The organism is Bacillus sp. NP157 (assembly GCA_018889975.1).
Classification (GTDB): domain Bacteria; phylum Pseudomonadota; class Gammaproteobacteria; order Xanthomonadales; family Rhodanobacteraceae; genus Luteibacter.
In genome coordinates, this window is sequence record CP076546.1 from 1,033,472 (window position 1) to 1,147,885 (window position 114,414).

The 114,414-nt window shown below is 66.7% G+C and carries 107 protein-coding genes (2 of these 107 only partly in view); 61 read left to right on the top strand and 46 right to left on the bottom strand.

Translation table 11 applies throughout. The features are described 5' to 3' along the window. The 6 genes from KPL74_04620 to KPL74_04645 form a co-directional block, all read left to right on the top strand. Positions 1-105: the end of a hypothetical protein gene (locus KPL74_04620; protein QWT21285.1), read on the top strand. 1,245 nt of this gene lie to the left of the window's left edge; 105 of the gene's 1,350 nt are visible here — the last part of the coding sequence; its start codon lies off the left edge, out of view; its stop codon occupies positions 103-105. A gap of 11 nt (positions 106-116) precedes the next feature. Beyond that, positions 117-1,388 carry a hypothetical protein gene (locus KPL74_04625; protein QWT21286.1) on the top strand — a complete coding sequence of 424 codons (1,272 nt, stop codon included), beginning with the start codon at positions 117-119 and terminating at the stop codon, positions 1,386-1,388. Between the two features lie 60 nt (positions 1,389-1,448). After that, on the top strand, positions 1,449-2,402 hold the full coding sequence (locus KPL74_04630; protein ID QWT21287.1) for a LysR family transcriptional regulator: 954 nt from the start codon (positions 1,449-1,451) through the stop codon (positions 2,400-2,402). Between the two features lie 39 nt (positions 2,403-2,441). After that, positions 2,442-2,900: a hemerythrin domain-containing protein gene (locus KPL74_04635; GenBank protein ID QWT21288.1), complete on the top strand. Its 459-nt coding sequence runs from the start codon at positions 2,442-2,444 to the stop codon at positions 2,898-2,900. Positions 2,901-3,019: 119 nt separating this feature from the next. After that, positions 3,020-4,153: an acyltransferase gene (locus KPL74_04640; protein ID QWT21289.1), complete on the top strand. Its 1,134-nt coding sequence runs from the start codon at positions 3,020-3,022 to the stop codon at positions 4,151-4,153. A 54-nt stretch (positions 4,154-4,207) separates the two neighbouring features. Further along, positions 4,208-4,489: a hypothetical protein gene (locus tag KPL74_04645; protein QWT21290.1), complete on the top strand. Its 282-nt coding sequence runs from the start codon at positions 4,208-4,210 to the stop codon at positions 4,487-4,489. Positions 4,490-4,525: 36 nt separating this feature from the next. Here KPL74_04645 and KPL74_04650 read toward each other — a convergent pair whose 3' ends face one another. After that, a complete protein-coding gene (locus KPL74_04650; GenBank protein QWT21291.1) occupies positions 4,526-7,423 on the bottom strand; it encodes a hypothetical protein in 2,898 nt (965 codons plus the stop codon). Positions 7,424-7,506: 83 nt separating this feature from the next. Beyond that, positions 7,507-7,815, bottom strand: a complete 309-nt coding sequence (locus tag KPL74_04655) for an N-acetyltransferase (GenBank protein QWT21292.1) — start codon at positions 7,813-7,815, stop codon at positions 7,507-7,509. Positions 7,816-8,012: 197 nt separating this feature from the next. Between KPL74_04655 and KPL74_04660 the strand changes: the two genes are divergently transcribed. The 3 genes from KPL74_04660 to KPL74_04670 all read left to right on the top strand — a co-directional run bounded on the left by KPL74_04660 (position 8,013) and on the right by KPL74_04670 (position 11,125). Further along, complete coding sequence (locus tag KPL74_04660) at positions 8,013-9,203, top strand: MFS transporter (GenBank protein QWT21293.1); 1,191 nt, start codon at positions 8,013-8,015, stop codon at positions 9,201-9,203. 111 nt (positions 9,204-9,314) lie between these two features. Beyond that, the gene (locus tag KPL74_04665) at positions 9,315-10,178 is read left to right on the top strand and encodes an alpha/beta hydrolase (protein ID QWT21294.1); all 864 of its coding nucleotides are present in this window, start codon (positions 9,315-9,317) and stop codon (positions 10,176-10,178) included. Further along, entirely contained in the window at positions 10,175-11,125 is a 951-nt protein-coding gene (locus KPL74_04670) for an MBL fold metallo-hydrolase (protein QWT21295.1), read from the top strand. Before KPL74_04665 ends, KPL74_04670 begins: the two co-directional genes overlap by 4 nt. A 1-nt stretch (position 11,126) precedes the next feature. On the opposite strand, the gene KPL74_04675 is transcribed toward KPL74_04670, so the two are convergent. Next, positions 11,127-11,750 carry a response regulator transcription factor gene (locus KPL74_04675; GenBank protein QWT21296.1) on the bottom strand — a complete coding sequence of 208 codons (624 nt, stop codon included), beginning with the start codon at positions 11,748-11,750 and terminating at the stop codon, positions 11,127-11,129. A 258-nt stretch (positions 11,751-12,008) separates the two neighbouring features. On the opposite strand from KPL74_04675, the gene KPL74_04680 reads away from it, so the two are divergent. From KPL74_04680 to KPL74_04725, 10 genes are all read left to right on the top strand, one after another. Next, positions 12,009-12,464 (top strand): AraC family transcriptional regulator, encoded by a 456-nt coding sequence (locus tag KPL74_04680; GenBank protein ID QWT21297.1) that lies wholly within the window; start codon positions 12,009-12,011, stop codon positions 12,462-12,464. Positions 12,465-12,588: 124 nt separating this feature from the next. Then, a complete protein-coding gene (locus KPL74_04685) occupies positions 12,589-13,230 on the top strand; it encodes a hydrolase (protein ID QWT21298.1) in 642 nt (213 codons plus the stop codon). Positions 13,231-13,234: 4 nt separating this feature from the next. After that, positions 13,235-13,477, top strand: a complete 243-nt coding sequence (locus KPL74_04690; GenBank protein QWT21299.1) for a XapX domain-containing protein — start codon at positions 13,235-13,237, stop codon at positions 13,475-13,477. Positions 13,478-13,497: 20 nt separating this feature from the next. Next, positions 13,498-15,384 carry an amidohydrolase gene (locus tag KPL74_04695; GenBank protein QWT21300.1) on the top strand — a complete coding sequence of 629 codons (1,887 nt, stop codon included), beginning with the start codon at positions 13,498-13,500 and terminating at the stop codon, positions 15,382-15,384. Beyond that, on the top strand, positions 15,369-15,791 hold the full coding sequence (locus KPL74_04700) for a DoxX family protein (GenBank protein ID QWT21301.1): 423 nt from the start codon (positions 15,369-15,371) through the stop codon (positions 15,789-15,791). Before KPL74_04695 ends, KPL74_04700 begins: the two co-directional genes overlap by 16 nt. Then, complete coding sequence (locus KPL74_04705) at positions 15,781-17,400, top strand: MFS transporter (protein ID QWT21302.1); 1,620 nt, start codon at positions 15,781-15,783, stop codon at positions 17,398-17,400. The genes KPL74_04700 and KPL74_04705 overlap by 11 nt, the downstream gene beginning before the upstream one ends. A gap of 17 nt (positions 17,401-17,417) precedes the next feature. Further along, entirely contained in the window at positions 17,418-18,290 is an 873-nt protein-coding gene (locus KPL74_04710) for a hypothetical protein (GenBank protein ID QWT21303.1), read from the top strand. Further along, positions 18,287-19,708 carry an alginate export family protein gene (locus tag KPL74_04715; GenBank protein ID QWT21304.1) on the top strand — a complete coding sequence of 474 codons (1,422 nt, stop codon included), beginning with the start codon at positions 18,287-18,289 and terminating at the stop codon, positions 19,706-19,708. The genes KPL74_04710 and KPL74_04715 overlap by 4 nt, the downstream gene beginning before the upstream one ends. Positions 19,709-19,830: 122 nt before the next feature. Continuing rightward, positions 19,831-20,610 carry an alpha/beta hydrolase gene (locus KPL74_04720; protein QWT21305.1) on the top strand — a complete coding sequence of 260 codons (780 nt, stop codon included), beginning with the start codon at positions 19,831-19,833 and terminating at the stop codon, positions 20,608-20,610. 93 nt (positions 20,611-20,703) lie between these two features. Then, the gene (locus KPL74_04725; GenBank protein QWT21306.1) at positions 20,704-23,700 is read left to right on the top strand and encodes a hypothetical protein; all 2,997 of its coding nucleotides are present in this window, start codon (positions 20,704-20,706) and stop codon (positions 23,698-23,700) included. Between the two features lie 15 nt (positions 23,701-23,715). On the opposite strand, the gene KPL74_04730 is transcribed toward KPL74_04725, so the two are convergent. Beyond that, positions 23,716-24,657, bottom strand: coding sequence for an SDR family oxidoreductase (locus KPL74_04730; protein QWT21307.1), 942 nt, complete (start codon positions 24,655-24,657; stop codon positions 23,716-23,718). 51 nt (positions 24,658-24,708) lie between these two features. Next, on the bottom strand, positions 24,709-25,344 hold the full coding sequence (locus tag KPL74_04735) for an NAD(P)-binding domain-containing protein (protein ID QWT21308.1): 636 nt from the start codon (positions 25,342-25,344) through the stop codon (positions 24,709-24,711). A 128-nt stretch (positions 25,345-25,472) separates the two neighbouring features. Here KPL74_04735 and KPL74_04740 point away from each other — a divergent pair, with 128 nt between their 5' ends. After that, positions 25,473-26,042: a TetR/AcrR family transcriptional regulator gene (locus tag KPL74_04740; GenBank protein QWT21309.1), complete on the top strand. Its 570-nt coding sequence runs from the start codon at positions 25,473-25,475 to the stop codon at positions 26,040-26,042. Between the two features lie 23 nt (positions 26,043-26,065). Beyond that, a complete protein-coding gene (locus tag KPL74_04745) occupies positions 26,066-26,305 on the top strand; it encodes a hypothetical protein (GenBank protein QWT21310.1) in 240 nt (79 codons plus the stop codon). 8 nt (positions 26,306-26,313) lie between these two features. Here the strand turns inward: KPL74_04745 and KPL74_04750 are convergent, their stop codons facing one another. The 7 genes from KPL74_04750 to KPL74_04780 form a co-directional block, all read right to left on the bottom strand. Next, positions 26,314-27,597 (bottom strand): retroviral-like aspartic protease family protein, encoded by a 1,284-nt coding sequence (locus tag KPL74_04750; GenBank protein QWT21311.1) that lies wholly within the window; start codon positions 27,595-27,597, stop codon positions 26,314-26,316. A gap of 54 nt (positions 27,598-27,651) precedes the next feature. Beyond that, positions 27,652-28,494: a hypothetical protein gene (locus KPL74_04755; GenBank protein ID QWT21312.1), complete on the bottom strand. Its 843-nt coding sequence runs from the start codon at positions 28,492-28,494 to the stop codon at positions 27,652-27,654. A gap of 360 nt (positions 28,495-28,854) precedes the next feature. After that, positions 28,855-29,493, bottom strand: a complete 639-nt coding sequence (locus KPL74_04760; protein ID QWT21313.1) for an alpha-ketoglutarate-dependent dioxygenase AlkB — start codon at positions 29,491-29,493, stop codon at positions 28,855-28,857. A gap of 37 nt (positions 29,494-29,530) precedes the next feature. Next, positions 29,531-29,944, bottom strand: coding sequence for a low affinity iron permease family protein (locus KPL74_04765; GenBank protein ID QWT21314.1), 414 nt, complete (start codon positions 29,942-29,944; stop codon positions 29,531-29,533). Between the two features lie 111 nt (positions 29,945-30,055). Next, complete coding sequence (locus tag KPL74_04770; GenBank protein QWT21315.1) at positions 30,056-30,916, bottom strand: trypsin-like serine protease; 861 nt, start codon at positions 30,914-30,916, stop codon at positions 30,056-30,058. A 31-nt stretch (positions 30,917-30,947) separates the two neighbouring features. Then, on the bottom strand, positions 30,948-32,798 hold the full coding sequence (locus KPL74_04775; protein QWT21316.1) for a chloride channel protein: 1,851 nt from the start codon (positions 32,796-32,798) through the stop codon (positions 30,948-30,950). 98 nt (positions 32,799-32,896) lie between these two features. Next, positions 32,897-33,469: a TetR/AcrR family transcriptional regulator gene (locus KPL74_04780; GenBank protein ID QWT21317.1), complete on the bottom strand. Its 573-nt coding sequence runs from the start codon at positions 33,467-33,469 to the stop codon at positions 32,897-32,899. 128 nt (positions 33,470-33,597) lie between these two features. Here KPL74_04780 and KPL74_04785 point away from each other — a divergent pair, with 128 nt between their 5' ends. Next, on the top strand, positions 33,598-33,957 hold the full coding sequence (locus KPL74_04785; GenBank protein QWT21318.1) for a DUF4267 domain-containing protein: 360 nt from the start codon (positions 33,598-33,600) through the stop codon (positions 33,955-33,957). Between the two features lie 6 nt (positions 33,958-33,963). Here the strand turns inward: KPL74_04785 and KPL74_04790 are convergent, their stop codons facing one another. Continuing rightward, positions 33,964-35,256 (bottom strand): hypothetical protein, encoded by a 1,293-nt coding sequence (locus KPL74_04790; protein ID QWT21319.1) that lies wholly within the window; start codon positions 35,254-35,256, stop codon positions 33,964-33,966. A 164-nt stretch (positions 35,257-35,420) separates the two neighbouring features. On the opposite strand from KPL74_04790, the gene KPL74_04795 reads away from it, so the two are divergent. Both KPL74_04795 and KPL74_04800 read left to right on the top strand, forming a co-directional pair. Next, complete coding sequence (locus KPL74_04795) at positions 35,421-40,649, top strand: DUF4011 domain-containing protein (GenBank protein QWT21320.1); 5,229 nt, start codon at positions 35,421-35,423, stop codon at positions 40,647-40,649. Between the two features lie 14 nt (positions 40,650-40,663). Next, positions 40,664-41,692, top strand: a complete 1,029-nt coding sequence (locus KPL74_04800; protein ID QWT21321.1) for a metallophosphoesterase — start codon at positions 40,664-40,666, stop codon at positions 41,690-41,692. 48 nt (positions 41,693-41,740) lie between these two features. Here the strand turns inward: KPL74_04800 and KPL74_04805 are convergent, their stop codons facing one another. From KPL74_04805 to KPL74_04820, 4 genes are all read right to left on the bottom strand, one after another. Further along, positions 41,741-42,022 carry a hypothetical protein gene (locus KPL74_04805; GenBank protein QWT21322.1) on the bottom strand — a complete coding sequence of 94 codons (282 nt, stop codon included), beginning with the start codon at positions 42,020-42,022 and terminating at the stop codon, positions 41,741-41,743. Positions 42,023-42,330: 308 nt separating this feature from the next. Beyond that, positions 42,331-42,822, bottom strand: a complete 492-nt coding sequence (locus KPL74_04810) for a pyridoxamine 5'-phosphate oxidase family protein (protein QWT21323.1) — start codon at positions 42,820-42,822, stop codon at positions 42,331-42,333. Positions 42,823-42,940: 118 nt separating this feature from the next. Then, a complete protein-coding gene (locus KPL74_04815; GenBank protein QWT21324.1) occupies positions 42,941-43,252 on the bottom strand; it encodes a hypothetical protein in 312 nt (103 codons plus the stop codon). Between the two features lie 112 nt (positions 43,253-43,364). Continuing rightward, a complete protein-coding gene (locus KPL74_04820; protein QWT22577.1) occupies positions 43,365-44,528 on the bottom strand; it encodes a glutathione-dependent formaldehyde dehydrogenase in 1,164 nt (387 codons plus the stop codon). A 210-nt stretch (positions 44,529-44,738) separates the two neighbouring features. Between KPL74_04820 and KPL74_04825 the strand changes: the two genes are divergently transcribed. Next, entirely contained in the window at positions 44,739-45,878 is a 1,140-nt protein-coding gene (locus tag KPL74_04825) for a catalase family protein (protein ID QWT21325.1), read from the top strand. 53 nt (positions 45,879-45,931) lie between these two features. Here KPL74_04825 and KPL74_04830 read toward each other — a convergent pair whose 3' ends face one another. After that, positions 45,932-47,716, bottom strand: a complete 1,785-nt coding sequence (locus tag KPL74_04830) for a hypothetical protein (protein QWT21326.1) — start codon at positions 47,714-47,716, stop codon at positions 45,932-45,934. A gap of 135 nt (positions 47,717-47,851) precedes the next feature. On the opposite strand from KPL74_04830, the gene KPL74_04835 reads away from it, so the two are divergent. Both KPL74_04835 and KPL74_04840 read left to right on the top strand, forming a co-directional pair. Further along, positions 47,852-48,082, top strand: a complete 231-nt coding sequence (locus KPL74_04835) for a hypothetical protein (GenBank protein ID QWT21327.1) — start codon at positions 47,852-47,854, stop codon at positions 48,080-48,082. A 105-nt stretch (positions 48,083-48,187) separates the two neighbouring features. Further along, positions 48,188-49,408, top strand: coding sequence for a PAS domain-containing protein (locus KPL74_04840; protein ID QWT21328.1), 1,221 nt, complete (start codon positions 48,188-48,190; stop codon positions 49,406-49,408). On the opposite strand, the gene KPL74_04845 is transcribed toward KPL74_04840, so the two are convergent. Further along, a complete protein-coding gene (locus tag KPL74_04845) occupies positions 49,405-49,791 on the bottom strand; it encodes a hypothetical protein (protein ID QWT21329.1) in 387 nt (128 codons plus the stop codon). The genes KPL74_04840 and KPL74_04845 overlap by 4 nt on opposite strands. A gap of 175 nt (positions 49,792-49,966) precedes the next feature. Here KPL74_04845 and KPL74_04850 point away from each other — a divergent pair, with 175 nt between their 5' ends. Further along, positions 49,967-51,133: a lactonase family protein gene (locus tag KPL74_04850; protein QWT21330.1), complete on the top strand. Its 1,167-nt coding sequence runs from the start codon at positions 49,967-49,969 to the stop codon at positions 51,131-51,133. A 50-nt stretch (positions 51,134-51,183) separates the two neighbouring features. On the opposite strand, the gene KPL74_04855 is transcribed toward KPL74_04850, so the two are convergent. Both KPL74_04855 and KPL74_04860 read right to left on the bottom strand, forming a co-directional pair. After that, a complete protein-coding gene (locus tag KPL74_04855; protein QWT21331.1) occupies positions 51,184-51,813 on the bottom strand; it encodes a cytochrome P460 family protein in 630 nt (209 codons plus the stop codon). Positions 51,814-51,846: 33 nt separating this feature from the next. Then, the gene (locus KPL74_04860; protein QWT21332.1) at positions 51,847-52,824 is read right to left on the bottom strand and encodes a helix-turn-helix transcriptional regulator; all 978 of its coding nucleotides are present in this window, start codon (positions 52,822-52,824) and stop codon (positions 51,847-51,849) included. 67 nt (positions 52,825-52,891) lie between these two features. Between KPL74_04860 and KPL74_04865 the strand changes: the two genes are divergently transcribed. After that, positions 52,892-53,482, top strand: a complete 591-nt coding sequence (locus KPL74_04865) for a cytochrome P460 family protein (protein QWT21333.1) — start codon at positions 52,892-52,894, stop codon at positions 53,480-53,482. Positions 53,483-53,636: 154 nt separating this feature from the next. Here KPL74_04865 and KPL74_04870 read toward each other — a convergent pair whose 3' ends face one another. Beyond that, a complete protein-coding gene (locus tag KPL74_04870; protein ID QWT21334.1) occupies positions 53,637-54,029 on the bottom strand; it encodes a hypothetical protein in 393 nt (130 codons plus the stop codon). A 140-nt stretch (positions 54,030-54,169) separates the two neighbouring features. Here KPL74_04870 and KPL74_04875 point away from each other — a divergent pair, with 140 nt between their 5' ends. Then, on the top strand, positions 54,170-54,799 hold the full coding sequence (locus KPL74_04875; protein QWT21335.1) for a response regulator transcription factor: 630 nt from the start codon (positions 54,170-54,172) through the stop codon (positions 54,797-54,799). On the opposite strand, the gene KPL74_04880 is transcribed toward KPL74_04875, so the two are convergent. Then, the gene (locus tag KPL74_04880) at positions 54,796-57,891 is read right to left on the bottom strand and encodes an ATP-binding protein (GenBank protein QWT21336.1); all 3,096 of its coding nucleotides are present in this window, start codon (positions 57,889-57,891) and stop codon (positions 54,796-54,798) included. The genes KPL74_04875 and KPL74_04880 overlap by 4 nt on opposite strands. A gap of 168 nt (positions 57,892-58,059) precedes the next feature. Between KPL74_04880 and KPL74_04885 the strand changes: the two genes are divergently transcribed. Next, a complete protein-coding gene (locus KPL74_04885; protein QWT21337.1) occupies positions 58,060-59,487 on the top strand; it encodes an alpha/beta fold hydrolase in 1,428 nt (475 codons plus the stop codon). Between the two features lie 10 nt (positions 59,488-59,497). On the opposite strand, the gene cysA is transcribed toward KPL74_04885, so the two are convergent. The 4 genes from cysA to KPL74_04905 are packed head-to-tail and all read right to left on the bottom strand — an operon-like array spanning position 59,498 to position 63,295. Beyond that, complete coding sequence (gene cysA, locus KPL74_04890) at positions 59,498-60,598, bottom strand: sulfate ABC transporter ATP-binding protein (GenBank protein QWT21338.1); 1,101 nt, start codon at positions 60,596-60,598, stop codon at positions 59,498-59,500. A gap of 8 nt (positions 60,599-60,606) precedes the next feature. Next, positions 60,607-61,470 carry a sulfate ABC transporter permease subunit CysW gene (gene cysW / locus KPL74_04895; GenBank protein QWT21339.1) on the bottom strand — a complete coding sequence of 288 codons (864 nt, stop codon included), beginning with the start codon at positions 61,468-61,470 and terminating at the stop codon, positions 60,607-60,609. Next, positions 61,467-62,291, bottom strand: a complete 825-nt coding sequence (gene cysT, locus KPL74_04900) for a sulfate ABC transporter permease subunit CysT (GenBank protein QWT21340.1) — start codon at positions 62,289-62,291, stop codon at positions 61,467-61,469. The genes cysW and cysT overlap by 4 nt, the downstream gene beginning before the upstream one ends. A gap of 2 nt (positions 62,292-62,293) precedes the next feature. Beyond that, entirely contained in the window at positions 62,294-63,295 is a 1,002-nt protein-coding gene (locus KPL74_04905; GenBank protein ID QWT21341.1) for a sulfate ABC transporter substrate-binding protein, read from the bottom strand. 184 nt (positions 63,296-63,479) lie between these two features. Between KPL74_04905 and KPL74_04910 the strand changes: the two genes are divergently transcribed. The 4 genes from KPL74_04910 to KPL74_04925 all read left to right on the top strand — a co-directional run bounded on the left by KPL74_04910 (position 63,480) and on the right by KPL74_04925 (position 65,829). Continuing rightward, on the top strand, positions 63,480-64,052 hold the full coding sequence (locus KPL74_04910) for a cytochrome b (GenBank protein ID QWT21342.1): 573 nt from the start codon (positions 63,480-63,482) through the stop codon (positions 64,050-64,052). A 31-nt stretch (positions 64,053-64,083) separates the two neighbouring features. After that, positions 64,084-64,632, top strand: coding sequence for a sigma-70 family RNA polymerase sigma factor (locus KPL74_04915; protein QWT21343.1), 549 nt, complete (start codon positions 64,084-64,086; stop codon positions 64,630-64,632). Continuing rightward, positions 64,622-65,392: a zf-HC2 domain-containing protein gene (locus KPL74_04920; protein ID QWT21344.1), complete on the top strand. Its 771-nt coding sequence runs from the start codon at positions 64,622-64,624 to the stop codon at positions 65,390-65,392. The genes KPL74_04915 and KPL74_04920 overlap by 11 nt, the downstream gene beginning before the upstream one ends. Positions 65,393-65,463: 71 nt before the next feature. Next, positions 65,464-65,829, top strand: a complete 366-nt coding sequence (locus tag KPL74_04925; GenBank protein QWT21345.1) for a ribonuclease E inhibitor RraB — start codon at positions 65,464-65,466, stop codon at positions 65,827-65,829. Here KPL74_04925 and KPL74_04930 read toward each other — a convergent pair. From KPL74_04930 to KPL74_04940, 3 genes are read right to left on the bottom strand one after another with little or no spacing between them, the layout of a single operon-like run. Then, the gene (locus tag KPL74_04930; GenBank protein QWT21346.1) at positions 65,808-66,068 is read right to left on the bottom strand and encodes a DUF3253 domain-containing protein; all 261 of its coding nucleotides are present in this window, start codon (positions 66,066-66,068) and stop codon (positions 65,808-65,810) included. The two genes, KPL74_04925 and KPL74_04930, sit on opposite strands and share 22 nt — an antisense overlap. Positions 66,069-66,126: 58 nt before the next feature. Then, positions 66,127-66,552, bottom strand: a complete 426-nt coding sequence (locus KPL74_04935) for a hypothetical protein (GenBank protein ID QWT21347.1) — start codon at positions 66,550-66,552, stop codon at positions 66,127-66,129. Positions 66,553-66,573: 21 nt separating this feature from the next. After that, on the bottom strand, positions 66,574-67,194 hold the full coding sequence (locus tag KPL74_04940; protein ID QWT21348.1) for a hypothetical protein: 621 nt from the start codon (positions 67,192-67,194) through the stop codon (positions 66,574-66,576). Positions 67,195-67,287: 93 nt separating this feature from the next. Between KPL74_04940 and KPL74_04945 the strand changes: the two genes are divergently transcribed. Together KPL74_04945 and KPL74_04950 are read left to right on the top strand one after the other, a co-directional pair. After that, positions 67,288-70,356 (top strand): hypothetical protein, encoded by a 3,069-nt coding sequence (locus KPL74_04945; protein ID QWT21349.1) that lies wholly within the window; start codon positions 67,288-67,290, stop codon positions 70,354-70,356. Beyond that, positions 70,353-70,967: a response regulator transcription factor gene (locus tag KPL74_04950; protein ID QWT21350.1), complete on the top strand. Its 615-nt coding sequence runs from the start codon at positions 70,353-70,355 to the stop codon at positions 70,965-70,967. Before KPL74_04945 ends, KPL74_04950 begins: the two co-directional genes overlap by 4 nt. Before the next feature lie 6 nt (positions 70,968-70,973). Here KPL74_04950 and KPL74_04955 read toward each other — a convergent pair whose 3' ends face one another. The 3 genes from KPL74_04955 to KPL74_04965 all read right to left on the bottom strand — a co-directional run bounded on the left by KPL74_04955 (position 70,974) and on the right by KPL74_04965 (position 72,920). Then, the gene (locus KPL74_04955) at positions 70,974-71,183 is read right to left on the bottom strand and encodes a tautomerase family protein (protein QWT21351.1); all 210 of its coding nucleotides are present in this window, start codon (positions 71,181-71,183) and stop codon (positions 70,974-70,976) included. Further along, entirely contained in the window at positions 71,170-72,180 is a 1,011-nt protein-coding gene (locus KPL74_04960) for a zinc-dependent alcohol dehydrogenase family protein (protein QWT21352.1), read from the bottom strand. The genes KPL74_04955 and KPL74_04960 overlap by 14 nt, the downstream gene beginning before the upstream one ends. A gap of 95 nt (positions 72,181-72,275) precedes the next feature. After that, positions 72,276-72,920, bottom strand: a complete 645-nt coding sequence (locus tag KPL74_04965) for a YceI family protein (GenBank protein ID QWT21353.1) — start codon at positions 72,918-72,920, stop codon at positions 72,276-72,278. A 200-nt stretch (positions 72,921-73,120) separates the two neighbouring features. Here KPL74_04965 and KPL74_04970 point away from each other — a divergent pair, with 200 nt between their 5' ends. Further along, complete coding sequence (locus KPL74_04970; protein QWT21354.1) at positions 73,121-73,444, top strand: hypothetical protein; 324 nt, start codon at positions 73,121-73,123, stop codon at positions 73,442-73,444. A gap of 92 nt (positions 73,445-73,536) precedes the next feature. Here KPL74_04970 and KPL74_04975 read toward each other — a convergent pair whose 3' ends face one another. Continuing rightward, a complete protein-coding gene (locus tag KPL74_04975; GenBank protein ID QWT21355.1) occupies positions 73,537-75,480 on the bottom strand; it encodes a glycoside hydrolase family 76 protein in 1,944 nt (647 codons plus the stop codon). Between the two features lie 383 nt (positions 75,481-75,863). Between KPL74_04975 and KPL74_04980 the strand changes: the two genes are divergently transcribed. From KPL74_04980 to KPL74_05005, 6 genes are all read left to right on the top strand, one after another. Then, on the top strand, positions 75,864-76,076 hold the full coding sequence (locus KPL74_04980; GenBank protein ID QWT21356.1) for a hypothetical protein: 213 nt from the start codon (positions 75,864-75,866) through the stop codon (positions 76,074-76,076). Between the two features lie 187 nt (positions 76,077-76,263). Then, positions 76,264-76,683 (top strand): PAS domain-containing protein, encoded by a 420-nt coding sequence (locus KPL74_04985; protein QWT21357.1) that lies wholly within the window; start codon positions 76,264-76,266, stop codon positions 76,681-76,683. 137 nt (positions 76,684-76,820) lie between these two features. Beyond that, complete coding sequence (locus tag KPL74_04990; GenBank protein QWT21358.1) at positions 76,821-78,902, top strand: catalase; 2,082 nt, start codon at positions 76,821-76,823, stop codon at positions 78,900-78,902. Positions 78,903-79,161: 259 nt separating this feature from the next. After that, a complete protein-coding gene (locus tag KPL74_04995) occupies positions 79,162-79,755 on the top strand; it encodes a nucleoside/nucleotide kinase family protein (protein ID QWT21359.1) in 594 nt (197 codons plus the stop codon). Further along, positions 79,752-81,170 carry a sugar porter family MFS transporter gene (locus KPL74_05000; GenBank protein QWT21360.1) on the top strand — a complete coding sequence of 473 codons (1,419 nt, stop codon included), beginning with the start codon at positions 79,752-79,754 and terminating at the stop codon, positions 81,168-81,170. Before KPL74_04995 ends, KPL74_05000 begins: the two co-directional genes overlap by 4 nt. 118 nt (positions 81,171-81,288) lie before the next feature. Next, the gene (locus KPL74_05005; protein QWT21361.1) at positions 81,289-81,426 is read left to right on the top strand and encodes a hypothetical protein; all 138 of its coding nucleotides are present in this window, start codon (positions 81,289-81,291) and stop codon (positions 81,424-81,426) included. Positions 81,427-81,443: 17 nt separating this feature from the next. Here the strand turns inward: KPL74_05005 and KPL74_05010 are convergent, their stop codons facing one another. Genes KPL74_05010 through KPL74_05020 form a run of 3 tightly spaced genes read right to left on the bottom strand, consistent with a single transcriptional unit; the run spans position 81,444 to position 83,541 of the window. Further along, positions 81,444-81,827, bottom strand: a complete 384-nt coding sequence (locus tag KPL74_05010; protein ID QWT21362.1) for a hypothetical protein — start codon at positions 81,825-81,827, stop codon at positions 81,444-81,446. 42 nt (positions 81,828-81,869) lie between these two features. Further along, positions 81,870-82,886, bottom strand: a complete 1,017-nt coding sequence (locus tag KPL74_05015) for an LLM class flavin-dependent oxidoreductase (protein QWT21363.1) — start codon at positions 82,884-82,886, stop codon at positions 81,870-81,872. Positions 82,887-82,923: 37 nt separating this feature from the next. Then, positions 82,924-83,541 carry a hypothetical protein gene (locus tag KPL74_05020; GenBank protein ID QWT21364.1) on the bottom strand — a complete coding sequence of 206 codons (618 nt, stop codon included), beginning with the start codon at positions 83,539-83,541 and terminating at the stop codon, positions 82,924-82,926. A 162-nt stretch (positions 83,542-83,703) separates the two neighbouring features. Between KPL74_05020 and KPL74_05025 the strand changes: the two genes are divergently transcribed. Further along, positions 83,704-85,065 (top strand): beta-lactamase family protein, encoded by a 1,362-nt coding sequence (locus KPL74_05025; GenBank protein ID QWT21365.1) that lies wholly within the window; start codon positions 83,704-83,706, stop codon positions 85,063-85,065. A gap of 246 nt (positions 85,066-85,311) precedes the next feature. After that, on the top strand, positions 85,312-85,419 hold the full coding sequence (locus KPL74_05030; GenBank protein ID QWT21366.1) for a DUF1778 domain-containing protein: 108 nt from the start codon (positions 85,312-85,314) through the stop codon (positions 85,417-85,419). Positions 85,420-85,437: 18 nt separating this feature from the next. On the opposite strand, the gene KPL74_05035 is transcribed toward KPL74_05030, so the two are convergent. Beyond that, positions 85,438-86,577, bottom strand: a complete 1,140-nt coding sequence (locus KPL74_05035; protein QWT21367.1) for an FAD-dependent monooxygenase — start codon at positions 86,575-86,577, stop codon at positions 85,438-85,440. Positions 86,578-86,588: 11 nt separating this feature from the next. Between KPL74_05035 and KPL74_05040 the strand changes: the two genes are divergently transcribed. The 11 genes from KPL74_05040 (at position 86,589) to KPL74_05090 (ending at position 100,040) form a co-directional block, all read left to right on the top strand. Next, positions 86,589-87,317 carry a TetR family transcriptional regulator gene (locus KPL74_05040; protein QWT21368.1) on the top strand — a complete coding sequence of 243 codons (729 nt, stop codon included), beginning with the start codon at positions 86,589-86,591 and terminating at the stop codon, positions 87,315-87,317. A gap of 492 nt (positions 87,318-87,809) precedes the next feature. Then, complete coding sequence (locus KPL74_05045; GenBank protein QWT21369.1) at positions 87,810-88,241, top strand: hypothetical protein; 432 nt, start codon at positions 87,810-87,812, stop codon at positions 88,239-88,241. After that, positions 88,238-88,672 carry a hypothetical protein gene (locus KPL74_05050; protein QWT21370.1) on the top strand — a complete coding sequence of 145 codons (435 nt, stop codon included), beginning with the start codon at positions 88,238-88,240 and terminating at the stop codon, positions 88,670-88,672. The genes KPL74_05045 and KPL74_05050 overlap by 4 nt, the downstream gene beginning before the upstream one ends. Positions 88,673-88,821: 149 nt before the next feature. Then, positions 88,822-90,948, top strand: a complete 2,127-nt coding sequence (glgX, locus tag KPL74_05055; GenBank protein QWT21371.1) for a glycogen debranching protein GlgX — start codon at positions 88,822-88,824, stop codon at positions 90,946-90,948. Between the two features lie 50 nt (positions 90,949-90,998). Then, positions 90,999-91,769 (top strand): alpha/beta hydrolase, encoded by a 771-nt coding sequence (locus KPL74_05060; protein QWT21372.1) that lies wholly within the window; start codon positions 90,999-91,001, stop codon positions 91,767-91,769. Between the two features lie 134 nt (positions 91,770-91,903). Beyond that, complete coding sequence (locus KPL74_05065) at positions 91,904-92,653, top strand: SDR family oxidoreductase (GenBank protein QWT21373.1); 750 nt, start codon at positions 91,904-91,906, stop codon at positions 92,651-92,653. A 129-nt stretch (positions 92,654-92,782) separates the two neighbouring features. Next, a complete protein-coding gene (locus KPL74_05070) occupies positions 92,783-93,793 on the top strand; it encodes a YihY/virulence factor BrkB family protein (GenBank protein ID QWT21374.1) in 1,011 nt (336 codons plus the stop codon). Between the two features lie 110 nt (positions 93,794-93,903). After that, positions 93,904-95,265, top strand: a complete 1,362-nt coding sequence (locus KPL74_05075; GenBank protein ID QWT21375.1) for a cation:proton antiporter — start codon at positions 93,904-93,906, stop codon at positions 95,263-95,265. Between the two features lie 51 nt (positions 95,266-95,316). After that, positions 95,317-98,766, top strand: a complete 3,450-nt coding sequence (locus tag KPL74_05080) for a response regulator (GenBank protein ID QWT21376.1) — start codon at positions 95,317-95,319, stop codon at positions 98,764-98,766. A 3-nt stretch (positions 98,767-98,769) separates the two neighbouring features. Continuing rightward, positions 98,770-99,561, top strand: coding sequence for a YkgJ family cysteine cluster protein (locus KPL74_05085; protein QWT21377.1), 792 nt, complete (start codon positions 98,770-98,772; stop codon positions 99,559-99,561). Beyond that, positions 99,558-100,040: a DUF3574 domain-containing protein gene (locus tag KPL74_05090; GenBank protein QWT21378.1), complete on the top strand. Its 483-nt coding sequence runs from the start codon at positions 99,558-99,560 to the stop codon at positions 100,038-100,040. Before KPL74_05085 ends, KPL74_05090 begins: the two co-directional genes overlap by 4 nt. Here KPL74_05090 and KPL74_05095 read toward each other — a convergent pair. Further along, positions 100,037-100,621 (bottom strand): TetR/AcrR family transcriptional regulator, encoded by a 585-nt coding sequence (locus KPL74_05095; protein ID QWT21379.1) that lies wholly within the window; start codon positions 100,619-100,621, stop codon positions 100,037-100,039. The two genes, KPL74_05090 and KPL74_05095, sit on opposite strands and share 4 nt — an antisense overlap. 90 nt (positions 100,622-100,711) lie before the next feature. On the opposite strand from KPL74_05095, the gene KPL74_05100 reads away from it, so the two are divergent. Then, positions 100,712-101,920, top strand: coding sequence for an MFS transporter (locus tag KPL74_05100; protein ID QWT21380.1), 1,209 nt, complete (start codon positions 100,712-100,714; stop codon positions 101,918-101,920). Here the strand turns inward: KPL74_05100 and KPL74_05105 are convergent. Further along, positions 101,897-102,508 (bottom strand): glutathione S-transferase family protein, encoded by a 612-nt coding sequence (locus tag KPL74_05105; protein QWT21381.1) that lies wholly within the window; start codon positions 102,506-102,508, stop codon positions 101,897-101,899. The two genes, KPL74_05100 and KPL74_05105, sit on opposite strands and share 24 nt — an antisense overlap. A 41-nt stretch (positions 102,509-102,549) precedes the next feature. Beyond that, the gene (locus KPL74_05110; GenBank protein QWT21382.1) at positions 102,550-103,350 is read right to left on the bottom strand and encodes an alpha/beta hydrolase; all 801 of its coding nucleotides are present in this window, start codon (positions 103,348-103,350) and stop codon (positions 102,550-102,552) included. 121 nt (positions 103,351-103,471) lie between these two features. Here KPL74_05110 and KPL74_05115 point away from each other — a divergent pair, with 121 nt between their 5' ends. From KPL74_05115 to KPL74_05125, 3 genes are read left to right on the top strand one after another with little or no spacing between them, the layout of a single operon-like run. Further along, complete coding sequence (locus KPL74_05115; GenBank protein QWT21383.1) at positions 103,472-104,392, top strand: LysR family transcriptional regulator; 921 nt, start codon at positions 103,472-103,474, stop codon at positions 104,390-104,392. Positions 104,393-104,449: 57 nt separating this feature from the next. Further along, positions 104,450-105,250: a helix-turn-helix transcriptional regulator gene (locus KPL74_05120; GenBank protein ID QWT21384.1), complete on the top strand. Its 801-nt coding sequence runs from the start codon at positions 104,450-104,452 to the stop codon at positions 105,248-105,250. A gap of 21 nt (positions 105,251-105,271) precedes the next feature. Continuing rightward, entirely contained in the window at positions 105,272-106,858 is a 1,587-nt protein-coding gene (locus KPL74_05125) for a DHA2 family efflux MFS transporter permease subunit (protein ID QWT21385.1), read from the top strand. On the opposite strand, the gene KPL74_05130 is transcribed toward KPL74_05125, so the two are convergent. The 5 genes from KPL74_05130 to KPL74_05150 all read right to left on the bottom strand — a co-directional run. Next, complete coding sequence (locus tag KPL74_05130) at positions 106,789-109,875, bottom strand: efflux RND transporter permease subunit (GenBank protein QWT21386.1); 3,087 nt, start codon at positions 109,873-109,875, stop codon at positions 106,789-106,791. The genes KPL74_05125 and KPL74_05130 overlap by 70 nt on opposite strands. Then, positions 109,872-110,969, bottom strand: a complete 1,098-nt coding sequence (locus KPL74_05135; protein QWT21387.1) for an efflux RND transporter periplasmic adaptor subunit — start codon at positions 110,967-110,969, stop codon at positions 109,872-109,874. The genes KPL74_05130 and KPL74_05135 overlap by 4 nt, the downstream gene beginning before the upstream one ends. An 84-nt stretch (positions 110,970-111,053) precedes the next feature. Next, the gene (locus KPL74_05140) at positions 111,054-111,659 is read right to left on the bottom strand and encodes a TetR/AcrR family transcriptional regulator (GenBank protein QWT21388.1); all 606 of its coding nucleotides are present in this window, start codon (positions 111,657-111,659) and stop codon (positions 111,054-111,056) included. 86 nt (positions 111,660-111,745) lie between these two features. Continuing rightward, the gene (locus KPL74_05145; protein ID QWT21389.1) at positions 111,746-113,611 is read right to left on the bottom strand and encodes a hypothetical protein; all 1,866 of its coding nucleotides are present in this window, start codon (positions 113,609-113,611) and stop codon (positions 111,746-111,748) included. 77 nt (positions 113,612-113,688) lie between these two features. Beyond that, positions 113,689-114,414, bottom strand: the final stretch of a protein-coding gene (locus KPL74_05150) for a TonB-dependent receptor (GenBank protein ID QWT21390.1). The gene runs 2,280 nt beyond the window's last position; only the last 726 of its 3,006 coding nucleotides appear in the window; the start codon falls outside the window, past its right edge — the gene reads right to left on this strand; it ends in the stop codon at positions 113,689-113,691.

Genomic DNA, 114,414 nt, shown 5'->3' on the forward strand with positions numbered 1-114,414 from the left:
GTCCGCGGCGACAACGAGCCGCACACCCCCGACGTCCTCTACCACGGCAACATCCAGGATACCGACGCGGTGAAGGCGTGGGTCCTTGAGACCTTCAACCCATAAAGGAGCACGCCATGCGTCAAACCATGACCGTCGCCACCCTCGCGCTATGCGTATCCCTCGCATGCCATGCCACAGACGTGCCGAGCATTCCCACCGCGGCAGACGTGCAGCAGGCGAGTGCCGACACCCTCTCGCCACGGATCCTCGTGCATCCGATGACGACCGTGGACCCCAGCACCGGGGTTGGCTATTTCCAGGATCCTTATCCGATACATACCAGCGCGCCCGACGCGAAGCCGGGCCTGCCGGTGTTCTCGGGAACCACGCAACAGCTCCTGTCGTGCCCCGGCGTGATGCGACCCGACTGCTTCAGCGCCACGCGGGTCACACTGGATCCGGGTCCGTTCGCGGCACAGGCCGCCGCGCAGGGCGCGACGATCAACAACTTCGAAGGCCTGAACATCTTCCAGGACGATGCCGGCACGTGGCAGATGGCTGTCACCGCCCATCTCAAGAAAGGTACGGGCGACGGTTGGAACGTCGTCATGCACGCGCATGCCCGTGGGCAGGCCATGGGTGTGCCCACGGCCTGGGTGGCGGACACCTTGCTGGTCGGCGACCTGGGCCGCCCCGCGCCGGACAATTACAACGGCAAGTACTTCGCCGACAACGGCACCCTTTATCTGATCTACAACAAGAAGGTCGGCGAGGGCCAGGATGCGGTCGTGGCGCAGGTGATGCTGTCGCCTACGCAAAAGGGTGACCACGCACCGGTGCCGCTGCTGGGCCCGGAAACCGCCAACGGTGGCTACAACTCCGAACTGGCCGACGGACTCAACCAGCCCAACGCGGTCAAGCTGGTCGAGACCGGCAACGTGACGAAGATCGACGGCAAGTACGTGATGACGTATTCGGTCGGCACGTTCAACCGTCGCGATTACAAATCGGGCATCGCATGGTCGGATACGTTCCTGCCACCGTCTGGCACGTATTACCGGCGCGTGGAGCAGCCCGACACCGCCGGCGTGTGGGGCCAGGCCAACCACTCCGAGGTCAGGTACCTGCTCCAGTCGCAGATACCGGCGTGGCCCAACTATGTCGGAGGCCAGGTGCTGGCACCGGGCGTGCCGTCGATCGTACGTGGCCCGAAAGGCGCGTATTTCCTCGCCTTCGCGGGCTACGACCCGTCCGATGCGCCGACCAACGACAAGGGCCTGTACAAGGGCCCGCATCGCCGCCCTTACTACGTCCGGTTGGACGTCCACGTGCCAGGAGGCAAGACGGTCGTCGGCGCGAGCATGCGCGAGCTTGCGGGCTGGGTGGAGCCGGCGCGCGTTCCCTGAGGAGCCCGCGCTTCACGAACAGGCCCATGCGTTACCCTGCGCCATCGGCAGGAGAAACGCGTGGACCTGATCGCCGCCTTGAAGTCCTTCGTCCGGGTTGCACAGACCGGTTCCTTTTCCGCGGTCGCCAGCGAACGTGGCCTGACCCAGCCGGCGATCTCGCGGCAGGTCAGTGCGCTTGAAGCACACCTCGGCACGCGGCTCGTGCAACGAAGCACGCAAGCGGTCACGCTCACCGATGAAGGCCGCGAACTGCTCGATCGCGCGCAGCGGCTGATCGATGATGCCGAAAGCCTGCCCTTCAGCATCGGTGCGCAGCGCGGCAAGCCGACGGGGCGCGTTCGCATCGCGCTGCCCGTACCGCTGGGCCTCTACCTGAGCAGCCACCTGGGGCCATTCCTCGCACGACATCCTGGCCTGTCGTTGGATCTGGTGCTGCGTGACGGTGCCAGCAACCTCATCGAAGAGGGCCTGGACTGCGAGATCCGTCTCGGGCCGCTTGACGATTCCACGATGGTCGCCCGTTCGATCGGCATGACCAAGGCCTACCTCGTCGCTGCGCCGGCGTACCTGGACGCGCATCCTCCGTTGCAGCACCCGCACGACCTGGCCCGGCATGCGTGCCTTTTCTACCAGCGCTGGGGCCGTGATCGCACGTGGTGGTTCGGCGATGCGCGCAAGGGCGGCGGGGCGGCCGGCGACGAGATAGCGGTTCCGATCCACGGTCGCATCCACTCCAACAACGCCGGCGCCGTGCATCGCGCGGTATTGGCGGGGCAGGGCATTGCCGTGCTCTCGCACCTGTTGGTCGCCGATGACCTCGCGGCAGGGAGACTGCGCCACGTGCTGCCGGACTTCCCCACGCGCCGGTTCCCGATCCATGTCCTGTACCCATCCAGTCGCGGCCTGCCACCGCGGACGCGTGTGTTGATCGACTACATCGCCGAGCTGCTCGGCAACGATCCGGAGATGGCTCCGGCGAGCGGCAGCTTTCTCGACGTACCCCACACGTGAGGATGGCCATGATGGCTCACCCACCCGACGGTACCGGCCATGGCAGAGACCATCTTCGAAGCACTCCGTGAGAGCCACGCGACCCAACGCTCCCTGATGCGCAAGCTGGTGCGCTCCAAGCCGGGCCCCGACCGCGTGTCGATCTTCACCGACCTGCGGATCGAACTTGCCGCTCACGAAGCCGCCGAAGAGCGCTTCCTTTACGTGCCCATGCTGATGGACGACCGCGGCCTCCATCCCTCCCGCGACGCCCTGGCCGACCACCACAAGATGGACGACCTGGTCGAGGACCTGCAGACCCGGAACCACGCAGGCAGGCACTGGACGGCGACGGTCGCGAAGCTCTCCGAGGAGCTCCACGACCATCTTCGCGAGGAGGAACGCAGTTTCTTCCAGATGGCAGGTAAGATCCTCACCGAGACCCAGAAGACGACCCTTGCCAGGAAGTATCGGAAGGACTACGACGCCATGCGGCGCAAGCTCGCCGAGGCCGGTTAGCGGTCCACGGAGCGTCGGCCGGCGCGCGCGCGAACACGCCCTGGTAACGGTCCGGCGCTGAGGGTTTGCCGGCTGTCCGGTAACATGGGCGAAAGACCGCGCCGGCGGTAGGGATCGCCATGCACCGACATCTGAAGAAAAACCTGGATATCGAGGCGCTACGCGCGCTGGCGATCGGGTTCACCATCCTTGCCCACATCGCGATCGTGCTGAGTCCGACCACGGCCTACTGGCGGGTGCTCGCCCATGCCCGGTTCGGCAGCGGCGTGGACCTTTTCTTCTGCATTTCCGGGTTCATCATCACTCGCTCGATCCTCCCTGAACTGCCGACGCGGCCATCGCTGGGCGCGTTCACGGGCCTGGCCTTTCCGTTCTGGGCACGCCGCGCGCAGCGTCTTTTGCCGGCAGCCCTGTTCTGGATCGTCATCGCCCTGGTCGCGACGGGGATCGTCGGCGGGGATGGTGTCTTCCCATCGCTGGCCGACCAGATGCGCGCGGCATCGGCCGCGGCGTTCCAGTATTTCAACGGCTACTGGCTGACCTGTCGCGCAAACAACACCTGCGGGTCACTGGGTGCGTACTGGAGCCTGTCGCTCGAAAACCAGTTCTATTTCCTGCTGCCGATCGCGGCTGCGATCCTCACGCGCCGCTGGCTACCGCTGCTGTTCCTCGCGGGTTTCCTGGTGCAGGTCGGCATGCCGCGTAACATCACGCAGCCCGAGACGCTTCAGGCCTGGGTGTTCCGTACCGATGCCATCTGCCTCGGCGTCCTGCTCGCTTTCTGGACGGAACGCGCGTCCTACCAGACGTTGATGCCGACCTTCCTGAGAAGCCGAGGCTGGGCCGCCGCCGTATTCCTCGTGCTTTGCTACCTGCTGGCCGTCTTCACCGATCCGACCCCCTGGCTGCAGGCCCAGACAGGCGCGGTTGCCGTCGTCTCGGTCGCGCTGGTGTGGATCGCCAGTTACGACCAGGGCTTCCTCGTGTCGCGCGCATGGACGCGGACCGTCGTGAGTTACATAGGATCGCGGTCGTATTCCATTTATCTGTGCCACCTGTTCGTGCTGTATGTCGTTCGCGACGTCTGGACCCGGCGGGGATGGCTGGACGGGCACCACGATGCGGCGGCCGTCGTATGGTTCATCGCGCTGACCTGGCTGCTGGCCGAAGCCAGCTACCGCTTCGTCGAGAGGCCGTTCCTGCCCAGGCGCCGCCCGGCCGTCGAAGCGCCGGTCGCTCATACGATTGGCTGATACCCATCCCTGTTCCCGGCGCGTACCGTCCATGGGTAACCCGGGAGGTCAGCCATGGTCACCATTACGGTTCGATGCAAAGACCAGAGCGCCAGTGATTGCCTGAAAACGGTGGACGTCGAGACCGGCGTGCCCGAGCTCAACGAGGCGCAGCTGGCGGGTATCTTCAATGCAGGCGGCACGAGGCCACCCCTGAAGGCCGGAGCGATCCACGGGGTCGCGACGGACACCACCTATTTCGTCCCCGTCAGCCTTGATGACGCCGTGTGCACGGCGTGCTCGCGGGACCGTGCATCGGAGATCCCTGAATTCCGTGCGGACGACGAACTGGGATAGCGTTGGCGAAGCGCGCGGCGCAGTTACCACTCGCCATCAGCCACGCCTCCCGAGCCAGCGGCGTCGCTTCCTGTCCGACGCGTAGACGCCCACCGCCGGGACGGTGACATACGCGCTGGTGCCCTTCGGCTCGCCAGGACCGATGGAGAAATGGCCTGACCAGCGGGCGGTGCGCTCGCGGACGCCTTGCAGCCCGAACGACAGCGGCTTGGTGGTCGCGCCGGGTGCCAGGCCGACGCCGTCGTCGCTGACCTCGATGTCGAGGTGGTGCTTGCTGAAGCGGACGTTGACGCAGACGGAGTTGGCATGCGCGTGCTTGCGTACGTTGCGGATGAGTTCCAGCACGATGGCGTTGAGGTCCTCCTCGGCTTCCGAGCGGATCGCCCGCTCTTCGCCGTCGACCGTCACCACGCGTTCGATGCTGGTGGTGGACAGGCACTCTTCGACGGCCGCACGCAGGCGCACCACCAGGGACGTCGACGAGCGCAGCGGCGCGCGGAGGTCGACGATGCGCTGCCGTCCTTCGGCCATCGACTGCTCGGCGACATGCAGGGCTTGCTCGAGGTGGTCTCGCGTCGCGCCGTTGACCAGTGAGTTCGCCGCCACGCGCACGTAGAGCAACACGCCGTGCAGTCCCTGCAGCACGGTGTCGTGCAGCTCGCGTGCGATGCGCTCGCGTTCCATCACCCGCGCAAGCAGGACCGTGCCGAGCACGCGAAGGCGCCACGCGTATAGCGCGTACAGCAGTGCGGCGACGGCGATGGCGCACAGGGCGGCAAACCACGCGGACTGGTAGAAGAACGGTGCGATGCGGAAGGCGAGGCGGGCAGGGAAGTTGCCCCACACGCCATCCTCGTTGGCCGCCAGGACCTCGAAGGTGTAATCGCCCGGCGCGAGGTTGGTGTAGTTCGCCTCGCGTACGTTGCCGACGTCGCGCCACCGCTCGTCGACCCGCGACAGGCGATAGCGGAACCGGGCGCGTTCGGGGATGGCGAGCACCGGCGCCGTGTAGCGGATATCGACGCGCGTGGTGCCGGCGGCGAGTTCGATCCCGGGCGCGCCTTGTGTGTCGTCGAGGCTAAGGATAGCGGCGCTGGGCGCTCGCGGGTTGGGTGCGAGCCGTTCCGGATCGAGCCCGGCCACGCCGGTATCGGAGGCGACCCAGAGACGGCGGCCCACGCCGGGAATCATGGACGGCGCGGGCACGGCGTCGCGCAGGCCGGGCCAGCCGTCGCGCTCATCGAAATGCCGCGCAGCGACGGGGTGTCCCGGGTCGGACCTCCACTGCTGCATCTCGGTGGCCGGGACGTGGTAAAGCCCGTCCGCGGCGTTGACCCATAGCTCGCCGCTCGGCTGTTCGATGATGCCGGTGCCCACACGGATCTCGTGGCCACCTGCAAACAGCAGCGTGCGTACCGGCTTATCGGGCGTGAAGAACTGCACACCGTGGTCGCCGGTGATCCAGACGCCATCGGGGCGTGGCCACACGGCCATGACCGTGCCGACATGGATGCCATCGGCGCTTGTAAAAACGCGAGGGTGCGTACCGTCGTCGTCGACGCTGGCCAGCGTATCGTCGCCATAACCGAGCCACAGGCCACGGTCCGGTCGGGGCGCGATGACCTTGAGCGCGTTTCCCCTGGCAGGCAGCCCCGGTACCGGCGTGGTCGTGCCATCGTGGATGCGGAAGGCCTGGCGGAACGCGAGCCACAGCGAGCCGTCGCGGGCCTGGGCAAGGGCGCGGACCTGTCGTGGGAGTTGGGTGATCGCATCGGGCAGGGGATCGACGTGGAGCTGCCCTTCCTCGATGTGCAGCAGGCCGGCATCCGAGGTCATGAACAGCGTGCCGTCCGCTGCCTTCGCCATCGCATGCGCCATCTTGCCGATGGCTGGCCAGGCCTTCGGCGTGGCACCGAACTCGGTCACGCCGGTTTCCGACGCCACCCACAGATGGTCCTGGCCATCCATGGCGATCACGGGCTTGTACGTGCCCGCCGGGAGCGCGACGGGGTCGAACCGGCCGACGCGGAACTGGTCGAGGCCTTTGGGCGTGGCGACCCAGATCGAGCCATCGCGGTCACGCAGGGTCGCGATGGCGGATGGACCGGTGAGCCCGTCTTTTTCGCCAAAGGTTTCGATGATCGGCTCGCCCGTGGCCGCGCCCTTGCCGGGCCAGGTGACGCGCACCACGCCCGCGTTGGTCCCGCACCAGAGCCCGCCATCGCTATCGAGGATTTCGTCGGCCAAGGGCTCTTTGGGTCGCCAGGTGGCGCCGTCACGTCCCACCTGGGCCGAGTGGAACTCATCGACGGTCTTCAGCTCGAATGCCGATGCACCGGGGCGCAGTTGCAGCGCGCTGGTTTCGCGGAGGATCCAGACGGACTGGTCGGGGGCAACGAAGCCTTCGCGAAAAAACCCGAGCGGGGCTGGCTCGGTCGTCGGGAAGCGCGCCCAGGCGTCGCCGGTGAAACGATAGAGTCCGCTGGTGCGGACGGCCCACAGCGTCCCGTCCCGCGCCTCGCTCATCGAGATCACCGTGCCGGCGCTGCCTGCGGGTGGGAAGACCTGCGCCCGGCCATCGACGATGCGGGTGATGTAGCCCGTGCGGTCGCCGACCCATAGCGCGCCGTCGCGTGCGGAAAGCAGTGACATGATCTGCGGATGGGACAGCACATGGCTGAGGCTGCCATCGAAGGCCACGCCATCGAACCTGAAAAGCCCGGTCGGGCCACCGAGCCAGAGGTAACCGTCACGGTCCTGGGCCATCGCCCAGACGCCCGGCGGTGCGCCCGCGCTCGCGGGGAACGCGCGGTGGATCAGCTGGCCGAGGGGGCGATGCGGCGTGTCAGCCACGGTATCCGCGACGGCGATGGACGCGTGCGCGAGCAAGAGCAGGCCGAGGCTGGCCAGCAGTTGCTGCAAATATCGGCGCATCGGCCTTCCCCGGGACGGTTTCCGTCGATTGTGACCACCACTTCCGCCAGCGTCCAGCGAGCCACGCATGTTCGAAATGCGGATCATCGACGAAACAGGCGGCGCCCCTCGCTCGTCAGCAGGTCCTGCGTGTCGGGATGCGCACGCATGTAGTCGACGACGAAGTCGCACGCGGGATCCACCCGCAAGCCTTGCTGGCGCGCCTGGGCCAGTGCGACCCGTATCAGCTGCAGGCCGACGCCGTTGGCGACGAGGCCCGGTGAAATATCCACGCGGGTGAACGACAATGCGTCCGCGTGTCGTTCGTACCATGCGCTCGCTGTTTCGTTTCCCAGCTCAGCTACAAAGCGCCCTTCGTCGGGCGCGTCCCTGATGACGATATCCGCTGCCATGCTTGCGCCGTCGGAATGGCCGGATCTCCGGCGACGTGGAAACCGTAGACCCTGCAGCCACGACGGTATTGCATTATTGGTGTCATGGCGCCATCTAGCGGCACATTCGTCGTTGCGCCGCCTGACGTTCGTTCAATCCGTGGGCCGGGCCCTGGCGGAACATCGGGCGCGCCGTCCCCCTTTCGTGGAATCCGATCATGTCTGCTACAACGCCGCCCACCAGTGAACCTGGCCGGGGCACCCTGTTCGCGATGGCGCTCGCCGCAGGCCTCGCGGTGGCCTCCATCTACTACAACCAGCCGATGCTGGGGGTGATGTCCGGCGACCTGCACGATGCGCGCGTCAGCGGATGGATCCCCACGCTGACCCAGCTGGGTTATGCGGTGGGCCTGCTGTTCCTGCTGCCGCTGGGCGACATGCTCGAGCGGCGGCGGCTCATCGTCGTGCAATTCGGCGTGCTCGCGGTGGCCCTGGTCGTGATGGCCCTGGCACCGGGCGTGGCCGTGCTGGCCCTGGCCTCCGTGCTGGTCGGCGCGGCGGCGACGGTGGCCCAGCAGATCGTCCCGTTCGCGGCGATCCTGTCCGCACCCGAGAAACGCGGCGCGGCGATCGGCACCGTGATGAGCGGACTGCTGACGGGCATCCTGCTCAGTCGCACGCTCGCCGGCATCGTCTCCAGCGTCGCCGGCTGGCGGGCGATGTTCTGGCTCGCCGTGCCGCTGGCCGTGCTCGGTGCGGTGCTGATGGCGCGCAGCCTGCCGTCGCATCATCCTGCCAGGAAGCTGCGCTACGGCGATCTGCTCAGCTCGCTCGTGCACCTGTGGCGCAATGAACCGGTGTTGCGTAAGGCAGCGGCGACCCAGGCGCTGTTGTTCGCCTCCTTCTCGGCATTCTGGACGACGCTGGCACTGCGGCTGGCCGAGCCGCCGCTCAACCTTGGCGCTGCCTCGGCCGGCCTGTTCGGTATCGTCGGCGCCGTCGGCGTGGCGATGGCGCCGGTGGCGGGCCGCGTGGCTGATCGTCGCGGGCCAGCGCCGGTCATTGCCCTCGGTGCCGCGGCAACGATCGTGGCGTGGCTGGTGTTTGGATTCTGGTCGAGCCTGGTTGGGCTCATCGTCGGCGTGATCGTGCTGGACTTCGGCGTGCAGATCTCGCTGGTATCCAACCAGCACCTGATCTATGGCCTGCACCCCGAGTACAAGAGCCGGCTCAACACGCTGTTCATGACCACGATGTTCGTCGGCGGTGCGATCGGCTCGCTGCTCGCCGCCACGGCGTGGGCGCACGGTGGCTGGAAAGCCGTCTGCGTGTTGGGTGGCGTCATGCCGATCGGCGCGCTGTTGCTCAGCGACGCGCGGCGTCTCGTACAGGCCGCCGGGTCGCGTTGATCTCGTTGCGATGCGCTAGCTCACGCCGCGTCAACGGGCGGCCCAATCGTGCTATTTCGCGCTACGCGTGGTCGATACGCTGCAGGCCTCCCCGGCTGCAGTCGACCCACGATGAAACACCATACCGTTAGCGCGAATGGCATCCGCCAGCACTACATCGACGCGGGCGAGGGCGCGGCTGTCGTCCTCCTGCACGGGTTCCCCGAGACGAGCTATGCATGGCGACACCAGATACCGGCGCTGGCGAAGCGTTATCGCGTGATCGCGCCGGACCTGCGGGGATACGGCAAGACCGACAAGCCCGCCACGGGTTACGACAAGCGCAACATGGCCAGGGACCTTGTCGCCTTGCTCGACCACCTTGGCATCGATCGCATCGCGCTGGTCGGGCATGACCGCGGCGCGCGCGTCGCGACCCGCTTCGCCAAGGACCACCCGTATCGCGTCGACCGCCTGGTGGTGATGGACAACGTGCCGACGCGCATCGTCGCCCAGTCGATGAACGCCCGGCTCGCGAAGGCGTACTGGTTCTTCAGCTTCCACCAGGTGCTCGACCTGCCCGAGGCGCTCATCGCCGGGCGGGAGGACGTGTGGCTACGGCACTTCTTCAGCGACTGGTGCTATGACCCGCACACCATCGCGGGCGCGGACTTCGACGCCTACGTGGCGGCATATCGCGAGCCGGGCGCCGTGCGCGGCGCGATGAGCGACTACCGGGCCGCGCCCGAGGATGTGCTGCAGGACGAGCAGGACGCCGACCAATTGATTGCCTGTCCGACGATGTCGATCTGGGGCGCCGACTTCGAAGCCGTCGGTGGCTCCTTCGACATGGCCGCCGTGTGGCGGGGCATGGCAACGCATCTCCGCGCCGAGCCGATCGCACAGTGCGGGCACCTGCCGCAGGAAGAACAGCCCGAGATCGTCAACGGCCTGCTGCTCGATTTCCTGCAGGGTTGGAACGGGGGTGCGGCATGAAGCGGCCGTGGCTTTCGGTGTCGTTGTTGGCGGTCGTGGGCGTGGTGGGCGCCGTGGCGGCCGCCGATGTCCGGGTCGGCCCGCAGGGGCCCGGCTTCTACCGGCTACGCATGGGCGGCGACGAAGTGACCGCCTTGCTCGATGGCACCCATCCTTTCCCGGCCGATGAACTGCTCACGCATGTCGAGCGCAAGGAAGTCGATGCACGCCTCAAGGCGGATTACCTGGCCTCGCCCGTGCAGGGATCGATCAACGCGTTCCTGGTCCGTACACCCGATCGCCTGGTGTTGATCGACACGGGCGCGGGTCCGCTGTACGCGGGCGACGGTGGCTTCCTGCCCACGGCCTTGCTCGCGGCGGGGTATCGCCCCGAAGACGTCACCGACATCCTCCTTACCCACCTGCACCGGGATCATGTCGGTGGGCTGATCCGCAACGGCACGATGCTTTTCCCGAACGCCATCGTGCACGTCAACCAGGCCGACGCCGACTTCTGGCTCAACCCGGCCAACGAGGGCAAGGTACAGAAGGTACTGCTGCCCATGTTCCCGGGAGCGATGGATTCGCTCGCGCCGTATCAGAAAGCGGGGCACGTGGTGACCTTCAAGGGCGAGACCGAGGTGCTGCCAGGCTTCCACGCCATTCCTGCACCGGGGCACACGCCGGGACACACCTGGTACCTGGTCACCAGTGGCGATGAGCACCTGCTTGCATGGGGCGACACCGTCCACGTGGCGTCGGTGCAACTGGCGGACCCAGGCGCATCCATTCGCTACGACTACGACGAGGCGGCGGCCGCGGTCTCGCGCAAGCGTGCGCTGGAAGAGGCCACGGCCAGGGGCTACTGGGTCGCGGCGGCGCACGTGTCGTTCCCTGGCCTCGGACACATCAAGCGCGCGGGCGACGGCTACCAGTGGATCCCGGTGAACTACACGCGTACGCCCTGAATCAGGCGAGGTAGCCCCGGGCGAGCGCGATCGATAGCGCATGCGCCCGGTTGGTCGCCCGCAGCTTGCCCATCGCGTTGGAAAGATGCTCCTTGACCGTATCGGCGGCGATGCCGAGGTGCAGCGCGATCTGCTTGTTCTCCAGCCCCGCGGCCACACCGCGCAGCACGGACAGCTCGCGGTCGGTCAGCGGCTCGTCGCCGCGGTGGTCGGAGAGACGCCTGGCGACTTCCGCCGAGACGCGGTGCTGGCCTGCGTGGACCGCGCGGACGACGCCGACAAGGTCCTTCGGTAGCGACGTCTTCAGCAGGTAACCCTGCGCGCCGGCGTCGAGGGTCCGCCGCGCGGCCGCGTCGCCGCCATAGGTCGTCAGGACGATCACACGCGCCATCGGGTCGATCCTGCGCATGGCGCCCACTACCTCGTCGCCGTCCATGTCGGGTAGCTTGAGGTCGACCACCGCCACGTCGGGGCGCATCGTGCGGAACGCCTCGATGCCTTCGCTACCGGTGCCGGCCTGGCCGACGATGAGCACGTCCGGTTCGGCCGCCAGCATGGCGACGACGCCTGCGCGAAACAGGGGATGGTCGTCGACGACGATGATGCGGATGGGTTGTGGCGTCATGGGGATACCGGGGCGGACTCCCGACGAGGTTACCGCGCTTCGGTGGCGCGTGCCTTGTCAAAACGCATCCGGGGTCGGCTTAGGAAAGTGACCCCCCATACAGGGGGTCACGCTGCGTGGTGCCGCGGATAGCATCCGATTCGTCTTCTCGCTGTGAAGATGGTGGACCCCATGCAAACCGATATGTCGTTGTCCCCGGCCCGTGCTTCCACGGGCACTCCCACGGTGCGAGTCGTCCAGCAACTGCTGGAGCAGGCCTTGCGCCAGATCGCGGATGTCGAGATGGCGGACCGCGCCGCATGTGCCCATTACATCACCCAGGCATTGCGGATCCATCGCGATGGGCTCAACCACGATGTGAAGCGTTACCAGAGCGGCCTGTCCGCGTGGCAGGTGCGGACGGTGAAGGAAGTCGCGCTCGCGCGCCTCGACCTTGGCCTCGCGATCACGGAACTGGCAGCCGCATGTCGTTTGTCACGGGGTTACTTCAGTCGCGCGTTCAAGGCGACCTTTGGCCAGAGTCCACATCGCTGGCGCCATGCCAGGCGCATCGAATACGCATGCGAACAACTTACTGGCACATCGGGAACGTTGGCTGACATCGCCATGGCATCGGGCTTCAATGACCAGGCGCACTTCACGCGCTCGTTCAAGGCCGCGATGGGCGTGACCCCGCATTCCTATCGGAAGACACAGAGCGCTGTCGCGCGTTGAAGCTCGATTTTTACCAAACGTCCGACACGATGGATTCCAAAGATTCTATTCGTGCGCAGCGTCGCTGCCTATCGTGAATGCCATCGCAGGACATGCCTGCGATCCATCCACGAGGACATCAACCATGTCGTTCAACGAACTGATCAAGCCCGACACCTGTGCGCTCGCGCTCATCGATTTCCAGCCCGCGATGTTCCAGGGCGTGCAGAGCCACGATCGCAAAAGCATCATGGACAACGTGCAGATCCTGGCCCGCGCGGCGAAGCTGTTCAAGGTCCCGACCATCCTGACCACGGTCGCGAAGGACAGCTTCTCCGGCCCGTTCATGCCTGAAGTGACCGATGGCGTGTTCCCCGATCTCGACATCATCGACCGCACCTCGATCAACTCGTGGTTGAACGACGACTTCCGCAAGGCCGTCGCCGCGACGGGCCGCAAGCGCTTCGTGCTGGCCGGCCTGTGGACGGGTGCCTGCGTGAACTTTCCCACGTTGGACATGCTGCGCGAACGTTACGAAGTAATCGTCGTGACCGACGCGTGCGGCGATACCAGCGTCGAGGCGCACGAGCGTGCCGTGCAGCGCATGGTCCAGGCCGGTGCGGTGCCGATGACCACGCTGCAGTTCATGTTCGAGCTCCAGCAGGACTGGGCACGTTCGGGCACGTATGAAGGCGTCATGGACATCCTGCGTGACCTGACGCCGTACGGCATCCAGGTGCGCTTCTCCAAGTGGGCACTCGGTGAACATGCGTCTGAAGCGGGTTAAGGCCATGTCGCCGTATCTGATCTCACTCTGCTTCGGCCTCGCCGTCGGCATCGCCTATGGCTTCTCCGGCGTGCGCTCACCCGCGCCGCCGATGATCGCGCTGATCGGCCTGCTCGGCATGCTGGCAGGCGAAGCCGCCATTTCGTGGGCGAAGGGTCATCCGGATGCCTGGGCCAACCTCTGGCACAGCAAGAGCTTCGCGATCCCGAAGAGCGACGCGCCTCGTTCGAACGACGACCACGCCTGATCCTTTTCCGGAGCTCCCCCATGTCACACGCCCCCGTCCCGGACCTCATCCTGCATCGAGGCCTCTTCACCGCCCTTGACCGCCGCCGGCCCACGGTCAGCGCCGTGGCCATACACGACGGGCGGTTCCTCAAGGTGGGCGATGACCACGAGGTATTGGCTCTGGCCGGCCCGGGGACGCGCGTGGTCGATGTCGGTGGGCGCCGCGTGCTGCCCGGGCTGATCGACAACCACCTGCACCTGATCCGTGGTGGGCTCAATTTCAACATGGAGCTGCGCTGGGACGGCGTGCCCAGCCTCGCCGATGCCATGCGCATGCTGCGACAGCAGGTGGAGATCACGCCACCGCCGCAGTGGGTGCGCGTGGTGGGCGGTTTCACCGAACACCAGTTCGTCGAAAAGCGGTTGCCGACCCTCGCCGAGTTGAACGCCGTCGCGCCGGACACCCCGGTGTTCATCCTGCATCTCTACGATCGCGCCCTGCTCAATGCGGCGGCGCTGCGCGTCTGTGGGTATACGAAAGACACGCCGGCACCGCCCGGCGGCGAGATCCTGCGCGACGCCAGCGGCAATCCCACCGGCCTGCTGCTGGCCAAGCCCAACGCATCGATCCTCTACGCGACGCTGGCCAGGGGTCCGAAGCTGCCGTTCGACTACCAGGTCAATTCCACCCGGCACTTCATGCGCGAACTCAACCGCCTCGGCATCACCGGCGCGATCGACGCCGGCGGTGGCGCGCAGAACTGGCCCGATGACTATGCCGTCGTCCAGCAGCTGAACGATGCCGACCAGCTGACCATCCGCATCGCCTACAACCTCTTCACCCAGAAGCCGAAGCAGGAGAAGGACGACTTCCTCGCCTGGACGAAGTCGGTGACCTACCAGCAGGGCGACGATTACTTCAGGCACAACGGCGCGGGCGAGATGCTGGTCTTCTCCGCGGCGGACTTCGAGGATTTCCGCCAGCCGCGCCCGGACATGGCCCCGGAAATGGAAGGCGAGCTGGAAGAGGTGGTCCGCATCCTCGCGCAGAATCGCTGGCCGTGGCGGCTCCACGCGACTTACGACGAGACGATCAGTCGTGCGCTGGATGTCTTCGAGAAGGTCGCACAGGACATCCCGCTGGATGGCATCCACTGGTTCTTCGACCACGCCGAGACCATTTCCGACGCCTCGATCGATCGCATCGCCGCGCTGGGTGGTGGCGTGGCCGTGCAGCACCGCATGGCCTACCAGGGCGAATACTTCGTCGAGCGTTACGGTATCGGCGCGGCCCAGGCCACGCCACCCGTACGCAAGATGCTCGACGCCGGCGTGAAGGTCTCCGCCGGTACCGACGCGACCCGCGTGGCCTCGTACAACCCATGGGTCTCGCTTGCATGGCTGACCACCGGGCGCACGGTCGGCGGCTTGCGCCTGTACCCGCAGCGCAACTGCCTGGACCGCGAAGAAGCCCTACGCATGTGGACCGAGAACGTTACCTGGTTCTCCAACGAGGAAGGCAAGAAGGGCCGCATCGCGGAAGGCCAGCTGGCCGACCTGATCATCCCTGACCGTGACTTCTTCGCCTGTGCCGAGGACGAGATCGCCGGCACGACCTCGCTGCTGACCATGGTCGGTGGCAAGGTGGTCTACGCCACGGGACCGTTCTGTCCGCTGGATGAAAGCGACGTGCCCGCGGCGATGCCGGACTGGTCGCCCGTCAATGCGTATGGCGGCTACGCCTCCTGGGCGGAACAGCAACTGCGCATGGATGGTGCCGAACGACGGCGGCAGGCCGCTTGCGGATGCGCGAGCGGGTGTTCGGTACACGGCCATGACCACGGCCGTTCGCATGCGGCGAACCTGCCGGTCGATGACTTCAAGAGCTTCTGGGGCGCGCTGGGTTGCGCGTGCTGGGCCGTATGAACCGGCCGGCCTCCCTCCGGATCGACCTCGTGCTGTGGATCGCGTTGCTCGCGTTGTGCTCGGCGTACCTGCAAGGCGCGGTGTGCAAGCTGCTGGATTTCGATGCGGCGATCGGCGAAATGCAGCATTTCGGGCTGTCGCCACCGCGGCTGTTCGCGTGCGGCGTCATCGTGTTCGAGCTGGTGTGCTCGCTGGCGATCCTCACCGGGCACCTGCGCTGGCTGGGTGCCTTCGCCCTTGCCTTGTTTACCTTCGCGGCGAACTTCCTCGCCAACGCCTGGTGGAACCAGCTCGCCGGACCCGGGCGCGACATGATGATGAACGGCTTCTTCGAACACCTCGGCCTCGCCGGTGCGTTCGTCTATGTCGGCTGGCTCGACCTGCGGGGACGCCTCCATGGCCGCTGAACAGGGTGGACTGGCCGATAGCCTGCGGCCGCTCAAGCATGCGACGTTCGCCATCCTCTGGGTGGCGACGGTGCTGGGCAACACCGGCACCTTCATGCGCGACATCGCCAGCTCGTGGATGGTGACCGAACTGGGCGGCGGCCCCGCCGCGGTCTCGCTCATCCAGGCGGCCGGCTCCCTGCCGATCTTCCTGCTGGCGATCCCGGCCGGCGTGCTGTCGGACATCCTCGATCGCCGTCGCTTCCTGATCGCGGTGCAGATCCTGCTTGCGTGCGTCAGTGCCACGCTGATGATGCTGGCAGCGACCGGCGGCCTCAGCATCGCCGCGCTCATCGCCCTGACCTTCGTCGGCGGCATCGGTGCCGCGCTCGTCGGTCCCACGTGGCAGTCGATCGTGCCGGAGCTGGTCGATCGCAGCGAGTTGAAGGATGCGGTGTCGCTGAACTCGCTCGGCGTGAACATCGCCCGTGCGATCGGCCCGGCCGCAGGTGGCCTGATCCTCGCCGGCCTCGGCGCCGCGGCGACGTATGGCACCGGCGTCTGTAGCTACTTCCTGGTGATCGGTGCACTGGTCTGGTGGCGACGCAAGGCCACGAGCGAGACGGCGTTGCCGGAGAACTTCCTCGGCGCGTTTCGCGCCGGCTTGCGCTTCACCAAGGCGAGCAAGGACCTGCACGTCGTGCTTATCCGCGCGGCGGTGTTCTTCGCCTTCGCGTCGGCCGTGTGGGCGCTGCTGCCGCTGGTCGCCCGTGGCACCTTGCACGGTGGGGCCGGGTTTTATGGCGTGCTGATGGGCGCGGTCGGTGCCGGCGCCATCGGTGGTGCGTTACTGTTGCCGAGGATGCGTGCACGCTGCAGTGCCGATGCGCTGCTGTTAGGTGCGGCGCTGATGTCGGCCTTGGTGATGGCGATCCTCGCCCTCGTGCCGGTGAAGCTGGTGGCGTTCCTCGCCCTGCTGGTGCTCGGTGGTGCATGGATCATGTCGTTGACCACGTTCAACGGCGTCGCGCAGGGCATCCTGCCGAACTGGGTGCGGGGCAGGGCGCTCGCGGTTTACCTCACTGTGTTCAACGGGGCGATGGCCGCAGGCAGCATCGGCTGGGGTGCGCTTGCCGAAGCGGTGGGCGTCGCCCATGCGCTGCTGGTCAGCGCCGTGGGCCTGGTGATCGCGGCCTTCGTCATGCGCGCGATGCGCCTGCCGTCGGTCGACCTTGACCTTACCTCGTCGCACCAGTGGGCCGAACCGCTCACCGTCGAACCGGTCGCGAACGACCGCGGCCCCGTCCTCATCCTCGTCGAATATGACGTCGCCCGCGAAAGGCTTCCGGCGTTCCTGTCCGTGCTCGAACGCTTCTCCATGGAGCGCCTGCGCGACGGCGCCTATGCGTGGGGCGTCACCCAGGATTCGGGCAACCCCGAGCGTGTCGTCGAGTGGTTCATGGTCGAATCCTGGGCCGAACACCTCCGCCAGCATGAGCGTTTCAGCCATGCGGGCGCCGATATCCAGGGCGAGGCGCTAACCTTCCATCGCGGCGCCCAGCCCCCATCGGTGACCCACCTCATCGGCGTGGACGCGCGTGCGCTCGCGCAAGGCCTTCCTTCTCGTTGAACAACGGACTTATTCCCATGCGTTCGCATATCCTGATCGCCTCGCTTGCCTTGCTCGCTTCCACGGCGGCGGCTGCTGCCACGCCCGGCTTCGCCGTCGGCGCGCAGTACGACACCACCCATGTGTACGTCGCGCCCGACGCGGTCGACGGCTTCGTGCGTAGCTTCACCGCCACCTTCGGCGGCCAGTCGACGAAGCAGGTCGTGGTCACCGTCACGCCCACGCCGTCGAGCACCTCGTCGCAGCTGGTGCAGACGCCGGTCGGCACCGTGTCGGTGTTTGGCTTCCATACGCCGGTACCGTATCCGTTCGGCCTGGAGCGCACTGGCTACCTGGTCACCGACCTCGACGCCGCGGTGAAGGCCGCGAATGCCGCGGGCGCCGCGACCCTCGTCGAGCCGTTCAACGACCCGATCGGACGCGATGCGGTGGTGACCTGGCCGGGTGGGGTGAACATGCAGCTGTACTGGCACACGAAGAAGCCCGATTACGCCTCCTTCGAACACATCCCCGAGAACCGCATCTACCTGCCGGCGGCGTCGGCGGATGCGTTCGTCAAGGCCTTCGTCCGCTTCTCCCATGGCAGCGTGGTATCGGACGATCGCAACGCACCCGGTACCGACATCGGCCGGAAGACTGGCAGCTACCGCCGGATCCGGATCGAATCGACCTTTGGCAAGGCGACGGTGCTCGTCACCAACGGCCAGCTCGACTGGCCCTACGGGGCGGAGACGACGGGCTACGAGGTCGGCGACCTCGACGCCACCCTGGCCCGTGCACGCGACAGCGGCGCGAAGGTCGTGGTGGATGCGCATGCCGAAGGCGGTCGTCGCGCGGCCATGCTGCAGTTCCCCGGCGGCTACGTCGCCGAAGTCCACAGCGGCAAATGAAGCGCGTCGCCCTGTCGTGGGCCCTGTCCTTGCTGATGGTGACCGCTGCGTCGGCGCAGGATGCTGAGGACGAGAAGGGCACGACGAACGAGGGCATGGTCAAGACGCCGGACCGGCCGGCCATCCTGCCGAACCGCTGGCAGGAAGACTGGTCGGTCCTCGCCAACCCTAACGTCCCGCGCGAACCGGGCGATGACCTGAAGTACCTGCCGCTGGGCCCCGGCGGCGACCACTACCTCACCCTGGGCGGGCTGCTGCGCGAACGCATCGAGTCCAACGATGCGCCCGCCTTCGGCATCGGCCGTGACGGCGACAGCTACCTGCTGCAACGGCTGCAGCTACATGCCGGCCTGCGCTGGGGCGAGCCGTGGCTTGCCTTCGTGCAGCTGGAAGACGCGCGCCCGTTCGCCAAGAAGACCTGGGGTCCGACCGACCGCAACCGGGCCGATGTCCGCCTGGCATTCCTCGCCTGGCAGGACGAGGCCTTCGGCGGCATGGTGAAGGTCCGCGTCGGCCGCCAGGATTTTGCCCTCGACTTGCAGCGCTTCGTCTCCCTGCGCGATGGCCCGAACGTGCGCCAGTCGTTCGACGCGATCTGGGCAAACTTCGAACGGGGTCCGTGGCGTGTCATCGCCTTCCTGAGCCACCCCGTGCAATACCGCGACGACCACGCCTTCGACGACAAATCCGGTTCGAACGACCGCTTCCACATGATTCGTATCGAGCGCCACGTGTTCGGCACGAACGAACTGTCCTACTACCACGCGTGGTACGACACCGACCGGGCGACCTTCCTCGATGCGCACGGCAACGAACGCCGTCGCGTGGACGACGTGAGGTTCGCGGGCAAGCAAGGCGCGCTCGACTGGGACCTGGAAACCATGCAGCAGCGCGGCAGCGTCGGCGAGAGCGCGATCCGTGCGTGGGCCGTCGGCACCCGTGCCGGCTGGACCCTGGCCGATACCGCATGGACGCCGCGACTGGGCGTGCAGGTCGACACGGCTTCCGGTGACAAACATGCCGGCGACGGTCGCCTCGGTACCTTCAATCCACTCTTCCCCAATGGCTACTACTTCTCGCTCGCGGGTTACACCGGCTATTCCAACCTTGTGCACGTCAAGCCGAGCCTCACGCTCAAGCCGGCATCCACGGTCACGCTGCTTGCCGCGGTCGGCCTGCAGTGGCGCAGGACCACGGCCGATGCGATCTACGTGCAACCGAACAACGGTCTGGCGGGCACCCAGGGCACGGGATCGAAGTGGACCGGCATGTACGGCCAGTTGCGCCTTGACTGGAAGTGGCGGCCCGGAATCACTTTCGCCGTCGAGGGTGACCATTTCCGCGCCGGCCGCACCATCCGTGCCGCGGGTGGTGACGATGGCAACTACGGCAGCGTGCAGGTGGTGTTCGGCTGGTGACGCGTGGCGTGCAGGTGCGTGCTGCCGATGCCTGCCGATCGTTCAATCGCCCGTCGACGGGCCTTCCTATCCTGCGCGTGAAGTCGGCATTCGCTCGGCTCTCCATCCTCAGGAGCATTCCCATGAAGAAGCATTTCCTCGCCCGCGCGCTCGCGGCGTCCGCCCTCGTGCTCGGCAGCGTCACCGTTGCGAACGCCGCGGCCGCGAAGCCGACCATCGTCCTCGTGCATGGCGCGTGGGCCGACGGTTCGAGCTGGAACAAAGTGATTCCGCTGCTGCAGGCAAAGGGCTACACCGTGCTTGCGGTGCAGAACCCGCTGACCTCGCTCGCCGCCGACGTGGCCGCCACGAAGCAGGTGCTCGCCTCGGCGACGGCACCGGTGGTCCTGGTCGGCCATAGCTGGGCTGGCACCGTCATCACCGAAGCGGGCAACGACCCGAAGGTCGCGGCGCTGGTCTATGTCGCGGCGTTCGCCAATAACGACGGCCAGGCAGCCGGTGAACTGGTCAACGCCTATCCGAAGACCCCGGCGCTCGGGACCGTTCGCGACGACGGCCACGGCTTCCTCTACCAGACCGAGCAGGGCGTGATCGAGAACTTCGCGCCGGACCTCCCGCGCGCCGAAGCGAAGGTCATGGCCGTGACCCAGGGCGCGCTGGCGGCGAGCACGTTTGGCGACAAGGTCACCCAGGCGGCATGGAAGAACCATCCGACCTGGTACATCGTGTCGGCCAACGACCGTGTCATCAGCCCGCAGCTGGAGCGCGATGCGGCGAAGCAGATGAATGCGAAGACCACGGTGCTCGCTTCCAGCCATGCCTCGCTCCTGTCGCATCCGAAGGAAGTCGCGAAGGTGATCGAGGACGCTGCCGAGTCGGTCGCCGCCCAGCCGGCCCACTGACGCATCGCCAGGGAATCCCTGTTATATGTCAGCATTGCTCCGTATGCGTTGAGCGCCATGGCTCGCACGGCTGGCAATCCTGGGAGTGGGGATATGAGAGATGCCGTCCACGGTCTGCGCGGCAGCATCCGGCCCCTGTGGGCCTGGATGGCATTCGGCCTGTCCACGCTGCTGGCATGCGCCGGTGCCGCGGCGGACGAGATCAAGGCGCCTGGCTACGTCGCCACCGTCTGGGGTGCGTCGGAAGGCGCACCCCAGGACATCGCGAACATGGCCCAGACCACCGATGGGCTGATCTGGCTGGGCACCAACAACGGTCTCTTCCGCTTCGACGGGCATCATTTCAGCGAATACAACATCGCCCCTGCATCGATGCGCGTGTCGCGGCAGGTCCGCGATACCGTTCCCGACCCTAAGGGCGGGCTGTGGGTGTTGTACGGCGATGCCGTCGAAGTCCACCTGGGCGCGGACGGCCGGACGGTGACGATGCCGCCCGGTTTGCCGTCCAACGGTATCGGCGGCGTCTTCGTCCACGGCGACGGACGCACGTTCGCGCTGGCTGACGACCATCTCTACGTCCTGGACGGCGATCGCTGGCGTTTATGCGAGGCACCCGCGTGGACCTTGCCCAAGGGCGAGATGGACACGCCGGCCAACGATGCGAATGGCGACATGCTGATGATCGCCGGCGAATCCCTCTATAAATTGCCGAAGGGATCGCAGGCGTTCGTCGAAGTCACCAAATTGCTCGAACCCAACGATGGCGGACAGATGCTGGGCGATCCCGCTGGCCATCTGTGGGTGACCTACTGGAAGTTCATGGCGGTTCCCCGTATCGCGATGCCGACGCATCCCGCCGCCGTGAATACGAACGGCATTTCGGCCTTCGACGGCCATGGAACCTTCTGGACGGTGCAGCAAGGCTGCAATGGCCTGTGCTCGGCCAGCGATGCCTCTGCACTCGCCGACATGGCCGCCGGACGTCGCCCCACCCGTGAGTCGGTCATTCCGGCGGGCAACCTCAGTTCGGTGACCCTGATGCTCGACGCCACGGGTGATCTCTGGGTAGGTGCACGCCAGGGGCTCATCCGTCTTCATCCGGCGGCCGCGCAACCGATCGCCGCCTTTGAAGCGGCCCTCGGCTGGTTCGGCGTTTCGCCCGCGGCCGACGGCACGACCCTGGTGACGACCTATACGCGCGGCGGCTACAACAAGGTCGGCGTGCTTTCCGCCGGCCATGTGGACCTGATCAAGGGTGCCTCGCCGATCTCGGCGCTGTACCGGTCGCCGGACGGCAGCGCGATCCTGGCCGGTGATGCGGCGATCTACCGTCTCGCAGGCAGCCAGCTCGACGTGGTGTCGGCTCGCCCCAACATCGGGCCGGGCGTGAACACCGATCCGGCCCAGCTGGTGCTGCCCGCGGGTGAAGGGCGCTTCTGGCTTAGCCTGCGGAGCAAGGGCATGTTCCTCGTCGAAGGGCAGGACTGGCGGCACGTGGGTGCAGCCGAGGGCTTTCCGCCGGTGTATGCGACGAGTGGCGCGATCGGAGCCGATGGCGTGACCTGGCTCGGTTTCCTCGATGGCACCCTGGCGGAACTCGCGCCGGGTGCGACGTCATCGCCGAAGCTGCTCCCGATCCCGTCGATCGGCGCGATCACCGCGATCAGTCCGGGGATGCCGATGCTGGTTGGCGGTGAGGTCGGTGCAGGCGTGGTCGAACATGGTGTGTTCCGGCCCATCGAGTTGCGCCGCCATGGGCTCCTGCGTGGGGTGAGCGGCATCGTGCGGACGGCCAGCGGCGACGCCTGGCTCAACACGGCGAAGGGGCTGGTCCGGATCGATGCGAAGGACCTCGCGAGCCTCCACGAGGATCCGACGCGCGACCTGCCGTTTCGTATCGTTACCAGCGCCGACGGCCTGGCCGGCGGTGCACAGCAGGTGCGCCCCTTGCCGACGTTGAACCAGGGGCCGGACGGCGTGCTGTGGGTCGCCGGTGTGTCCGGCCTCGTCACCTTCGATCCCAACCAGCACGTCGTCGATAGCCCGGCGACGCCGTCGCTGCTGGCCCTGCGCGACGGCAAGGGGGCATCGCTGTTGTCGGGTGGTGGCGAGCTGCAGCCTGGACAACGTGCGCTCGATGCCGACATCGTCGGCGTCTCGCTTTCCCACGTGGGCTTCGTCGACCTGCGTTACCGCCTGCTCGGTGTCGATCCTGGCTGGCGATACGCGCAGGACGAAGCGAAAGTCAGCTACGCGGACCTGCCGCCGGGCCGATTGCGCCTCGAGATCCAGGCACGGGGTCCGAGTGGCGACTGGTCGCCCAGCGTGTTTTCAGCGTTGGTGATGTCAAGGCCCGCTTTTTACGAGACGACGTGGTTTGCCGTGCTGATCGGCCTCGTGATCGTCGCCCTGGTCGTCATGGCGCATTACTTGCGCATGGCCGTCGTCCGCCGCCGCGATGAAGAACAGACCAACGCCAGGCTTCGCGAGCGCGACCGCATCGCACGTGAGCTGCACGATTCCATGCTGCAGGGCATGGCGGGTGTTATGTTGCGGGTCACGGCGTGGGAGCGCGACCGGCGCGCGCCCGAAGACCTTCGTGCTGCCTTCAACACCGTGGCCGGGCAACTGTCGTCGTTGATCCTGGAGGCGAGGGCACGGGTGATCGCCCTGCGCAGCGTGGCCTCGTTCCGCATGCCTTTGTCCGAAGCGCTGCGCATGATCGGCGAGGACCATGCCTCGGCAAGCGTTGCCAGCTTCGATGTATCCCTCGTGGGCGAGGAGAAGGTGCTCGAAGACACCGTGCATCTTGCGATCCTCGACATCATGCGCGAGGCGCTGCAGAACGCTTTCGCGCATGCCGAAGCCAGCCATATCCAGCTGACCCTCCGCTACGGTGCGACCGAACTGATCGCGGAAGTGAAGGACGATGGCCGGGGCATCCCCGAGGCGGTGACGGCGGAAGGACGTCGGCCGGGGCATTGGGGTTTGGTGACCATGCGCGAACGGGCAGGCGAGATCGGTGGCAGCGTGTTGCTCGACACGGAGTCGATGGGCACGACCGTGCGGCTGGTCGTGCCCATCGCATAGCTCCTGACGCCGGCGTTAGCTGGCGGGGAAATAACGCCCGTTGTGCAGGTTGGCGAGCAGGCCGGGCTGCGCGGGCTGCCAGCCAAGCGTCTCGCGCGTGGCGAGGTTGGTCGCGGGAAGGTCCAGCGTGACCAGGTTGGCGAGGAAGCCGAAGTAGCCCGGCAGCATCAACACGTCGACGGGGATGCTGACGGCGGGCAAGCCGAGCCGCTCACCGATGGCTTCGGCGATGTCGCGGAAGCGGATGCCTCCGTCTTCGATGCCGTGCCAGTACCTGCCTGCTGGGCCTTTCTCGAGGGCGAGGCGGAACAGGACGGCGAGGTCGTGGCTATGTACGGCCGGCCACACGTTCGCGCCGTCGCCAGGATAGCCGATCGCGCCCTTTTCCTTTGCGAGGCCAATGAGGATCGGTAGGAAACCGGCTGCATCTGTCGCGCTGTGTGCGATCGGGGGTATGCGCACGATCGACGAACGCACGCCGCGCTCGGCGAGCGCGATCACGGCGAGCTCGACGGCATTGCGGACACGCAGGGTGCCCTTGTACTGCACGCCGGCAGGCACGGCCGGATCGTCTTCGGTGGCGGGGCGGCCGAGCGGATCCCACGACGGTGAGCCCAGGCTGCCCGCGGCCACCAGTGGCTTGCCGCTGCCTGCGAGCGCTTCGCCATACGCCTGCATGATCTCCAGTTCCGCGGCGGCCACGGCATCCATGCCGCCGACGGGAAGCAGGTCCTGGCGGTGGGCAAGATGGATCACGCCGTCGGCTGCTGCGGCGGCCTTCTTCAGTTCATCCAGGTCGGAGATATCGCCGCGATGGACCTTGGCACCGAGCGCGGTCAGTGCCGTGGCGGATGCGTCGGAGCGGGCGAGGCCGGTGACCTCGTGGCCGGCCGCGATCAATTCGGGGATGACGTACGAACCGATATGGCCGGTGCCGCCAGTGACTAGAACGTGCATGGGGGGATCCTTGAGCGTGGGGAGTGGGCGCGAGTGCGGGCGTGGTTCGGCTTACGCCTTGAGGCTGACGCCGATGGCGAACTGGGTGTGCCTGGTGGCGTGGCGGACGATGCCGAGCGAGAGCAACGACAGGTGCTCCAGCGTTCGCGCCATGGAGAGCGCGCCGACATCCAGCGGGCGCAGGCCGAGGCTTTCGATGAACGCGGCGACGCGCGTCTTTGCCTGTGCATCGTCGCTGGCGAAGAAGATGTCGAGCGGGTGGCCGTCGATCTGGCCCGCGGTGAGGATGTGCGAGAACTGGGTGTTGAACGCCTTGACGACGATGGCGTCGCCTGGCGCGGCCCGGGCGATCTCCTGTGCGCCGAAGCTGTCGCCCGGCGTGACGAAGTCCGTGAACTCCGCATTGACCGGGTTGGTGATGTCGACGAGGACCTTGCCGGCGAGGGCGTGACCGTACTGCTTCACCACGTCGAGGACGCCACCGTAGGGCACGGCGAGGATGACGAGGTCGCCGGACGGTACCGTGCCGAAGGCCGCGGTCGTCGCCTTGGCGCCGAGTTTTTCGGCCAGGGCCTGGGCCTTGGCGCCGTCACGGGTGCTGATTTCGACGGTGTGTCCGGCCTTGGTGGCCTGGCTGCCGATCGCCGCGGCCATGCCGCCCGCGCCGATGATGCTGATGGTGCTCATGAGCTGTCTCCTGGGGTGTGGTGGCGGCCGTGGTGCCGAAGTGGTACCGTCCGCCATGTCATATGGATCACTGATCCGTATCTGCTCCCATTCTATGTGGATCACTGATCCATTTGTCAAGGCGACCCATGCGCGCGGATGCAAAAAAGAATTACAGCCACTTGCTGGCCGTTGCCGCCGACGTGGTCTCAGAGCACGGCGCGGACGCGTCGATGCGCGACATCGCGCGCCGGGCCGACGTCGGCCTGGCGACCCTGTTCCGCCACTTCCCAACCCGCGAAGCCCTGTTCGAAGCCTTGCTGAGGACGACTGTCGAAGCGCTGCTGGAGCGGGCGACCGAGCTCGAGTCCTCGAAGAAGCCCGACGAGGCGCTGGTGACCTGGTTCCGCGAAGGCGTGGCCTTCACCCACAGCTACGGCGGCGTCTGCGAATTGCTCGCGAGCGCCCACGCCGATCCGACGTCGGCGCTCTATGCGCTGAGCATCGCCCTGCGTTCCGCTGGTGCGCGGCTACTAGAGCGTGCACAAGCCGAGGGAACGGCACGGCCCGACATGGACGGCGTCGATCTGTTTGCGTTGATGTCCGCGCTTGCCTGGCTCGTCGGGCAGCCTGGATTCGCTTCGAAGGAAGCGCATCTGTTCCACTTGATTACCAGTGGGATCCTGGCGGGGCGTGCGGCGTCAGGCGTATCTGTGTGAAAGCGTGATCCTACGGAGGCGCGATGGACCGGCTCAAATTGCACGTCGACTTCAACAATTGCGACGCCGACGGCGCCATCCGTCTGAGCACGAAAGGCGTCGCGGATAGCCTGGCACGCGACAACGTCCAGCTTGTCGAAGGCATGGCTGTTGAGATCACGGACGGCGAGATATTCGCCGTCGCGCGCATCGCCTTGCACGACGGATTCTGCGTTGCCGTCTTTGACGAATGGTCGTACGTGGACGAAGAGCGTGTCGACTGATAGGTCCGTCAATCCTGCGCGTGGGTATTCACAGTGAGCAAGCAGCCGCGTTGCTGTGCGAAGTTCAGCCAGAGAGCCCCGCCTGCTCGAATCGCGGCTGCCCCGACGAGTCGTTCCTGTGCTGACTCGTCCGAGATGACGCGGACCGCTTGCGAAGTCGCAATCGTACCGATACCGGCGGACTGCCGAACGTTTGCCGTATGAATCGTGGCGTGGCCGGATAAGGTCGTGACGTTGACGGGTTTCCCCGGCAAGTCGCCGGGGCGACTGCGTCGAATGATCCCGCCATCATTGCCGGTGTCGATTTTAAAAGCCGTGCGGATACCGTCCAATGACCCGGAGGAGAAGAGGTGAACGGGACGCGCTCCAAGCTCTCCTTGCAGGAATAGATGGCCTGAACAATCATTGGGCATCCGGCCTGCGTCGAAGGTGATGCCATCGCTGGTGACGCGAATTGGTGCAGGAAGCTGCCGCAGCAGATCGAGCCCTAGTACCGAGAAGGGCATGTCCCAGATGCCTAGATTTGCGTTGGACAATGTCATGCCGCCCAGCTTCAGCGTATCCAGGCGCGCGGCGTTCACCGCGATGCCCTTTGCGTCCTGGCTTGAAGCAACCTCCATCACGGTCATGCCTGATTCTTCTGCTTTCGCACGTTTTGCATCGGCACGGGAAAGGATGGTGATCTGGGAGCCCGTGTTGACCATCATCGCCACGGCGGACCCGTTCGCCACGGCATCGACGAAGACCAGCGTTTTCATGCCTTCGAGAGGCGCTGGGAACGCTGGTACGGCACTCGAGGCAGCGTCACGCCTCCAAGTCGGCGTAGGCCAACGCGTAAATGCGTTCGCTGGCGGCGACTCCAGCGATGCCATCCGCAGGGCCTTGCCCGCCTGCTGCCGTAGTAGAGGATAGATATCCCGCCGCGCTTGATCGGCTTGCAGTGTCCAGTCTTTGAAATGGCCCGCAAGTAGTGCGTTTCCGACGCGAAGCTCGGCACAGGCCATCAGAAATCCCACGGCAGGCAGCTCGAGCGCTTTCGCACGCGCGTAGCAGGCGGTCGCCCTGTCGGCACTGGCTCCCAAATCAAACCGCGAGCGTTCCGCGCCGGCTTCCACGAACAAGCGTGCAAGATGATCAGTTCCCCTTAGCGCATAGGCATCCAGCCCCTCCGTGTTTCCCTCCTTGACCATCCTGACAAGCGGCGAGTCATCGCCTGCTTTTACGTAAGTAGCAGCGGCGGTATCCGTCCCGGAGATTGCCATCGCTGTAGCTACGATCAGTTCGCTTCGCATACGGACCTCGTGGAAGAGGGTGGCGCGCAGCAGGGCTGCGCGCCACTGCTTCGATCAATAGAAAGGAATGTTGATGCCTGCTTCGAAGTAGACCCCTCGGTCAGGACTGTTGCCGACGGCAAGGGTGAAATACTGCGGCTGGGGACCATTGCGAGTAACGAAGATTGAAACTTGATCGGTCGGTCCCCAGCTTCCCGAGCTGATGTCGCTACGAGCCTGGACTTTCCAGCCGTCGTGCTCGGCGATCGTCGCCGTGACCGCTCCCTTGGCGATGCCGGTGGTATCGACGGTGATGTTGAGGTCTACGCCAGGAGCGGCCTGATAATTGAGGCTGACGACACCATGGTTGTTACTGTCGAATGAAGCGTTGATGCCGACGCCAGCGAACGTGCCGTCGCCGGCACCGGTCAACGATTGGGTGTATCGACCATTCAGATACGACAGGCTCGCAGAAAGCGTCGCGTTGTTCCCCATCTCGTAGGAATCCATGAAGGTGACGCCGCCGTCCTGAAACGAAAGGGCTCCATCATTCCCGAAGGCTGACAACCCGAACTTTGCACCGGTCACCTGGCCCTGGTTGTTGAAGATCGGCGATGCGCTCATCGTGCCCAGGCCGGCGACAGGCCGGGTATGCGTGCCCCGCGGATCGGCGTTACCTAGAGCGGTTACGCTTCCTCCCACGCCGCCGCCATACGCGGGCTGGCCATCACCACCCCGTCCTGCACCTCCGCCCGGAGCGCTCCATGGGCCTCCGAGGAGCACGGAGACCTTGATTGCAGCAAGGTCGATCGCGTCGTCTGCATTCGACGAATCGCGACTAAGTGCTCGCAAGTGCTCACCCGACGAATCGTCGTCAGGGCTCTTGGTCTTCGGGTGAGGTTGCTTCGTTCCCTTCATGGTCTCGCTCCTTGATTGCCTGTAGGTTGTCGCGCGTTGCTCGCATACCGTGAGAGCCAGCAGCGCGCCATCACCTTCTAGCAGCGGGCTCAACGCCGACAAAGACCTGCTCGCGAGGATGTATCACGAAACGTTCATCTGGCAGCAGCCTGTCGCTCGGGGACGACACGTTGACGAACATCCTTCGAGCCTTTATTTACCGACTCGAGTGCAATCGATATTCCGCTTCTTGAGCAATCGCCTATGCCGAAGGAGCGGTGCCTTGCACATCAAAAAGGGCGCAGGCACACGCCCCGTCAGGCGAACGAATTCGAGCTGTCGGTGAGGGAATTCGGATCGTGCTGAGATCGGCGAGCGCTTCTAACCGCTGTTCCGCGTCCCAGCAGCGCGCCCGCTTACCGTCCGGAACGTAAGATTGATACGTGGCCCGCTCACTCGGGCGACCTTGTTGATCGCATGCTGCCAGTTACGCTGGGTTTGCCCGGCCATCAGCAGGAGGCTCCCGTGGCCAAGCGGTAGCCGGACCTTCGCGGCACTTGTATCGCGACGCGAGCGCAACAGGAAGTCGCGTGTTGCACCGAGGCTCAACGATGCAATCAGCGGCTCCGGGCCAAGTTCGGGCTCGTCATCGCTGTGCCAGCCCATGGAGTCGTTGCCGTCGCGATAGAGGTTCAGCAGCACGCTGTTGAACGAGGCTTTGCCGAGGGTTTCCACGCGCCGACGCAGCGTGTCCAGCAGGCCGGTCCAGGGCAGGGGATCGAAGCGTGTGCCGGAGTAACGATAGGACGCTCCGGTATCGCCATACCACGCCATTTGCCGCGGCTGCATGCGCCGGCTGCCGAAGATAACGATCTCCCTGGATTCCCACGGTGTCTGCTCGAGAAGCTTGCGGAACGCGAAGTCCGCTTCCTCCGCCGTCAGCGCGGCCGAGAACAGGCGAACATCGGCGTCGGCGAGTTCGATGCGTTCCCCCTGGCCTGCGCCGAACAGATCATTCATGGTGACTTCTCATGCCATGGCCCGCGGCATTATCCCATCAGGGGGCATCGTCGGCAGGCAATAGCTGGTCGGTATCCTGCTTCGACGCCCGTGCTGTCTCGGCCCGCTTGAGATACTCGCTGTGGATCCGATCGAGCGTTTTCTGGTCGAGGCTTTCCAGGTCCATCAGCTCATCGTCGGCGTTCTTGAGCGCGCCGATGATTTCATCCAGCTTGAGATGGACGGCGCACGAGTCCCGGTTCTGCGAACTCTGGATGAGGAACACCATCAGGAACGTCACGATGGTGGTGCCCGTGTTGATCACGAGCTGCCAGGTCTCCGAGTAATGGAAGACCGGCCCACAAGCGGCCCACACCGCGACCAGGGCGGCAGCGCCGATCGACGCGGCCGGCGTACCAGCGGCGCTCGCAGCCCAGGTGGTCACGCGATTGAACAGGGATGGGCTGGGCATGGGGCACCGCTCTCAGGGAATGGTGCACGTGTAGCAGAACGGAGTGCATCGAAACGTCATCGCAAAAACTTCCGCTCAGTTAGCGGTCGGAATGACGGAACCGGTGACGCTCTATGGATTTTGGCCGTTGTCCGGGGCGGACATCACGCCATCGATCCATTTCGCGTAGCTCGAGATCCGGACGGCATAGACCTCGACACCATAAAGCCCTTCCACAAACGGACGGGACGGATTCCACGTCTTCCAGAACGGATGACCCGGCGGGTATTTGCTCCAGGACGCGAGGCCGATGAGCTGGCGCTGGATTCCTTCGCCGACGGTCAGCGGGCCGCCGCTATCCCCGCTTCCGGTGATGCCTTCGAGGGGCAGGGCGGCCGGCGGTGGATCGAATCGATAGGAGACGTAGTGATCGTCGGCCGACACCACCACGTTGAATGCGTGGCGGAGCACCGTGCGATGGTCGCTGTGCGCGTCCTGGCCCTTGTCGCCATTCCCGGTGGCACCCTTGCCGAACAGCTCGGCCGTCTTGCCGACTTCCTGCGTCCCGCGGTAGAGCGGCACGGGTGCGATATCGGTCACGGGCGCGTCGAGTTCGACGAGGGCGATGTCGTTGGATGCAGCAAGGAAGGCGGAAATCTTCGACAGGTCGCCCGAGGCAAGCGCGTCGTTGACGATTTCGTTGGGTAGCCTTTTGTAGCCGGGATAAACGACGACGCGCCTGACCTTGCGCGGCACGCCACCGATGGACACGTCGTCATCCATGCCTTCCATGTGCATCGGGGCCGCGTGTGCGGCGGTCACGACCCAGCGCGGAGCGATGAGGACTCCGTGGCCTTCACCCGGCATGTCCACCAGCGCGGGGAACGACGAGGTGGGGATGCGATACCTGGCGTCGTCGACGTCCGCTCGCTTGATAACGGCGCCCGCAGTGGCCGAGAAGGCAAGCAGGCAAAGTGCGAGGGTCCATTTCATCGATCTATTCCCTTCGGGGTGGTCGCTGCGATTATGGCACGCGTTGCCCCGACCGCTCCGACCAGTGCCGCGCCGTCCGTGTCGCGTGTCGCAGGCGTGTGCGGTGCGCAGCCAGCAGGTCACCGCGGGTGATGAAGCCGACCATCTTCCCAGCGTGATCCAGCACGACCAGCCGACCGACGTCGGCATCGACCATGTGATCCGCCGCCTCACGCAGCGAATGGCTTGCAAGCACGCCGAGCGGAGCGCGTCCAACCAGCGCACCGATCGCCAGGTCATCCGCGTGGGCCCCGTCGAGCAGGTCGCGCCGGGTGAGTACGCCTACCGGTGATCCGCTCGCGTCGACGACCGGGTAGCCCTGATGCGACGCCTGCGCTTCGCCCCTGGACATCCACTGGCGCACATCGCCGAGCGATTGTCCGACGTGCAGGCTGACCACGTCCTTGCTGCACGCATCACGCACCAGCACCTGGTCGAGGAAGTCCGCCGAGTAATCGGATGGGACGCGCACGCCGCGACGGATGATCTTCTCCGTCATGATCGTGGTGCGCATCATCAGGCCGGAGACCATGTAGGCGGCTGCGCATGCACCCAGCAACGGCAGCAATCCATGCGGCTGCAGCGTGGTCTCGAACGCAAATACCACCGAGGTAAGGAACGCACGCGATGCGCCGGCGAATACGGCGGCCATGCAGACCAGCGCCGCCATCCGCGGATCCACGCCAAGGTTGGGTGCGAGCATGACAACACCGGTGCCGAGCACGCCACCCAGTGCACCGCCGATGGTGAACAGTGGTGCGAGGGTGCCACCCGATGTGCCGCTACCCAGCGCGACCACCCACGAAAGAAACTTCATCAGGCAAAGCGCCGCCATGGCAGCGAGACCCAACTGCCCGGAGATCACTGCCGAGATATTCCCGTAGCCCACGCCGAGCGTCGAGGGCAGCACGTAACCGACGAGGCCGACGGCCAGGCCACCGATGGCTGGCCACCACATCCAGTGGATCGGCAGCTTCTCGAAGGCATCCTCGACGGCGTAGGTGGCGCGCGTGATGCCGACGCTGGCGACGCCGGCCACTGCACCGAGGGCCACGTAGACCAAAAGGGCGACGGTGCCGGGAGCGGCCAGCGATGGCATGGCGAACATCGGTGCCGTGCCTTCGAAGTAGCCATGCGCCGCCGCGCCGATCACCGCTGCCAGCGCGACGGGGATCAACGATCGCGCGCGGCGTTCGAACAGCAACAGCTCGATGGCCAGCAGGACCGCGGCCACCGGCGCGGCAAACACCGCCGACATACCCGCCGCGGCACCGGCAGCGAGCAACACCTTGCGCTCGTCCGCCGTGACGTGGATCAACTGACCGACCAGTGAGCCCAGTGCGCCACCCGTCGCGATGATCGGGCCTTCCGCACCGAAGGGCCCACCCGTGCCGATCGCCACGGCCGACGACACCGGCTTCAGCCAGGTCATCGCCGGCGGGATGCGACTTTCGTTGCGAAGCACCTGTTCCATGGCTTCGGGGATGCCGTGCCCGCGGATCGCGCGCGACCCCCAGCGCGCCATGCAGCCGACGACAAGGCCACCCACCACGGGCAGCAGGATCACCCATGCACCGAGCCTTTGACCGGCCGGGCTCACGAGGTTGGTATTCCACGTGCCGTAGAAGGCCAGGTGCGTTACCAGGCCGATCAGCGCCGTCAGCGCCTGCGCGATCAAGCCGACGCCGATGGCGACCAGCGCGGCGATGCCGGTGATCCACACGGTGCGCCGCCGGACGGCCACGGCAGGCCGCGGCAATCGCGTCGACGACAACGGCGAAACCAGCGAAGGGGCAACAGGGATCGAGCCCCCAGGCAGGACCTGGGGAGTGGGCGTTTGCATGGGGAGGCCGTGAGCGGCGAGAAGATGACGCGTAGGCTACGCGGATTTGGCCGTTGTAGCTGGCTGGAAAATGAACGACGAAACGGGCCGCGCCGAGCCTATTTTGCCGCCGTGACCATCCGCACGAGGAAGCGCAGGCGCGCGGCTCGCGCTTGCGGACGCACGCGACCGGACCGATCCAGCTCGGCCATGCCGTGCAGCGCTGCCCATACGGTCTCGGTCGCGGCTTCGACGTCCTGGGCGAACGGTGCGACGACGGCGACCAGTGCGTCGAACGCGGCACGCAATGCTGCCGGCGTATCCGCTGCCGCAAAATGCAGGGTCGTGGTCAGGACGAACATGGCCTCGTAGAGAGCAGGGCGGTCGGACGCGAAATCGAGATACGCCTGCGCCACTTTCGCCAGGGCCTTCTCCGGCAACCTCGCGCCACGCGCTGCATCGCCAAGCGCCACGGCCAGTTCGGCGAAGCCTTCGATCGCCACCGCCGCCACGATCGCGTCGCGATTTTCGAAGTGGCTATACAGCACGGGCTGGCTGTACTCGATGTCGGCCGCGAGGCGACGCACGGTCACGGCTGGCCAGCCTTCATTTTCCGCGATGGTGCGGGCGGCGGCGAGGATCCGCGCCTCGCGTTCGGCGACCTGTCGACTTTTCCGATCTGAGATGCCCATGCGGCGCGGTCCGGTTCAACGATGCATGGTCGGTAGTATACCGATACTTGAAAACCTAGCAGTGCTAGATTATGGTTCGCCCATGGTCTTCGGCATGAGGTTTACGTATGCACGCACTATCGATCGGCATGGCGGTGCTTCTCGCCCTCGCCATCCTCGTCATCGGCGCTCTTTACCTGTTCCGGCCCGTCGCCACGACGAGCAGCTTCGGCCTGCCGCTTCCCGCCATGGGCGATAACGTCCCATGGTGGCTGCGCCTCAAAGGGGTGCGCGATGTCGCGTCGGGTATCACCGTGCTCGCCGTCCTCGCGACGTGTCCGCCTTACGCCTGCGGCGTCGTGCTGCTGGCATTGACCATCACGCCGCTCGGCGACATGACGCTGATCCTGCTTGCCAGGGGCTCGGCGCAGCGCGCCCTTGGGATCCACGGGGTGACCGCGCTGGTGATGATCCTGACGGCCTTGGCGTTGCTCAACCTGGGACAGTGAACCGGGTCAGCGCGTCCAGCCCTGCGAATGGAACAGGCTGCCGCTGGCCGGGTCGATCGTCGCCTTCACGTCGCAACCAGCGAAGCGCTCGTGCGAGGCGGCGACCAGCCTGAAATCGTAGGGCGCCTGCCAGTCGACCTTGAAATAGTCCATCTCGGTGCGGTCACCCACGTCCCGCGAGAACGCCACCTGCCAAAGGGAGCCGGACTTGTTGCAACGTGTCGGCGCTTCGTCGAACTCACCGAAAAGATGTCCTCGGTTCAGGCTCGCATGCAGCTTTCCGAGCCGCCTGCTATCTGCGGAGGCCGAGAGCCAGCGCGAGGCCTCGTTCCACGGCTCGGCCAGCCATTCTTCGACGAATGTTTGCGGACTTAACGCCACCGGCGCGATACGCTTCACCGCATCCTTCGGCCCAAGTCGGTAGTGCAATACATGCTGCCGGACGAGCGCGACGCCATCGATGCTGTCCCCAGCGAACTGGACCAGCAGGTCGTTGTCGCCAAGGCTTGCCGCGGCGATGAAGTCGTCGCCCATGTACAGCGTCTCGTCCTCGCGATCGATGAGTGGCGCTGGCGTGGCCGTGGAGCGCGAGGTCCGCCAGAGCCGGGTGGAGATGCTTTGCCAGTTGGACCAACACCACGGGTGATAGCCCAGCGCGACCACGCGCGGTGGCGGCGAAGGCTCGTCCCACGCCGTGTTCGACGGCGAAACCTGGATCGCGAGGAAGTTCTGCGGGCGGTAGTCGTCCTTGCCGTAGTTGTCCTGCTCGATGCTCAGCAGGAGCCGCCAATGCTCGTCCGGCCCCTGTTCGTAGAGATAGGCCGACTCGTCGTAGCCGCACGCCATGCCGACACCGGTGATCACCAGGAGGTAACGATCGTCGTCGAGGCCGGCGACGCTTATCTCGCCAAGGTAGCCACGCTCGGTTTCCCGGGCGGCGCTGTCGCCGCGGCAGCGGTCGTTGGTGGTGCCGGCTGCGTTGCAGGTCAGGCCCGCGGCATCAAGGGCCTGGTTCAACCTCGCGCCGAGCGCGCTGAACTCAGCGGGCTCCAGCAAGCGTGCCGTGCCGTCGGGACCGTCGGTTACCCGGGAGGGCGGTAGCTGCGCCTCGACCCAGCGAAGCAGGGCCTGCTTCACCGGCGTGAATTCCGGGCCGGCATCGCGCTCTTCATTCACCCCGTGGGTCTGCTGGATCGTTTTCAACTGCGCAGCCAGCGGCGCCAGGTCCGGTGGCGTCGCGCCGACCGAAAACGTGCTCGCACCGATAGCTATCCCTGCCAATACGACGAGCATGCGCATGCGTTGTGACCCGAGGAGGGTGGAGGTAGAAACTGCCCTGTAAACCCGACTGCGATTGTGCGGCGTCCCGCGCCGGCCGGCAATCGGCGCGTTTAACCCCGATTACCAGCGGCATCCCTTAAAATAGCCAAACTCGTCAGGCACTTCTGGGAAAGCACGAACCGATGGACATCAGCATCGACGCGACCGTCTCGAGCAAGACCGGTTTCGCTTCGCACCAGAATGCCGTCCCGCTGCTCCGCGACCTGGTCGTCACCCACCGCGGCACCGAGTCGCTCGACGACCTCGTGCTGGTGCTCGCCGCCGACCTCCCGTTCGTCGAACCCAGGACCTGGCGGCTCGACCATCTCGGGCCCGGGGACAGCGTGCGCATCGCCGATCGTGACGTGAAGCTCGATCCTTCCTTCCTGCACGGCGTGTCCGAGAGCATCGCGGCGCGACTCAGTATTCGCCTCATGCAGGGCGACACGCTGCTCGCGACGGCGGAGTACCCGGTCGAACTGCTGCCGAAGAACCAGTGGGGCGGCGCCCATTACATGCCCGACCTGCTCGCCGCCTTCGTCATGCCCAACGACCCGGCGGTCGACCGCGTGCTCAAGGGCGCGTCCACCGTGCTGCGCAGGGCGGGCAGGAAAGACGCCATCGACGGTTACGAAGGCCGCTCGCGCACGCGCAGCTGGGAGCTGGTCTCGGCGATCTGGTCCGCCGTCTGCGGGCTCCGGCTCAGCTACACCCTGCCGCCGGCGAGCTTCGAAGACAACGGCCAGAAGGTGCGCACGCCGAGCCTGGCGCTCGCGGGCAGCGTCGCCACCTGCCTGGATACGGCGTTGTTGTTCGCGGCGGCCATCGAGCAGGCCGGCCTGAACCCGCTGGTGATCCTTACCCGGGGACACGCTTTCGTCGGCGCCTGGCTGCAGCCACAGGAGTTCGCCAGCCTGCTGACCGACGACGCGAGCGCCGTGCGCAAGCGGGTCGAGCTGAAGGAACTGGTGGTGTTCGAGACGACGCTGGCCACCGAGGCGCGTGCGCCGGGTTTCGGTGCCGCGGTGGAGCAGGGCACCCGCCAGCTCACCGACGAGGACTTCATCCTCGCCATCGACATTCGCCGCGCCCGCATGCAGCGGATCAAGCCGCTCGCCCTCGATGCCGGCGTTCAGCCGGCCGCGCCCGGTGCCGATGCCCCGCCGGCGTTCGAAGCGCTCGAAGATGCACCGCGACTGCCGAACTTCGACGTCGACGTCACGCCCGAACCGGACACGCCGGCCGGCAAGCTGGAGCTGTGGCAGCGCAAGCTGCTCGACCTCACCACCCGCAACCGCCTGCTGCACGTGCCGGAGACGGCGAAGGCGATCCGCCTGGTCTGCCCGGACCCGGCCATGCTCGAAGACCGCCTCGCCGAGGGCAAGCGGATCCGCATCGTCTCCATGCCCGACCTCGCGGTGGGCGGTCGCGATCCCGCGCTCTACGAACAGCAGAGCCACGAAAACCTCCGCGACGAATACGCCCGCAGCGCGCTGGAGCGCTCCGAAGTGCTCGCGACGCTGGAGAAGGGCAAGCTGGAAGCCGCGCTGGTTGACATGTACCGCAAGGCGCGCAGCGATCTTGACGAAGGCGGCGCGAACACGCTTTACCTCGCGCTCGGTTTCCTGAAATGGAAGAAGTCGGCCGACGATCCGAAGACCTATTCGGCGCCGCTGATCCTCGTGCCGGTCGGGCTGGAACGCAAAAGCGCCTTGTCCGGCGTCGTCATGACCCTCATCGACGACGAACCCCGCTTCAACCTCACCCTGCTGGAACTGCTGCGTCACGACTTCGAGCTGGTGATCCCCGGCCTCGGCGGTGAACTGCCGACCGATGGCAGTGGCATCGACGTCGACGGCATCTGGAACACCGTGCGCCATGCCGTGCGCGACGTGCCGGGTTTCGAAGTGGTTCCCGAGCTGGTCCTGGGCACGTTCTCGTTCGCGAAGTACCTGATGTGGAAAGACCTGTCCGACCGCACCGCGCAGCTGCTCGAAAGCCCGATGGTCAGGCACCTGCTCGGCAAGCGCGACGAGGCCGGTACGTTCGAATCGCCGGGGCCGTTCCCCCGCCCGGAGGCACTCGACCAGTCGGTCGACCCGGCGGACCTGTTCATCCCCTTGCCGGCGGATTCCTCGCAGGTCGCGGCCGTGGTCGCCTCCGCCGAAGGACACAGTTTCGTCCTCGACGGTCCGCCCGGCACGGGCAAGTCGCAGACCATCGCCAACATGATCGCGCACAACCTGGCCCTTGGCCGGCGTGTGTTGTTCGTCGCAGAAAAGATGGCGGCGCTCGACGTGGTGAAGCGTCGCCTCGACGAGCGGGGGCTGGGTGAATTCTGCCTGGAACTGCATTCCAGCAAGGCCTCCAAGGTCGACGTGCTCAGGCAGCTGGAACGTGCGTGGGATACGCGCGACCTGCTTTCGGACGACGAATGGCAGGAGGAGGCGGGCAAGGTCCGGCTCCTGCGCGATCGTTTGAACGGCCTGGTTGGTGTGTTGCATCGGCGTCGTTCGAACGGCATGACCATCCACGAAGCGATCGGTATCGCCGTGCGCGACGTTACCCCGGCCACGCCGCGCTTCGCGTGGCCCGCGACGACCGAGCACACGGTGGCGCAGCTGGCCGAGTTGCGCGCGGTGGCCGAGCGCATCGACCTGAATCGTCCGGTGCTCGCGGCGACCCGCGGACTCGCGCTGGTCAACACCAGCGACTGGTCGAACCACTGGCAGGAAGCGATCGTGGCCAGCGCGCGGTCGCTTGCCACCGCCATCGATGCCTGCCGTGCCGACGTCCAGCGCACCGTCGCCGCGACCCGCCTGCCGATCGACGAGGCCGAGCCCGCGGGCATAGGCCTGTTGATCGCTTTCACCCGCTTGCTCGCCGAGGCCTACGGCGTCGACCTGCGCTGCGTCTTCGCGCCGACCTTCACCTCGGTGCAGGCCACGGCGCAGAAAGCGCTGGGCCTGATCCACGCCTATAAGGCGCAGGAGCAGGGGCTTTCGCTGCGTTACAGCGAGGACGCCGTGCGGCGCATCGCGGTGGCGCACGTCCAGGCCGCGTGGACCGAAGCGAGCGGTAAATTCTGGTTCCTCGCCACGCTGGCGAAGAAGAAGGTGGCGAAGGCGCTTGCGCAGGATGCGGCATCGGCCGACTTGCCCGACGTCGCCGCCGACCTGCCAAAGCTCGCCCAGATGCAGCCGTTGCTGGCCCAGCTGGATGCACTGGCGCCGGAACTTGCCGGCCTGCCGGGCTGGCATGGCCTCGGCACCGACGAAGCCAGGCTGAAGACGGTGCTGAACCTCGGCACGAACATCCGCGCCGCGCTCGTCGCGCTCGCGCGTTCACCCGAACACCTGATCGAGCTGCGCAAGGCGGCGGGGACCCTGCTGATCGATGGCAACGAATTGCTCGGCGCCGGCGGCAGCGTGGTCGATACGGCGGCACACCTGAAAACGACCTTCGATGCGTTCAAGGAGGCATTGGCGACCTTCGCCGCGCTGGCCGGAACGGAGCTCGACCCGGATGCCGACCTCGACACGCTGCAGGCGACCTGCGCGGCAGTGATCGCCAGCGAGCGACAGCTGAAGGCGTGGTGTGACTGGTGTCGTGTCCGCGACCATGCCCATGCGCTTGGGCTGCAGCCGCTGGTCGCACGGGTGGAAGAGGGTGCGCTGCCCGACACCGCCGTGGCGATGTTCGAGGCGGCCTATGCGCGCTGGTTCGGCAGCGTGGCCATCGACGGCGAGCCGCTGTTGCGCAGCTTCGTCGCCGCGGAACACCTCAACGAGATCGAGGCATTCCGCCGGCTGGACGACCAGGTCGCGGCGCTGACCGTGCGCTATATCCGGGCGAAACTGAGTGGCGTCATCCCGGCGAAGAACGACGTGCCGAAGAACGGCGGCTATGGCGTGCTGAAGCACGAGCTGCAGAAGTCGCGGCGGCACAAGCCCGTTCGCCAGCTCGCGCTGGAAATGGGCGACGCCATGGCGAAGCTCGCGCCGTGCATGCTGATGAGCCCGCTGTCGATCGCGCAGTATCTGCCGGCCAACCAGGCTTTGTTTGACCTGGTGATCTTCGACGAAGCCTCGCAGATCGCACCGTGGGATGCGATCGGCTCGATCGCCCGTGGCTCGCAGGTGGTGATCGCAGGCGACCCGCGGCAGATGCCGCCGACCAGCTTCTTCAACCGGACGGCCAGCGCGGACGACGATGACACCGAGGAAGACCTCGAGAGCATCCTCGACGAGTGCCTCGGTGCGGGTATCCCCAGCCATCGACTGACCTGGCACTACCGCAGCCGGCATGAAAGCCTCATCGCGTTTTCCAACCACCAGTATTACGACGACGAACTGATTACGTTCCCGGCGGCGGAAACCCGTCCGAGCGCGGTGGAGTGGCGCCGCGTGGAAGGCGTGTACGCGAAGGGGAAGGGACGCAACAACCAGCGCGAGGCCGAGGCACTGGTCGCCGAGACGGTGAAGCGGCTGACCGACCCGGCGTTCATCGCCTCGAAGCAGACCATCGGCATCATCACGCTCAACAGCGACCAGCAGAAGCTGGTGAACGACCTGCTCGACGCGGCGCGCCAGCGGCACCCGGAGATCGAACCGTTCTTCCAGCAGGAACTGGCCGAACCGGTGATCGTGAAGAACCTGGAGACGGTGCAGGGTGACGAGCGTGACGTGATCATGCTCGGCATCGGCTACGGTCCGACGACGCCGGGTGCGAATGTCATGTCGATGAATTTCGGCCCGCTGAACAAGGAAGGCGGCTGGCGGCGCCTCAACGTCGCGGTCACCCGTGCCCGCCGCGAAATGCTGGTGTTCACCTCGTTCGACCCGGCGATGATCGACCTGAACCGGACCTCGGCGCGCGCCGTCGGCGACCTCAGGCATTTCATCGAGTTCGCGCAGCGCGGGCCACGCGCATTGGCCGAAGCGGTGCGCGGCTCGGTCGGCGGCCACGAGTCGCCGTTCGAACGCTTCGTCGCCGACGGGCTGCGCGCGAAGGGCTGGCAGGTCGTGCCGCAGATCGGCGTGTCGCGCTTCCGCATCGACCTCGGCGTCGTACATCCGGACCGGCCCGGCGACTACCTCGTCGGCGTGGAATGCGATGGCGCGACCTACCACAGCGCCGCGACCGCGCGCGATCGCGACAAGGTCCGTGGCGCCATCCTGCAAGGCCTGGGCTGGAAACTGTTGCGGGTGTGGTCGACCGAGTGGTGGGTGGACAGGGAAGGTGCGCTGGAGCGGCTGCACCTGGCCATGGTCGCGCTGCTCGAGCAGTCACGCCGTGATGCGCCTTCGGCGCCGGTCCCCGAGGCGGATGAGCCGATCGCCGCTACCGATTCAACCGATCCGATCGTTTAAAAAGGAAGGCATGCATGGCTCGTATCGCACCGTTATTCGAAGGACCGCTCGACCTGATCGGCGATATCCATGGCGAGATCGATGCGCTGCGAGATCTCCTTGCGCGCCTGGGCTACGGCCCGGACGGTGTCCACCCCGAGGGGCGCAGGCTGGTCTTCGTCGGCGACCTGTGCGACCGCGGTCCCGATAGCCCGGCCGTCGTGGCGCTGGTCGCCGACTTGGTCGCCGCGGGGCACGCCCAGTGCGTGCTCGGCAACCACGAGCTCAACCTGATTCGTGGTTCGCGCAAGGAAGGCAACGGCTGGTTCTTCGAAGACGATCACGATCGCACGGACGGCAAGTTCCTGACATCGAACTCGGCGAGTGCGCGTGTTCGGGAGGAGGTGATGGCGTTCTTCGAGACGCTGCCCGTCGCACTGGAGAGTCCGGGCCTGCGCGTGGTGCACGCGTGCTGGCTGGGCGAGGCGATCGACCGCGTGCGTTCCCACCGCGACGAAGACCCCGCGTCGCATTTCGAGCACTGGGAACGTGAGCTCAACGCGTGCCTCCTTGCCGACGGCACGATCGACGCCGCGCGGGCCGAGCTGGCCGAGCATGGCGCCTCGCTGCGCAATCCCAACGCGCTCATCCCGATGCTGCCGAACACGGCCGCGCTGGACCAGGCCCGGCAGATGGCGAATCCCTTGCGAGTGCTGACCTCCGGCGTCGAGCGGGCGACCGCCGTGCCGTTCTATACCAGCGGCAAGTGGCGCGTGGTGGAACGCGTTGCCTGGTGGAACGAGTACGACAGCGATGTGCCGGTGGTGATCGGCCACTACTGGCGTTGGCCCGTGTCGATCGATCGCGCTGCGTTCGGCAAGGCCGGGCCCGACCTGTTCGCGGGCGCGCCCTACGACGAGCCGCTTGGCCTGCGCAAGAATGTGTACTGCATCGATTATTCGGTGGGGCGCCGCTTCCAGGAACGGCTGAGGGGTGGTGCGTTCCAGACGCGGCTCGGGGCGTTGCGCTGGCCCGAGCGGCAGCTGGTATTCGACGGGCTTTAAGCGGGAGCCCCCGCGAACGACGCCTGACGGCTGCCCGCAGCGCAGCGGTCAGGCGAGCCCGTCGACCGCCCGGACAAGCGCAAGCAACGCAGCTGGAAATCCCAGGGCCGGGTTTGCACCGGGCGGCCCAAGCCGTACCAGCACCCCATGCCCCGCCGTCGCCACTTCGCGCGACAGAAGATCGAACGCCTGGTCGGTGATGCGAAAGGCACGAAACCGCGCCTCGTCCCAATCCCTCGATGCCGAAGCGGCAGAAAGCGCCTTGATCTCCATCGAGATCTCGGAAATGGCGATCGAGCGAGCATTCGCATCGAGCACAGCCTCATTCATCGCCGCATTCCCCATACGTCTTCAATTCACAATCCCCCCCTGTAGGAGCGCGCCTGCGCGCGAAACCCCAACCCGCCAAAAACGCCAAGCACGCCTCACTCTCCCCAGACGCGCAATCTCCCCTACACATCATGCTCGGATGAACTCCCGCCAAAACCCACGATTTCGGCGAATCCACAAGATTCATCAATCTTGTCAAAGCAACTATGTCAAATCACAAGCAATGCGATCACGAAGGCATCCGCGCCCAAAACAAAAGGGCCGCAACAGACCGCGGCCCTTTTTGATATGTCGCCCGTTCCCGGCGCTTACACGTCAACCTTCCCATGCTCGCCCAGATCCGGCGTCGACCCCGTGATCCGCGCCTTGATGTAATCAAACGCAACAACCACCTTCGACGACGGCGCGTCCCAGTACTCCGCGGTATCGACGTCGACACGCAGCAACGCAAGGTCGGCGTCCTCCTTGCCCTCCGGGAACCACACTTTTACCCACTCGTTCCAGTGCTCGTCGATCGCCGCGCGGTCCTGCACGAGGATGGCCTGGCCGGCCAGCGATACGAAGCTCATCGACTCGCTGCTCGCGTAAGCGACGTTCACTTCGTGATGCGTCGCGATCTCGTCGACCTTCGGCGAGCTCTTCCGCGTGAAGAACCACAGCGTGCCGTCGAAGCGCTTCTGCGACGCGACCATGGGGCGACTGAACAGCCGTCCATCGTGCGCCGTGGTGAGCATCGCGACACGCGCGTCCTTGATCAGCGACCAGATCTTCTCGTGGTCCTTGCTTCGCTCATCGGTCATGGCATTGCTCCAGGAAAGGGAGCAATGACGGTGACAGCGCGCGATTCAAACCCGCGTCAAGGTCCTGCGGTGCGCCGGACACGGAAGCAGCACATATCCTGCTGCCAGCGACCGACGCCTAAGCCTCAGCTGCCACCGCCCCGACTATTTCCTCTTCCACCTTCGTCGAGCGCAACACCGTGGAAATCATCGAAGGCACCAACGGCGGCCTGGACAGGTCCATCCACCCCCTGGGCAAGCCAAGCGAGTGCTCCAGCCCGCGCGCGAACAGACTGGGCACGTCGGCGCCGAACAACATGCGGCCGATCTTCAGCGGCGTAACGATGTGGCCGAAGAGCGCAGCCTGCCCGACGGCGGTGTCCACGCCGGAGAGTTCAAGCACGGAGAGGACGCGAGCGAGGTTGTGGTGCCGGTGAAGCTGGGTGTCCATAGCGATTCTGTTCCGGGGATTCCCTTCCATCGGCAGCGCCACCAGACACCTTGAGCCTCCGTTTGTGAAGGCCCAGGCTCCGTGTCCGTGAGACTCGAAACATCGAACGAAGTTACGGCGTCAGCACGACCTTGCGGCAGTCTTCTTCCTTCTTGTCGAACACCTCATAGCCCTTCGCCGCATCGGCGAGTTTCATCCGGTGCGAGATGATGATGTCCGGCTGCAGGCTGCCTTCCTCGATGAAATCGAGCAGTTCGGGCAGGTATTTCTGCACGTGGGTCTGGCCCATGGCGAGGGTCAGGCCCTTGTCGAACGCGTCGCCGATGAGGAAGGCATGGATGAAGCCGGCATACACGCCCGGAATACTGACCACACCGCCACGGCGCGTGGCCGTGATGCACTGGCGGATGACCTCGCCCGAACTGGTTTCCATCTTCAGCGTGCTGAGCACGGTTTCCGTCGTGCTGCCTTTGGCCTCGAAACCCACCGCATCGATGCTGGCGTCGACGCCGCGGCCGCCGGTGTTTTGCAGGATGAACTCCGACGGGTCCACCGCGCTGAAATCGACGGGGATGACGTCGTATGCAGAAACGGCAAAGTCGAGGCGATATTTTTCGGTGTCGACCATATAGATGCGCTCGACCCCGAGCATGCGCGCGCAGGCGGCGGCCATGAGGCCCACGGGGCCGGCGCCGAAGATCGCGAGGGTCGAGCCTTCACCGACCTTCGCATTCAACACGGCCTGGTAGCCGGTCGGCAGGATGTCGGACAGGAACAGCACCTGTTCGTCGGCAAGGCTGCCGGGGATTACAAAGGGACCAACATTCGCCTTCGGCACGCGCACGAATTCCGCCTGGCCGCCCGGCACCCCGCCGTAGAGATGGGAATAACCGAACAGGGCCGCCGGAGGCGTCATTTTCGGCCGCTTGCGCAGGCTCGCGCCTTCGCCGGTATTGGTGGTCTCGCAGGCAGCGAATTCTTCGTTCTCACAGAAGAAGCATTTACCGCAGGCGATGACGAAGGGGATGACCACGCGGTCGCCTACCTTCACGTTGGTGACGCTCGACCCGACGTCTTCGACCACGCCCATGAACTCATGGCCGAAGATGTCGCCGTGTTTCGTTTCCGGGATCTTGCCGTGATACAGGTGCAGGTCCGACCCGCAGATCGCGGTCGCCGTCACGCGCAGGATCAGGTCGTCACCGTCGGTGAGGGTCGGATCGGGGACGGTTTCAACGCGAACGTCTTTGGAACCATGGTAGGTCAGGGCTTTCAAGGGCGTTGCTCCGCGGTAAGAGAACCTGACCGTCCCATGGGGTTGCTCTACGGGGGGTGAGGGTTAGCTCGTCGTCGAAACACGCGGTCTGTGTATCAGGCTGATTTGGGGGGGTGGAAACGCGAAGTGTCGGAATTGGCGACCTCCCGTTCACCGCTACTGGACACCGCGCTCTGCCCAATGGCCCATCATCCGACAGAGTGCCAAGCCATGACATCGACGCCAGGTCGTCCGATTGCCTATTCGCCTTCCCTCGAGCACATCGAGGACGACGAAGCCGAGGTGAACGCCAAGCTGATCGAACAGATGGAAAAGATCGGCGATATCGTTCGCGAACATACGGGCCACAGCTATCGCAGCGTCCACGCCAAGAGCCACGGGCTGCTGGTCGGCCGGCTGGCTGTGCACGAAGCCCTCCCGCTGGAACTGGCCCAGGGCCTGTTCGCCGATCCGGGTGCCTATGATGTGGTGATGCGCTTCTCCACGCCGCCGGGCGACCTGCTCAACGACGGCGTCTCGCTGCCGCGCGCCGTGGCCTTCAAGGTGCTCGGCGTGGACGGCGCACGGGTCGACGCGTCATCCACGGACCGCACGCAGGACTTCGTGATGGTCAACGGACCTGCCTTCGTGAAGAAGAACGCGAAGCAGTTCCTGAAGAACGTCACCCTGCTTGCCAGCACGACGGACAAGGCCGAGGGCTTCAAGAAGGGCCTTTCCACGGCGCTTCGCGGCGTCGAGAAGGCGATCGAGGCGGTCGGCACGAAGAGCGCGGCGATCCTCAGCATGGGCGGCCATCCGGAAACCCAGCTACTCGGCGAGACCTTCTTCACGCAGGTGCCGCTGCGCCATGGCGACTACGTGGCCAAGTTCTCCCTTGCGCCGGTTTCGCCCGAGTTGAAGGCACTCACCGGCCAGCCGCTGGATGTCGACGGCCATCCGGATGCCCTGCGTGAGTCGGTGATCGACTTCTTCCGCACGCACGGCGGGACGTGGGAGTTGCGTGCCCAGCTGCTGACCGACACCGACAAGATGCCGATCGAGGACGGTGCCGTCGAGTGGCCGGAAGACCTCAGCCCGTACGTCACCGTCGCCACGCTCACCGTGCAGCCCCAGTCAGCCTGGAACGAAGAGCGGATCAGGGCCATCGACGATGGGCTTTCGTTCAATCCGTGGCACGCGCTCGCCGCCCACCAGCCGTTGGGTAACGTCATGCGCGCTCGCCGCGTCGTCTATGACGCCATGTCACGCCGTCGCCACTCGCTGGCCGGCGTGCAGCATGGCGAGCCGAGTTCGCTGGAATCGATAGGGCTGGCTAACGGGCAGGGGGCACACGGCAACCGCGCCGTTTAGTTAACGTAGCAGCACCCTTCGATCGCGATCGGCGCGATCGAAGGGCGTTCTGTCTATTCGGACAGCGTCATCAGCGCATGCACCACGGCCAGGTGGCTAAGGCCCTGCGGAAGGTTGCCGAGCCAGGCATGGGTTACCGGGTCGACCATCTCGGCAAGTGTGCCGGGGCCACCCGACAGGGCATCCAGCGCCTCGTGCAGTTTCTTGCCGGCGCGTCCGCTATCGCCCAGCAAATGCCATGCCTCGGCCATCCAGAAAGTACAGGCAAGAAAGCAGCCCTCGGCACCACGCGCGTCCGAGTAACGGAAATGGAACGGTCCTTCGCCCAGCTCGCGATCAATCGCCACCAGTGTGCGGCGCAGGCGTTCCCTGCCATCAAAACCGAAGCGAACGGCGAGGGCGAGCGAGGCATCCAGCTGGCTGCTGCCCGGGTACATCACGAAGGCATCCTTCTCCATCGACCAGCAATGCTCTTCGATCCAGTGCACGATGCGCTGGCCTTCGCGCGCCCAGCGATCGCGGCACGTGGTTGGCAGGTGGCCGCCATCGGCAAGCTCCACCGCGCGGGCCAGCGCCTGCCATGCGCTGACCTTGGACATCGTGTAATGCCGTGGCGTCTCCAGCTCCCAGATGCCGGCGTCCTTCAATCGCCAGCTATCCGCGCACTGGTCGGCGAGGCGCGAAAGCACGCGTGCGCTCTCGGCATCAAGGATGTTGCCCGCGTCGACGAACTGCGCGACCGTCTCGAAGATGTCGCCGTAGACGCCATGCTGGTGCTGGTGGGTGGCCTGGTTACCGATCACCACGGGCTGGGAATGTCGGTACCCGGGTACGTCGATCGTCTCGACCTCGGCGGGCTTCTCTCCATCGAGGCGGTAGAACAGGTCGCCATCGGTGTCACGCAGGCGCTTCAGCAGCCAGGTGAGTGCCGCCTTGGCTTCAGCCTCGGCGCCGATGCGCAGGAACGCCTTGATCGTGTAACCCGCGTCGCGGACCCAGGCAAACCTGTAATCGAAGTCCTTGTCGCCGCCGATGCGCTCGGGTAGCGAGGTGGTGCCCGCGGCGGCGATGGCGCCGGTCGGGGAATACAGCAGCAGCTTCAGCGCCAGGGCGTGGCGCACGAGGCAGGCCCGGTCGTCTCCGTCGAAGCGCACAGAGGCGGACCAGTGCTTCCATTCCTCGTCGGACAGGTCGATACGCTGGTCGATCTCGTCCGCGGTCGGCACCACGAGAGGTTCGTCCTGGCCGGCCACGATCGCGACCAGCTCGCGGCCACCGGCGGTGACCGTAAGTTCCCCGCGCAATCCCGTGTCGTCCTCGCGTTCCAGCACCAGCCCGGCGCTGTGCACGACCACACCGAGGACGCGCCCGGCGTGGAACACGCGGTGGTTCCCGGCATCCGCAAGGTACGGATTGACCTTGCCGGCCTGGCGGCCTGGACGAAACCGGATCCTGAATGTGACGGCGCCTTGGAGACCTTCGATCCGCCGCGCGAGTTCTTCCCACGGCAGGCGGCCCGCGCTGCCGCTGTTGAGTGACTCGGTCAGGCGCGCGACGCCGCCCTCGGCGTGGAAGTCGGTCTCCAGTACGTTGCTGCCGTCGCGGTAGCGACGTTCGACCTCGAAGGGTTCGACCGGTTCGACCGAGAAATAGCCGCCTTCGCGGGGATCCAGCAGCCGATCGAACAGTGGCGGGGAATCCATGTTGGGCACGCACCACCAGTCGATGCAACCATCGCTTCCGGATAGCGCGATGGTGCGTCCGTCGCCCAATACGCCGTATGCCTCGATGGGAAGGAAGCCGTCATCGCGCCGGGTGGCGTTGAAATTCGGTGGCATGCACGCGCCCCTGGGAAAAAGCTAGTCGAGCAGAGCGCTCGTGCAGCACGCGTATGCGCATGTGCACAACGCGGGCACGGGTTCGTTACGCATCCTCCGGCACCGTGGGTCCATTCTTTGAGGACTGCACGCGCCATGAGCGAAGACACCGAGCAGCCGCTCGTCATCGTGATCATCCCGCCGACGTGGGTCGATGGGCCCTGGCACGTGAAATCCGACGGGCGGACGCCCCTGCCGGCGGCCAGCCAGGATGAAGCGGTGCAGATGGCCGCGCGGTTCGCTGCGATGGCGGAGCGGGCAGGTGGCCGGGCGGTCGTGCGGATCGCCGGGACCAACGGCGAGGCGGACTCCTTCCCCCTGTATTGAGGAAAGGCCGGGCTGCGTTGACATTCGCTATGCCGGGAATCGGTATCCTCGCCGCGTTCCGGACCCCTCACGGGTTTGCCGGCTCCCGCCAATGCCGATGCCCCCATGAGCGACCTCCTTACCTATAAGCAGCTGATCGACCTGTCGCAGGATTGCGTGAAGAGACTCGACCTGGAAGGTCGGATCATCGACGTGAACCGGGCTGGGGTCGCGCTTCTTCGGGTGGATGGCGAGCACGTGTTACTCGGGCAGGATTGGGTCGCGATGTGGCCCGCCGCCTACCAGGCGGCGGTGGCCCACGCTCTCGAGGAAGCCCGGCAGGGGCGCAAGTCGTCCTTTGTCGGGGCCAGCGGCGACCCTGACGTCGAACAGCGCTGGTGGACCGTGCATGTCGGTCCGCTGGTTGATGAGCAGGGCACGGTGGTGGCGCTGGGGAGCGTCAGCCGCGAAGTAACCGAGCGTGTCCACGTCGAGCGCTCGCTGGATGCCTTGAACGATGCCTTGCGCGCACGCCTCGCTGCGACCCAGCGTTCGCTGGTCCAGGTGCAGGAGCGGCTCGACGTCGCCGCCCTGGCCGAAGCCGCCGCCGAGCACATGGCCGACCAGGCCCAGAAAGGCGAGGCGATCGGCCACCTGGTCGCCGGCATGGGCCACGACTTCAACAATCATCTGCAGACGGTGCTTTCCGCACTGGATGCGCTCGATGCGCTGGGCGAGCTCAACGCGACGCAGACCCGTTATGCGGGCTTCGCCATGGACGCGGCACGCCACGCCGCGGTGATGTCCCGACAGATGCTCGCCTTCAGCCGGATGCATCCCTACACCCCCGACCATGTCGACCTGGGCGAGGTGGTCGCGGATATCGTGCCCATGCTCCAGGGCGCCGTGGGACGGGGCATGCAGATCGCGTTCGCCGCCGCCGAAAAGGCCCTCCCGGTGTTCGCCGACGGCCATTCGGTCCAGCAGGCACTGTTGAATCTGTCGATCAATGCGAAGGATGCGTGCCAGCAGCAGGGCACGATCCAGATCGCTTTCACCGATTTCCACGTCGGTGCCGACGGCGCGACCCTGAACCTGCCCGAGGGCGACTACGTTGCCATCGAGGTGAAGGACACGGGCGACGGCATGAGCGAAGAGGTCCAGGAACGGCTGTTCCAGCCCTTCTTCACGACCAAGGCGTCGGGTAAGGGCACCGGCCTGGGCATGGCCCAGGTGCTCGGCCTGATGCGCCAGGCCAGTGGGTCGGTGCAGGTGGTGTCGGCCCCCGGTGCCGGCACGACGGTGCGCCTGATCTTCCCGTGTGCGGGCGAGCTGACCGTCGCCTAGGCTGCCCCGGCAAAAACCGCCGCGCGATCGATCGCATCGGCCAATTGCGCCCGACTGAAGGGTTTGACGAGACGTATCGCGACGGGCGGCGCATCGGGGATGGCCTCGTTCGGGTCGGAAAGCATCACCAGCAGGGCCATGCCGGGGTTCTGCGCCCGGGCCACGGCCAGGAAGGCGCCCGTGTGGTCCTCGCCGGGTGCGGGGATCGCCGCGACCAGGAAATCCACCCTCAGGCGTTCGATCACCAGTTTCGCGGCGCCGGCGTGGGTCGAAGCCACCAGCACCTCGAAATCCCGGGCCCGCAGGCAGTCGGCCACCGAATCCGCCAGGGCGGAACTGGGCTCGATGACGACCGCCAGCGGCGGATGCAGCGAAGGCATCATGGGCGCACTCCCGTAGCGGAATCTCACTCTACGCCCTTATCCCGTCGGATACCTTTCGGCTTGCCGAGGGGCTGCGATGCATCCCCCGATGGGGTGAACTGGCCACTCCGGTGTAACCGTCCCCTCGGCGCCAGCGAATGCCTTGGTGGCCGCTTGGCCATTTCGGAGACGGATCATGAAGACACTACCTTTCCTCGCTGCCAGCATCGCGCTGGCCCTCGGTGCGGTGTCCGTGAGTCAGGCGGCACCTGCGACTGCGTCGCTCCCTGCGTTCACCTCGCCGGCGCTCTACGTGATGTCGAACGACATCCAGGCCAATAGCGTGGCCGTGCTCAAACGTAATTTCTTTGGTGGCCTCGACAAGGTCGCCGTCGTTCCCACCGGCGGCAAGGGCGTGGGCGTCGGCACCACGGCACCGCCGCCCGATCCGCTGGGCTCGCAGAATGCCTTGCTGAAGAGCGAAGACGGACGCCTGCTCTTCGCGACCAACGCGGGCAGCAACCAGGTGTCGGTGTTCGCGATCCTGGGCTCACGCCTGCAACTCATCGACGTGGTCGGTTCGGGTGGTGTGTATCCCGTGAGCCTGGCCCAGCACGGCAACCAGCTTTACGTCCTCAACAGCGCGGGCACGTCGGTGGTCACCACCTTCCGCATCGCGCCCGCGGGCAACCTCATTGCCAGCGGCACGCGGGTGGTCGGAACCGATGCACCGCTGGTGGGTAACCAGCCGAACGTGGGGATGACGCCGGCCCAGGTGCAGCTGACACCGGACGGCAAGTTCCTCGCGGTATCGGTCAAGGATGCGTCGGCGAAGGGCTGGTTCGAACTGTTCGCGGTGGGCCGCGATGGCAGCCTCGCCGCCGACCCGGTGATCACGCCCTCGAACGATCCGCAGCCGTTCGGCTTCGATTTCGACGCGCGCGGCCACCTCATCACCAGCCAGGCGGCGACGTCATCGGCCAGTTCGTACGTGGTCAACCGCGACGGCACGCTCGATCCCGTGACGCACGACCTGGGCAACGGCCAGGCCGCGGCGTGCTGGCTCACGGTGGCGGGACGCTTCGCCTTCACCGCCAACGCGGGCAAGGGCAACCTCAGCGCCTATCGCATCGGCAACAACGGCAGCCTGACCCTGCTCGATGGTGGCGTCGCGGGTGCGCTGGAGTCCGGCGCGGCACCGACCGACATCAAGGCTTCGGCGGACAACCTGTTCCTCTACGCCGGCAATTCACTGGGTGGCGACGTCGATAGCTTCCTCGTGCTGCCCGATGGCCACCTGCTGAAGATCGGCCAGACCCCGGTGTTCCCGCCGGCAAGCGGCATGCAGGGCCTGGCGCTGTAAATGCGATGGCCCGGCCGGCGCGATGCCGGCTGGGCCATTTTCATACGCGACTACGGCGTGGGCGTGTCCAGGCGCGGATAGAACTGCGTCCACACTTCGTCTTTCTTCGCGCTGGCCATGTGGCAGAACGCGCACTCGGTCTTCGCCTTGACCTTGGCCGTGGGCGCCTTCGGCTCATGATGATTGAAGTTGAAGTAGCCCCAGCCGCCGGTGTCGGCGTAGCGCTTGCTGTCTTTCACCGTGACGTCGGCGCCATTAAGCGCGCCGGGGAAGAAGCCGCGTCCCGACGGCTCGGTGCGTGAGCCATCCGGATTCTGCGCGGGCAGGGTCAGCTGCAGCTCCTTGAAGAAGATCGTGCCCTCGGGGAACACGCCGGTCTTCCTGTAGATCGCGTACGAGCCCGGCTCGATGTAAACGTTGTGGTACTCGGGGAAATTGGCCTTGCCGTTGTTGAGGGCGTTGGGTGTGAGCGGGGATCCGACGAATACCCACTTCTCGAAATCCTTCGGCAGGATCAGGTCGCCGTCGGCGGTGTATTCGGGCAGGTAGCGTTTCGTCGTGGCATCACCAGCGTTGGCCGCTGCCGGTGCCTTGGCACCGGAAATGGCGAGGGCGGCGGCGATGACGATGGCGATGGCGCCACCCAGCAGGATCGATTGGCGTACGGTGGGCCTGGACATGGCGAAACCTCCTGCATCGGTGGGGGTGCGCACTCATGCTCGCGCCGTACGACGTGCAAGGGGTCTTGCAATGCCGTCCCACAGTCCGCCCGAAGGCGTCGCCTGCGGATTCGTACGCAATGCGCGGGGCTCGTAGCCGTGCACGCCGTAGAAGGCGCGGCAGAAACTGCTGCTGCTGCGGTAGCCGACCATCCGTGCCACCTGTTCGAATGACAGCGCTTGCGTACGGAGCAGGTCGGCGGCGCGTCGCATGCGCAGCTGGCGTAGCACCACCATGGGCGAGCAGCCGGTGGCGGCCAGGAAGCGCGCCATGAAGGCGGACCGGCTGAGGCTGGCCACGCTGGCCAGCGAGCCGACGGAATGCCGGTCACCCGGGCGCAGGCTCATCAAGGCGTAAGCCCGCGCGATGTTCCGGTCGCGGGCGAGGGAAAGTTCGTCCAGCCACGGATGATCCATCTCCAGCAGCGCGCGCAGGCAGACGATCAACACCTGCTTGAGCAACACGCTGGCCATGGCCTCGGCACCGACCGCCGCGGCGGCCAGCTCGTCCATCGCCTGGCGGAACGTGGCGATGCCGCGGATGCCGTAAGCCGGCGGAACGTACAACGGCTGGCGCAGGCTTTCGAACACATGACTGAGGGGGCCGCAGGAGACTTGCAGGATGGCGGACTGGATGCTGCAAGCGGTTCCGGCGATCCCGGCGACGCTGGCGTGGCCCGTGCCGGCTCTGTGCGAGGCTTCAATGGCGGCAACGTCGCCTGCGACTACCACGCAGGCGATGCTGCCGGCGTGCATCGGAATCGATCCGCGGCGACCTGCATCGACGCAGCCGGTCCCTTCCACGCAGGCATGCATCGCGATGAATCGGGTGCCGGGCGTCGTGTCATAACGCGTGTCCTCGTCACCCGATCCTTCATGTGACGCGTTCGCAATATACGTCCGCACTTCCAGCGAGCGAATCACTTGCTCGACCGCCTCGTTTCGCGCGCTCATCGGCGGACGATCGGTCATGTTAGCCGGACCTCCCGCACGGGGATGGGCCATAGGCTTTCGTATCCTTAGGATTCGGGAGCTCGCCATGATCCATGCACGCTTGTTCGTTCTTGCCGCCACTGCCACGGTGGCGATCGTTGCGGCAGGGCATGCCTCTCACGCGCAGGCCGCGACCGGCCCGGTGGGCGGCAAAGCCACCCAGGGCGTCGACGCAAGCGATGCCAGTGGCGCCATCCACGTACCGAAGAATTACCGCGCGAGCTTCGAATACGTCGGCACCTGGTCGGTCGGCGGGCCGACCCAGGGCGCGGCGCAGATGCATGCGGTTTACGTGTCGCCGGGCGGTACCGCCGCTTACCGGAAGGATGGCAAGTTCCCCGACGGCACCGTGCTGGTCAAGGAAGTCTACGAGGCGAGCACGGCGGCGATGACCACGGGTGCCGCCGTCAGCCACGAGGAAACGCTGAAGGGCTGGTTCGTCATGATCAAGGACAGCAAGAACAGCCACCCGCAAAACATGTTGTGGGGCGATGGCTGGGGCTGGTCGTGGTTCGACGCCGGCGTGCCGATGAAGACCACCTCGACCAACTACCAGACCGACTGCAAGGGCTGCCACGTTCCCGCGCAGGGCACCGACTGGATCTACGTGCAGGGCTACCCGGTACTGAAGAAGTAACCCGACGGATGCATGGTGTGCGAACGGGCGTGCCATGGTCGTTTCCCCCAGCATGGCGTGAGAGTGGTTGCGTGCCTCGGAGCGCGCCATTCCTTTCGTTCGCAAGAAATCTATGCCGACGCCTGCGGCGCGGATATCCCTCCGTCGGGTGAGCTCAGCGAGGCGGGTCGCGGCGCATGGGCATCGCTCGGTGTCCGTAGATCGCGCTGTCGATCGAATAGGCACCCGGGCCAAGCAGGAGCATCGCCACGGGTAGCGCCTGCAACGCGAACGCACGCGCAAGCTGCCCGGCGTCAGTGACGGCGAAACCGTGGATGCCGAGGACGACCATGCAGGCGACCGCCATCACTGGCGTGAATAGCCCGAGCAGCATGAACATGCACAGGCCACCCGCACACCAGAAGGCGACGGCCTCGCCTGCGTGCCCGACGATGGCGACAGGCAACGGCCACAGCGATAGGGCCACGCCGCAGCGCAGCGACAGCAGCCCGAGTCCGGGTGCGCCGGAAGGAAACATGGAGAACAGGCGATACATGTGCTCCAGCACTCTCCAGGAATCCTCGAGCCGTTCTACCCCGCTTGCGCGTGGCTTGCTCCCCCTCAGATGGGTGATCGGGCGGGAAATCTCACGCTGGCCGGCCACCTGGCAAGTACTATGCGAGCCGTGTCCCACGGGTAGCCCGCGCCATGACCACTTCCCAGCGCATCCGCATCCTGATCGCCGACGACCATCCGATCTTCCGAGCCGGCATCGAGGCGATCCTCTCCGTGCAGGACGACATGGAACTGGTCGGCGCGGCCGGTAGCGGCGAGGAGGCCGTGGCGATGTTCCGCGCGCTGCGTCCGGACCTGGTGCTGATGGACCTGCAGATGCCCGGCATGGGTGGCCTCAACGCGATCCGTGCGCTGCGCAGGGAGTTTCCCGAGGCCAAGGTCGTGGTGCTGACGACCTACCAGGGCGACATGCAGATCTGCAACGCGCTCAAGGCGGGTGCGGCCAGTTACCTGATCAAGAGCACGTTGCGCAACGACCTGATCTACGCGATCCAGCAGGTGCATGCCGGTGGCCGACCGATCCCGGTGGACGTGGCGAAGGTGCTCGAACACCACGACGGCGAGGAAAGCCTGAGCCCGCGCGAAATCGAAGTGCTCGGCCACGTCGCGCTGGGTTTCTCGAACAAGCGCATCGCGAACCAGATGGGCATCTCGATCGAGACGGTGAAGACCCACATGAAGAACATCCTGCTCAAGGTCAAGGCAAAAGACCGCGCGGAAGCCGTGGTGACCGCGCTAAAGCGCGGCATCCTGGAAGACTAACGAGGCTCGCTTTCGCGGCTGAACCGGCGACGGATGGCCCGCCATGCGCGTGCTGGCATGGATGTCGTCGTGCTGGCGAAGGCGACCCGGCCGGGTACCAGCAATTCGACCTGCGTGCCCGCGCCATCACGCGCCCAGACCGCGAGCTTGCCGTCGATCGACCGGGCCCGTTCCTGCATGCCGACCAGACCCCAGTGGCCGGCCTTGCCGCCCAGCTCCAGCGTCTCCGCATCGATGCCTACGCCGTTGTCGTACACGCGCAGTCGCAGGTGATGCGGGTCGTAGGTGATCTCCACCTCGACCCGCGTGGCGCGTGCATGGTGGAAGGCATTGAGCATCGCTTCGCGGCAGATGAAATGAACCTCCTCGCAGACAGGCGCTTCGAGTACGCGTTGCCGGCCGTTGCATACGAGGTTGAAGGTCGTCGTGCCTTCCGCGGCGAGGTCGCGGCCCAGCGTGGCGATGGCGATCATCAGGTCGGTGGCGGCATGGTCACGCGCACGCATCGCCTGGACCCGGTTGCGGCCTTCGACAAGCACATCCTCCGCGCGGTTCAGCGCCGCATCCAGTTGCGCGTGCGCCGGGCTATCCGGCGGCATGCGCATAGCCACGGCCTGGAAGCTCAGCATCAGGCCCTGCACACCCTGCAACAGGGTGTCGTGCAGGTCGCGGGCGATCCGTGTCCGTTCGGCATGCCGGATTTCAAGGCGGTCCCTGACCCGGGCGACAATGCGCCGATGCTGCATGACCAGCAGCAATACGATCGATACGCCCAGCGCCATTGCCATGAACAGGCGGAAGTGGATGGTCTGGTAAAACGTGGGAGCGATGGCGATGGGCAGGCTCGCCGCCTGCGTGCTCCACACCCCATCGCTGTTGGCGGCTTCCACTTCGAAGCGATATGTGCCTGGCTTCAGGTTGGCGTAGGTGGCTTCGCGGCTGGTCCCCGCATCCTGCCACTGCGCGTCGACGCCGCCGAGCCGGTAGCGGAAGCGCACGTTTTGCGGCGAGACGAAGCTCGCCGCCGTGAAACCGATGCTGATATTGCGGGTGAGCGCGGGTGCATCCAGTGACGAGGCGAGCCGTTCTTCCTTACCCTCGATACGTACGCTCTCGATGATCGCATCGGGCGCGATCGTGTTGGGGTGGAGCATGCCCGGGTCGACCCAGCTCACGCCGCGATTGCCTGCAAACCACAGGCGGCCGTCCTGGTCCTCGAATACCGACGACGCAGGGGGATGCATCAGCGCCACGCCCGCCACGCCGTCGTCGCTGCCATACAGGGTGGTCACCGGCGCATAGGTCGGATCGGTGAAGGCGTGTTCGACATCGGCGGCTGCGATCCGGACGATGCCGCGCGTCGTGTTCAGCCAGAGGTCGCCCGAGGCGACACGCTTCGCTCCCGTGACGGCGCCGAGCAGGCCGAGGCGCGACATGGGGATCGACAGCCAGCGCCCGGCCGACGATCGCGCGACGCCGTTGTCGCCGGAAACCCAAACCTCGTCGTCGGTGATCGAGATCGCCTGCACGCCGCCGACGTCGAGGCCATCCCGCTTCCCGAAAACCTGTCCCTGCGTGCCCGACCAGCGCACGAGCTCACCGTCCTGGTATCCCAGCCACGCGACGTCTTCGTCGTCGAATGCGATAGCGTCGGGTGGCGTGGCTTTGATCCGGCCCACGGCATCGACGCGTTGCCACGCGCCGTCCGCATAGCGGTAGAGACCGTCGCCCATGCATACCCACAGGTGGCCGGCCTGGTCGGTGGAGGAGCCCGTGGCGTACGGACTGAACACGCTGCCGGGCGTGGGCATCGATGCGACCGCGCCGCCGTGATGCCACTGGTCGAAGCGCCCCTCGGCGCGCGCATAGACCATCTCGCCGGCAGCGCCTACCGCGTAGGCATCCGTAGGGAAGCCGCAGGCCAGCTGGATCGCCTTTCCCTGGCGCGCGTCATAGACACATCCGGCTTGCAGCAGGAGGATCTGTTTGCCGGGCCCCTGCGCGGCGTAGGTCATGCTCGATGCGGCGTCGAGCGCGGGGGAGACGGTGTGGAAGCGTTTGCTACGGAAGCTGTCGAGGCCGAAGTTCGTGCCGATCCAGACGTTGTCCTCGCGATCAATGAGGATCGGCACGGCCGCCATCGACGTCAGCCCCTGTGTCGTGGCGAAGCTGTCCGTGACGTCGTCGGGTGCCAGCGGTTTGCCCGTGGCGAGGCGTGACGCGTCGGCCACGCGAAACACGCCGTCGATACCGTTGCCGACCACGGGCGTGGCCCACAGGTTGCCCTGCTGGTCGAAGGCGATCCGCCGGCCCTGGCCAAAGGTGGTCGTGACGGCGGATTTCAGTGCGTCGGGCACATGGTCGGCGGAAAGGCCGGGCAGGGCGCGCGTACCGTGCACCATGTCGGACAGCCAGGCGGTGCCGTCGGGCGCGAAGGCCATGCCGGCGAACGGTCCGGACGGGACGCCGGTTGCCTCGAACCGGTGGCTGCGTGGCTTGAGCACGAACAGTTCGCGGTCGGTGGCGACCCATACGGCGCCATGGCGATCGACGGCGACCCACGTCGCGTTCGCGTCCGCTGGGTAGTTCCAGTCGGCACCTACATCGGTGGCATTCCCGTCGGCCAGCCTGACCAGACGTCCGCCGGCAGCCGCCCACATCGCGCCGTCGGGTGCGCGTGCAAAGCGGTACACCGCGCTAGCCTGCAGCTTGCCCGGCGGTGCGTAGTTGACGACGCGCCCCTTGGCGACATGGCTGATAGCCCCGTTTGACGCACCGACCCAAAGGTCGTCCTCGCCGACGATATCCAGCGCGGTCAGGTCGGTCGCAAGGAAGCGATCGCCAGGCATCGGTTCGTAGTGCTTGAAACGCAATCCGTCGAAGCGATACAAGCCGCTACCGGTCGCCAGCCAGATGAAGCCGAGCGGATCCTGCTGCATTGCCCAGATATCCGCGGGCGCGCCATCGCGGACCTGCCACACGCGGTGGCTCATCGTGCGGATGGAGTCGGACGACGTGGCCGGGGCCGCGCCTGCCGATGCCGCTAACCAGCAAAGCGCAGCGCCTGCCCAGGTGATCAGCTGTCGGAGCATGGTCGCCTCAGGATGCTGCCCATGCAGCGGATGGTACTAAATGCAGCGCACGAGGCGCGTACCGGCGATCACCCCACCGGGGGATGTTGGCGATGCGAGGTGGCGTTCGATACTCCCTGCACGACGCTTCGGTGCATCGCCACCGTGCCCGCCAACGGGAGAGAGACCATGTCCAGCGTAACGACGTACCGTACGGCCAGGGTCATCGACGAGGAATCCGGGCAAGGGCTGGACATCTTCTACCGCGAAGCCGGTCCCCTGGATGCGCCGGTGGTGCTGCTCCTGCATGGATTTCCCAGTTCAAGCCACCAGTACCGGGGCCTGATCCGCCGGCTCGCCGACAAGTACCGCGTGATCGCGCCGGACCTCCCCGGTTTCGGCTTTTCCGACGCACCGGATGCGCGCACGTTTGCCTATTCGTTCAAGCGGCTGGCGCGGATCATGGAGGCGTTCACCGACGTGCTCACGCTGGGAAAGTACGCGCTGTACGTCTTCGACTACGGCGCGCCCACCGGATTCCGGCTGGCGGTCGCGCGGCCGGAACGCATCACCGCGATCGTTTCCCAAAATGGCAATGCGTACGAAGAAGGACTCAGCGACGGCTGGAATCCCATCCAGGCGTACTGGAAAGATCCCAGCGAGGAGAATCGCGCCAACCTGCGCGGCTTCCTGAAGCCGGAGACCACGAGGTTCCAGTATCAGCACGGCGAGGAAGACACCACACTGATCGCCCCGGAGAGTTACACGCTGGACCAGCACTTCCTCGACCGGCCGGGCAGCGACGACATCCAGCTCGATCTGTTCGGCGACTACAAATCCAACGTGGCGGCTTATCCCGTGTTCCACAGTTACTTCCGCGAACACGCGCCGCCCCTGCTGGCGGTGTGGGGCAGGAACGATCCCTTCTTCCTTCCCGCCGGCGCCGAAGCGTTTCGTCGTGATCTTCCCCACGCGGACGTGCGCTTCGTCGACGGCGGTCATTTTCCGCTCGAGTCGCACCTGGATGAGGTCGCTGGCATCATCCTGCCGTTCCTCGCCAGGCACCTGGATACCGCACAGGGCAGGGCACTGTTCGGCGAGACCGGCCCGCAGAGCGCTGCGCCCGAGGCCCGCCCCTATCTCGACGGACTGGCTGGCGTGTTCGGCTTCGTACCCGCTTTGGGCTACGCCATCGCCGTCGAACCGTCCGTGCTGGGCGCGTACGCGGGGATGTTGCAGGCCCTGGGTGCTACGTCGCTCGATCCCATTGCACAGCAAGTGGCTATGGTTGCGGCCAGCCACGCCAACGCAGCCGGTTATGGCGTCGCCGTGCATTCGACGCTGGCGAAGAAGCTGGGTGCCAACGAATCGACGGTAAAGGCCCTGCGCGAGGGTTCGCCGCTAGACGACGTGAAATGGGAAGCGGTGCGCCAGTTCGCGACCGCCATCGCGACCAAGCGAACGCAGGTGTCCGACAGTGATGTGCGTGCGCTTACCTCGGCCGGTTACGACAAGCGTGCGGCGGTAGCGATTGCGCTGGCTGCCGCATCGAAGACCCTGGTCAACACCGTGGCGCATCTATCGCGACCCGCCGTGGATCCCGGCTTCCAGGCCTGAGAGATTCCGGTCAGGACACCCAGCGCCCCGCGGCGACCGGCTGCCCATCGCGGCCGCCGTCGAGTGGGAACGCCACCATCCGCATCGGCGCCACCCGGTAGTCCCTGCCCTGGGCCAGCGCGAGCCGGCCGAGGTCTTCGCTGGCCACGTCCAGTTCGAGCGCAAGGTCGATGTCGGCCACGTGCATGTCCAGGTGGGCGAGGCTGCCGGCGAGGTAGATGTGCCGCAGGCGTGCCTGCCAGGCCGGCTGGCCCTCGGGCACGGCGAGGGACAGGTGCTCCGGCCGGACGTAGCCGACGGCCGCATCGGCACCTCCGTCGCCCGGGTGTGCGGCGGTCGACCATGCGCCGGCTGTCCAATCCCCGCCACGGCGTTGCAGCGGAATCCGGTTGGTGCGCCCGATGAACTCGCAGACGAATGGCGTCGCCGGATCGTGGTAGATCGCCTGCGGCTCGCCGACCTGTTCGATCCGGCCCTTGTTCATCACGACGAGGCGATCGGCCAGTTCCAGTGCCTCTTCCTGGTCGTGGGTGACGAACACCGTGGTCAGGTTGAGCTCCTCGTGCAGTTCCCGCAGCCAGCGCCGCAGCGCGGTGCGGACCTGGGCGTCGAGGGCACCGAACGGCTCGTCGAGCAGCAGCAGGTCCGGTTCGACGGCGAGGGCGCGGGCGAGGGCGACCCGCTGGCGCTGGCCGCCGGAGAGCTGGCTGGGGTAGCGGTCGCCGAGCTCGGCCAGCTGCACGCGCTTCAGCAGCTGGTCCACCCGGGCGCGAATCTGCTCGCGTGAAGGCCGCGTGCGGCGCGGGCGCACGCGCAGGCCGAAGGCCACGTTCTCGCGCACCGTGAGGTGGCGGAATAGTGCGTAGTGCTGGAAGACGAGGCCGACGTTGCGCTCGCGCGCACTGGCCGCGAGGAAATCCTGGCCATCGCGGGTCACGCTGCCTGCATCGGGGTAGTCGAGGCCGGCGAGGATGCGCAGCAGGGTGGTCTTGCCCGAACCGGACGGCCCGACCAGGGCGAGGAATTCGCCGGGTGCGATATCGAGGCTGACGTCGTCCAGCGCGGCGAGGTCGGTGAACTGGCGGGTAAGGCCATGGAGGGCGAGGGTCATCTGTAGTCTCAGCGGCGCCGCGGCGCCGTCACGTCGAGGTCGTTGTGGTAACGCCATTCAAGCAAGGCTTTCACCGCCAGGGTCAGCAGGGCGAGCAGGGCGAGCAGAGACGCGATGGCGAAGGCGCCGACGTAGTTGTATTCGTTGTAGCGCATCTCGACTTCCAGCGGCATCGTCGTGGTCAGGCCACGGATATGCCCGGAGACCACGGAAACCGCACCGAACTCGCCCATGGCGCGCGCATTGCATAGCAGCACGCCATACAGCAGCGCCCAGCGGATGTTCGGCAGGGTGACCCGGAAGAACGTCTGCCACCCGCTGGCACCGAGCACACGGGCGACTTCCTCCTCCTCGCTGCCCTGAGCCTGCATCAGCGGGATCAGTTCGCGTGCGACGAAGGGCAGGGTGATGAAGATGGTCGCGAGGACGAGGCCGGGCACGGCGAAGATGACCTTGATGCCATGGGCGGCCAGCCACGGACCAAACCAGCCCTGCGCGCCGAACATCAGCACGTAGAGCAGGCCGGAGACGACGGGCGAGACGGAGAGGGGCAGGTCGATCAGCGCACCGAGCAAGGCCTTGCCGCGGAATTCGAAACGGGTCATTGCCCACGCGGCGGCGATGCCGAACACCACGTTCAACGGCACGCTGATGGCCGCCACCAGCAAGGTGAGGCGGATCGCGGCCATCGCATCCGGTTCGTCCAGGCTGGCGACGAAGGCGTGCACGCCCTGGCGTAAGGCTTCGACGAACACCGAGGCCAGCGGCAGCACGAGGAAGACACACAGGAACAGGCTGGCGGCGAGGATGATCAGTGCGCGGCCGAGCCGGCGGGTGGCACCGACACGGCGGCGCGGATGGATGGGCGTCATGCCGGCTGCTCCGCCCACCAGCGCGTCCAGCGCTGCACGGCGGAGATCGCGACCAGCAGGGTCAGCGAGAACGCCAGCATCACCACGCCGAGCGCGGCCGCGGTGGCGTAGTCGAATTCCTCGAGCCGTTGCACGATCAGCAAGGGTGCGATTTCCGAGCGCAGCGGGATGTTCCCGGCGATGAAGATCACCGAACCGTATTCGCCGACCGCGCGTGCGAGGGCCAGCGCGAAGCCGGTGAGCAGGGTAGGCACGAGCGTCGGCAGGATCACCCGGAAGAACGTCTGCATTCCGGTAGCGCCGAGGCTTTCCGCCGCGTCTTCCACGTCCTGTTCCAGCGACTGCAGCACGGGTTGCAGCGTGCGGACGACGAAGGGGAAGCCGACGAACAGCATGGCGAGCAAGACACCGAGCGGTGTGTAGGCGACCTGGATGCCCAGTGGCACCAGCCAGCGGCCCAGCCAGCCGTTGGGTGCATACACGGCGGTTAGCGCGATGCCGGCGACGGCCGTGGGCAAGGCGAACGGGAGATCGATCAGCGCGTCGAAGAGGCGCCGGCCGGGGAAGCGGTAACGGACCAGCGCCCAGGTCACCAGCAGCCCGACCACGACGTTGATCGCGGCCGCGAGGAAGGCCCCGCCGAAGCTGAGCTTCAACGCGGCCAGGGTCCGTGGCGAAGAAAACAGGCGAAGGATGCCGGCAAAGCCCACGTCCGAGGCCTTCCACGCCAGTGCCGCCAGCGGCAGCAGCACGATGAGGCCAAGATAGACAACGGCGTAACCGAGGCTCAATCCGAAGCCGGGCAGGACCCGTCGCCGCATGGTCAGTTGCCTGGTCCGATCTGGTCGAAAAGTGCGCCTTCGGCGAAGAATTTCGCCTGGGCCTTGCGCCAGTCTCCGAACACCTCCGCGAGGGTGAAGGTCTTCACCGTCGGGAACTGCGCGGCGTATTTCGCGGCCACCTCGGGCGAGCGCGGGCGATAGAAGTTGCGCGCTTCGATCTCCTGCGCCTGCGGTGAATAAAGGAACTTCACGTAGGCGTCGGCGACCTCGCGGGTGCCGTGGTCGGCCGCGTTCCTGTCGACGACGGCGACGGGCGGCTCGGCCTGGATCGTGATCGACGGGATGACCACGTCGTACTGGTCGCCGCCGGGTTCGCGCTTCGCCAGCAGGGCCTCGTTTTCCCATGCGATCAGCACGTCGCCGATGCCGCGCTGGGTAAAGGTGTTGGTCGCGCCGCGCGCGCCGGTGTCGAGCACGGGCACGTGCTGGAACAGCGTCTTGACGAAGGCTTTGGCCTTGTCGTCGTTGCCACCGGGTAGTTTCAGCGCGTAGCCCCACGCGGCGAGGAAGTTCCAGCGGGCGCCGCCGGAGGTCTTCGGGTTCGGGGTGACGACCTGGACGCCGTCGCGGACCAGGTCGCCCCAGTCACGGATCGCCTTCGGGTTGCCCTTACGGACCAGGAACACGATGGTCGAGGTATAGGGCGAGGCATTGTCGGGCAGGCGCGCCTGCCAGTCCTTCGCCAGCAGCCCGCGGTCGGCCACGGCATCGATATCATAGGCGAGCGCGAGTGTGACCACGTCGGCGGGCAGGCCGTCGACGACCGCACGCGCCTGCTTGCCCGATCCACCGTGCGACATCTGGATGGTGACGTTGTCGCCGGCGTGCTTGGCCTTCCAGTCGGCGACGAAGGCGGTGTTGATGCCCTTGTACAGTTCGCGCGTGGGGTCGTACGACACGTTGAGCAGCGTGACGTCCTTTGCCATGGCAGGCAGGACCATGGCGGTGGCCGCGAAGGCCAGAAGGGTGGGACGAAGTTTCATCGTCGGGTCCTTGGATAGCCGGTTAGCGCGGGCGGTAATACGCCGATGAGGCGGGTCAATGCGTCGGCGCAGCGTGAAAACAGCCCCACGCTACCGTCACTGGCCCGGGAATAAAACCCGTCCCCGGATGATCTTGGATGTCACCCAGGCGCATTTCGTGCCGCTGACCCCGAGGTTGCCCGCCATGTCCATGCCAGCCCAAGCGTTGAACGCCGTGTCGACGGCCGAGTCGAACTCCTATAGCAAGGTGGCCATTTTCCTGCATTGGTCGATTGCGCTCCTGATCTTCCTCAACATCGGCCTCGGTTTCTTCATGGGAACCTTCCCCAAGAGCAATCCTTGGCACGACCAGGTCCTGTTCTACCACGCCTCGTTCGGCACCCTGATCTTCCTGCTGGCCGTGGCACGGCTGGCGTGGCGAGCGACCCATACGCCGCCGGCCCTGCCGTCGCACATTCCCTCGTGGCAAAAGACGGTGGCGCATGGCCTGCACTGGGTCTTGTACACGCTGATGCTGGTCGTCCCGATGACCGGCTACATGCACCGGATGGCGGGAGGGCATCCGGTCAGCTTTTTTGGCATCGGCTACCTGCCCGTATTGATCGGCAAGGACGAGCCGTTGCGGCTGCTAACCGATACGCTGCACGTCAGCCTGGTCTGGGTGCTCTGTATCCTGGTCGCCGGGCACCTGGCCGCGGCACTGAAACATGCCTTCATCGACCGCGACGGCGTGATCCAGCGTATGTTGCGGGCATGACCGGCAGGGGCGATCCCGACGGAGGCCTGGCATGAGCACCAACCGCGCGCTGGTCGACGACCTCGCGCTACGCCATCTCGACGCGGCCTATAACCTCGGGCGCTGGTTGCTCGGCAGCGAACAGGACGCGGCGGATGCCGTGCACGATGCCTACCTGCGTGCGGCCCGCGCGTGCGATACGTATGCCGGTGGCAATGCGCGGGCATGGTGGCTCGCCATCGTGCGCAACTGCTGCCTCGCCCGGCTGGCTGTGCGCAGCAAGGAAAGGAAGAACGTTGCCATCGACGATAATCCCATCGCGGCCGAGCGCTGGTTGCCGCGGGCGGATGGCCAGGCCATCGAGGATGACCTCGATAGCGCACGGCAACGAAGCCTGCTGGCCCGGCACCTGCGTAACCTGCCGGATAGGTTCCGCGAGGTGCTGATCCTGCGTGAAATCGAAGAGCTGTCCTACCGGGAGATCGCCGACGTGCTGGAAACCCCCATCGGCACCGTGATGTCGCGCCTGGCGCGCGGGCGCGCACTGCTGCAGAAGGCCCTGTCCGAGGACGGCGCCACGGAGGTTCGTGATGGACTGTAAAGCCGCAAGCGATCTGTTGCCCCTGTACTTCGACGGCGAGCTGGACCGGACGACCGGCCGGGAGTTCGAGGCGCACCTGGACGGCTGCGCGGACTGCCGTGCCGCCCTGATCGAACTGGACGCGCTGCGCCGGACGCTGCGTGACGACGCGCCGCGCTATACCGCGCCGGAGTCGTTGCGTCGACGCATCCAGTCCGGCACCGCGGCCACGCCCGCCGCCCGGCCGGTTCGGGTGCCGCTCTCGCGGCTGGCGCTGGCAGCCTCCTGGCTGCTGGCCTTCGTCGCAGGCGGCGGTGCGTTCGCGGCCTGGACGCATGCCGCGCTGCCGGGCAACGAGCAGAGCCAGCTGACCCGCGACCTGTTCGCCAGCCACTGGCGCGCGCTGGCCGCCGCATCGCCGATCGACGTGGTCTCCACCGACCAGCACACGGTGAAACCATGGTTCGCCGGCAAGATCGCCACGGCGCCCGTGGTCCGCGACTTCGCCGCGGACGGTTACGCGTTGATCGGCGGGCGCATCGACTACGCCGGCTCCGAGCGTGTCCCGGTGCTGGTGTACCGGCACGGGAAACACCTGGTCGATGTGTTCGTGCTGCCGGCGTCAGCCGGGCCCGCCCAGCGTGAACCCTTGCAGATGCAGGGCTATGTGCTGGAAGGCGCGACACTGGGCGGCCAGCCTGCCGCGATCGTCTCGGACATGGACCAGGCCGAACTGTCGCGCTTCAGGGATTTGCTGGATGCGACCGGCCGCGGCGAATAGGCAAGTTCTTGCGCGTTGCGCGGCCGACGGCAGGTGCGCATGCTTCGTCCAGGCCCCACGGACGCAAACGCATGAGCATCGTCGAAGACCTGATAGCCAATGCCACCGCCGACGTCGACCTGCTACGCCTGCGCGATCGACAAGGCGACGTGTTCGGTACCCTGCGCGACGTCGACTTCGTGTTTTCGTCGGTGACGGAGAAGCAGGCCGGGGTCGTGGCGAGCTTCCTCACCGAATACCAGTACGTTGCCACGGCATCGGTCCAGGAAGTTGCCGGCGAATTCCGCGTCACCGCGACGCTGAATATGCCCACGGAGCAAAACGTGCTGGGCTGCGTCTCGGGCTTCATGCAATGCATCGCGGCACTCTATTCCGTGACGTACGACGGGTGGGGCGCGAACATCGAGGATACTGATCATTCCTCCGGAAAAGCCTGACCGCGACGCAGTCGGATGGCGCCGTGATCGATGTCGCGAGGGTCGACCTGGCGTTCGCCCTGGGTAATCGATAGCTTTCCTTGTCGTGCCAGCACGGCGGCGGCATGCCGCACGGGTTGCATCAACGTTCGCCATTCAGCTTCGTCGCTCGCCAGTGCACGCGCTACCTCAGACGGGCAGATGGAGCTTTCCGGCGAGCGTTGCCTCAGCAGGCTAACGATGGTTGCTTCGATATCCATGCGTGCATGCTGCGAGAGTCGCCGTGACTGATATGTAGGTGCCTTGCACGTGCGTCGTTCAAAAGGCCGCTTCGCCTGGGCTGTCGAAGTATCGGGCGTTTCTTTCGATAGCAGGTTTGAGCTGCCGGAGTAGTTCCCGCGCCTGCCGGCGCAACGGCGCCCATGCCGGATGGCGCATGGCTTGCAGTGATCCGCTCCGGTTGTTGGTCAACGTTCCGGACGGTGAAACGGCTTCGCGAGGCAACGCCTCCAGTGCCCTGGCCAATGCGATCAGGTGCGCCTTCTGCAGGTCATCGAAGTACGAAATCGCTGCCTCGGCGAGGACGACGGCGGTCTCCGCGACGTCGTGCTGGAGTTCCCACGGGACGTTGTAGTTGCCCATCGCCTCGCACTGTTCCTCGGCGTCCATGCCAAGCGTGTCCAGCGAATCCACGAACACCCTGAAGGCGTTCTCGAAAAGATCCCGTGCGTTATCGGTATGCATGCGGCAAGCGCCACCCCGTGGTCATGGACCGCCCGCCCAGGGCAGGCTCGCGCCTTCGACGGCAGGCAAGCCCAGTTCTTTCTCCAGCGCTTCGTCGACGTCGCAATAGGACGCGGCGGCATCGCTGGCATGGTCGAAGTCGAACGATTGCGGCGGACCGATGCCATCGTCTTCGTGGCTGGCCAGGCGATAGAAGCTGAAGTGTACGGGGGCGGTGTCGGCAAACGAGTGCCCGAAGTCGCGATCGGCGATAACCAACTGCGTGCCCTTCGTGCCCTTGGCGTGGAAGAGCCGGAACGTGTGCAGCGTGCAGTCGGCGCCGCCGGACGTGGTGAGGCCCAGCTCCTCGCGACCCGGCTTCCCACTCTTCGGATCGGGGATGAAAACCGGCACCGCCGCCAGGCGTGACTCGGTCTCCTTCGTCGTGCCGTTGGCATACACGTTCACCACGTTGTAGCCGTGCGCGTTGCCGTTGTCGCGCCACGCCGAGACCAGCGTGTACGGCTTGCCGTCGAGGCGGACATGGCTGATCCCGGCCTTGAACGGGATCACCTCCACGCCGGCGATGACGGCAGACAAGGCTGCACCGGACGTCATGGCCAGGGCGCTGCACACGGCAAGGGTCGGCAAGGACGAACGCATATGGCGGGCAACTCGCGGAGAGGGATATGCCGCGTATCGTCGCCTCCGCCACGGGCCAGCGCAATCGTGCCTGCCGCGACTAGGCAAAGGCGCGTGCCGGCCACAGAATGGCCCGGCAAGGGGCCGTCGGGGTTCCGGGGGCAAGCCGTGGTGCTGGGCTGGAAGGCGGTCGTCGCGGTTGTCGTCATGCTGGCCAGCACGGCCGGCAGCGCATCGCCACGCGTCCCGCTCTCGCTGGCCGACTACCAGCACAGCACCTGGGGACAGAGGGAAGGTGCACCCGCGGGCATCCAGGCGATGGCGCGGACCAGCGATGGCTGGCTCTGGCTTGGCACGACGGCGGGCCTCTTCCAGTTCGACGGCCTGTCCTTCCGCCATCGCGAGACGCTGGCTCCGGGCGACCTGCGTGCGCATGCGTTGCAGGGGATGATCGCCACGGCCAACGGCGACCTGTGGGTGTTCTTCAGCGCGGGCGGTGCCAGCGTCCTGCGCCACGGCGACCGCGACCATCCGGTCAAGATGACCGGGCTGCCCGACCAGGCCACGTTCGATGGCACGGCCGCCGATGACGAGGCTCGCATGTGGGTCATCGCCGGCAAGGCGCTGTATCGCAGCAATGGCGACCGTTGGGAGCGTGTCGATACCGCTGCTGCCGGGCTCCCACCCGCGGATCATCCCGGCCTGACCGGCGATCGCCACGGCAACGTCTTCTACAACGATGGCGATCGTTTCTGGGTTCGTGTGCCCGGTGAGCATCGGTTCACGCCCGTGGCCGGCACATGGCCGCACATCGAGACGGTTTTCCACGGCATCGACGGACGGGTCGTGCTCGCGCAGGAAGACACGCCGGGCCGGATCGTCTACAGGCGCCTGCCGGTGCCGTCGCAGCCGGGGGCGTTGAATGCGTACTCCGAGGCCGACCAGATGATGCTCGATAGCCAGGGGATCCTGTGGGACGTCGGCTGTGTGCAAGGGCAGCTATGCCGCGGCACCTTCGTCGACGGTGCGGCCGCTGACGGGATCGACCGAAACGACGACCCCTGGCAGGCGGCGGGCACCCATCCACCCGGCACCATGGTCCTGCTGATCGACGACGAAGGCAGCACGTGGGTCGGGACCAAGTTCGGCCTGGAGCGTTTCCGCGTCGCGGCGGCGACCCGCGTGCGGCTGCCACCGGACACCTATTACGTCGGCGTGTTCGAAGCCGATGGGTCGACCTATGCCACCAGCGACAGCCGTAACGGGCTGGATTCGGATCGGATCTGGCGTATCGATGGTGGGTCTCCCGTCTCGGTTTCAGCCGACCATCATCCGGTCTCGGCGCTATGGGGCGAGCGCGATGGATCGGCTCTGCTCGGCGGGGCCCGGGCCTGGTGGACGTTCAGGCACGGACAGGCGAGCGAGATCGCATTGCCCTTGCCGCTGCCATGGACGGGGAAGCGTCCACAGGCCGCCGCGCGCGATGCCCGCGGACGGTTGTGGATCGCCAACGCCACGGGCGGCGCCATGCGCCAGGATGCCGGGCGGTGGCAGCCCGGCGGCGGCGTCGCTGGTTTTCCCGACGGTCCGGTCGCCTCCATCGTTCCGTCGGGCGACGCGCTCTGGTTCGGGCTGCGCGATAACCGCATGGCGATCCTCGGTGCGGATGACCATGTACAGGTATACGACGCGACGGCGGGACTCGCGACCGGATCGGTCAACGTCGTGCTCGCCGCCACGCCGACGCTGGTCGGTGGTGAGCGCGCGCTGCAAGGTTTCGACGGCAAGGCCTTCCATACCTTGCACGCCGAGCGCGCCGACGTGCTCACGGGCATCACCGGTATCCTGCGCGACGCGGACGGCTCGCTGTGGGTGAATGGTTTCGCCGGGCTGGCGCGTTTCGCCGCGAGCGATGTCGCCCATGCGTCGACGGATCCCACGTTCGCGATGCCATGTCGGCTCTACGACGACGGCGATGGCCTTGCCGGCACGGCGCAACAGGTACGACCGCTGCCGACGCTGACGCGTACCGGCGACGGCAGGATCTGGGTGGCGTCGGTGAACGGGTTGGCCTGGATCGAGCCTTCGGCGCTGGCGCGCAATACGCTGGCACCACAGGTGGCGATCCGTGATCTCAATGGCACGGCACCCGGCAAGGCCGAGCTGCGCGTCCCCGCCGGGACGGACGCGGTGCGTATCGGCTTCGATGTCCTCTCGCTTGCACGGCCCGACCGCACCGACGTGCGCTATCGCTTGCGCGGTACCGAGGGCGCCTGGATCGATGCGGGCTGGCGCCGCGAGGCGTTGTTCGACCGACTCCCTCCCGGCCGGTATCGCTTCGAAGTCATCGCCGGCAACGAAGACGGCGTGTGGAATCGACAGGGTGCATCGCTCGAATTCACGGTGGCGCCGCGGTTCTACCAGACGATCTGGTTCAAGGCCGTTTGCGTCCTGCTCGCACTCGGCCTGGCCTGGCTGCTGTTCGTGCTGCGCCTTCGCCACGAGCGTTCGCTAATGCGACAGCGCATGGCCGTGCGCCACGCGGAACGCGAGCGCATCGCCCGCGAGCTGCACGACACGCTGCTACAGGGCATCAGTGGGCTGCTCATGCGCCTGCAGGTGTGGACGGGCCGTGGCGACGTGCCGGCGGATGTCCACGGCGACATGGAGCGCGCTGGCTCGCAGGCGCGGCAGATGTTGGTCCAGGGCCGCGACCGCATCGCCGAGTTGCGTGCGGACGACGACCAGCCGGTCGTCCTCGCCGACGAATTGCGCATGATCGGCGACAGCCTCGCCGCCTTGTATAGCGCCCGATTCCAGATGCTCGACGAGGCGCCCGGCCTCTCGCTCCGCCACGACGTGGCCGCCGAAGTGAGTGCGGTCGTCCATGAGGCGTTGGCAAACGCGCACGCCCATGCCATGGCACGCGGGATCACGCTGACCCTGTCGACGAAGGGTGGGCGCCTGTCCGTCAGCGTGGCCGACGACGGCCGGGGCGTGTCGGCCGAGGCGCTGGAGGCGGCGGCGGGGGCGGGCCACTGGGGCGTGGTCGGCATGCGCGAGCGCGCCCGGCGGATCGGGGCGACGCTGGTCATCGAGAGCCATGCTGGCGTCGGTACCATGGTGACGATCGAAGGCATTCCGCTTTCGGGCCGGTCTACCCCTTCCAGGAGCATCCCGTGATTCGCATCCTCGCCGTCGACGACCACCCGATCCTGCTCGAAGGGCTCGCCGCGGTGATCGATGCCGAAGCGGACATGCAGATGGTCGCCGAGGCCTGCAGTGGCGAGGAGGCCATCGCCCAGTTCCGTGCACACCGTCCGGACGTCACCCTGATGGACCTGGAACTGCTCGGCATGTCGGGCGAAGAGGCGATCCGGCGCATCCGCGAGGAGTTCCCGGACGCGGCGATCCTGGTGCTGACCACGTTCAAGGGCGATGCCCAGGTGCTGCGCGTGCTCAAGGCTGGTGCGCGCGGCTACCTGCTCAAGAGCACGATCCGCCGCGACCTGGTCGATACGATCCGCCTGCTGCACCAGGGCAAGAAGGTCATTCCGAAGGAGATCGCCGACGAGATCGCCGGCCACGCCATCGATGAGCGGCTCACCCCGCGCGAGCTGTCCGTCCTGCGCTACGTCGCCGATGGTCACTCGAACAAGCTGATCGCCGAGCTCCTCTACATCACCGAAGCCACGGTAAAGGTCCACGTGAAGAGCATCCTGGGCAAGACCGGCGCGAGCTCACGCACGCACGCGGTGCAGATCGCCCACAAGCGCGGGCTGATCGATCGCTGAGGTTGCTCATTCTTTCGCGGGCAGCGCTGCCTGGATGTCGGTCATGGTCCGCTGGCCAACGCTCCAATGGTCGAGCGATACCTCGCTCAGGATGATGGTGACGGCGTGCCCGGGCACCCGTAGTGTCCGCTGCGCCGCGGTGGCAACCTCCTTCATGAAGGCCTCTTTCTGCGCCTGGGTGCGGCCGGTGAGCAGTTGCACGTTAATGACGGGCATGGGCCACCTCCACGACGATCTTGCCGGCGTTGCCCGACGATTGCAGGCGCTCGTGGGCTTCGTTGACGCTGGACAGGCCGAACGTCGCGGGGTCGACACGCGCGACCAGCTGCCCGGCATCCACCATGCCCGCGGCCTCGCGAAGGATCTCCCCGTGGTGTTCCTTGCCGATGCCGGTCAGCAGCGGTAGCAATGTGAACACACCCGAGTAGGTGCCCGCGCGGAACGACAGCGGCGCAAGCGCGTGCGTGCCCCAGCCCAGCGCACTGACCACGTGGCCGAAGCGGGCGACGGCCTTGAACGAGGCATCCAGCACCTCGCCACCAACGGTGTCGACGACGAGGTCGAAGCCTTGGCCGCCGGTATGCGCCTGCAGGTACTGCTCCGGTGTCTGCGCATGCCGGTCGATGGCGATGGCGCCGCGGGCTTCGACCAGCGGGATGTCGGCGGCCGACACGGTAGTGAATACCTCGGCACCGGCCGCCGTGGCGATCTGGATCGCCATGTAGCCGACGCCGCCGGCGCCACCGTGGACGAGCACCTTCATGCCGTGGGACACGTGCGCGCGGTCGACCAGGCCTTCCCACGCCGTGATGAAGGCGAGGGGCAGGGACGCGGCGTCGCGCATGCCCAGCCCCGTGGGTTTGCGCGCAAGCAGCGCGGCATCGACCGCCGCATACTGGGCGAGCGAGCCTTGCACGCCGCCGACCCCACCGGTCATGCCGAACACCTCGTCACCGTTCGACCAGTCCGTGACCCCGGGCCCCACCGCGCACACCACACCGGCGAGGTCGATGCCGAGGATCGCCGGCAGGGGATGCTGGGCGTGCGCGGCCTTGCCGGCACGGATCTTCAGGTCGAGCGGATTGACGCCGCTGGCGTGGACCTCGACCAGGACCTGGCCCTTGCCTGGCACAGGGCGGGGCAGTTCGCGCAGTACCGGGGCACCGTCGATCGATTCGATCACGGCGGCTTGCATCGTGGCTTGCGAGTTCATGGATAGGCGCTCGGTTGGTTGGCTCCAGCTTGCCGCAGCGGATGCGAGCGATGAATGCGCCATGTGCTCGAATACTGGCGCATGCGTCTCAGCGGCTACTGCCTGACGAACTCGGTCTCGACGACGATACTGACGGCATCGCCTTCCAGCGGTGCCCACTGACCGACGCCGAAGTCAGAACGCTTGAAGGTCGCTTCGCCCGAAAAGCCCATGCGCGACTGGGCGAATCCGTTATAGGTCGCCGTCAGCAGCAGGGGGCGGGCGACGCCATGGAAATCGAGCGTGCCGTTGATCGTTGCGTGGCCGCCAACGATCTTCACCGCGTCGGCCGTGAAATGGATCGCCGGGTGCGCGTCCGCTTCGAAGTACTTCGTGGCGATGCGCTGGTCGAACTTTGTATCGCCCGTATCCACGGACGCCGGATTCACGGTGATGTCCAGGTGCGTTGCCGTCGCACTCGCGGGGTCGAAGGCGAAGCTTCCGCTGGCGTCGTCGAAGCGCAGCGTGTAGTGCGACAGGTCCATGTGCGCCAGCCTGGCCACCACCGACGTGTGGTGCGGGTCGAGCTTGTAGGTGCCGGCAAGGGCCGCCGAAGGATCCCGCGAAAGATGCAGGGCCTGGTATTGCGCCATGGCGCTGGCGTCTTCCGCTTTGGGCGGATCGACGGGCGCGGCGAGGGCGCCGGACACCAGCGCGAGGGAGGCGAAGGCGAGCGAAGCGTTCAGGGCGGGCGAAGGCATGGGGAGGACCGGGCAGGGGATACGCGAACGCTAACGGGACGCCGCGTCTTGCGCATACCCACAAATAGCTAGACGAAGCGCCGGGCGGTTCACGGCCGGCGATGCACTACCTAAGGGGTAGAGCGCATGCCAGGGCCACGCGCGTATCGTGGAGCGGGGCGCCGACGCGGCGGATGCCCTCCCATCGAGGACGACTGGCGATGAAGACGTATTTCCTGGCGATGCTGGCGGTGTGTGCGACGGCTGGCTGTTCCGACTCGCAGGTGCAGGCCATCAAGGATGCCGGCTACCTGATGCGGATGAACGGCCTGGTCTGTCACTTCGCGGCCACTGAAATGACGAAGGTCAACACCTGGCTAGACGAGGTGATCAAGGAACACCCGGCCCTGGCCGAGTACGCCCGGAAAGGCGCTGCCGAGGCGGACGCCGTTGCCGAACGGCACAAGGCGGCCAGCGACGGCCAGCAACTCAACATCGCCGAATGCAACAACGTGCACGCGATGGCGATGAAGTGGCCCGGCTAGCGAGCTGCCAGGGAGCCGGGGCCAGACGAAGAAGCCTCCATCCGCGGTGTCGGCGCGGATGGAGGCTTCGTATCACAGGCTAAAGGCGCGGATCACTCCACGATGTTCGCCGTCACGTGGTACACGCGACCGCCCCAGCCATCGTTCGGGAACGAGTCGGAGACCTTCAGGTACACCGGCTTGGAACCGTCCGTGCCGCTACCCAGGAACGGGGTCAGGTCGATCGTGCGGTCACCCTTGTTCGAACCGTCGGTCACCGGATTGGTCTCCTGCAGCACGGTGGTCCAGGTCACGTTGTCCGAGCTGGCCTGGACCAGGTACTCGGCATCGATCGTCAGGGTGACCTTGGCCGAGGTCGTATCCGCCGGGAACGGGAACCGGTAGGTGAAGTGCGCATTGCCGTCGGCGAAGCGGTTCTGCACGCCGTTGCTCTGCGACGTGCTCGCGTCGAACAGCCACGGATTCTCGTCCACGGTGCCGGTGTCGAAGTCGATGCTGTGTGCGATCAGCACGTCGGCCTGGGTGGTGAAGCGCAGGCCAGCCGCGGCGAGATTCGCCGTGACCATGTGGTGACCGTCGGCCGTCGAGCCCGGGACGCTGACCTTGAGTGCGACGCTGCCGGTCACGGGGTTAGCGTTACCGCGCGGGATCAGCTTGACCAGGCTGGCACGTGGCGTGGCCGACCAGCCGCTCGGCACATCCACCGAGGCCAGTGCCAGCAGCGGGAAGAAGCCCGTGGCCGAGGCATTGAGCTGCAGCGGGATGGTCGTCGCGCCCGATGCCGACGGCATGATAACCGGTTGCGCAGGCGTCATGGTGGCGGCGAGCGATTCGAGCGGAGTGAAGGTCGGGATATCCCCGATCAACGCGCTCATCGCGCTGGCCTGGGTACGCCAGTCGAAGACGTTCGGATGATCGTCGCTGGTCGCGCCCGTCCAGCGCGTACCGAGGCGTCCGGCCGCGTCGCGGTCGTTGTTCCAGATGCTGGTCGCCTGGTCTTCGAGGAAGTTGGCGTAGGTCCGGTCATGCGTGGTGTCGACCAGGTCGGTCCAGTAGCGCATGAAGATGCCCTTGAACTGCTTGCCGTTGTCGTCGCAGCTCTGGTCGTCGGCGTCGCAGCTTTCGTTGAGCACGCCGTTCTTCACCAGGCCCTTGGGACCGATCGCGGCATTGGCCATGCGCTTGACCCCGGCGAGCACCTTCGGATCGCGCGTGGCACGGTACAGCTCCAGGCCGCCGCCGATCGCGAGGCCCTGGTTGTAGGTCCAGACGTTCTGGCCGTTGTTGGTGCAGGCGTTGGTCAGGCCATCGTTGACCAGGCCGTCGGCGTTGACCATGCCGCTGTTCTGGAACCAGGTCCACGCCGTCTTCGAACGGCCCAGCCAAAGCGTGTCGCCCGGCAGGCGGTTGTGCAGCTCGGCGGTCAGGCGGATCCACAGGCCGTTGGTGATGGCGTTCTTGTAGGTGCGCTCGCCATCCCACCAGACACCGCCGCCGCACGTACTGGTGTCCCAGTAGCCGTTGACATAGTTGGCGATGGTGACGGCCATGGCCAGGTATTTGGGGTTATGGGTCAGGTCATAGGCCTGCACCCAGGTGAGGCCCCACCATTCCGAGTCGTCGATGGCGCGGCTGGTGAAGTTGCCCAGCAGCGGGTCGCCCGACAGCACGCCGGCGGGGAACACGCCCTTGTCCTTCTCGAAGGTGTTGTCGAGCTGGCCGAGGTAGCGGCGGTCGCCCGTGCGCTGCATGTAATCGCCGACCGTTTGCAGTGCGACGGCGGTGTTCCACCAGCTCGACGGGAACCAGGCCTTGACCGGGTCGTACGAACCCATCAGCACATCGGCGGCCACGCGTGCGCGGGCGACGGCCGTGGGGCCATCCGCCGGCGGGGCCGGGCGGGCCTGTTCGGCTGCGCTGGCAGGGAGAGTCGCGGCCAGGGCAGTGAGGCTGGCGACAGCCAGTGCGGTCTTGATGCACGAACGAACGTTGGCGGACCGGCTCTTGGCCCGCCAGGACTTGATTGTCAGCTTCATGAGACGAAGCGCTCCCATTGGATACCCACAAGGAATAGGAGGCTGCGTCTCCCCAACGAATCCCCCCGGCCGGACCGTGGGCGGTGGTCCGGATTCATGCCTGCAACCCAGCCCATCAGCGGGTGCAGATTGCCGGAGTGTCGCAGAGGTGAAAGGGCGAAAAGTGAGAACCGCGTCAACGCACGAGCACGTGTTTTTTGCTGTGCCGCAACAATTGTCAGACAAATCGATTCGCTGGAACGTGCCGTTACGGTTCGAAGGAAATTGCGTTATTTCGCTTTGAATACATATTCCTTAACGCATCCATGGCGAATTTTCGAAGCGTATTGACTCATTCGCGTGGAAGGGCGACGTTGTGCTCCACCACACACGGGAGAAACAGCATGACCGCCACCATCGCCGACAATGCAAACCGCCGCCGTTCGCGCGTCCTTGGCCTGATCGTGCTGGGCGCTGCGCTTATCGCACCGCTTGCCGCGAACGCCGACGACCACCATCCGCCGCATCATCGCCACCAGGTCTGCAAGAACGTCCGCGTGTCAGACCACCATGGCCACTGGCACAACAGCAAGCAGTGCCATTGGGTGAACCGCTAAGCGTTTCCCTGGCGACCCGGCCTTACCGCCGGGTCGCTCTCATTAGAAGACGGTTCGCGCGAAACCTTCCGCGTTTGACTTGCCGTTTTTCCGGCTCTTCACATCTCAAACTTGCCGTAAGAACGTAGCCGGGGCTAACCTCTGGGTCGACTCTATGCACACGGCAGGCGGCATGAGGAAAGAGCCGATGGGAGCAACGCGCTCAAGACCCGTCTTTGACGACGTGGCTGAGCTGGTCCGCCTCGCGGGGCCGGCTGCGGAAGGCGAGGGTGTGGTGATCACCGACGTGACCGGCAACATCGTCTTCGCGAACGCGGATGCGGAAACCATCCTTGGCTTTGTCCGGATCGGCGTCGGCGTGGAAGACTACAGCTCCATGCATGGTGTCTTCACCGAAGACGGCCGGCCGTACCCGTCCTCCGACTTGCCACTGGCGCGCGCTGTCCTGTCGCAGAAGACCACGCGTGACGTTCGCTTGCTGCTCCGGCGTTGCGACGGCCAGCATCACCTCACCAGCGTAACCATCAGTGTGTCGGGACGACCGCTCTACGACGCCTCGCGCAGGCACGTCGGCGCCGCGGCTTTCTTCACCGTCGTTTCCACCTGACCCTACGATTTCCGCAGACTCACTGGCCGACGTATCCGCGGCCAGCACATCCCGTGCCACGCATGCGCACGCCATGACGACCCGCTGTATACGCCCCGACGTGCAACGTCACGGGCTAAACCACGCCGAGGTCAGCCATGGTCAAGAAAGCCGCCCCTTCTTCCGCAGCACCGCGCGACACGCGTGGTAACGGCGACGAACTCCACCAGGTCGCCGGGGGCAGCCATCCGCCGCTGACCACCAACCAGGGCTTGCCCGTCAGCGACGACCAGAACTCGCTGAAGGTCGGCGAACGCGGCCCGGTGCTGCTGGAGGATTTCATCCTCCGCGAGAAGATCACCCACTTCGATCATGAACGCATCCCCGAACGAATCGTGCATGCACGCGGCAGCGCGGCCCACGGTTACTTCGAACTCACCGCGTCGCTGGCGAAGTACACGACAGCACGCGTGCTGACCGAAGTGGGCGAGCGCACCCCGGTGTTCACACGGTTCTCGACCGTGGCGGGCGGCGCGGGCTCGGTGGATACGCCGCGCGACGTGCGTGGCTTCGCCGTGAAGCTCTACACGAAGGAAGGGAACTGGGACCTCGTCGGCAACAACATCCCGGTGTTCTTCATCCAGGATGCGCTGAAGTTCCCCGACCTCATCCACGCCGTGAAGATGGAGCCAGACCGTGGCTTTCCGCAGGCAGCGTCGGCGCACGACACGTTCTGGGATTTCATTTCACTGACCCCCGAGTCGTTCCACATGATCATGTGGGCGATGTCGGATCGCGCGATCCCGCGCTCGCTGCGCATGATCGAGGGGTTCGGCATTCATTCGTTCCGCCTGGTCGACGGCAAGGGCGGCAGCACCTTCGTGAAGTTCCACTGGCGGCCGAAACTCGGCCTGCAGTCCACCGTATGGGACGAGGCCGTGAAGCTGGCCGGCGCGGACCCGGACTTCCACCGCCGGGACCTGTTCGAATCCATCCAGGCGGGTAACTTCCCGGAATGGGAACTGGGCGTGCAGCTGTTCACTGAGGCGCAGGCGGCCGAATTCCCGTTCGACCACCTCGATGCCACCAAGCTCATTCCCGAAGAACTCGTGCCACTGAAGATCATCGGGCGGATGGTGCTGGATCGCTGGCCCGACAATTTCTTCGCCGAGACCGAGCAGGTCGCTTTCTGCCCGTCGCATCTCGTGCCCGGGCTGGACTTTAGCAACGATCCCTTGTTGCAGGGTCGCCTGTTCTCGTACCTCGACACCCAGCTGTCGCGGCTCGGCTCGCCGAACTTCCACCAGCTGCCGGTGAACGCGCCGAAGTGCCCCTTCGCCAACCACCAGCGCGATGGCCATATGCAGCAACAGGTGCCGAAGGGTCGCGTGGCCTACGGGCCGAGCTCGCTGCAGGCCGATTCACCGCGCGAAGAGCCGAAGCGCGGCTTCCGCTCGGCGCCGGTCGAGGAAGCGGGTGCCCGTGGTCGGATCCGTGCCGAGACCTTTGCCGATCACTACAGCCAGGCGCGCCTTTTCTTCACCAGCCAGACCGGGTTTGAGCAGGCGCACATCGCGTCGGCGCTGGTGTTCGAGTTGTCGAAGGTCGAGACGCAGCACGTGCGCGAAGCCGTCGTGGGCCACCTTCGTAACGTCGACGAGGATCTCGCCAGGCGCGTCGCAACGGGGCTGGCGATGGACAAGTTGCCGCCCGCACCAAAAGCGGCCGCGCCGCTGGTCGAGATGAAGCCGTCACCCGCGCTACAGATCATCGGCAAGATGAAGGCCACGCTCGAAGGGCGTGTCGTCGGCATCCTGGTCAACGATGGTTCGGACGCGAAGACCATCGCGGCCCTGCGCAAGGCGGCCGAAGATGCCGGTGCCACGGTGAAGATCGTGGCACCAAAAGTCGGCGGCGCAAAGCTTGCCGACGGCAAGAAACTGCCTGCGGATGGCCAGTTGGCCGGCACTCCGTCGATCGTGTTCGATGCGGTCGCCGTCGTGTTGGGCAAGGACGGTGCGGCGCAGTTGGCGAAGGAGGCTGCGGCGATCGATTTCGTGCGCGATGCCTTCGGTCATCTGAAGGCGATCGCGCTCGATGACGGTGGCAGGGCACTCTTCGAGGCGGCCGGTCTGGAAGCCGACGAAGGTGTGGTTGGAGCTGCCAATCCGGCCGCGTTCGTCAAGGGCGCGAAGGGTCGTTATTTCGCTCGCGAGACGAACGTCCGCATGTTGCCGTGAGGTCACGCCGGGCCGTGGTGCACCGCACCAACGCCACGATCCAAAAAATCGAAGTTTCGACTCGATGAGTGCCCCGAAACCGCTCGCAGCCCACGCTGCGGGCGGCAAGGGCATTCCCGCGGCCGACTTTTTTTGCCATGCACCAGTTCACGGCGATTGACGCCAGCGAGCGGATGTACTTTCATCGGGCTCTTACAATCTCGCGACTATCTTTCGACGAATGATTGAGCCATCCCTACAGGCCCGCCTCGATGCCTTGATGGCTCGGGGCGGGCGCCGCCTCCTCGGCATCGCCGGTCTTCCCGGTTCTGGAAAGTCCACCCTCGTATCGCAACTCCTCGCGACCTGCGGCGACCTCGCCGTGAACGTCCCGATGGATGGGTTCCACCTCGCCAATGCGGAGCTGGAGCGGCTGGGCCGCGCCAACCGCAAGGGAGCTCCCGACACCTTCGACGCAAACGGTTACGTGGCGTTGCTGCGGCGGCTGCGTTCGCCGGTGGAAGGCGAGACGGTGTACGCGCCTGCATTCCATCGCGAGATCGAAGAGCCGATCGCCGGTGAAATCGCCGTGCCCTCCGACACCCGCCTGGTCATCACCGAAGGCAATTACCTGCTGATGGAAGAAGGCGCATGGCGCGACGTGCGTCCCTTGCTGGACGAAGTCTGGTTCGTGGACGTCGACGATGCGCAACGGCTGAAGCAACTCCTTGAAAGGCACGTGCAGTTCGGCCGCACGCGCGAAGAAGCGGCGGCCTGGATCGAAAGCAGTGACGAACCGAACGCCCGGCGCATCGCCGCCACGGCGCATCTCGCGGATTTCCGCGCACGAACCCTTCCGCTGGAGGCTGCATGAGCGCCGTTACTTCCCCATCCACCGCTGGCGTCGACGCCACGCCGAGTACCGGCCTGGTCGTCGGCATCATCACGATTGCCGCGCTGGGCGGCCTGTTGTTCGGCTACGACACGGGCGTCATCGGCGTGGCCTTGCTCGGCCTCGGCCGACAGTTCGCCCTGGACGACACCACCAAGCAGCTCGTTACAGGCGCGATCATCTTCGGCGCCCTGTTCGGTTGCCTCGCCACCGGCCCACTGTCGGATCGCTGGGGTCGCCGGCGCATGGTCATCTTCGTCGGCGTGCTGTTCGCGCTGGGCTCGATCGCATCGGCGATGGCGCCGTCGGTGGGCTGGCTGATCGCCGCGCGCTTCCTGCTCGGCCTCTCGGCCGGCAGCTCGACGCAGATCATCCCGGTCTACATCGCCGAGGTTTCGCCGCCGAAGCATCGCGGCAAGATGGTGGTGCTGTTCCAGTTCATGGTGGTGTTCGGCATCACCGTGGCGTATTTCACCGGCTTTGCGCTGGGTGAGCACTGGCGCTGGATGTTTGGCCTGGGCGTCATCCCCGCGCTGATCCTGCTGGCTGGCATGGTGTTCCTGCCCGAGAGCCCGCGCTGGCTGGTGGCCGAGCGTCGCACGGAGGAAGCCTTCAAGGTGCTGGAGCGCGTGCGTGGCAACGCCACCGCCGCCCGCGCCGAAATCGCCGAGATCGAGACCGTCGCCGAGAAGGAACCGTCGGGCAGCTGGAAGGACCTCACCAAGCCGTGGATCCGTCCGGCGGTGGTGGTCGGCGCCTGCATCTCGATGTTCTCGCAGATCACCGGCAACAACGCACTGATTTACTACGCACCGACGATCCTGACCAAGGCCGGCTTCTCCGACGAGGCCGCGGTGCTGGGTACCGGTGCGAGCACCGTGCTCGTCGTGGTGATGACGGTGATCGGCAGCTTCCTCGTCGACAAGATCGGCCGCCGCACCTACCTGCTGTGGATGATCCCCGGCTCGATCGTCGCGCTGATCGCGATGGGCTTCCTGTTCCAGGGCGCCGGCCCCACCACCGATGTCAGCCGTTGGGCCACGGTCGCCTGCCTGGCCGCGTACATGATGCTCAACTGCGGCGGCTTCGGCGTCTGCATCTGGCTGATCAATGCCGAGGTGTACCCGCTGTTCGTCCGCGGCAAGGGCGCGAGCCTGGGCGCCTTCAGCCACTGGATCTTCGACCTCATCGTGACCCTGACCACGCTGTCGCTGGTGACCGCACTCGGCGCCACGCATACCTTCTGGCTCTACGGCGCGATTTCGGTGGTGGCGCTGGTCTACGTCTACTTCCTGGTCCCCGAAACCATGGGCAAGAGCCTGGAAGAGATCGAACACGAACTCCGCGAAAACCGCTTCTACCCATTCCAGAAAAAGCGCCTGGCCACGCAGCACTGATCGTGAAGGTCGGGGCCGGGGAGTACCCGGTCCCGACACGTCTTCACATCTGCCTGCTCAAGCTTGCCGCGAGGCGGCCGTTAACCCTGGTGAAGCCACAGATTCCCAGGGGATACCCATGTCGCAGCAGCCTTCCGACGCCCGCGAACCGCGTGCCATTGCCGCGGTCGCCCGCCGCGCCGACCTCATCGTGAAGGGCACGGTCGTGCTCGCTCTTGCCTGGGTGGTCGTGCGCCTGCTGGCCCACGCCATCTAAGACGGGCTGATGCCTGGTCAGGCTGGGTCGGTTGCACCGGCCCGGTCCAGCGCGGCCTCGAGTTCGGCGACGCTGAACGGCTTGATGATCTTCACGACGCCTTCGGGCGTGCCTTCGAGCGACTCGTAAGGGTCCGCCAGCATCACCACCACGCCCATGCCCGGGTTCTCCTCGCGGGCGACGGCGAGGTACGCACCGACCCGGCTTTCGCCCGGGGCAGGCACGGCGGCAACGAGGAAATCCACCCGCGCCTGGGCCAGGGCCAGCTCCGCACCACCGGCATGCGTCGTGGCGACGACCACGACGTAGTGGCGCATGCGCAGGCATTCGGCCACCGTGGCGGCAAGGTCCGGGCGCGGCTCGACGATGATGGCGACTTTGGAGCGAAAGATCGCTGGCATGGATAGCTCCGTGGTGTCAGCGCATTTTACCCCGCTCGCCGGTCAGCGCCAGCCGAGCGCCGGCGCCACGTGCTTGATGATCGATTCGATGAGGTGCACGTTGTAGTCGACCCCGAGCTGGTTGGGCACCGCCAACAGCAGCGTATCGGCCTCGGCGATGGCCTGGTCGGCTTTCAGTTCGGCGACCAGCGTCTCGGGTTCCGCGGCATAGGTGCGACCGAACACCGCTTCCATGTTGTCGATGAAGCCGACCTGGTCGCTGCTCTTGCTGCGGCCGAAGTAGGCGTGGTCCTGGTCGTTCATCAGCGGGAAGATCGAGCGCAATACCGACACACGCGGTTCGCGCGCATGGCCGGCCTCGGCCCACGCGCTGCGATAGGCGCGCATCTGCCTCGCCTGTTGCACATGCAGGGGCTCGTTGGTTTCGTTCGCCTTGAGCGTCGAACTCTGCAGGTTCATGCCCATCTTCGCCGCCCATACGGCGGTGGCGTTCGACGCCGAACCCCACCAGATCCGCTCGCGCAGCCCTGGTGCATGCGGCTCCAGGCGTAGCAGGCCCGGCGGGTTGGGAAACATCGGGCGTGGATTGGGCGCGGCGAAGCCTTTCCCATCGAGCAGCTTGAGGAAGACTTCGGCGTGGCGCCGGCCCATGTCGGCTTCGCTCTCGTCGTCCGCCGGGGCATAGCCGAAGTGGCGCCAGCCTTCGATCACCTGCTCGGGCGAGCCGCGGCTGATGCCGAGCTGCAGTCGTCCGTGGCTGATCAGGTCGGCGGCGCCGGCCGTCTCCAGCATGTAGTAGGGGTTCTCGTAACGCATGTCGATGACACCCGTGCCGATCTCGATGCGGCTGGTGCGTGCGCCGATGGCCGCCAGCAGCGGGAAGGGCGACGACAGCTGGTTCGCGAAGTGGTGCACGCGAAAGTAAGCGCCGTCGGCGCCGATGGCCTCGGCAGCGACGGCGAGGTCGATCGATTGCAGGAGCACATCCTGCGCCGTACGCGTACCCGAGTGGGGCGAGTCGGTCCAATGGCCGAACGAGAGGAAGCCGATGCGTTTCATGAGCGGTCCTTACTGCGTGGTGCAGTGGAATATCCGCCTAGGATGCGCCGGCCAGGCGCCTGTCGTCCAACCGCGGGCGGCGCTGGGAGATCCAGGTGCTGCAGGCCTCGGGGTCCTCCTCCCATTTGTTCGCCGTCTTGTGGAAGACGAGCAGGGCGCCATCGCCGCACAGGCCACCGCAGACGAACGAATATTCGACCACGGCCGCCGTGTGGCCTTCGTTGAACGAGATGGCGGACAGCGTGAACAGGCCATGGGCAAAGCCGGCTTTGACTGCATCGTCGACCGCCTTGTCCCTGGCGATCAGTGCGCCCCGGGCGGCCGGGCGCCAGCGCTTTGTGTCGATGAAGCGTAGCTGCTTGTCGTCGCCGAGCAGGTCGGCGAGGTTGGCGACCGTGTAACTGGAATGGTGGAGCATCGCCTTCAGGCTCGCATCGTCCTTGCAACCGAGGGGTTCATGCGTGCTGGCCGCGCGAGGCTTCCCGGCTTGTTTCGCGACATTCATCGGGCGTTTTACGTCGCTGGCCCAATGCGCGAGGACCGCCTTGTAAATGGCGGTGGCATCGGCGCGGGACGCCGCGTCGTCGGCGGCGAAAGCGTGGCTGCCGAGCAGGCAGGTGCCGATGGCGGCGAGGAGCCGTGCATGTGGTTTCATTCCCTGTTCCCCCTCCTGCTGTCGGAAGATCATACGACGGGGGTTCGGTGCGGCAAGGGTAGGCGCCACCGTTAGCCGGCGGCCGTGGCAGAATCGGTCCCCGACACCGGTGGGGTGCGCGGGCTCAGGGAGATGCGCTTGGCTACGTGGAAGGGAAGGGGGATGCCGCGGTTCGCCTGGCTGGTCACGGCGTGGTTCTGCCTGGGCCCAGCGCATGCCGCCACGCCGCCAGCGTGGAAGGCGCAGGCCGACGCCGTCGTCGCTGCGCTGCCCGCGAACGCGCCTGGCGCAAGCATTGCCGTCGTCGATCATGGCCGGGTGGTGTACGAAAGCGCACGAGGCCTGGCCAGCGTCGAGCTGAACGTGCCACTGACGCCGGCGAGCGTGCTGCGCATCGGCTCGCTGACGAAGACCGTGACGGCCGCCACGGTGATGCGCCTGGTTTCGCAGGGCAAGCTCGGCCTCGATGCACCGATCGCCCGCTGGCTTCCCGACTTTCCGCATGCGGACCAGATCACGACCAGGCAGTTGCTGTCGCACACCTCGGGTGTCAGCGATAGATGGACCGCACCCCTCGCCGAGCCGCTGGATACAGCGGGCCGCCTGAAGCTGATCGCCGCGACGCCGCTGGACTTCGCGCCCGGCACCGACTGGCGTTACAGCAACTCCGGTTACATGGTGCTCGGTGCCATCATCGAGAAGGTGACCGGCAAGCCCTGGGCCGACGCCGAGCGCGAACTTGCCGTTGCGCCGCTGGGCATCGACGGCGTGGCCTACCATGGCGACGCGGATGTCGTCGCGCGCTTCGCGACCGGATATACCCTCAACGACGGCGGTAAAGTGGCGAAGCCGATCCTGTACTCCATCACGGGCCCCGGTGCCGCGGGGGCGTTGTCCGCCACGGCGTCCGGCATGGGCCGCTGGCTGCACGGACTCGCTACCGACAAGGCATTCGGACCAGGCATCTTCGCGTCGATGTCCACCCCCGCCCGGATCGGCGACGTCGAACTGCCCTATGGGCTGGGCATGGTGCCCGGCCAGGTGCAGGGCGTGGCAGTCTCCGAGCATAGCGGCGGCATCGAAGGCTATCTCGCTTATTACGTCTACGTGCCGTCCACCGATCTGGCCGTGGTGGTGCTGGAGAACTCCGATGCACCGGCGATGCAGGCACGTTCGCTGGCGCGACGTCTCGCCGCACTGGCCCTGGGCAAGCCGTATCGAACGCTCGTGGCGCAGGCGTGGAGTGCATCGCAACTGCAAGGGATCGCTGGAAGCTATGCGATTCCCGGCGGCGGCATGCATGTGATCGAGGTGCGCGACGGCGCGGCATGGATACATCGCGACAACGGCCCGCCGAAGCGACTGGCTACCTGCGCGGATGACACCCTGGCCTACACGGGCGATGGGATCGCGTATCTGCGCGTGATGCGCGATGCGAAGGGTGCCGCTACCGGCATCGATTTCCATGATGACGGTGTGGAGCAGGGGCGGCGGGAGGGTAGGGTTCTGGACGCCGGTCGGTGAGCCACACAATGGCGTGTAGGGCTCTGCCGCGACCTGCTGTAGGGGACGCCGATTTGCGAATCATCCTATATACGTTGGCAAGCAATACTGCGACGTTGCGCCTGACGACAATCTTGTGTGATCGCAATGCATATACAGCCAACTAGGTACGACAAGCTGCTCACTCTCTCTTGCGGTGGCCAAAGCCCTGCCGAGTGCAAAATCGAAACGACGTTCGACGGTTTCCTCAATCGACGGTTCTTCGTCATGACTGCGAAGGATTTCGACGCCTTTACCGATCTACTGCAAAGTCCTCCTTCCCCAGGACCGAAGCTGCGCGACCTCCTGAGCCGCATGCCAGTGTGGAAGAAATGACGACCTAGGAGGCCGTGCTCACGCCTGACCTTCATATGCCGATGGGCGAAACATGCGGATGAGGCTGCCCGGTGTCCCCGGACCGAACATGGTCTCCTGCAATTCCTGTGCCTCCCGAGCGGCGATATCGCTGCGGCGAAACATCGCGGCCTCGTAGTGGGCGAGGGCGGCTTCGGTGTCGCCGGGGTGGGCGGCAAGCGCTTCGCCGAGTTCCGCACCATCGAGCATGGCGAGGTTCGCGCCTTCGCCTGACGGTGCCATGAGGTGCGCGGCATCGCCCAGGAGAGTGACGCCCGGCACGCGTTCCCAGCGTAGCCCGATCGGCAGTTCGAAGATGCGACGCAGGGCGGGTGGTGTTTCGCCATCGGTGATGAGCGCGGTCAGGGACGGGGCCCAGCCTTCGAATTCCGCAGCGATCGTGGCGAGCGCGTCCTGGCCCTGCGTGAAGTCGATCGCGTCGAACCACGCCGACGGCTTATGCAGCGCGACATAGGTATGCAGCACGCCACCGGGTTCGCGATGGGCCAGGATGCCTTTGCCGGGAGCCAGCGCGAACATCGAGCCACCGCCGACGGCCTCCGCGCTCGCGGCGTGGCGTTCGTCCGCGTCGTGCAGATACGTCTCCACATAAGCCTTGCCCGTGTACGTGGGTGCGACATGCGTGAGCAACGGCCGGACCTTCGACCATGCACCATCGGCGCCGACGACCAGGTCGGTGGTAACCGAGGATCCATCGGCGAACACAAGTCGGTGACGCCCCCCGCCGGCGGCCTCGACGGATGCGAGCTTGTGGTTCCAGCGGACGGTGTTCGCGGGGAGGGCGTCGAGCAGTATCCGGCGCAACTCGCCGCGCGGTACTTCCGGACGGCCGCCCGTTCCATCGTCCGGGTCTTCGAACAAGAGCCTTCCATCCGTGCCCAGCCCGCGCGTGGCCTGGCCGCCGGGATGGATGATCTCCACGAAGGCGTCGTACAGCCCTGCGGCCTTCAGCGCGACCTGTCCGTTGAAGTCGTGGATGTCGAGCATGCCGCCCTGGGACCTGGCGTCGGCCGACGCGTCGGCCTCGAAAAGGATGGCTTCGATGCCGTGGACGTGGAGGACGCGGGCAAGCGTCAGGCCGCCGAGACCGGCGCCGATGATGGCGATGGGTGTATGCATGGCTGAGACCAGTGGAACGATGTTCCATTAATCTTGGAACGTCGTTCCAGTTGTGTCAATATGCCGGCATGGCACGCACCCAGAAACCCACGCCGCGTCGCGACGCATCGCTGTCCCGCGAAAGCATCGTCGACGCATCGATCGAATTGCTCGACGCGAGCGGCGAAGCGGGCCTGACCTTCCGCGCGCTGGCCGAGCGGCTCGCCACGGGTGCGGGCGCCATCTACTGGCACGTCGCCAACAAAAGCGACCTGTTGACCGCCGCGTGCGATGCCGTAGTGGCGCGGACGCTCGACGCGTCGCCGGAAGCGAAGACACCGGCAGCGTCGATCCGGGCCGTCGCGCTGGGGATGTTCGATGCCATCGATACCCATCCATGGGTCGGCGCCGCGCTGAACCAGGCGCCGGGAAAGCTGCCCATCGTCCGCATTCTCGAGCGCATCGGCCAGCAGTTGCAGGCGCTCGGCGTACCGAAGCGAGCGCAGTGGTCGACGGCATCCGCCCTGTTGCACTACATCCTCGGCGTCGCGGGCCAGAACGCGGCGAACGCCCAGTCTGGCCGGGCGATGGAAGCCGATCGCGAAGCGATGCTCGAATCGGTCGCCGGCGAGTGGCTGGCGCTCGACCCAGCCGACTATCCGTTCACCCGCAGCATGGCGGCGACCTTGAGTACCCACGACGACCGCGCGGACTTCGTCGCAGGTATCGATCTGATCCTGAGTGGGTTGAGCCGCAGCTGACCAGGTTCGTCACTCTGCGAGGCGTTGGTTTCTTTATGTGGAAAGCGCATACAGGCGTAGCGACGCGCCGCACAGGCACCACGCGGCACAGAAAATTGGGCTCAACGCCATTCTGCGAAACGTGCGACTAGGGGCGCGGCCGCATCGGACTCACAAAAACTAAGGGCCCCGAAGGGCCCTTAGTTACGCCGGAAGCTCTTTTGAATCCCACTCTGGGTGAGGACCTTCGTTGAAGGCGGCAGGGCCTCTCATCACCGGCTCGAGGTTCCTGTAGGAAAGTCTCTTGCGAGCGTCTCCGCTGTCGATGTTAGCGGCTAGCAGGGGCGATGACAACGCGAAAGTTCGCCTTGTGCGGCCTTGAACCGGACCGGGTATTGGCGGGTGCAGGCCGCCTTGATTGCCGAAAACACATAGGCCCGGCACTGGCGGCGGGGACGTTGCGTCTTTAGCCTCCACCGGCAGGCGACCCTCCGGGCCGCAGGGGAAATTGCGATGGAGGATCGACCGAAGGATTGGGTGCGGCGACAGGCTGGTACTGCCCTCGTCTATATGCTGGCCTTTCCGCTCATCGCGGTCGGCTGGCGGCTGGCCGAGCGCCACCTGTCGGACTACTTCCCGGCGAAGCTCGTGACCTACGACTCCGAGCTCATCGTGCTCAGTGGGACCCCGGAACCGCAGCCCGGCGGTCGCACGGTGCTTGTGCTGGATCGAAGCGTGGGTGCGCAGTCGGTGACGCCGAAGCGGAACGAGGTTGTCGAGCGCAACCAGGATCGGGTGGAAATCGTCGGCGTCGACGGACTGATCCCGAGCGGCACGCGGCATGTGCAGTTGGCGGGCACCCTTCGGCATAGCGACGGTAGCGCGGCACTTACGCCGCTGATCCTCGATGCCAGCGCGCTCCACGAATCGTACCGTTCGCGATGAGTACACATCCCGACATGGCCAAGGCTGGCCCGAACGAGGCGCGGCACCCGGCGCGCAACGCGGTGATCCTCCTGATGGCTGTCGCTGGCGTCCTCGGTAGCCTGCTTGTAGCCGACCAGCTGACCGACATCATCCGCCCCAAGCCGCTGGCTTACGACACCCAGCTCGTGGTGCTGCATGGCACGGTGTCCGTGGGAGGCGACCAGCCCTTCATCCTCCGCCTGGACCATCCGATCGACGTCGACTCCCGCGGGCCCGGGTCGGTTGGCCCGCCGTTGCGTGACGTGGACCATGTCGCGTTATCGGGTCGCATGGCATTGCCGGTCACCGGAAAGCCCCTGCTGCTGGATATCTCGGGCACCCTTCACTACGACGGCACCCCAGGCGCGCCGATGGTCCTTCGGGTCACCCCGGTCCAGCCATCGGCATGAGCCTTCGGGGCGCGCGAGGCAACTCGCAGCGACCCGATGGGCCATGAAGCCCGGGCCCACGTGAACCACGGTCGTCGCAGGCCCGACGAGGCCTGCACGAGGCCTGCACTGCCGATTACGCATCGTGGCGGTTCTACGGAGGACTGCCCATGACCGACGCTTCAAGCCGCCAGCCCGCCGTGAATGAGGGCCGGCCGTTCCCACGCGGCGCCCATTTCGATGGCGAGGGGACCAATTTCGCGCTGTTTTCCGCGCATGCCACGCGCGTGGAGCTGTGCCTGTTCGACGACGAGGGCAACGAAACGCGGGTGAACCTGCCCGAATACACCGACGAGGTGTGGCACGGTTACCTGCCGGACGTGAAGCCGGGCCAGCAATATGGGTACCGCGTGCATGGTCCTTATGAGCCGGCGCAGGGCCATCGCTTTAATCCGAACAAGCTGCTGATCGACCCGTATGCCCGCGAACTCGCCGGCGACCTGGTCTGGCGCGACGAACTGTTCGGCTACACGATCGGACACGCCGACGGCGACCTCAGCTATGACGAACGCGACAGCGCCCCGTACGTACCGAAGGCCGTCGTGGTCGAGGAAGACTACGACTGGCAGGGCGACGCGCGCCTGCAGCGGCCATGGGACGAGACCGTCATCATGGAAACCCACGTGCGCGGCTATACCATGCGCCACGATGCGGTGGCCGAGGCCGTGCGCGGCACGTTCGAAGGCTTCGCCAGCGATGCCGTGACCGACTACGTCCGGTCGCTCGGCATCACGGCGGTGGAATTCCTGCCGATCCACGCCTACGCCGACGACCAGCACCTGCTCGAAGACGGACGGCGCAACTACTGGGGTTACAACACGCTGGCGTTCTTCGCCATCAAGCGGCGTTACCTCGCCAGCGGCCACCGCAACGAATTCCGCGACACGGTGCGCGCACTGCACGCGAAGGGGCTGGAGGTCATCCTCGACGTCGTCTACAACCACACCGCCGAAGGCAGCGAACTGGGTCCGACCCTGTCGTTCCGCGGCATCGACAACGCGTCGTACTACCGGCTGGCCGAGGATCCGCGTTACTACATCAACGACACCGGCACCGGTAACACGCTGAACGTCTCGCACCCGCGGGTGATCCAGCTGGTGACCGATTCGCTGCGTTACTGGGTGGAAGAGATGCACGTCGATGGCTTCCGCTTCGATCTCGCCACCATCCTCGGGCGCGAACCCAGCGGCTTCGACCAGCGTGGCGGCATCCTCGACGCCGTGGCGCAGGATCCCTTGCTGGCCACCGCCAAGCTGATCGCGGAACCCTGGGATTGCGGCCCGGGTGGCTATCAGGTCGGCCACTTCCCGCCGGGCTGGGCGGAGTGGAACGATCGCTTCCGCGACGACATGCGTGCCTTCTGGAAGGGCGACGAAGGCCTGCTCAGCGCCTTCGCCACTCGTCTCACCGGCTCGGCCGACTTCTTCAACAAGCGTGGCCGGCGGCCGTGGGCCAGCGTGAACTTCATCACCGCGCATGACGGCTTCACGCTCGGCGACCTGGTCAGCTACAACGAGAAGCACAACGAAGCGAACGGCGAAGACAACCGCGACGGCTCGGACAACAACCATTCGTGGAACGGTGGCGCGGAAGGCCCGACCGACGACGAAGGCATCGTGGCGCTGCGCGAGCGGCAGATGCGTAACCTGCTTGCGACGTTGTTCCTGTCCAAGGGCACGCCGATGCTGCTGGCCGGCGACGAGCGCGCGCAGACCCAGGGCGGCAACAACAACACCTATGGCCAGGACAGCGAGATCGCCTGGATCGACTGGAACCGCGATCCCACCGATGGGCGCCTGACCCAGTTCGTCCGCGACGTGCTGGCCGTGCGCGAGCGCTTCCCGCTGCTGACGCGCTCGCGTTTCCTCGATGGACGTTTCAACGAACCCTCCGGCGTCGCCGACTTCGCGTGGTTCGCCCCGGATGGCAGTGAGATGACTGAAGAGCACTGGCAACCGGCGGCGCGTTCGCTGGCGCTGGTGGTCGACGGCCGCTCGCCGAAGACGGCCGTGTCCGGCCGCGGCACCGACACCACCGTGCTGGTCGTGGTCAATGCGTGGGAGGAGGGCGTGGAGTTCACCCTGCCGGCCCGCGACGACTGCGTGGGCTGGCAGCTGGCGTTGTCGTCGGCCCCCGAACTGGACGCGGACCTGGCGGTGAAGGGCGGCGAGTCGTTCATCTGCCCGCCGCGCTCGCTGAATGTCTTCGCCTGCAACGTGGCGCTGGCCGCGGGGTAGGGCATACGGGCATCATGGTCGACGAGGGAACATGCCTTGCAGGGGGGCAGATGAGGGTTCCAGTGGTGTACGTGCATGGCTTCATCGGCCATCTGCGCCTGGACGAGCTGAAGGAAGGCCTGGACGGGGAGGACGTATTCCGCCCCGACCTGGCCGGCTATGGCGTGTTCGCCTCGCGCGGCACCTCGGCGATGTCGATCGCCGACCAGGCCCGGCACCTCGCCGCGTGCATCGAGGCGGACATCGGGCGCATCCCCGCCGTGATCGTCGGTCATTCGGCCGGCGCGGCAGTGGTGATGCGCTACGCGAAGGCATACCCGGAGCGGGTGGCGGCCATCGTCAGCGCCGAGGGCAACCTTGCCCCCAGCGATGCCTTCCTGTCGTCACGCCTGGCACCGATGTCCAGCGCCGAGGTGGTGGCGTGGCTCGACAAGGCGCGCGAGAACCCAGCCGGCCTGGTCACCAGCGACGGCAAGCGGATGACCGGCGTGCCGTTGCAACGGATGACCGACTGGCTGCACCACCAGCCGGCCAGCGTGATCCACGCCGCGGCGCGGGCGGTGCTCGCGGAGACCCTGCGGCCCGATTACCCGGCCGACGTGCAGGCGATCGCCGCGCGTATCCCCACGTTCCTGATCGCCGGGGAGCGCACCCCCGAGGCCATGCGCATGCCGCCGAGCCTGCGCGAACTGGCCGCCGGAACGTTCGTGATCAGGGACACCGGCCACGTCATGGTGCTCGAGGCGCCCGGCGAGGTCGCGCGCTGCGTCTCCCAGGTGGTGGCGTGGGTCCGCGACAGGGCCGTGCAAGACGGCCCATGAGCCGTCCGGCCTGATAGGGCGCCACGGGTTGCAGGACGTTCGATGAAACCGAACGTCCACGTCGGCAGGCCGGGACGTCTTCCGGCCGCTCGCCGCGCAGCATACCCAGCAACCCAACCTGCTGGAGAAACACCATGAATCGCTTCGAAGGTAAGAACGTCCTCGTCACCGGTGGCACCAGTGGCATCGGCCTGGCCGTGGCCAAGGCCTTCATCGACGAAGGCGCCCGCGTCGTCGTCACCGGCCGCGACCCGGCCGGCATCGAGCGCGCCACCGCGGCGCTGGGCGGCAACGCGATCGTCGTCCGCAACGACGCCGGCTCGGTAGCCGAGGCCCGCGCGCTGGCGGCGACCGTCGCGGAGAAAGGCCTGCGCCTGGATGCCATCTTCATCAACGCCGGCGCCGCGAAGTTCGCCTCGCTGGCCGAAGTGGACGAGGCGCTGTGGGACCTCAGCTTCGACACGAACGTGAAAGGCGCCTACTTCCAGCTGCAGGCCCTGCTGCCGCACCTGAACCAGGGCGCGTCGATCGTGCTCAACGGTTCGATCAATGCGCACATCGGCATGCCTGGCTCATCGGTGTATGCGGCGACGAAGGCTGCGCTGATCTCGCTGGCCCGCACGCTGTCGGCGGAACTGATCCCGCAGGGCGCCCGCGTCAACGTGGTCAGCCCGGGCCCGATCGAGACGCCACTGTACGGCAAGCTCGGCATGGACGAGGCGACCCTGAAGGAGACCGCCGCGGGCATCCTTGCCCAGGTGCCGGTCGGCCGTTTCGGCCGCGCGGAAGAAGTCGCCGCCACGGTGCTGCACCTCGCGTCACCGGAATCGGCCTTCATCGTCGGCACCGAAATCATCATCGACGGCGGCATGAGCCAGCTGTGAGGTGATGGCGCGTTTCACGTAACGTGGGGCGCGCGTTGATATCGCCTTGCGCAAGGTAAGACTTGCCGCAAGGCGATGACCTGGCGGGGAGACGGTCCAAGCATGAAACCCGCGCCACAACCCCCTGCGTTGAAACGCTACCTCCTGTCGGCCGTCGATGGCTTCGGCGACGACGAGTTGATGACCCGTGCGGCGGCCCTCGCGTTTTACGCGGCGCTGTCGATCGCGCCGTTGCTGCTGCTCCTGGTCTGGACGCTGTCCTTGCTGGATCCCAGCCTGGAGGGCCAGCTGGCCGACGCGCTGCGCAGCATGGTCGGCGACAAGGCGGCCGAGGCGCTGCAGGTGGTCATCCAGAGCGCGCACGAACATCCCAAGCTCGGCCACATCGCCGGGCTCGTTGGCCTGGGTGTCACGCTGTTCAGTGCATCGGCGGTGTTCGCCCAGTTGCAGGGCACGCTCAATCGGGTGTGGCGGGTGAAGCCCAAGCCGGGCGCCGCCGTCGGTGCGTGGCTGCGCGCGCGGGCCAAGGCCTTCGCCCTGCTCGGCGGCGTCGCGTTCCTGCTGATCATTTCGTTCGTCATCAGCGCGCTGATCCAGGGCATCTTCGATGGCGAAGGCACCGGCTGGACGGTCACCAAGTACATCGTCTCCGTGTTCGTGTTCGCGCTCGCCTTCACGCTGATGTTCCGCGTGTTGCCGGATGCCGCGATCGACTGGAGCGAAGCGCTGATCGGCGCCGTACTGACCACGGGATTGTTCCTCGCCGGTGAATTCGTCATCGGCCTTTACGTCACCCACAGCAATGTCGGCGGGGCGTATGGCCCGGCGGGCGCTTTCGTCGTCCTGCTCACGTGGACCTATTACTCGTCGATCATCGTGCTGCTCGGCGCGGAGCTCACCCGGATCGTGGCCGAAGCGCGCGGCAAGCCGATCCGGCCCGACGCGCACGCGGTGGAGATCGCACCCGCACCGGCGGAGATCGGCAGGCCGGCAGGCGACGGCTTCGCCGCGCGCCGACGCGTCCGCGCCAACGGCCGCCGCAGCAGCGTCGCCCAGCCCCTGGCCGCCAGCGCTGCGCTACTCACCGCCGGCGTCGTCGTCGGCCTCCTCACCCGCCGCCCCCGCCCCAAACACCTGTAGGAGCGCGCCCGCGCGCGACCACCAGATTCCCCCAGGAAACATCCCCCAGGAAACATCCCCCAAGAAACATCCCCCAAGACGCTCCCCCAAAGGACCCCAGCGCCCACCCCATGCCCCTGCTCCCCTGGCTCCTGCTCATCGGCGCGCTGCTCCTCCTGACCTCGTTCCTCTCAGGATGGATCCACCGTGGCCCGGTCACGACCTTCGCCATCTTCCTCGCCGTCGGCGTCATCGTCGGCCCGGGCGTGCTCGGCCTCGCCTCGCTGGGATTCACCACCGAGCATGTCCATTGGCTGAGGCTCGCTTCCGAAGCCGCGCTCGTCGTCTCGCTTTTCATCACCGGCCTGAAATTACGCATCGGACTGCATGACCGTGCCTGGCGCATGGCCTTCCGGCTCGCCTTGCCGGGCATGGTCCTCACTGCGGCGGGCGTGGCCCTCGTCGCACGCTGGCTTCTCGGCTGGGACTGGCCGTGGTCGCTCGCGCTCGCCGCCATGGTCAGTCCGACCGATCCCGTGCTCGCGGCGCTGGTCTCGGTGGACGATGCACGCGACGACGATCCGTTGCGGCTGTCGCTGTCCGCAGAAGCTGGCCTCAACGACGCCACCGCGCTGCCGCTGCTCCTGCTTGCCTTGCCCTTGATGGCGAGCGGCGTCGGTTTCGGCGACGTGGGCGTCCACTGGGCCCTCGTCGACGTGGCCTGGGGTTTCGGCGGCGGACTGCTGATCGGCCTCATCGGCGGGGCAGGGCTTGGCTATCTCGGTGCGCGCCTGCGGCATGCATCGAAGGACGTCGCGCCAAGTGACTTCTTCGCGCTCGGCATCATGCTGGTGGTGTACGCGCTGTGCGAGATGGTCGGCGCATCGGCCTTCCTCGCCGCCTTTGCGTCCGGGGTCGGCTTGCGCTGGGTGGAACGACGGGTCAGTCGCCATGCGCAGGAGGACACGCTCAGGGCGGGTGGCGAAGCATCGCAGGAACCTGCGGAGACCCTGGTCCGACCGAACGAGCGCGCCCGTGCCACGGTGGACCATCCCGCGCAGACCGTTGGCTGGGTGATCTCCGACGCCTTGTCCTTCGGCGAAACGGTGGAGCGCCTGATCGCCTCCATGCTGGTGATGCTGGTCGGGATCGTCGCGCTACCTGCGCTGGGCTGGCCCGCGCTCGGCGTCGCCGTGATGCTGATGCTTATCCTCCGCCCGCTGGCGGTGTGGATCTCCACCATCGGTAGTAGGGTGCCGTGGCAGCGCCGCCTGCTGATCGGCTGGTTCGGCATCCGTGGGCTGGGCACGCTCAACTACCTTGCCTATGGCGTAAGCCACGGGATGTCGGGTCCGCGCGTCGCCGAACTCGAAGGCATCGTGGTCACCGTGGTCGCGGCCAGCATCCTCGCCCACGGCATGTCGGTCACGCCCCTGATGCGCTGGCGTGAGCGCGCCTTGCAACGCCTGCACGAGGCGCGCGGAGCGCCCTAAGGCCGCGGCGCCATGCTAGGCTCGCGCGCTAACCTTGCCAGCGTCGTTCCCATGAGCCCAGCCCGGACCTCCCGCCTTTCTTCTCTCCGCGCCGGGGGTGACACCGGCACCCTGGTGGCCCTGGTCGTCGTCATCCTTTTCTTCATCGCCAGTGGCCTGGTGGCCGCGGCGAACATCCGCACCATCCGCAACGACAACGCGATGGTCAACCGCTCGCAGGAAGCCGTGGCCTCGCTCGCCGAGGTGCTCTCCAGCATCCAGGACGCCGAGACCGGCCAGCGCGGTTACCTGCTCACCGGCAACGAGGGTTACCTCGAGCCCTACCGCACGGCGCTCTCGGTGATCCCCACCCGGATCGAAGCGATCGGCGGCGCGCTGGGTGGCGACGCCGGCCAGCTCATTCGCCTGAAGGAACTCAGCGCACGGATCAACGACAAGCTGGCCGAGCTTCGCGAAACGATCAACCTGCGTCGCGACAAGGGCTTCGACGCCGCGCTGGCGGTGGTGAACTCCGACCGCGGCAAGGCCGCGATGGACGATATCCGCGCCCGCCTCGCCGCGATGCGCGCGGTTGAATTCGACCAGCGCGCGAAGCGCCTGCTGGAGATGGAGGCCGCCTACAACACCGCGCTGACCGTGGGCGCCGGCAGCGCGCTGCTCGGCGTGGGCCTGGCCATCTTCGTCGCGGTGCTGATCCGGCGTAACGCGCGGGCCCGCGCGCAGGAAGCGTGGCTGCAGGCCGGCCGGCTGGAACTGGGTACCGTGATGGCCGGCGACAAGGACGCCGCGGAACTCGGCGCGTCGATCCTGTCCTTCCTCGTGGAATTCGTCGGCGCGCAGGCCGGCGTGCTGTTCGCCAACGTGCATGGCCGTTTCACTCGCGTGGGTGGCATCGGCCTGGCGGCCGGCGACTCGGCTATCGATACGCTCCCCAGCGGCACTTTGCTTGGCCGTGCGGTGAACGAAAACCGCGTGCTGCACGTGTCCGACGTTCCCGAAGGCTATTTCACCGTGGGCTCGGGCCTCGGCCAGGGCCAGCCGCGCCATCTCGTCATCGCGCCCGGCGCGACCGAAGGCATGGTCCATGGCGTGCTCGAACTCGGCTTCTTCCACGCCGTGCCGCCCGAAGTGCTGACCCTGCTCGAGCAGGCGTCGCCGGCGATCGCCATCGCGCTGCGTTCGGCGGCCTACCGTGCCGAGCTGAACCGCCTGCTCGAAGAGACCCGCCGCCAGTCCGAGGCATTGCAGACCCAGCAGGAAGAGCTGCGCGTTTCCAACGAAGAGCTCGAAGAACAGAGCAAGGCCCTGCGCGCGTCGCAGCACGAGCTGGAAGAACAGCAGGCCGAACTGGAACAGACCAACGCGCACCTCTCCGACCAGTCGATGCAGCTGGAGGCGCAGCGCGACGAACTGTCGATGGCGAACCAGTCGATCGAGGCCAAGGCGCAGGAAGTGCAGCGGGCGAGCCAGTACAAGTCCGAATTCCTCGCTAACATGAGCCACGAGCTGCGCACGCCGCTGAACTCCGCGCTGATCCTGTCCAAGCTGCTCGCGGATAATCCGGCGGGCAACCTCAGCGACGAACAGGTGAAGTTCGCCCGCACCATCCATGCGTCGGGCACCGACCTGCTGACGCTGATCAACGACATCCTCGACCTGTCCAAGATCGAAGCCGGTCATGTCGAGGTGCGTGCCGAGCCGCTGCCGCTGCAGCCGTTGCTCGACGACCTCTCCGCGTTGTTCACGCCTGTCGCCACCGAGAAGGGCCTGTCGCTCACCGTGGAGATGGCGGAAGACTGCCCGCCGGTGATCGAGAGCGATCGCCAGCGCCTGGTCCAGGTGCTGAAGAACCTGCTGTCCAATGCCCTGAAGTTCACCGAAGCCGGGGCCGTGGCCGTGCATGTGCGTCCCGAGCGCGGCGGCCAGGTCGCCTTCGTGGTCACCGACACCGGCATCGGCATCGCCGCCGACCAGCAGGCGCGCATCTTCGACGCGTTCCAGCAGGCCGACGGTTCGATCAGCCGCCGCTACGGTGGCACGGGCCTCGGCCTGTCGATCTCCGCCGAACTCGCCCGCCTGCTGGGTGGCGAGATCAGCGTGCGCAGCGACGCGGGGCAGGGCAGCACCTTCACCCTCACCGTGGCGAGCCGCCTCGACGTGATCACCGGCGTGCGCCCGGCGAACTCGCCGATGCCGGCCCCGGCACCGGCTCCCGTACCGCTGGCGGTGCGCGCCACGCCGGCGCCGACGCCGATGCCTGGCCGGGCACCCGCGGCGCGCACGGAAGCGACCGAGCCGGCCAACGGCCGCCGCAGCATCCTGCTGATCGAAGACGACCCCGCCTTCGCGGACATCCTGGTCACCCTCGCGAAAGAGATGGGCTTCCACGCCTACCTCGCGTCCACGGCTGCCGACGCGCTGGCGCTGGCGCGTGAGCGGCTGCCGCACGCGATCGTGCTCGACGTCGGCTTGCCCGACCAGTCGGGCCTGTACGTGCTCGACATCCTCAAGCACGACATCCGCACCCGGCATATCCCGATCCATGTCGTCTCGGCCGCCGACCACTCGCGTGCCGCGCTGTCGCTGGGTGCCGTCGGCTACCTCGTCAAACCCGCCACGCGCGAAGACCTCGGCGGCGTGCTCGACTCGCTCGAGGCGCGTCTGTCGCAGCGTCCGCGCCGCGTGCTGGTGGTGGAAGACGATGCCGTGCAGCTCGACGCGATCCGCCACCTGCTCGCCTCGGCGGATGTCGAGACAGTGGGCGCGGCGACCGCCGCGGCCTGCCTGGAAGCGCTGCAGCAACAGACCTTCGACTGCATGGTGCTCGACCTGTCGCTGCCGGATGCCACCGGCCTGCAACTGCTGGAAACGATGAGCAAGAACGATGGCTCGCCGTTCCCGCCGGTGATCGTCTACACCGGTCGCGTGTTGTCCAGCGCGGAAGAAGACCGCCTGCGCCGTTATTCCAGCTCGATCATCATCAAGGGCGCGAAGTCACCCGAACGCCTGCTCGACGAAGTGTCGCTGTTCCTGCACCAGGTGGTCAGCGAGCTGCCCGAGCCGCAGCAGAACATGATCCGCGCCGCCCTGCATCGCGACGCGGTGCTCGAGGGTCGGCGGATCCTGTTGGTCGAGGATGACGTGCGCAACGTCTTCGCGCTGATGAACGTGCTGGAGCCACATGGCTGCATCGTGAGCATCGCGCGCAACGGCCAGGAAGCCATCGACATGCTCGAGGCATCGGGCAAGGGCGGCCAGGCCGCGATCGAACTGGTGCTCATGGACATCATGATGCCGGTGAAGGACGGCCTCACCGCGACGCGCGAGATCCGCCAGAACCCGCGCTGGGACAAGCTGCCGGTGATCGCGCTGACCGCCAAGGCGATGCCCGATGACCAGCAGCAGGCCTTGCAGGCGGGTGCGAGCGATTACGTGGCCAAGCCGCTGGATGTCGACAAGCTGCTATCGCTGATCCGCGTCTGGCTCACCGACCGCGCCTGACCCATGCCGCTGCATTTCAATTGCACGATGTGCGGGCGCTGCTGCCACGGCCTGCGCCTGCCGCTGAGCGTTGCCGAATCGCTGGCGTGGCTGGCCGACGGCGGCAACGTGGAACTGTTCTGCGAGGCGATTCCGTGGCCGGAAGAACCAACCGTGGACGATGGCCCGGCCTGGCACAAGCGCCGTCGCTCGTTCCTGGTCCAGAGCGGTCACCTGCCAGTGCGCGTGATCGTCACCCTGGTCGCGAGTTTCACCGCCGCCTGCCCGAACCTGCGCGCCGACATGGGCTGCGGCATCTACGAACGCCGCCCGCAGGCTTGCCGGGTCTATCCGGCCGAGGTGAATCCGTTCCTGGCGATCGACCCGGCGCTGAAGCTGTGCCCGCCCGAAGCATGGGAAGACCGTGCGGTGCTGCAGGAGGACGATGGCAGCATCGCGGATGCGACCGTGGCGTCGGCCATCGTTCGCCGGCGCCAGGACGACTACGACGAAGCTGAGGCCAAGGGCCGCCTGTGCGAGTTGCTTGGCATCCGCATCGCCGGGCTGTCCAACGAAGGCGTCGTGGTGCATGCGCCAGCGCCGGCGCACCTGCGCGAGGCACTCGAGGCGGTGCAGGATACGCCTGCACCGGCGACGAGCAGCGAGTGGATGATGGTCTCGCACCGACTGCGTACGATGTGGCTGCTCGAATCGGCCGGCGCCCGCGCGATGCAGTCGGTCGACCTGGCCGACACCGGCCCACGCTTCGTCGCCTTCGTCGATATTCCATCGTCCCCGAGCGAGGCTAACCCATGACTCCGTCGTTGCTATCCACGCGCGCGCTGCTGGCGACGTTCGTCCTTGCATGGGCGACGTTTGTCGCGTCGGGTTGCACGAGCACGGGCCCCCACGCCGCACACGGAACCGTCACTGCGACGCTTGGCGGCGACGCCGCGCATCCCTCGACCACCGCGGGCTGGGTGCGCACCGAACTGTATTTCGGCCTCGGACCGGTCGAAGGTGGCGGCGTCGACGAGGCGGGCTGGCGTGCCTTCCTCGATCGCGAGGTCACCCCGCGTTTTCCCGACGGACTGTCGGTGCTGGACGTCTACGGACAGTGGCAGGGCAAGACCCAGCGCGTACCTGAGCGGCTGCGTTCGAAGCTGCTGGTGCTGCTGTATCCCGACACGCCGGCCCATCGCGCCGACATCGACGCGATCCGCGCGGCATGGAAAACGCAGACGGGCGACCAGTCGGTGCTACGCGTGACCCAGCCGGCCGAGGTGTCGTTCTAGACGACCCGGTCCAGCAGCAGTTCGTCGACCCAGCGGCCAACGGCACCCGCCGACGGCGGCTCGCTGGCGAACAAAATGCGATACATCAACGGTGCCACGGCACGATCGAGCAAACGGTCGACTGACGCGACCGGTTCGCCGCGCGCGACGCCGCGCGCGATGATCGTGTCCAGTTGTTGCGCGCAATAGAACGCACACATGCTGGCCTTGGTGGTGCTCGCCGCACCGAGCACGTCGCGCAGCATGGTGCGCCCCGGCGCCGAGGTCATTTCTTCGAGGTATTGCTCGAGCCACGCGCGCAGGTCACCGCGGAAACTGCCGGTGTCCGTCGGCGCGCACTCAGGGCGAAGCTGGGCGACGGCCACGTCGGCCAGCAGCGCGGGCAGGTCGCCCCAGCGTCGGTAGATCGTCGAGGGGGTGACCCCGGCACGGGCCGCGATGGCCGGTACGGCGAGGGTTTCGCGGGGGCCTTCGGCCTGCAACTCGCGGACGGCCTGGTGGACGGCGGCCTGTACGCGGGCGCTGCGACCGCCTGGGCGGGGGCCGGAAGGACGCGGTGTCGGCGTGGCTAAGTCGTTCATGGGGCTAGTATAACTTTCTTAAAGCAAAATAATTGCATTTGTGGCGGATCGGCGTAGGCTAACGCACATTCTTAGCTTTAGGGCTTCGCCATGAATGCACCGACGGTCGGACGATCGCTGGCTATCCACACCTTCACGCTGGTCGTCTTCATGGCGGCATCGGCCGCGCCAACGCCGCTGTACCGCCTGTATCAAAGCGAATGGGGCTTCTCGCCGACCGTGCTGACGGTGATCTTCGCGGCGTACGCGTTCGCGCTGCTTGCCACGCTGCTGTTCGGCGGGCGGCTGTCGGACCACCTTGGTCGCCGGCCGGTGATCGTCGCGGCGATCGTGCTGGAGATCGTCGCCATGCTGGTCTTCATCCTTGCCGCGGGTCCCGGCTGGCTTATCGTCGCGCGACTCGTCCAGGGGATGGCGACCGGCCTGGCCATGGCGACGCTGGGTACGGCGTTGCTCGACCTCGATCGCCAGCGTGGTGCGTTGGTCAACAGCATCGCGCCCCTGGTCGGACTGGCGATCGGGCCGATCGCGGGCACGGCGCTGGTGGTGCTCGCGCCGGCGCCCCTGCTCGGTATCTACATCGCCCTGGTCGTTGCGTTGCTGGCCGCTCTCGGCTTCACCGCATCGACGCCGGAAACGGGACTGGTGCGCCCGGGCGCACTCGCGAGCCTGCGGCCGAGCGTTGCGGTGCCGGGACGCGCGCGACCTGCCTTGCTGGCGGTAACGCCATTGAACGTAGCTTTGTGGATGCTCGGTGGCTTTTATCTGTCGCTGATGCCGTCGCTGGTCGCCAGGGTCACCCATTCCAGCTCGCCGTGGATGGGCGGACTCACCGTTGCCACGCTCATGGGCAGCGCCTCGCTGGCCGTGCTGGTCGCGCTGCGACATGCGCCGCTGCGCGCCCTGTACGCCGGCGCCGGCGCCCTCGTCGCGGGTTTGCTGCTGATCCTCGCCGGTGCGGAGAACGGCTCGGGCCTGCTCCTGCTGGCCGGCTCGTTCGTCGCGGGCGCAGGCTTCGGTGCGTCATTCCTGGGCGTGATGCGCAGCGTGACGCCGCTGGCGGCGCCGCACGAACGCAGCCGGCTGATGGCCGTGTTCTATATCGAGAGCTACGTGGCTTTCAGCGTGCCGACGATCGCCATCGGCTACGTCGCCCAGCACCAGGGCCTGCTGTTCGCGATCCACCTGTACGCCGGGGTGATCATCGCCCTCGCGCTGGCCGCGCTGGCCTGGATCGTCACCCGCGCCCACCATGTGCGCGCGGCCGCGATGCCCTTAGTCGAATGCCGCCAGGCCTAGTTTCACCGCGGGGCGCGTGGCGACGCGCCCATACCAGGAGGACAGCGTCGGATGGGCATCCCAGTCGACGTGCTCGCCCTCCGCGGTGATCAAGGTATACGCCGCGATGTCGGCCAGCGAGAAGTGCTGGCCGCTCATCCACGGTGAGCGGGACAGGAACGCATCCGCGGCATGGATGCGTTCCACCACCAGCCGATGCAAGGCGACGGCACCCGCCTGTTCATCGTCGCGCGCGAGGAAGAAGCCCGCGTGCGAGGGTTCGATCACGTCCGTGATGAAATAGAAGAAGCGCTCGAGTGCCAGCGCATTCGCCCGTGGCTCGCGTGGCATGAGTCGTTCGCCGGCGCGTCGTGCCACCTCAAGCATGATGGCGCCGGACTGGGAGAGCGCCCACGGCCCGTCGCCATCGTCGATCACCAGCACCGGCACCTTGCCGAGGGGATTGAGCGCGGCGAACGCATTGCTGCGATGTTCGCCGCGGCGCAGGTCAACGGGGACGGCTTTGAACGGAAGCCCGGATTCGGCAAGGGCAATGGCCGCGCGCAGGCTGTTGCCCGTGCGTGCGCCGTGCAGGTCGAACGTGGTCATGGGCGATCCCGGGCGGCGTGGTATGCCGCACCGGTGCAGTATCACGCGTTGGCCGCTGTCGTGGCGTGATCGTGGACGAACTTCGTGACAAGGGCTGCCACCGCCTGTGCCGCTTCCAGGGGGACGAGATGGCCGATCCCGTCAAGCACGTGCAAGCGCGCGGTCGCGATGCGTGGTAACAGCTCGCGACGCAAGGTTTCGGTGCTGTCGACCTTGTCGGCGGAGCCGCTGATCACTAGCACGGGCACCTGGATGTCCGCCACGGCCGTGCCGATGTCTTCCTGGCTGATCCCCAGCGGCCACGCGCGTTTCGCCGCCGGGGCACCGGCAAGGCTGTCCGCGACTACCTGTTCATGCAAGGCCGGCGACAGCGGGCGCGAGGTGAGTGCCATCGCCAGTGCCTGCTCGATGCTTTCGCGGGTGTCGTACACATGCGCCATCGCCTGCAGTGCCTCGATGGGCAGCGCCATGGGCGTGGGCGGTGCCGGCGCGACCAGCACCACGCCACGCAGGCCCGGCGGTCGCCGTGACGCCACCAGCTGGGCGATCTTGCCACCCATGGAGTGGCCAACCAGCACGAAGTCGGTGAGGCCCTTCGCGGCGACCAGCGCCTCCACGTCGTCGGCGTAGTCGCCGAGCGCATAGCCGTCGGCGGGACGCGCCGCCGCGCCCCAGCCGCGCAGGTCGGGTGCGATGGCGCGCAGGTCGGGCGGCAGCACCGCGAGGACAGGCGCCCAGGTGCGCGACGAGCCGCCGTAGTAGTGCAGGAAAACCAGCGTGGGGCCGCGGCTGCCTTGTTCGACGACGTGGGCCATCGGGTGCGTGTCGGAGCTGTTGTTCATGCGTGCCACCTGTGTGGGCAGGGAAGGATGCAACTATCCTAGGGGCGTGGCTCCGCGCGGATTAGCCCCGCCAACGCACCGACAGTCGGCTGGAAAAGGACCGAATGATCGCTTGAAATGCATGGGGATCTTCGAGGCCACCGTGCGCATCGGCAGCATCGCCGGCGCCGCGCGGCTGTTCCACGTGTCACCCTCGCGGGCCAGCAAATACCTGGCCGAACTCGAAGAAGACCTGGGCGTCCTGCTGTTGCGGCGGACGACGCGACAGCTTTCGCTGACGCCCGAGGGCGAGGCCTATCTCGTGCGCTGTCGGCGCATCCTCGCCGAGGTGCGCGATGCGGACGACGAAGCGCGTTCACGTACCGGGGGTGTCGCGGGCACGTTGCGCGTCACGGCACCGGTGACCTTCGGCGCCTTGCACCTGGGCGGCATCGTCGCGGGCTTCATCGCGACGCATCCCGGTGTCGCGCTGCAGTTGCAACTTGACGATCGCTACATCGACCTGCGTGGCGATACGGTGGATGTCGCGATCCGCATCGGAAGGCTGGCGAACTCCACCCTCGTTGCGCGCCGCCTCGGTGGCTGCCGGATGGTGTTGTGCGCGGCGCCCGGTTTCCTGGCGCGGCATGGCGCGATCACCACCCCGGCGGACCTCGCACCGCTTCCGATGCTGGCCTTCAGCGACGCCGTCTCGTCGGCCGACTGGACGCTGCGTGGCGTCGACGGCATCGCACACCGGATCGAGGGCGAACCCGGGCTGCTCGCGAACAACGTGCAGATGCTGGCGTCGGCCGCGGTGGCCGGTGCAGGCATCGTGTTCGGACCGACCTTCGTCCTCGGTCCGCACCTCCAGCGCGGCGAGCTCCAGCTGGTGCTGCCGGGATACGTTGCCGACGACCTCGACATCAGCGTGGTTTACCCAAGCCGTGCCTACCTGCCGAAGACCGTGCGCGCTTTCGTCGACTACCTGGCCGACGCGCTCGCCGAGCCGTTCGGGTGGGACGGCTTCGCCGGCGGCGGGCGTGGATTACCCCCGAGGTAATTGTGGCCATCCGGCGGGCTTCGCATACTGCCTGCCCCGATCGTGAGGATCCCTTCGATGTCCCAGGCACGTGGCGAGGCCGGCGGTGAGCTCGGCAGGATCCTCAAGGCATGGCGCGGCATGCGTGGGCTGAGCCAGCTGGAGCTGTCACTGGAAACCGGGGTGTCGCAAAAGCACCTCAGCTTCATCGAGAGCGGACGCAGCGCCCCCTCGCGGGACATGCTGATGGCGGTCGCCGATGGGCTGGACATGCCGTTCCGCGAGCGTAACCAGTTGTTGCTCGCGGCGGGCTACGCACCGCAGTTCGCCGACGAATCCTGGGATGCGGATGCACTTGCCATCGTCCGCCGTGCGCTGGAGCGGATGCTCGCGCAGCACGAACCGTTCCCGGCGGTGGTGATGGACCGGCACTGGAACGTCGTGATGGTGAACGAGGCGGCGACGCGCATGTTCGGTTCGTTCATCGATCTGTCGCGCTGGCCCCGGCCGCGCAACCTGCTGCACATGATCTTCGATCCGAACGGCCTGCGTCCCTTCGTCGCCGACTGGCCACGCTTTTCGGCGGCGCTGCTGCAACGCGTGCGGCGCGAGGCGGTCGGCCGTGCGGTCGACGAGGCCACGCGGCAACTGATCGCCACGCTGCGCGCCTACCCCGGCGTCGAGGAATCGCTCGAGACGTCGGCATCGGCGGACCTGCCGGTCATCCCGCTGACCCTCGCCGATGGCACGCGCAAGCTGAGCTACTTTTCGCTGGTTACCACGGTGGGCACGCCACGCACGCCCGGGCCGCAGGAGCTTCGGCTGGAGTGCATGGCGCCGGTGGACGAGGCGACGGAGGCGTGGCATCGGCTGCAATGAAAAAAGGCGTAGGCTGGCCGCATGACGACGCCGAACGATCCGGCCCAGCCGTGTAGCCCCTCGGCCCAGCGCTGGACGCTGGTGGCCGCCGTGCTTGGCTCCGGCATGGCCTTCGTCGACGGCACCATCGTCAACGTCGCCCTCGCGGCGATCCAGCACGCGATGCAGGCGACCACGGCCGACGCGCAGTGGGTGATGGAATCGTATGCCTTGTTGCTCTCGGCGCTGTTGCTGGTCGGCGGCGTGCTCGGCGACCGCTTTGGCCGGCGCCGGGTGTTCGTCATCGGTGCGATCGTCTTCACCCTGGCGTCGCTCGCCTGCGCCGCTGCGCCCGGCATCGATGCCCTGATCGTGGCGCGCGGCGTTCAGGGCCTGGGCGCGGCCCTGCTGGTGCCGGGCAGCCTGTCGCTGATCAGCTCGGCGTATCCAAAGGAAACCCGGGGCAGGGCAATCGGAACCTGGTCGGCGTTCAGCGGCGTCACGGCGGCGGTGGGGCCGGTGCTTGGTGGCTTCCTCGTCGAGCATCTTTCCTGGCACTGGGCCTTCCTGATCAACCTCCCGCTCGGCATCGCGCTGGTGGCGATCTGCCAGTGGCGCGTGCCGGAAAGCCGTGGCGCCGACGCGGGAGGTATCGACGGATGGGGTGCCTTGCTCGCCACGGTGGGCCTGGCTGGCGTGGTCTATGCCCTGATCGAAGGGCCACAACTGGGCTGGCTGGCCATGCCGGTCTGCTTCGCGGCACTCGTCGGCGTGGTGGCCTTGCTCGCCTTCATCGTCGTGGAGCGACGCATCGCCGCGCCGATGCTGCCCATGTCGCTGTTCCGCGACCGCAACTTCGCGGGAGCCAATGCGTTGACCCTGCTGCTCTACGCTTCGCTCGGCGGTAGCATGTTCTTCGTGCCCTTGAACCTTATCCAGGTACAGGGCTATGGGGCCACGGCGGCCGGCGCGTCGCTGCTGCCATTCATCGTGATCATGTTCGTGTTGTCGCGTTGGACCGGCCGCCTTGTCGACGTGGTGGGCGCACGGCTCCCCTTGATCGTCGGGCCCACCATCGCGGCGGTGGGCTTCGGCCTGTATGCGTTGCCCGGCGTCGGCGGTTCGTACTGGACCACGTTTTTCCCGGCGTCCGCCGTGCTCGGCCTGGGCATGAGCATCACCATCGCACCGCTGACCACCACGGTGATGAACGCCCTCGATCCGTCGCTGGCGGGCACGGCCTCGGGCGTGAACAACGCGGTGTCGCGCGTGGCCGGGTTGATCGCCATCGCGGTGTTCGGCGTGTTGCTCGTGCACGGCTTCGACGTGGCCTTGCAGGCCAGCCTGGCGACGATGCACCTGCCCGAGGGATCGCTGCACGCGATCCTTGCGCAGAAGGCCCGGCTGGCCGGGATCGAGCTGCCCCCGGGGGCGGAGGCAGCTCGTCGCGTCGTCGACCTCGCGTTCGTTGCAGGCTTTCGCCAGGTGATGCTGTTGTCGGCGGCGCTGGCCTTGCTATCCGCGGTGGTGGCCGCGGTGACGATCCGTGGCGGGCGCGCTCAGGGCGGGAGCGGGACGGCGCCGGGATCGAGGTCCTTGTCCGGGCGGATCCGGAACCATATGGCGTAAAGCGCCGGCAGGAACAACAGTGTGAGCACCGTACCGCCGATGGTGCCGCCGATCAGGGTGAAGGCGAGCGAGCCCCAGAACACCGAGAAGGTGAGCGGGATGAAGGCGAGCACCGCCGCCAGCGCGGTGAGGATCACCGGGCGCGAGCGCTGGACCGTGGCTTCGACCACGGCGTGATACGCATCCAGGCCTTCGCGCTGGTTGGTGTGGATCTGCCCGATCAGGATCAGCGTGTTGCGCATGATGATGCCGGCCAGGCCGATCAGGCCAAGGATGGCGTTGAAGCCGAACGGCTGGTGGAACAGCAGCAGGGTGGGTACCACGCCGACCAGCGCGAGCGGTGCGGTGGCGAGGATCATCAGCATGCCGGCGATCGAGCGCACCTCGAACATGATCACGATCATCATCAGCAGGATCATCACCGGGAACACGGCGGCCAGCGCGGTGTTGGCCTTGCCCGCTTCTTCCAGCGCGCCCGCGGTGTCGATCGCGTAACCGGCCGGCAGGCTCGCCATCAACGGCTTCATCTGCGCGATCAGTGCCATCGAGACATCCGGTGGCTGCGACGCGTCGCCGATATCGCCACGCACGGTGATCGTGGTCATCCGGTCGCGCCGGCGCAGGATCGGGTCCTCCATCCGTGTTTCTGTGTGGCCGAGCTGGTCCAGCGGCACCCGTTGGCCGCTCGCACCGACCAGGGTGAATGCGCCGATCTTCGCCGGATCGAGGCGGGCAGGGCCGTCGCTACGGGCGACGACGTCGACCGACCGGATGTCCTCGCGTACGCGGGTCACGGTAATGCCGGTGAGCAGGAACTGCAGCTGTGTGGCGGCGTCGTGCGAGCTCAGGCCGATCGCCTGCAGGCGATCCTGGTCGAGCACGAAGTGCACCGTGGGCACGCGTTCCGCCCAGTCGCTGTTCACCGTGCGCATCGCCGGGTTCGCCTGCATGATCGTGCGCACCTGTCCGGCGATGTCGCGCACCTTGCCTTCGTCGGGTCCGGATACGCGGAAGGCCACGGGGAACGGCGAGTACGGGCCGAACACGATCTGCGTCGCACGCACGCGTGCTTCCGGGGCGAGGCCCTTCTGCACGGCGTCGCGCAGGCGGCTCTTCAGCGTGTCGCGGGTTTTTTCGTTCTCGGTCAGCACGACCACCTTCGCGAACGAGGGGTCCGGCAGCTCGGGCGCCATGGCGAGGAAGAAGCGCGGCGCGCCCTGGCCGACGTACGTGGTGACGATCTTCGCTTCCGGCTGCTTGCGCAGCCACGCCTCGACCTTGCCCGCAGCCTTCGAGGTCGCATCGATCGACGTGCCTTCGGGCATCTGCACTTCCACCAGCACCTCGGGACGGTCCGAGATCGGGAAGAACTGCTGCTTGACGAAGCCCATGCCGAGCACGGCGACGACGAACAGCCCCACCACGGAGAGCGCGACCAGCACCTTGCGGCGGACGACGAAGGCGATCAGGCGACGGAACGCGCGATAGCGTGGCGTGCCATAGATCGCGGCATGGCCGCCTTCCACCGGCGCGATATGCGGCAGCAGCTTCACGCCCAGGTACGGGGTGAAGATGACGGCGACGAGCCATGAGGTGAGCAGCGAGAACATCACCACCCAGAAGATGTTGCCGGCGTACTCGCCCGCGGATGACTTGGCGAAACCCACCGGCATCAGGCCGATCGCCGTGACCAGCGTACCGGCGAGCATCGGCGCCGCCGTGTGGCTCCACGAGTACGTCGCGGCGCTGATCCGGTCCTTGCCTTCCTCCATCTTCACCACGATGGTTTCGATGACGATGATCGCGTCGTCGACCAGCAGGCCGAGCGACAGGATCAATGCACCCAGCGTGATGCGGTCGAAGTCGCGGCCGGTGACCAGCATGATGATGAAGACGCCGGCCAGCGTCAGCGGCACGGCCGCGGCGACGACCAGGCCGACGCGGAAGCCGAGGCTGACCAGGCTCACCGCGATGACCACGGCCAGCGCGACGAAGAACTTCAGCATGAACTCGTCATAGGCCTCGGTGATGTTCACCGCCTGGTCGGTGACCTTGCTGAAGGTGAGGCCGAGCGGCAGCCCCGAGGTGATGGTGGAGGCTTCGGCTTCCAGCGATTTGCCGAGTTGCAGGCCGTTGTAACGCTCCTTCATCACCACGCCGAGCAGCAGCGAAGGCTCGCCGTCGTGGCGGATCAGGAACGAGGCGGGGTCTTCGTAGCCGCGGCGCACGTTGGCGATGTCGGCCAGGCGCAGGGTCTTGCCGTTGGCGACGACCGGGGTATCGCCGATCGCCTTGAGGTTGTCGAACGCGCCGTCCAGACGGATCTGCACCTGCGGGCCCGTCGTGTCGATCGAGCCGGCGGAGGTGAGCACGTTCTGTTTGTCCAGCGCTTCGAAGATCGCCGTCGGCGACATGCCCAGCGTGGCCAGCCGTTCGTGCGAGAAGTCGACGTAGATCTTCTCCGGACGCTCGCCGATGATGTTGACCTTCTTCACGCCGGGCACGTGCAGCAGCTGCTGGCGGATGCCTTCGGCTTCGCGCACCAGCGCGCGCTGCGGCTCGCCGTGGGCCTTCAACGCGTAGAGCGCGAAGGTCACGTCGGCGTACTCATCGTTGATCAAGGGGCCGATCACGCCGGGCGGCAGCTTGGCCGCTTCGTCGCCAAGCTTCTTGCGCGCCTGGTAGAACTCGTCGGGCACGTCGGCCGGCGGCGTGTCGTCACGCAGGGTGAGCGTGGTCCAGGCCACGCCGGGCCGCGTGAAGGTCTCGCTGCGGTCGTACCACTTCAGTTCCTGCAGGCGCTTTTCCAGCGGCTCGGCCACCTGGTCCTGCATCTCCTGCGCCGTGGCACCGGGCCAGCTGGTGACGATGGTGAGCACCTTGACGGTGAAGTTGGGATCTTCCGCGCGGCCGAGGTGGACGAAGGCGAACAGGCCGGCGACCGAGACCGCGATGATCAGGAACAGCGTGACCGCGCGTTCGCGCACGGCGAGCGCCGAGAGGTTGAATCCACTCATGGCCGCGCCCCGTCGAGGCTGGTGCGGACCGGCTCGCCTTCGTGCAACTGGTGGGCGCCGAGCGCGACGAAGCGATCGCCGGGCTGGAGGCCTGCGGTGACGGTGGCCGACTCGTCGCTGACGCTGCCCAGCGTCACCGCGCGCCACGTGACCGAGGCGGGCTTGCCACGCAGCAGCCACACGCCGGGGCCCTTGCCGTTGTCGAAGATGGCCGCGACCGGGACCGACGGCGTGCCCTGGCCGGCATCCGGCAGGTGCACGACGACGGTGGATCCGAGCGGCGCCTGCGCGGCCGCGCCTTCAAGTACATAGCGTGCTTCGAAGGTGCGGGTCGCCGGGTCGGCGGCATCCGACAACAGCCGCAGGCGCGCGGTTGCGGCTTCGCCGGTGTTGCCGTAAAGCGTGGCGCGCGCGGTCGAGCCGATCGCCGGGCGTAGCGTCTCCGGCAGGCTGACCAGGGCTTCGCGCGGGCCGGCATGGGCCAGGCGGACGACGACCTGGCCGGCGGTCACCACCTGGCCGGGCTCGCCCAGGGTTTCGACGACCGTGCCATCGGCGTCGGCGACCAGCACGGAATAACCCGCTTCGTTGGCGGTGACCGAGGCCTGCGCCTGCGCTGCCCGAAGCCGCGCGGCGGCGGCATCGGCGGCGGCCCTGGCCTGGTCGTAGGCCGAGGCCGAGACGGCGCCCTTGCCGACCAGCCCGCGCAGGCGTTTCTCGTCGGCATCGGTCTGCAGGGCCTGGGCTTTCGCCGCTTCTACCTGGCTGACCGAGGCGGCATCGGCCAGGGCGAGGTCGGTGCGGTCGATGCGCATCAGCGGCTGGCCCTGCTTCACGGTCTCGCCGGCGTCGACGAGGCGGGCGATGACCTTGCCGGGGACACGGAAGCCGAGGTTGCTCTGCACCCGCGCCGAGACGACCCCGGAGAAGCTCGATTCGCCGGGTTGGCCGGCCTCGATGGTGGCGGTGCGGACCAGCGGCGGGTCGAGGCGGGGATCGGCTTCGCTGCGCGAGCAGGCGCTCAGGGCGGCAGCGAGCAGGACGGCGCCAGCGGCGACGGGGAGGAAACGACGGGCAGGGGGAAAGGCGTGCATGGTGGCTTTCCATGGAAGGAGAGCCACACTTTTGTGTCTAGTGACCAAATTGTCAACTGGTCACAGCAAAATAATTCTCGTGCTTCAGGGGGCCAGGCTACGCAGGACCAGCCCGAGGACGGCCGGCATGCCCTCGTCGAGCAGGTCAAGGTTGTGCTGGAGCAGCACCGGGTGGGCGAACGGCAGCATGGCGATCCAGATGCCCGCGCAGACCTCGTCCAGCGGCGTCTTCCGCTCGAAGTCGCCAATCTCGCGGCCCTGGCGGACGATCTCGCGCAGCATCGCCTGCAACTGGGCGACGTGGCTCTCGGAGCTCTCCCACTTCTCGGTGCACGAGTGGGTGACGATGTCGTAGAGCTGGCGATCCTCGAAAAGCTGCTCGCGGGCCAGTTCCACGGCGGTGCGGAACAGCGCGCGGACCTTTTCGTGGGGTGATCGCGCGGCTTCCACCGCCGCGACGATGGCGGCGCGCTGGATGCCCAGGCAGCCGGCGCAGATCGCCTCGCCGATGGCCTGCTTGGATTCGAAGAACTTGTACAGGTACGCCTTGGAAAACCCGATCGCCCTGGCCAGGTCGGCCATGGTGGTTTTCGCATAGCCGAAGCGGCTGAAGTGCTCGTCGGCGGCGTCGATGATCTGCTGGCGGACGTCCGGTGCCTGGTCCACCGGGGCGCTGGGTGTCGCGGTCATGGCGGTCATCCGGGAGGTATACGCCAACGCGGGGCTCGAAGCAACCAGTGACCCTTATGGATTTGGGTCACTGGTTCAAGCCGCGTTTATTCCAGCCCGGTCCAGCGATGGGTCTCGGCCATGGCCAGGGCCAGCTTCGGGCTACGTCGGGCGACGCGCTCGCGCTTTTCGCGTTCCGCCCTGATCGCCGGCCACGCCGCGAGATACGCCTCAAGCTCGGCGGCATCGCAGGCGTAGCGCTTGAATGCTTCCGCATTCGCCGAGCGCAGGGCCACGGCGCCGTTGTAGCCACCGAAGCCCTGGGTGGCGCAGATGGCACCGCCATCCGCATTGCCTTCCGACGGCTCGGCCTGGAGATGGAAGTGGCCGGCCACTTCGGCGAGGTCGGGATCGAGCCGGCGCAGGGTCGGCACGCCCGGGGCCTTGCGGCCGAGCACGAACTGCACGGCCTGGGACAGCGCCTTCAGCCCGGTTTCGCCCATCGTGTGGCCGTCGCCGACGGCCTTCGGCGTGCCGACGAAAATCTTCGGCAGCTCGCCTTCGAGGCCCTGGCGCTGGGCGGCGCCACGCAGGCCCGCCAGGGCGGTGCCGAGGTCGGTCTTCGAGTTGGTCCGGGTACCGGTGGCGTGCGCCGCCAGGTACTGGAAGTCGTGGATGCCGTAGTCGTGGGCCTGGTGGGCCATGTCCAGCGCCTGCACCAGTGCGTTTTCACCGCCGAAACCGACGCCGGCGAAGTGCGCCTTGCCACCGGCCTCGGCGCTCTGGCCCCAGCCGACGATGATCGAGGTGATGTCGAGCTGGTTGCGCAGGGCGAATTCCAGTGTCGTCACCAGCAGGCCCGAGCCACCGTGGCCGACGACGGTACCGTCGGCATCGATGTCGAACGGTGCGAGCGAATCGTGCACGCTGCGCTCGGAGCCATCGCCGTGCGCCGCATTCTTCGTCGCCAGCTTTTCACCGGTCATCAGCGCGCCGCCGCCGAAGGCTTCGAGGATGCCGAAGCGTGGCTGCAGGGCGGCATCGGCCGCGGTGAGCAGGACCATCTTCGGTCGCTGGAAGCCGGGGTAATCGAACAACAGCTGCGGCGCGATGTCGGCAAGTGCGATGAGGCTGGATGCACACGCGCCGACGGCCGTCGACGGTGCCTGCGGCACGCGCATGAAGCCGACGTCGGCCGAGCGCAGCGATTCACGCAGCTCGGGGTTCTTCAGCACGCGGCTGATGCTGTACGAGGGCGAGAGCATCGTCGAGACCAGTGCCGGACCGTGCGAACCCAGCGAATGGGCGAGGCGAACGGCGAAGGTGTCCTTGGGGATGCCGTTCTCCGGCAGCGGCGCATCCGGACGCAGCCACTGGCCGAGGGCCTCGTTGCCGCCGAACGCGGTGGCCGACGCCACGCGGAAGCCGAACGGGTCGGGCACCAGCTCGGACAGCGGGCGCGGCAGGCCGGCGAGCGCGCCCAGCGCACCGTAGGCGAACAACTGGGCCTGCAGCGACGGGCTAAGCAACGGGTCGTCCTGGAACAGGCCGTGCATGTCTTTCAGGCCGGAGCCGCGGATGTCTTCGTAACGCAGGCCGGCCAGGCGGCGCAGGCCGACCGTTTCGAGGTCGTGCGGGAGCGGCGCGGCGATGTCGGTGACCACGCGCGGGGCCAGCTCGCGCACGCCGGGCACGTGGCGGATGCCGCTGTTGGCGCGCAGGCTGTCGCCATGCAGGCGCTTGAGTTCATCGAGACTGACCGGCTCGCCGGCCTGTTCGCCAGCGGCCCAGCGCATGCCATCGCCAGCGTTCGCCGCTTCCGGATCGATCTCGACCAGGCCGGCATCGAACGCGGCAAGGGGAAGGAACTCGTCCGACCGGGCCACCAGGGCCTGGTAGGTTTCAGTCGAGCCCACGGCGGAGATCGTGCAGGCGGTACCAACGGTGACGAGGACTTGATCGCTTCTCAGCATGTTCGGACGGACTTTCATTGGGCCAAACGAGGAGTATAGGCCGACAGATGCCCGTCTGTCGGCCCTTGCCCCGGCCCTCAGAAGTCGTAGCTGACCCCGAAGCGAACGTAGCGTGGCACCTGGCGTACCTGGGCCTGTCCGTACTGCGGATCGGCCACGCCCGGGTCGGTCTGCGAGTACGGATAGATGTTCAGCGGGCGCTGCTCGTTCAGCACGTTGAACACGCTGGCGGTGAAGGCCAGCTTGCCCTCGCCGAACGCGGGCCGGTAGGTCGTGCCGAGGTCGAGCTGGCGGATCCACGGCAGGCGGCCCTTCGCGCCCGGCGGCGACGGCTGCCCGTCGCAGTAATGGTAGGAGCCGCCGTATTTACCCGGGTCGGAGAGGTCCTGGCCGTAGTAGCCGAGGCAGATTTTCGGCGAGCCGGAGACCAGGCTCAGGTTGGCCGACACCAGCCATTCGGCCGTGAGCTGGTAGTAACCGTAGAGCTTGAGCTGGTGGGTGTGGTCGTTGTTGGTCGGGCCGTTGGTGTTTTCCATGATGTAGCTGTTGTCCCAGTCTTCGCTGGTCGACGCCGCGGTCTGTTGCAGGTCGGAGCGCAGCTGGCCTTCGGTGTTGCCGTAGCTGCGCGAGAACACGTAGTCGATCTTGCCGTACCAGGCCCCGTCGAACGGGTGCTCGAGGAAGCCTTCCAGCGCGTAATAGCGGCGCTTCAGGCCCTGGAAGCCGAGCTCCTGGTTACTCAGTGGCACGGCCACGACGTTGCCGGAGGTATCGATCAGGTTGAACGTGTTGGCGCGGCCCGG

Coding starts and splice junctions, on each gene's coding strand:
- KPL74_04725 (QWT21306.1), top strand. CDS start 20,704: ATGAGAGATGCCGTCCACGGTCTGCGCGGCAGCATCCGGCCCCTGTGG.
- KPL74_04755 (QWT21312.1), bottom strand. CDS start 28,494: ATGAAGGGAACGAAGCAACCTCACCCGAAGACCAAGAGCCCTGACGAC.
- KPL74_04925 (QWT21345.1), top strand. CDS start 65,464: ATGAGCATCGTCGAAGACCTGATAGCCAATGCCACCGCCGACGTCGAC.
- KPL74_04730 (QWT21307.1), bottom strand. CDS start 24,657: ATGCACGTTCTAGTCACTGGCGGCACCGGCCATATCGGTTCGTACGTC.
- KPL74_04775 (QWT21316.1), bottom strand. CDS start 32,798: ATGCAAACGCCCACTCCCCAGGTCCTGCCTGGGGGCTCGATCCCTGTT.
- KPL74_04850 (QWT21330.1), top strand. CDS start 49,967: ATGAAGACACTACCTTTCCTCGCTGCCAGCATCGCGCTGGCCCTCGGT.
- KPL74_04825 (QWT21325.1), top strand. CDS start 44,739: ATGACATCGACGCCAGGTCGTCCGATTGCCTATTCGCCTTCCCTCGAG.
- KPL74_04860 (QWT21332.1), bottom strand. CDS start 52,824: ATGACCGATCGTCCGCCGATGAGCGCGCGAAACGAGGCGGTCGAGCAA.
- KPL74_05020 (QWT21364.1), bottom strand. CDS start 83,541: ATGAAACCACATGCACGGCTCCTCGCCGCCATCGGCACCTGCCTGCTC.
- KPL74_04705 (QWT21302.1), top strand. CDS start 15,781: ATGGCCGCTGAACAGGGTGGACTGGCCGATAGCCTGCGGCCGCTCAAG.
- KPL74_05120 (QWT21384.1), top strand. CDS start 104,450: ATGTCCCAGGCACGTGGCGAGGCCGGCGGTGAGCTCGGCAGGATCCTC.
- KPL74_04985 (QWT21357.1), top strand. CDS start 76,264: ATGGGAGCAACGCGCTCAAGACCCGTCTTTGACGACGTGGCTGAGCTG.
- KPL74_04845 (QWT21329.1), bottom strand. CDS start 49,791: ATGATGCCTTCGCTGCATCCGCCGCTGGCGGTCGTCATCGAGCCCAGT.
- KPL74_04990 (QWT21358.1), top strand. CDS start 76,821: ATGGTCAAGAAAGCCGCCCCTTCTTCCGCAGCACCGCGCGACACGCGT.
- KPL74_04960 (QWT21352.1), bottom strand. CDS start 72,180: ATGAACTCGCAAGCCACGATGCAAGCCGCCGTGATCGAATCGATCGAC.
- KPL74_05030 (QWT21366.1), top strand. CDS start 85,312: ATGACTGCGAAGGATTTCGACGCCTTTACCGATCTACTGCAAAGTCCT.
- KPL74_04675 (QWT21296.1), bottom strand. CDS start 11,750: ATGACGCCACAACCCATCCGCATCATCGTCGTCGACGACCATCCCCTG.
- KPL74_04915 (QWT21343.1), top strand. CDS start 64,084: ATGAGCACCAACCGCGCGCTGGTCGACGACCTCGCGCTACGCCATCTC.
- KPL74_04935 (QWT21347.1), bottom strand. CDS start 66,552: ATGCATACCGATAACGCACGGGATCTTTTCGAGAACGCCTTCAGGGTG.
- KPL74_04975 (QWT21355.1), bottom strand. CDS start 75,480: ATGAAGCTGACAATCAAGTCCTGGCGGGCCAAGAGCCGGTCCGCCAAC.
- KPL74_04805 (QWT21322.1), bottom strand. CDS start 42,022: ATGAATGAGGCTGTGCTCGATGCGAATGCTCGCTCGATCGCCATTTCC.
- KPL74_04970 (QWT21354.1), top strand. CDS start 73,121: ATGAAGACGTATTTCCTGGCGATGCTGGCGGTGTGTGCGACGGCTGGC.
- KPL74_04645 (QWT21290.1), top strand. CDS start 4,208: ATGGTCACCATTACGGTTCGATGCAAAGACCAGAGCGCCAGTGATTGC.
- KPL74_04780 (QWT21317.1), bottom strand. CDS start 33,469: ATGGGCATCTCAGATCGGAAAAGTCGACAGGTCGCCGAACGCGAGGCG.
- KPL74_04995 (QWT21359.1), top strand. CDS start 79,162: ATGGCTCGGGGCGGGCGCCGCCTCCTCGGCATCGCCGGTCTTCCCGGT.
- KPL74_04690 (QWT21299.1), top strand. CDS start 13,235: ATGTCGCCGTATCTGATCTCACTCTGCTTCGGCCTCGCCGTCGGCATC.
- KPL74_04790 (QWT21319.1), bottom strand. CDS start 35,256: ATGCGCATGCTCGTCGTATTGGCAGGGATAGCTATCGGTGCGAGCACG.
- KPL74_04940 (QWT21348.1), bottom strand. CDS start 67,194: ATGCGTTCGTCCTTGCCGACCCTTGCCGTGTGCAGCGCCCTGGCCATG.
- KPL74_04800 (QWT21321.1), top strand. CDS start 40,664: ATGGCTCGTATCGCACCGTTATTCGAAGGACCGCTCGACCTGATCGGC.
- KPL74_04710 (QWT21303.1), top strand. CDS start 17,418: ATGCGTTCGCATATCCTGATCGCCTCGCTTGCCTTGCTCGCTTCCACG.
- KPL74_04745 (QWT21310.1), top strand. CDS start 26,066: ATGGACCGGCTCAAATTGCACGTCGACTTCAACAATTGCGACGCCGAC.
- KPL74_04660 (QWT21293.1), top strand. CDS start 8,013: ATGTCTGCTACAACGCCGCCCACCAGTGAACCTGGCCGGGGCACCCTG.
- KPL74_04955 (QWT21351.1), bottom strand. CDS start 71,183: ATGCCCGTCATTAACGTGCAACTGCTCACCGGCCGCACCCAGGCGCAG.
- KPL74_04635 (QWT21288.1), top strand. CDS start 2,442: ATGGCAGAGACCATCTTCGAAGCACTCCGTGAGAGCCACGCGACCCAA.
- KPL74_05050 (QWT21370.1), top strand. CDS start 88,238: ATGAGTACACATCCCGACATGGCCAAGGCTGGCCCGAACGAGGCGCGG.
- KPL74_04765 (QWT21314.1), bottom strand. CDS start 29,944: ATGCCCAGCCCATCCCTGTTCAATCGCGTGACCACCTGGGCTGCGAGC.
- KPL74_04685 (QWT21298.1), top strand. CDS start 12,589: ATGTCGTTCAACGAACTGATCAAGCCCGACACCTGTGCGCTCGCGCTC.
- KPL74_05110 (QWT21382.1), bottom strand. CDS start 103,350: ATGAACAACAGCTCCGACACGCACCCGATGGCCCACGTCGTCGAACAA.
- KPL74_04815 (QWT21324.1), bottom strand. CDS start 43,252: ATGGACACCCAGCTTCACCGGCACCACAACCTCGCTCGCGTCCTCTCC.
- KPL74_05000 (QWT21360.1), top strand. CDS start 79,752: ATGAGCGCCGTTACTTCCCCATCCACCGCTGGCGTCGACGCCACGCCG.
- KPL74_05140 (QWT21388.1), bottom strand. CDS start 111,659: ATGACCGCGACACCCAGCGCCCCGGTGGACCAGGCACCGGACGTCCGC.
- KPL74_04980 (QWT21356.1), top strand. CDS start 75,864: ATGACCGCCACCATCGCCGACAATGCAAACCGCCGCCGTTCGCGCGTC.
- KPL74_04795 (QWT21320.1), top strand. CDS start 35,421: ATGGACATCAGCATCGACGCGACCGTCTCGAGCAAGACCGGTTTCGCT.
- KPL74_05135 (QWT21387.1), bottom strand. CDS start 110,969: ATGCACGCCTTTCCCCCTGCCCGTCGTTTCCTCCCCGTCGCCGCTGGC.
- KPL74_04735 (QWT21308.1), bottom strand. CDS start 25,344: ATGAGCACCATCAGCATCATCGGCGCGGGCGGCATGGCCGCGGCGATC.
- KPL74_04810 (QWT21323.1), bottom strand. CDS start 42,822: ATGACCGATGAGCGAAGCAAGGACCACGAGAAGATCTGGTCGCTGATC.
- KPL74_04785 (QWT21318.1), top strand. CDS start 33,598: ATGGCGGTGCTTCTCGCCCTCGCCATCCTCGTCATCGGCGCTCTTTAC.
- KPL74_04770 (QWT21315.1), bottom strand. CDS start 30,916: ATGAAATGGACCCTCGCACTTTGCCTGCTTGCCTTCTCGGCCACTGCG.
- KPL74_04885 (QWT21337.1), top strand. CDS start 58,060: ATGTCCAGCGTAACGACGTACCGTACGGCCAGGGTCATCGACGAGGAA.
- KPL74_04640 (QWT21289.1), top strand. CDS start 3,020: ATGCACCGACATCTGAAGAAAAACCTGGATATCGAGGCGCTACGCGCG.
- KPL74_05125 (QWT21385.1), top strand. CDS start 105,272: ATGACGACGCCGAACGATCCGGCCCAGCCGTGTAGCCCCTCGGCCCAG.
- KPL74_04715 (QWT21304.1), top strand. CDS start 18,287: ATGAAGCGCGTCGCCCTGTCGTGGGCCCTGTCCTTGCTGATGGTGACC.
- KPL74_04865 (QWT21333.1), top strand. CDS start 52,892: ATGATCCATGCACGCTTGTTCGTTCTTGCCGCCACTGCCACGGTGGCG.
- KPL74_04910 (QWT21342.1), top strand. CDS start 63,480: ATGTCCATGCCAGCCCAAGCGTTGAACGCCGTGTCGACGGCCGAGTCG.
- KPL74_05145 (QWT21389.1), bottom strand. CDS start 113,611: ATGCTGAGAAGCGATCAAGTCCTCGTCACCGTTGGTACCGCCTGCACG.
- cysW (QWT21339.1), bottom strand. CDS start 61,470: ATGACGCCCATCCATCCGCGCCGCCGTGTCGGTGCCACCCGCCGGCTC.
- KPL74_04750 (QWT21311.1), bottom strand. CDS start 27,597: ATGCGAAGCGAACTGATCGTAGCTACAGCGATGGCAATCTCCGGGACG.
- KPL74_04875 (QWT21335.1), top strand. CDS start 54,170: ATGACCACTTCCCAGCGCATCCGCATCCTGATCGCCGACGACCATCCG.
- KPL74_04650 (QWT21291.1), bottom strand. CDS start 7,423: ATGCGCCGATATTTGCAGCAACTGCTGGCCAGCCTCGGCCTGCTCTTG.
- KPL74_05005 (QWT21361.1), top strand. CDS start 81,289: ATGTCGCAGCAGCCTTCCGACGCCCGCGAACCGCGTGCCATTGCCGCG.
- KPL74_05060 (QWT21372.1), top strand. CDS start 90,999: ATGAGGGTTCCAGTGGTGTACGTGCATGGCTTCATCGGCCATCTGCGC.
- KPL74_04655 (QWT21292.1), bottom strand. CDS start 7,815: ATGGCAGCGGATATCGTCATCAGGGACGCGCCCGACGAAGGGCGCTTT.
- KPL74_05075 (QWT21375.1), top strand. CDS start 93,904: ATGCCCCTGCTCCCCTGGCTCCTGCTCATCGGCGCGCTGCTCCTCCTG.
- KPL74_04920 (QWT21344.1), top strand. CDS start 64,622: ATGGACTGTAAAGCCGCAAGCGATCTGTTGCCCCTGTACTTCGACGGC.
- KPL74_05080 (QWT21376.1), top strand. CDS start 95,317: ATGAGCCCAGCCCGGACCTCCCGCCTTTCTTCTCTCCGCGCCGGGGGT.
- KPL74_04670 (QWT21295.1), top strand. CDS start 10,175: ATGAAGCGGCCGTGGCTTTCGGTGTCGTTGTTGGCGGTCGTGGGCGTG.
- cysA (QWT21338.1), bottom strand. CDS start 60,598: ATGACCCTCGCCCTCCATGGCCTTACCCGCCAGTTCACCGACCTCGCC.
- KPL74_05045 (QWT21369.1), top strand. CDS start 87,810: ATGGAGGATCGACCGAAGGATTGGGTGCGGCGACAGGCTGGTACTGCC.
- cysT (QWT21340.1), bottom strand. CDS start 62,291: ATGCGGCGACGGGTCCTGCCCGGCTTCGGATTGAGCCTCGGTTACGCC.
- KPL74_05025 (QWT21365.1), top strand. CDS start 83,704: ATGCCGCGGTTCGCCTGGCTGGTCACGGCGTGGTTCTGCCTGGGCCCA.
- KPL74_05090 (QWT21378.1), top strand. CDS start 99,558: ATGACTCCGTCGTTGCTATCCACGCGCGCGCTGCTGGCGACGTTCGTC.
- KPL74_04830 (QWT21326.1), bottom strand. CDS start 47,716: ATGCCACCGAATTTCAACGCCACCCGGCGCGATGACGGCTTCCTTCCC.
- KPL74_04930 (QWT21346.1), bottom strand. CDS start 66,068: ATGGATATCGAAGCAACCATCGTTAGCCTGCTGAGGCAACGCTCGCCG.
- KPL74_04665 (QWT21294.1), top strand. CDS start 9,315: ATGAAACACCATACCGTTAGCGCGAATGGCATCCGCCAGCACTACATC.
- KPL74_05010 (QWT21362.1), bottom strand. CDS start 81,827: ATGCCAGCGATCTTTCGCTCCAAAGTCGCCATCATCGTCGAGCCGCGC.
- KPL74_04835 (QWT21327.1), top strand. CDS start 47,852: ATGAGCGAAGACACCGAGCAGCCGCTCGTCATCGTGATCATCCCGCCG.
- KPL74_04720 (QWT21305.1), top strand. CDS start 19,831: ATGAAGAAGCATTTCCTCGCCCGCGCGCTCGCGGCGTCCGCCCTCGTG.
- KPL74_04965 (QWT21353.1), bottom strand. CDS start 72,920: ATGCCTTCGCCCGCCCTGAACGCTTCGCTCGCCTTCGCCTCCCTCGCG.
- KPL74_05035 (QWT21367.1), bottom strand. CDS start 86,577: ATGCATACACCCATCGCCATCATCGGCGCCGGTCTCGGCGGCCTGACG.
- KPL74_04625 (QWT21286.1), top strand. CDS start 117: ATGCGTCAAACCATGACCGTCGCCACCCTCGCGCTATGCGTATCCCTC.
- KPL74_04855 (QWT21331.1), bottom strand. CDS start 51,813: ATGTCCAGGCCCACCGTACGCCAATCGATCCTGCTGGGTGGCGCCATC.
- KPL74_05015 (QWT21363.1), bottom strand. CDS start 82,886: ATGAAACGCATCGGCTTCCTCTCGTTCGGCCATTGGACCGACTCGCCC.
- KPL74_04840 (QWT21328.1), top strand. CDS start 48,188: ATGAGCGACCTCCTTACCTATAAGCAGCTGATCGACCTGTCGCAGGAT.
- KPL74_05130 (QWT21386.1), bottom strand. CDS start 109,875: ATGAGTGGATTCAACCTCTCGGCGCTCGCCGTGCGCGAACGCGCGGTC.
- KPL74_05100 (QWT21380.1), top strand. CDS start 100,712: ATGAATGCACCGACGGTCGGACGATCGCTGGCTATCCACACCTTCACG.
- KPL74_05085 (QWT21377.1), top strand. CDS start 98,770: ATGCCGCTGCATTTCAATTGCACGATGTGCGGGCGCTGCTGCCACGGC.
- KPL74_05095 (QWT21379.1), bottom strand. CDS start 100,621: ATGAACGACTTAGCCACGCCGACACCGCGTCCTTCCGGCCCCCGCCCA.
- KPL74_05115 (QWT21383.1), top strand. CDS start 103,472: ATGGGGATCTTCGAGGCCACCGTGCGCATCGGCAGCATCGCCGGCGCC.
- KPL74_04760 (QWT21313.1), bottom strand. CDS start 29,493: ATGAATGATCTGTTCGGCGCAGGCCAGGGGGAACGCATCGAACTCGCC.
- KPL74_04695 (QWT21300.1), top strand. CDS start 13,498: ATGTCACACGCCCCCGTCCCGGACCTCATCCTGCATCGAGGCCTCTTC.
- KPL74_05105 (QWT21381.1), bottom strand. CDS start 102,508: ATGACCACGTTCGACCTGCACGGCGCACGCACGGGCAACAGCCTGCGC.
- KPL74_04740 (QWT21309.1), top strand. CDS start 25,473: ATGCGCGCGGATGCAAAAAAGAATTACAGCCACTTGCTGGCCGTTGCC.
- KPL74_05065 (QWT21373.1), top strand. CDS start 91,904: ATGAATCGCTTCGAAGGTAAGAACGTCCTCGTCACCGGTGGCACCAGT.
- glgX (QWT21371.1), top strand. CDS start 88,822: ATGACCGACGCTTCAAGCCGCCAGCCCGCCGTGAATGAGGGCCGGCCG.
- KPL74_04880 (QWT21336.1), bottom strand. CDS start 57,891: ATGCTCCGACAGCTGATCACCTGGGCAGGCGCTGCGCTTTGCTGGTTA.
- KPL74_04905 (QWT21341.1), bottom strand. CDS start 63,295: ATGAAACTTCGTCCCACCCTTCTGGCCTTCGCGGCCACCGCCATGGTC.